The following is a 115,343-nucleotide window of genomic DNA, read 5'->3' on the forward strand; positions in this document are numbered from 1 at the left end:
GGCAATGGTGTGGGCTTGCCCAGGTCTGCATTGGAGGGTCGGGGTGTGGTAGTGGGGCCGGGCGGTGCGCTGCGGGGCGGCGATTTTTCATGGGAAAGAGGGTTGGGTCATCAGTTTTACTTAACATAATTAAGATAAAGTAAATTTTATTATGACCCTGTGCCCTTCATCATGGCGTCAACCGTTGGCGGGGGAAGGAAAAGAGGGGAACGCCCGTGCCCGTTCCGCCACCCCGTCTTGATGAGCCTTGACCAGGAGTGCTGAATGTTCCCGATGATCCCCCGTATCGACCCCGAGATAGCCAGGTTGGCGCCGGGCTTTTGTGCCCTCAGCATCGTGGTGGAAGCCGCCCCCGTGATTGACACTCTGGTGGGGGAGCGGGCCCTGGCCCGGGCATGTGCGGCCCTTGGCACCGACGAGGCCCCCTGGGCCCTTGAACATCTGGCCGCCTGGGATCAGGTGTTCAAGGGGTTTGGCGCCAAGCCTGCCCGCACGCCCTGCTCGGCCCAGGCACTGCGCAAGCGGGTGCTGCGCGATGGCGTCTTGCCCGCCATTGATCCCGTGGTCGATCTCTACAACGCCATCAGCATCGAGTATGCCATTCCCGTGGGCGGGGAGGATCTGGCGGCCTATGTGGGGACGCCGCGCCTGGTGATTGCCGATGGCAGCGAATGCTTTGACACCCTCAAAGAAGGGCTGCCAACCCAGGAGGTACCGGCTCCCGGAGAGGTGGTGTGGCGGGACGATCTCGGCGTCACCTGTCGCCGCTGGAACTGGCGCCAGGGGATCCGCACTCGCCTGAGCCTCTCTTCCCCCCGGATGTGGTTCATTCTGGAGTGTCTGCCGCCGATGCCACGCACGGCCTTGTGGGAGGCCGGTGACAGGCTGATTGCTGGTCTCACGCAGATGATGCCTGGGGCCCGCATCGAGCAGACGCTGGTGGAGTGATTGAAGGAGCAGACGAAAAGATAAAAGGAGGCGCCTCATGCTCGCCCGGGCGGTCATGGGGCGGAGCTTGCTCGCCATGCCACGTCTGTGCCACCCGCCTTTACCCACCGTCTGCGAACACATCAGCAAGCAGAGGAACACCGCAACACGCCGGGCTGACATCGCCCCCTGGAGCTTGCCACGTCGGGGCCGGTGTACCCGGCCCTTTCAGCGCGCCTAACCGATGAATTTCAGACCCAGGATCCCGCCGATGATCAGCAGCAGGCAGAGCACCCGGGCGAGGGTGGCCGGTTCGTTGAACAGCCAGATCCCCATCAGCACGGTGCCGACCGCGCCGATGCCGGTCCAGACCGCATAGGCGGTGCCAAGGGGCAGCTGTTTGACCGCCATGGCGAGCAGCAGCACGCTCACGGCCATGGCGATCAGGGTCAGCAGGGTGGGGAGGGGACGGCTGAAACCGTCGGTGTATTTGAGGCCGATGGCCCAGGCGACCTCGAAAAGGCCGGCCAACAGCAATAGCAACCAGGACATAAGGCAGATTCCGCAGGAAGCAGGGTCGTCCCTGCGTATCAGGAGGCCTCGGGGCCGTCCCCGAGGGGCAGCGGGGCTGCCGGTCGGTCTCAATGATGCCCCAACTGGAGGCAGGATGCCAACCGGCTGCCCGCAGGTCGGCCAGGCCGACGGATATTGCAGCGAATGGCACAGAATATTGCGCAATTCGACTTGCGCCCGCCGTCACAATCCGTAATGTGGACAGACGCATTTTTTGCAACTCATATATTGTGAATCCCTTGTAAACGGCTGGCGCCAAGGCAGGGGTCACGGGTACCACACACGATTTCTATAAGCAGCTATCCAGGGTAGGACATTATGAAAAAAGTAGGTTTGGTCGGTTGGCGTGGCATGGTGGGTTCGGTCTTGATGAGCCGGATGCAGGAAGAGAAGGATTTTGCCCGCATTCAACCCACCTTCTTCACCACCTCCCAGGCCGGTGAGGCCGCCCCCAATTTTGGTGTCGATGCCGGCACCTTGCAGGACGCCTTCGATCTCGAGGCGCTGGCCGCACAGGACGTCATCATCACCGCCCAGGGCGGCGACTACACCAAGGATGTTTATCCGCGTCTGAAAGCCGCCGGCTGGCAGGGCTACTGGATTGACGCCGCCTCCTCCCTGCGCATGGAGAAGGACGCTGTCATCATCCTGGATCCGGTCAACGGCGACGTCATCGAGGATGCCCTGAACAACGGCATCAAGACCTTCGTTGGCGGCAACTGCACCGTCAGCCTGATGCTGCTGGCCCTGGGTGGCCTGTTCAAGGCCGATCTGGTGGAGTGGGTGAGCGTGGCCACCTATCAGGCGGCCTCCGGTGGTGGTGCCCGCCACATGCGCGAGCTGGTCACCCAGATGGGCATGCTGCGGGATGAAGTGGCGGTGGAGCTGGCGGATCCAGCCTCCGCCATCCTCGACATCGAGCGCAAGATCACCGAGAAGACCCGCTCCGGCACCCTGCCGGTGGACAACTTCGGTGTGCCGCTGGCCGGTGGCCTCATCCCCTGGATCGACACCAAGCTCGACAACGGCCAGAGCCGTGAAGAGTGGAAGGGCCAGGCCGAGACCAACAAGATCCTGGGCATCGAAAACGCCGCCATTCCGGTGGATGGTCTGTGCGTGCGCATCGGCGCCCTGCGCTGCCACAGCCAGGCCTTCACCATCAAGCTGAAAAAAGACGTGCCGCTGGCCGAAATCGAATCCCTGCTGGCTGCCCACAACGACTGGGTCAAGGTGATCCCCAACGATCGCGACATCACCGCCCGCGAGCTGACCCCGGCCGCCGTCACCGGCACCCTCAGCATCCCGGTGGGTCGTCTGCGCAAGCTCAACATGGGCCCGGAGTACCTGGCCGCCTTCACCGTGGGTGACCAACTGCTGTGGGGCGCCGCCGAGCCGCTGCGCCGCATGCTCAACATCCTGCTGGCCCGCTGAGGTAGCGGCAGCAGGGAACAGGGAAGGCCTTGCCTTTCTTGTTCCCCTCTTCGTGTCTGTCCATAAAAAAGCGGCATCCCTTGGGATGCCGCTTTTTAATTTATCCAGTTTGACTCTTAGATGTTCTGTGCTTCGTTTGGCACGATGACAGAGGCATGATTTCCTTTCGGCCCCTGCTGCAGTTCAAAGTTGACTGCCTGACCTGCTTTCAAGGTCTTGTAACCTTCCATTTGAATCGTGGAGTAGTGAGCGAAGATGTCTTCACCACCGCCTTCCGGACAGATAAACCCAAATCCTTTTGCGTTGTTGAACCACTTGACTGTTCCGGTTGCCATACATCTACATCCTTTTATTGATTACCCTGAAGTCGTTGAGTAACCTGCGCCAGCCTTATATAACTAGGGCATGACCCCGTAGCAGACGGGCGCCGATTAGCAAGTAACCAATCTAGTCCAACTTTTAAGCGAGTCAAGAAGTTGTTAACAACCGATGTGATCTGGTTAACAAGTCTATTGACAATCTTGAGCGACACGGTAGTAATCTAGAGGTACCAAAGCGCAACTATGAGCAAGCAGAAAGAACTCTTTGCTAATGAAGAGATTGCAGAAGCAGAGAAAACGAAGCTGCAACCGCCACCCATGTACAAGGTCGTCCTGAACAACGACGACTACACACCGATGGAGTTCGTGGTGGAGGTGCTGCAAAGGTTCTTTGGTATGGATCTGGAGAAGGCCACTCAGGTGATGCTGAGCGTGCATTATAGTGGTAAGGGAGTCTGCGGCACATTTACCGCCGAGATTGCCGAGACCAAAGTGGTCCAGGTCAACACCTATTCACGTAACAACGAACATCCACTGCTATGTACCATGGAAAAGGCTTGAATCTGATGACTTGATGGCGATAACGACACCGCATTGTTGCTGTACTGAGGGGAGGTGCCTATGTTGAACAAAGATCTAGAAAAGACGCTGAACGAGGCTTTCAAACTGGCCCGTGACGAGCGCCACGAATTCATGACCGTCGAGCACCTGTTGTTGGCCCTGCTGGATAACAGCTCAGCCCATGAGGCGCTGAGTTCATGTGGTGCGGATGTGGAACAGATGCGCAAAGAGATCCGCGCCTTCATCAATCAAACGACCCCGCTCATCCCCCGTGACGACGAAGACAGGGAAACCCAGCCGACGCTGGGCTTCCAGCGCGTGCTGCAACGTGCCGTCTTCCATGTCCAGTCGTCCGGCAATACCGAGGTGAGCGGTGCCAATGTCCTGGTCGCCATCTTCAGCGAACAAGAGTCCCAGGCCGCCTACTTCCTGAAAAAAGCCGAAATAAGCCGCCTGGATGTGGTGAACTTCCTGTCCCACGGGGTGCGCAAGGACAACAAGCCCGAGAGTGGTGGCAACAATGCGGAATCTGATGACGAGGTATCCTCTGCCCAGATAGAAAGCTTTGCCACCAACCTCAACCAGCTGGTGCTGGAGGGGCGCATCGATCCGCTCATCGGCCGTGATCAGGAGCTCAATCGCACCATTCAGGTATTGTGCCGCCGCCGCAAGAACAACCCCTTGCTGGTCGGGGAAGCCGGCGTGGGCAAGACCGCCATCGCCGAAGGGCTTGCCTACCGTATCGTCAAGGGGGATGTGCCCGAGGTGATTGCGGGTAGCACCATCTACTCCCTGGACATGGGCTCCCTGCTGGCGGGCACCAAGTATCGTGGTGACTTCGAGAAGCGCCTCAAGGTGCTGCTCAAGCAGATTGAACGTCAGGAGGGGGCCATCCTCTTCATCGACGAGATCCACACCATCATTGGGGCCGGTGCGGCTTCCGGTGGCCAGCTGGATGCGGCCAACCTCATCAAGCCGCTGCTCTCCAATGGTTTGCTGCGCTGCGTGGGCTCCACCACCTACCAGGAATATGCCCAGATCTTCGAGAAGGACAGGGCTCTGGCTCGTCGCTTCCAGAAGATCGACATCGTCGAACCCACAGTAGACGACACCACTCGCATTCTGATGGGACTCAAGAGCCGTTATGAGTCTCACCATGGCGTGCGTTACACCGTCAAGGCGATCCGGGCGGCGGTGGAGCTTTCCGCCAAGTACATCAATGATCGCCATCTGCCTGACAAGGCCATCGACGTCATCGACGAAGCGGGGGCAGGGCAACGCCTCTTGCCCGTCAGCAAGCGCAAGAAGGTGATCAATGTGCCGGAAATCGAGGCCATTGTTGCCAAGATTGCCCGTATACCAGAGAAATCTGTCTCCTCCTCCGACAAGGAGGTGCTGAAGAATCTGGAGCGCAACCTCAAGATGGTGGTGTTCGGGCAGGACAAGGCCATCGAGGTGCTGACCGATGCCATTCGGTTGTCACGTTCAGGGCTTGGCAACGAACGCCGACCTGTGGGCTGCTTCCTGTTTGCCGGCCCGACCGGGGTGGGCAAGACCGAAGTGACCCAGCAACTGGGCAAGGCGCTCGGGGTCGAGGTATTGCGATTTGACATGTCGGAATACATGGAACGCCATACCGTGTCCCGGTTGATCGGGGCTCCTCCCGGTTACGTGGGATTCGAGCAGGGAGGGCTGTTGACCGACTCCGTCCTCAAGCATCCGCACTCCGTCGTGCTGCTTGACGAGATCGAGAAGGCGCACCCGGATGTCTTCAACCTGCTGCTGCAGGTGATGGACAACGGTACCCTGACGGACAACAACGGGCGCAAGGCAGATTTTCGCAATGTGATCCTGGTGATGACCACCAACGCAGGGGTTCAGGAAACCCAGCGCAAGTCCATCGGCTTCCAGCAGCAGGACATGAGCCACGATGCCATGGCGGTGATCAACAAGACGTTCAGTCCGGAGTTCCGCAACCGGCTCGATCACACCATCTGGTTCAACCATCTCGACATGGGAGTGATCCATCAGGTGGTCGACAAGTTCATCGTCGAGCTGCAGGTTCAGCTGGATGCCAAGGGCGTTTCACTGGAGGTGTCTGAAGAGGCGCGCCACTGGTTGGCAGAGAAAGGGTATGACAGGGCAATGGGGGCAAGACCCATGGGCCGGGTCATTCAGGAGCACCTCAAGAAGCCCCTGGCCAACGAGATCCTGTTCGGTTCCCTGGTCGATGGCGGCATTGTGAAGGTCGAGCTGGTGAACAACAGCCTCAGCTTTGATTTTCAGGTCAACGTTGAAGCTGTCTCTCACTGACTGTGAGCAAGGCCGGAAATGACAAAAAACCCCAACCGAGAGGCTGGGGTTTTTTGCTGAATTCCTGGCTTAGCGAGAGCGGAAAACAATACGTCCCTTGGAGAGATCGTACGGAGTCAGAGCCACCGTTACTTTGTCCCCAGTCAGGATACGGATGTAGTTTTTGCGCATCTTGCCGGAAATATGAGCGATAACCACGTGACCATTTTCCAGTTCCACACGGAACATGGTATTGGGCAAGGTTTCGAGAATGGTACCCTGCATCTCAATACTGTCTTCTTTAGCCATTGAATCCTCTTGATAAGCCACAACAAAAAACCGCTGGATCATGCCGGATTTAAGGCTATGTGTAAAGTTTACTCGGGCTTGGTGTCGATTTTTTTCCATTCGCCCTGTACCAGCAGCTCATGGGGCAGGTATTGGCGCTTGTAATTCATCTTGCGGCACTCCTCCACCAGATACCCCAGATAGAGCCACTGACGACCGGTACGTCTGGCCAGTTCCAACTGGCTCAGGATGGCGAAGGTGCCGAGCGACCGGTCGGCATAGTCGGGGTCGAAGAAGGTGTACATGGCGCTCAGAGAGTGGGGAAGCAGGTCCGTGGTGGCCACGCCGATGAGGCGTCCCTCCTTGCGTATCTCCAGATAAAGGGGGGGCATCCAGTCGCAGTGCAGGAACCCCTTGTATTGGGTCCGGCTCGGAGGATACATGCTGCCATCCCGATGACGCTCACGGATATAGCGTTCATAGAGCTGGTAATACTCGGGCTTGTCGTCATAGCTCAGTACGAGTTCGAGATCCCGGTTCAACTGGCGGATGCGTTTCTGCCCACGGCTCGGGGTGAAGCGTTCACTGTGTATGCGCAAGGATTGACAGGCGCTGCAGGCGGGGCAGTGAGGACGATAGATGTCGTTGCCACTGCGCCGGAATCCTGCTGTCAGCAGCCGTTCGTACCCGGCGGCGTTGAGCAGTTCATGGTCCATCAGGACCAGCAACTGCTCCTGCTCGTGACCGAGGTAGCTGCACGGGTGCCTGGGGGTCAGCCCGACCTTGAGGATCACTTCTTCACTCATAGGCTGATTCTCCTCGGTTGCCAGCATCCCTCTTGCAACGGTTGCCGGGTCAGGGTGGCCAGGGTGGTCAGAAAGCGCTGCCTTGGCCACTCCTGAACGCCCAGTGTGGCCAGAAAGTCGTTTTGCATCTGGCAGTCGATGAGGGCACCGCCGTGCCCTGCAAAGTGGCGACAGAGGGCCACCATGGCCAGTTTGGCGCCATTGTCGATGCGGCTGAACATGGATTCACCACAAAAGAGTCGGCCCAGGGAGAGGCCATAGAGACCTGCCTGCAGCTGATCATCCTGCCAGATCTCGATGGAGTGGGCATGACCGAGGCGATGAAGGCGCCGATAGGCGTCGATCATGGGGGCACTTATCCAGGTGCCGCTGGCGGTGCGACGAGGCGCGGCGCAGGCTGCAATGACGTCATCAAAGGCGCGATTGATGTAAATCTCGAAGGGGGTGCGGCGCAAACACTTCTGCAGGCTGCGGCCGATGTGGAGTTCCTCGGGCACGATGACTCCCCTGGGGTCCGGTGACCACCACAGCAGTGGCTGATGGGGTTCATTCCACGGAAAGATCCCGCTGTGGTAAGCTGCCAGCAATCGAGCGGGGGAGAGATCTCCCCCAATCGCGAGCAGCCCGTTGGGTTCTTCCAGCGCATGGCTGGGGGAGGGAAACCAGCACAGCTCATCATCCAGTTCGGTAAGATAGCGAGACATAAGGCAGAGGTTCATAGATGAAGGCCATTATCCTGATAGTATCCAGCTTGCTTGGCTTTGTCACGGCGCCGGCCTGGAGTGCGGTGTATGAACGCAACACGGCGCGTCCGGTGGAGCAGGTGGTCTTCGGCCAGGTGGATACGGTGCGCAACATCACCCAGCGCCAGATGGTGGAATCAGAGCATTCCGGCTGGAAAACGCTGGGAGGGGCCGTGCTTGGCGGGCTGCTCGGCAACCAGTTTGGCGGTGGGCACGGGCGGGAGATTGCCACAGCGGTCGGGGCGCTGGCGGGAGCGGCGGCGGTGCAGCAGTTTCAGTCAGGGGGCAGCGTGGTGGAGAACAAGCTGGTGGAGCTGCTGATCCGCAACGAGCAGAACGGGCTCATCAACGTGATCCAGGATTACGATCCGGCCATGGTCTTTGCGCAGGGCGACAAGGTGCGCATCCTCTATTTCAGCGATGGGGTGCGGGTCGACAAGACCTATTGAACGGTGAAGAAGGGATTGACCCGGCGGCCACCACACAAGGGGCGCCGGGCGGTACTACACGGAGTGCCTCTGCTGATGCTTGCTCAGACGTCCTGACAGACTATCTTGTCTCGCCCGGTATTCTTTGCCTGATACAACTGGCGATCTGCCTCGCTCAGCGCCTCGTCCATGGAGAGCCGCCCGACATTGATGACGCCGAAACTGGCGCGTACAAAGAGCGATATCTCCCGCGACAGCGGTTGCTGGCGCATTTGCAGACGAAGCCCTTCCAGCCGCTTGAGCAGCACGGGTACGGGGCAGTGGGGCACCATCAGGGCAAATTCTTCGCCACCGAATCGGGCTATCATGGCATCCGGGAAGAACTGGGTGAGCAGCCTGGCCAGGTGACAGAGCAGCTGATCGCCGATGGCGTGCCCCCAGTGATCATTGACCTGCTTGAAGTGATCCACATCGAGCACGCACAGGGAGAGCTGCGCCTGATGGCGCTGATGCTCCTCGAACCACTTTTGACCCTCGTTGAACCAGTAGCGTCTGTTGTAAAGCCCGGTCAGGTAGTCTCGGTTGGCCGATTCCTGGATATTGTTGAACTGCTCAAGGGCCTCCAGGTTGTGGCTGACCCGGCACTGCAGCTCCTCGGGTTCAAAGGGCTGATTGAGAAAATCATTCGCCCCTTGCTTGAGGTAGCGTGCCGAGAGGCCGTGTTTGTCCGACACCGAGATGCCGATGATGGCGAGCTGCTGCTTGCTGTAGCGCTCGCGCAGCATTCGCACCAGGCTGATGCCGTCGATCTCCGGCATGTAGTAGTCCACCAGCATCAGGCGAATGGCGGGGTGCTGCTCGAGCTGCGCCAGCGCATCGCGGGCTGAATTGGCCTCGTGCACCTGCAACAACTGCTTGCGCAACTGGGCCGCGGTGCGGTGACGGGAGGTGCGTGAATCGTCGACCACCAAGACTTCGATGGCCTGGTTGAGGTAGAGGCGGTGCACCAGACCGACGGCATATTGCAGGGAGTGACGTGAATCCTTCATCACATAGTCCAGCACCCCGGCTTCCAGCCAGGCTTCCCGCTTCTCTTCGCTGATGTCGGCCGTCAGGATCACCACCGGCAACCCACGCTCCCTCAGCACATTGACAGCTTCTCCGCCGGGGGCGTCCGGCAGGGTGAGATCCACCAGGGCGACCACATAATCTTCCCCATGGCAATCGCGAGCCCCTTCAAGGGTATCGAACGCGTCGATTTCCAGCCCGGTCTGCTGCGCAATGGCTTGGGTCAGCATACGGCGTACCGTCAGGCTGTCTTCCACTATCATTATTTTTCGTTTCATCCTGCTCCTTGCAATAAAAAAGGGCATGCCAACTGGCATGCCCTTTATATCCTTCCGATTATTGTGCGTCCAGATATCGCTCAGCATCGAGGGCGGCCATGCAGCCGGTCCCTGCGGAGGTGATCGCCTGGCGGTAGACGTGATCGGCCACGTCGCCGGCGGCGAACACGCCCGGGATGCTGGTCTGGGTTGCGAACCCTTCCAGTCCGCCACGCACCTTCAGATAGCCGTTTTCCATCGCCAGCTGCCCTTCGAAGATCTGGGTGTTGGGCTGGTGACCGATGGCGATGAAGACCCCCATCAGCGGCAGCTCGGAGGTGGTGTCATCCCGGGTGCTGCGCAGGCGCACGCCGGTGACGCCCATGTCGTCACCCAGTACTTCGTCCAGGGTCTGATGGGTGTGCAGGACGATATTGCCGCTCTCGACCTTGTCGTTGAGGCGCTTGATCAGGATCTTCTCGGCGCGGAACTCGTCGCGGCGATGGATGAGGTGCACCTTCTTGGCGATGTTGGCCAGATAGAGAGCCTCTTCCACGGCGGTGTTGCCGCCACCGACCACGGCCACTTCCTGATTGCGGTAGAAGAAGCCGTCACAGGTGGCGCAGGCGGAGACGCCGCGGCCCTTGAAGGCCTCTTCTGAGGGCAGACCCAGGTATTTGGCGGAGGCGCCGGTGGCGAGGATCAGCGCATCGCAGGTGTATTCCCCGTTGTCGCCCTTGAGGCGGAAGGGACGCTCGGTCAGCGTCACTTCATTGATGTGATCAAAGAGGATGCGGGTATCGAACTTCTCTGCATGTTCTTTCATGCGCTCCATCAGGGCCGGGCCGGTCAGCCCTTCCGCGTCCCCTGGCCAGTTTTCCACTTCGGTGGTGGTGGTCAGCTGACCACCTTGCTGCATGCCGGTGATGAGCAGGGGATTGAGGTTGGCGCGAGCGGCATAGACGGCCGCAGTGTAACCTGCCGGACCGGATCCCAGGATCAGCAGTTTGCTGTGAGTGACTTGGCTCATGATGTGATTTCCGAGACGTGATGAGTTTGCGCGATTGTAGGTAATTCGTGATCCGTGGTCAAAGGCCAGCGCATCGATTGGGGCAATCGCCAACAAGAGGGGTGAGCCGGGGATGGCAGGCATAAAAAAACCGCCCATCGCGGGCGGATTTTCACTCATCTACCTCCCTTTGCAGGGACGCGATCAGTTCAGCAGGGTCAGGGGATCCGTGTAAGCCAGATTGTGGGCCACGGCAACCTCCTTGCAGGTGATTTTGCCCGCCATCACGTTCAGGCCGTGCAACAGGTGGGGATCGGCGAGCAGAGCGTTGCGATAGCCCTGTTCGGCCAGCTTGATGATGAAGGGGAGGGTGGCGTTGTTCAGGGCCACGGTGGAGGTCCGCGCCACGGCACCCGGCATGTTGGCCACGCAGTAGTGCACCACCTCGTCGACGATGAAGGTGGGATCTTCATGGGTGGTGGCATGGGAGGTCTCGACACAGCCGCCCTGATCAATGGCCACGTCAACGATGGCCGCACCGGGTTTCATGCGAGCAATGTGGTCACGGCTGACAAGTTTTGGCGCAGTGGCACCAGGCACCAGCACGCCGCCGATGACCAGGTCCGCCGCCAGCAGATGGCGCTCCAGGGTCTCGCGGTTGGAGTAGACCACCTTGGCAGCCCCTTGGAACTCGCTGTCGAGACGGCGCAGGGTATCGACGTTGTTGTCGAGGATGGTGACGTCGGCACGCAGGCCGACGGCCATGCGGGCTGCGTTGGAGCCCACCACACCACCACCGATGATCACCACCTTGGCCGGTTCCACTCCGGGCACACCACCGAGCAGCACGCCGCTGCCGCCACGGGATTTCTCCAGTGCCTGGGCACCGGCCTGAATAGACATGCGTCCGGCTACTTCCGACATGGGGGCCAGCAGGGGCAGACCGCCACGACCGTCCGTGACGGTTTCATAGGCGATGCAGACGGCACCACTGTCGATGAGATCCTGGGTCTGGGCCAGGTCCGGCGCCAGATGCAGATAGGTAAAGAGGGTTTGACCAGGACGCAGCATGGCCCGTTCCACTGCCTGGGGTTCCTTGACCTTGACGATCATCTCCGCCTTGGCGAAAACTTCGGCAGCGGAGGCCAGGATCTCGGCTCCGGCAGCCAGATAATCTGCGTCACTGAACCCAATGCCATTTCCTGCGCCGCTTTGGACGAAAACAGTATGGTTTCGTGCTGTCAGTTCACGTACACTGGCCGGAACCATGCCTACGCGATATTCATGGTTTTTTATTTCCTTAGGTACACCGATAATCATGCTATCCCTCGTCTATCGATTGGTGGTTTATGTTGCCTAGATGTTAAGCGACATTTGCGCCTAGTATATTCAGGTATTGACAGGATTTGTGACCATTATTATAAAATGACTGGTGATTCTTACCAAAAAATAGCCAAAGGATGGAATTAAATGATGGAAGCTAAGAGTCGGCTAAAGGATTTGGACAGGATTGACCGCAACATTCTGAATGAACTGCAAAAGGATGGCAGGATTTCGAACGTTGAGTTGTCCAAACGAGTTGGCCTGAGTCCCACACCGTGTCTGGAACGGGTTCGTCGCCTGGAGCGACAAGGGTATATCGAAGGATATGCCGCCATTCTGAACCCTCATTATCTGGACGCGTCTCTGCTGGTGTTCGTGGAAATTACCCTCAATCGTGGCGCCCCCGATGTGTTCGAGCAGTTCAACAAGGCTGTTCAGGTGCTCGAAGAGATCCAGGAGTGCCATCTGGTGTCCGGTGATTTCGACTATCTGCTCAAGACCCGCGTCAGCGACATGTCCGCTTACCGCCGCCTGCTGGGTGAAACCCTGCTGCGTCTGCCGGGCGTCAACGACACCCGCACCTACGTGGTGATGGAAGAGGTCAAACAGAGCAGTCGTCTGGTGATCAGCACCCGATAAGCGGGGTTGTGCTGTGACTTGCAAGTTCCATGACGAGTCACGATAGTCAGAAACGAGCGGCCGGTCCGCTCGTTTCTTCTTATAGAGAGTTTCAGGCCCGCCCTCAGGCACTGGCTGACAATCGGTGGGCTTTTCAGGGATACTAGGCCCCCTATCCCCGCATTCATGTTTTCACAAAGGAGCCGGAGTTTGGCCGATAAAAAGCTGTTTACTCCTTTATCAGGTACACAACGGATCTTCGAGGCCGTCTTGATCGCCATCACCCTGATGGCTGCCTATCTTTTGCTTGCCCTGCTGACCTACCATCCCGCCGATCCCGGCTGGTCGCAAACCTCCTGGCAAGGGGAGGTGAAAAACCTCGCGGGCAGCGCCGGTGCCTGGCTCGCCGACATCACCATGTTTACCTTCGGGGCCTTCTCCTATCTGGTGCCCCCCCTGGTAGTGCTGCTTGGCTGGAGCCTGTTCTGGCGCCCGAGCAAGCTGCTGGAAGTGGATTACCTCACCCTGTCGGTACGGATCATCGGCTTCGTGCTGACGGTGCTTGGCATGTCCGCCATCGCCAGCATGAACTTCAACGACTTGCAGAACTTTTCCGCCGGCGGCCTGGTGGGGGATGTGATCGCCTCCGCCGTGGTGCCGCTGTTTGGCGGCGTGGGGGCCAACCTGATGCTGCTCTGCTTCGTGGCGACCGGCATCACCCTCTTTACCGGCTGGTCCTGGCTCACCATTGTCGAGCGCATCGGTGCCGCCTGCACCGGCTCTGTCAGCGCCATCTACCATTTCCCCACCACTCTGGGCCGCTGGCTCACCGGTGGCTGGCGCCAGCCTCGCTATGAGGGGCCGGATCCCCTGCTGGAAGGGGGCGTGGGTAGCTTCGATCAGGAAGAGGATGACGAAGACCCCCACAGCAGCTGGACACGCAACCCCAAGGCGAAGAATCGCGCTCAAAAGACAAAAGCTGACGAATGGCTGCCGGAGCTTGACGAAGACACCTTCCAGTTCGATCCGCAGTTTGACGACGAAGAGGACGAGGCTCCGGCGCCTGCCGCCAAGGGCAAGCGCGTGGCCAATGGCCGTCCGCGTCCCGCCGTGCGCCAGGAAGAAGATGACCTCGACTTGCCCTGGGCGGAGGGGGATGACGAACCCGATGCTCCCGTTGCCGCTGCTCCGGTGAAAGCCAAGCGCCGTCCCCAGCCCGGTCTGGCCCCTTTGCCGAGCATCGATCTGCTGGACAGACCGCCCGCCAAGACCCAGATGATGAGCAAGGACGAGCTGGAGCGCATGGGCCGGCTGGTGGAGGCGAAGCTCGCCGATTACAACGTGCAGGCCAAGGTGGTGGGCGTCTATCCCGGTCCCGTCATTACCCGCTTCGAACTGGACCTGGCGCCGGGCATGAAGGCGAGCAAGATCACCAATCTTTCCCGGGATCTTGCCCGTTCTCTCTCTGCCAGCAGCGTGCGGGTGGTGGAAGTGATCCCGGGCAAGACGTTCGTCGGGATCGAGCTGCCCAACCGGGTACGCCAGACCGTCTACCTGCGGGAGACCCTGGACTGCGAGGCGTTCGCGGCCAGCCGCAATCCGCTCACCATGGGGCTGGGTCAGGACATCGCGGGGGAACCCGTGGTAGTGAACCTTGCCAAGATGCCTCACCTGCTGGTGGCGGGTACCACGGGCTCGGGCAAGTCGGTAGGGGTGAACACCATGATCATCTCCATGCTCTACAAATCCTCCCCCGAGGATCTGCGCTTCATCATGATCGACCCCAAGATGCTGGAGCTCTCGGTCTACGAAGGGATTCCGCATCTGCTGACCGAGGTGGTCACCGACATGAAGGATGCCGCCAACGCCCTGCGCTGGTGCGTAGGCGAGATGGAGCGTCGCTACAAGCTGATGTCCGCGGTCGGGGTGCGCAACCTCAAGGGGTACAACGACAAGGTGCTGGCCGCCATCGAGGCGGGGGATCCCCTGGTCGACCCCCTGTGGCGTCCGGGCGACTCCATGGATCAGATGCCGCCGGAGCTGGAAAAACTGCCCCACATCGTGGTGGTGGTGGACGAGTTCGCCGACATGATGATGATCGTCGGCAAGAAGGTGGAAGAGCTGATCGCCCGTATCGCCCAGAAGGCGCGGGCGGCTGGTATTCACCTTATCCTCGCGACCCAGCGTCCGTCGGTGGATGTCATTACCGGCCTCATCAAGGCCAACATCCCGACCCGTATCTCCTTCCAGGTGTCGAGCAAGATCGATTCGCGCACCATCCTGGACCAGGGGGGCGCCGAATCCCTGCTCGGCATGGGTGACATGCTCTACATGCCTGCCGGTACCTCCAACCCCACCCGTGTCCACGGTGCCTTCGTCGATGACCACGAGGTACACAAGGTGGTGGCGGACTGGAAACTGCGTGGCGAGCCGGATTACATCGACGAGATCCTCTCCGGCGAGTCGGACGGCGAGGGCGGCGGTGGCGACTTCGGCGGGGGCGGCGATGAAGAGCTCGATCCCCTGTTCGACGAGGCGGTGGCCTTCGTGGTGGAATCCCGACGTGGCTCCACCTCCAGCGTCCAGCGCAAGTTCAAGATCGGTTACAACCGGGCGGCCCGTCTCATCGAGCAGATGGAAAACCAGGGCATCGTCAGCGCCCCGGGTGGCAACGGCCAGCGCGACGTGCTGGCACCGCCGCCGGTTCGTGACTAAGCCTAACTCCTGTATCATTCTGGCCATGCCCTCTGCGGGCGTGGCCTTTTATCGAGAACCTCCCTATGAAGAGCCTGATGAAAAAACAACTGTTGATGGGTTCCATTCTGCTGGTTGCCAGCAGCCAGGTGTGGGCCGATGCGGCCAGCGATCTCAAGGAGAAGCTCTCCTCCGTCAATGTCTTCTCCGCCACATTTGCCCAGACAGTCTATGACAGCAAGGGCAAGGAGCTGCAAAAGGCGAGCGGCTCCCTGCTGGTGCAGCGGCCCAACCGCTTCAACTGGCACACTACCTCCCCGGACGAGAGCCTGATCGTGGCCGATGGCAAGGATGTGTGGGTGTACGACCCCTTCGTCGAGCAGGTCACCGCCCTCAAGATGAAGGATGCGGTGCTCAACACCCCCTTCGTGCTCATCGCGGGCAACGACAACAGCCTCTGGAAGAACTATGACGTGACCCAGGAGGGGGATGTCTATACCGTCACCAGCCGTAACAAGGACGAGCTGATCGCCTCCTTTCGCATCACCTTCGACCGTCAGAACAACATCAGTCGCTTCGACGTGAAAGAGGCGCAGGGGCAGTGGAGCGAGTTCACCCTGAGCAGCTTCAACCGCAAGCCGGTGCTCAAGGGCAACGAATTTGTCTTCAAGATCCCGAAGGGGGTCGAGCTGGACGACCAGCGTTGATGAGTCAGCCGTTACCGGCGTTATCGTCTGACCGGGTGTTGTTTATGACCGATCAGATGCAAGGTCAATGCAGATGAGCAATTTATCCCTGGATTTCTCCTCGGACTTTCGTCCGCTTGCGGCCCGGATGCGGCCGCAAACCCTCGAGCAGTACATCGGCCAGCAGCATATCCTGGGGCCGGACAAGCCCCTGCGAAAAGCGATCCTGGCGGGGCACTGCCACTCCATGATCCTCTGGGGGCCCCCCGGCACCGGCAAGACCACGCTGGCAGAACTGGTTGCCCACTACTGCCAGGCGGAGGTGGAGCGGCTCTCGGCGGTCACCTCCGGCATCAAGGAGATCCGCGCGGCCCTCGACAAGGCGAAGGAGAACGGCTGGCGCGGGGTGCGCACCATCCTGTTCGTGGATGAAGTCCACCGCTTCAACAAGAGCCAGCAGGATGTCTTCCTGCCCCACATCGAAGACGGCACCATCACCTTCATCGGCGCCACCACCGAGAACCCCTCGTTCGAGCTCAACAATGCGCTGCTCTCCCGGGCCCGGGTCTATCTGCTCAAGAGGCTGGAGGAGCAGGACATCCTCGCCATGATCGATCAGGCGATGCAGGACCCGCGCGGTCTCAATGACCCTAGCCTGCGCTTTGCCCCCGGGGCCAAGGAGGCGCTGGCGAAAGCCGTGGACGGGGACGGGCGCAAGTCTCTGAACTATCTGGAGCTCCTGGCCGACATGGCCGAGGCCGACAGCTCAGGGGCGCGGGTGATCGACAGTACCCTGCTCGCCGCCGTGGTGGGGGAGCACGTGGCCCGTTTCGACAAGGGCGGCGATCACTTTTACGACCTCATCTCGGCGGTGCACAAGTCCATTCGCGGCTCGGCACCGGATGCGGCCCTCTACTGGTATGCCCGCATGGTGAGCGCCGGCTGCGATCCCCTCTACATCGCCCGCCGCTTGCTGGCGATTGCCTCGGAAGACGTGGGCAACGCCGATCCCCGTGCCATGCAGGTGGCGCTCTCGGCCTGGGACTGCTTCCATCGCATCGGCCCGGCGGAAGGGGAGCGGGCCATCGCCCAGGCCATCGTCTACCTCGCCTGCGCCCCCAAGAGCAATGCGGTCTACACCGCCTGGAAGGCGGCGCTTCACGACGCCAAGAACCTGCCGGACTTCGAGGTGCCGCCGCACCTTCGCAATGCCCCTACCAAGCTCATGAGCGAGCTGGGCTACGGCGCCGAGTATCGCTACGCCCACGACGAGCCGGGGGCCTATGCCGCCGGCGAGCAGTACTTCCCCCCGGAGCTTGCCGGCAAGCAGTACTATCAGCCCACCGAGCGGGGGCTTGAGAAGCAGATAGCCCAGAAGCTCGACTATCTGCACGAGCTGGACAAGCAGAGCCCGCGCAAGCGATAGGAAAGACCTTCAAGCCCCTCGCCCGGAAAGCGCACGGCAAGGCTATCAGGAGAGGGGGGCCCGGCAAAAACGGGCGCAATAGTCCCTGTTCGGGCGGGGGGGCGGTCTGCTACACTGCCCGTCTGACCCCGGTTGTCTTGGCCTTGCACCATCTTCTTGATTTCGAAGGCCCGATTCCGAAGGCAAAGGGGTGCGCCAACCGATGTTAACTTCCGGATCTGTTTCCCAACCCGGTCACGATGACCCGGGCCCAGATCCCATTAAAAAAAGTAGGTAAACCATGCTGGATCCCAAATATCTGCGCAGCGACATCACCGAAGCTGCCGCTCGTCTGGCGACACGTGGCTACGTTCTGGACGTAGCGGCGGTCAATGTTCTGGAAGAGAAACGCAAGGATCTGCAGTCCCGCACCCAGGAGCTGCAGGCCGAGCGCAACGCCCGCTCCAAGTCCATCGGTGAGGCTGCCCGTCGTGGTGAAGATGTTGCCCCCCTCAAGGCCGAGGTGACCAAGATCAACGACGAGCTCGAGACCAGCAAGGTCGAGCTGGAGGCCCTGCTGGCCCAGCTCAAGGGGATCGCCGACGCCATCCCCAACCTGCCGAGCGAGACCACCCCGGTGGGCCGTGACGAGAACGACAACGTGGAGGTCCGTCGCTGGGGTACCCCGCGTGAGTTCGATTTCCCGGTGCGCGATCACATCGATCTGGGTGAGGCGGCCAAGGGGGTCGACTTCAAGAACGGCGTCAAGCTCTCCGGTGCCCGTTTCGTGGTGATGAAGGGCCAGATTGCCCGTCTGCACCGCGCCCTGGCCCAGTTCATGCTGGACCTGCACACCCTGCAGCACGGCTACACCGAGTGCTACGTGCCCTATCTGGTCAACCCGGACAGCCTGTACGGCACCGGCCAGCTGCCCAAGTTCTCCCAGGACCTCTTCAATACCGGCATCGAAGGGGAAGGGGAAGACGAAGGCAAGGTGCGCAAGTTCTCCCTCATCCCGACCTCCGAAGTGCCGCTCACCAACATGGCCCGTGACGAGATCTTCGACGAGCAGGAGCTGCCCATCAAGATGACCGCCCACAGCCCCTGCTTCCGCTCCGAAGCGGGCTCCTACGGTCGTGATACCCGTGGCCTCATCCGCATGCACCAGTTCGACAAGGTCGAGATGGTGCAACTGGTGCACCCGGAAAAATCCTGGGATGCCCTGGAAGAGATGGTGGGTCACGCCGAGAAGGTGCTGCAACTGCTGGAGCTGCCGTATCGCGTGATGGCGCTTTCCACCGGTGACATGGGCTTCTGCGCCGCCAAGACCTACGATCTGGAAGTGTGGCTGCCGGCCCAGAACACCTATCGCGAGATCTCCTCCGTTTCCAACTGCACCGACTTCCAGGCGCGCCGCATGCAGGCTCGCGTGCGTATCGACGGCAAGCCGCAGCTCATTCACACCCTGAATGGTTCCGGTCTGGCGGTGGGTCGTACCCTGGTGGCCGTGCTCGAGAACTACCAGCAGGCAGATGGCCGCATCGCCATCCCGGCTGCGCTGCAATCCTACATGGGCGGCCTGACCCACATCGGGTAAGCGCTCGTTGCAGACGACAACGCCATGGCATGCCATGGCGTTGTGCATTCTGGGCCCGGGAAACCCGCCGCAAGGGGAAGGGATAGCTCCCTTCGGGCCTGTAACACAATTTTATCAAGCATTGCGCAATCGTTTTTGTTAGACTGCGCCGCAATTTCGCAGGACATCTTTTTCTATGGTCTGGATTGATTACGCCATCATCGGCATCGTCGGTTTCTCCGCCCTCATCAGCCTGGTGCGCGGCTTTCTCAAGGAGGCCATGTCTCTGGTCACCTGGTTCGTCGCCTTTTTCATTGCCAGCCATTTCTATCCCGATCTCGCCGTCTATTTCACCTCTTTTTCCGATGCCATGGTTCGCAACGGTCTGGCCATCGCCGCCCTGTTCGTGGCGACCCTGATCCTGGGGAGCGTGGTCAACTACGTGGTGGGCCTGCTGGTGGAAAAGACCGGGCTTTCCGGCACCGACAGGGTGCTCGGGGTCTGTTTTGGCGCCATTCGCGGGGTGCTGATCGTCAGCGCCCTGCTGTTTTTCATGGATACCTTCACCAGCCTCTCCCAGAGCGACTGGTGGGTGGCGTCCAGGCTGGTGCCGGAGTTCAAGCCGGTGATCCAGTGGTTTTTCGGGTTCATGATGAACTCGTCCAGTTTTCTTCAACAGGTACAGTGACTTCGAGGTAGCAAAGACATGTGCGGTATTGTCGGTATAGTTGGCACCACCCCCGTCAATCAGGCCCTCTACGACGCCTTGACGGTGTTGCAGCACAGGGGACAGGATGCCGCCGGGATCGTGACCATTGACAGTGGAAACTTCCGGCAACGCAAGGCCAACGGTCTGGTGAAGGATGTGTTTGAAGTGCGCCACATGCAGCGCCTGAAAGGGAATATCGGCATCGGACACGTCCGTTATCCCACCGCAGGCAGCTCCAGTGCGGCAGAGGCGCAGCCGTTTTACGTGAACTCCCCCTACGGCATGGTGCTGGCCCACAACGGCAACCTCACCAACGCCAAGGAGCTCAAGGAGCAGCAGTTCAAGGTGGCCCGCCGCCACATCAACACCACCTCGGACTCCGAAGTGCTGTTGAACGTGCTGGCCCACGAGCTGGACTTGTGCGACAAGATGGCGCTGCGCCCGGAAGATATCTTCTCGGCGGTGCGCAAGGTGCACCAGCAGATCCGCGGCGCCTATGCTGTGGTCTCTCTGGTGATCGGCCACGGCCTCATCGGCTTTCGCGACCCCAACGGCATTCGCCCGCTGATCCTGGGTCGCCGGGTCGACGAGCAGGGGCAGGTGGAGTACATGCTCGCCTCCGAGAGCGTGGCCCTCGACGCCATCGGTTTCGAGACGGTGCGTGACGTCGCCCCGGGCGAGGCCATCTACATCACCGAGCAGGGCCAGCTCTTCTCCGAGCAGTGTGCGGAGAACCCGCAGATGAACCCCTGCATCTTCGAATACGTCTACTTCGCCCGTCCCGACTCCTTCATCGACAAGGTCTCCGTCTATGCCGCCCGCCTCAACATGGGTCGCAAGCTGGGCCAGAAGATCGCACGGGAGTGGGACGATCTCGACGTGGACGTGGTCATCCCCATCCCCGAGACCTCCTGCGACGTGGCGCTGGAAATCGCCCACACCCTGGGCCTTCCATACCGTCAGGGCTTCGTGAAGAACCGCTACATCGGCCGTACCTTCATCATGCCGGGCCAGACCCAGCGCAAGAAGTCGGTGCGCCGCAAGCTCAACGCCATCAGCTCCGAATTCAAGGGCAAGAAGGTGTTGCTGGTGGACGACTCCATCGTGCGGGGCACCACCTCCGAGCAGATCATCCAGATGGCTCGTGAAGCGGGGGCCGCCAAGGTCTACTTCGCCTCGGCCGCGCCGGAAATTCGCTTCCCCAACGTCTACGGCATCGACATGCCCACCGCCAACGAGCTCATTGCCCATGGCCGTGAAGTGGAAGAGGTGTGCAAGCTTATCGGTGCCGACGGCCTCATCTTCCAGGATCTGGAAGATCTGGAAGAGGCGGTGCGGGAGATCAACCCCGAGCTGCGCCACTTCGAGACCTCGGTCTTCAACGGTCACTATGTGACCTCCGACGTGGATCAGGGTTATCTGGACCACCTCAATGCCCTGCGCAGCGACGACAACAAGGCCGTGCGCGAGTGGCAGGAAGGGACCAGCAACCTCGAGATCTTCAACGAAGGCAGTTAAACGTTTTCAGATTGCCAGCGCGATGAAAAAAGATGGGGGCCTAGGCCCCCATCTTGTATTCGTGCACTCGGCGCAGCGCCTGGACAACCCACACAAGGGTCCTCAGGCCAGATCCTCCCCGTTGCTCGCGATCACCTTCTTGTACCACCAGAACGACTTCTTGCGCCGGCGGGCCAGGGTGCCATGGCCGGCGTCGTCCCGGTCCACGTGGACGAAGCCATAGCGCTTGCTCATCTCGCCGGTGGAGGCGGAGACGAGATCGATGCAGCCCCAGCTGGTGTATCCCATCAGGGGCACGCCGTCCTCGATGGCGTCCCCCATGGCCTCGATGTGGGCGCGCAGGTAGGCGATGCGGTAGTCGTCCTCTATCTCCCCCTGCGGATCCACCTCGTCCACCGCCCCCAGGCCGTTTTCCACCAGGAAGAGCGGCTTCTGGTAGCGATCGTGCAAGGTGTTGAGGGTGATGCGAAGGCCCAGGGGATCGATGCCCCAGCCCCACTCGCTCACCTCGATGTGGGGATTGCGCAGGGACTTGACCACGTTGGCCTCGCTGGTGTTGCCCGCATTCATGTCGGCGGCGGCGCAGCGGGAGGCGTAGTAGCTGAAGGATACGAAATCCACGGTGTGCCTGAGGATCTCGTCATCTTCCGGCCCCTTCACCAGGGTGACCCCCTTGTCACGAAACACCCTCTGCGCATAGGCCGGATAGGCGCCCCTGGCCTGCACGTCGATGAAGAGGAGGTTCTCCCGATCTTTCTGGAGGGCGGTCCAGACGTCGGCGGGCTTGCAGGAGTAGGGGTAGAAGTTGCCCCCCGCCAGCATGCAGCCCACCTGGTTGGCCGGGTTCACCTCGTGGGCGATCCGGGTCGCCAGGGCGCTGGCCACCAGCTCGTGGTGGGCGGCCTGATACTTCACCTGATCCTGGTGCTCCCCTTCCTCGAACACCAGCCCCGCCCCGGAGAAGGGGCTGTGCAGCAGGATGTTGATCTCGTTGAAGGTGAGCCAGTACTTCACCAGGCCGTCGAACTGCTCGAAGCAGGTGCGGGCGTAGCGGGTGAAAAACTCCACCATCTGGCGGTTGCGCCAGGAGCCGTACTCGGTCACCAGGTGCATGGGCACATCGAAGTGGCACAGGGTCACCAGGGGCTCGATGTTGTACTTTCTGCACTCCTCGAACACCGCACGGTAGAAGGCGATGCCCTCGGCATTGGGCTCGCGCTCGTCCCCCCTGGGGTAGAGACGGGCCCAGGCGATGGAGGTGCGAAACACGGTGAAGCCCATCTCGGCCATCAGGGCGATGTCCTCCCGATAGCGGTGATAGAAGTCGATGGCCCCGTGGCTTGGGTAAAACTCGTCATCTTGCAGGGTGATGCGCTTCTCCTGGCCGAGTTTGACCGCCATGCGGCGCGGGCCGTGGGGGATCATGTCCACCGTGGTCAGCCCCTTGCCCCCCTCGAGATAGCCGCCCTCCGCCTGATTGGCGGCCAGGGCACCGCCCCAGAGAAAGCCCTCGGGAAATCTTGTTAACGACATTGGTTACCTCTTGTCATGTCTGAATGGGGTGTCACAGTCCGGCCTGCGCCTGGCTGGTGGCGACGGGTTGCACGGGCTCGGCGCGGGGGGCCGGGCTCTCGACCGGGATGTCCTCGAACCCCATCACCAGGGTCAGCACGAAGGAGAGCACCACCGAGAGGGCCATCACGCCGAACACCCAGGCGATGGTCATGGGGTTGGCCGGATCGAAGAACTGCACGCTGGTAAAGAGCCCGGGGGCGGCCATGGAGTGGCTGGCGAGCCCCGCCATGCCGGCGACGGCACCGCAGACAAAGCCGCTGATGAGGCTCGCGATGAGCGGACGCTTGAGGCGCAGGGCCACACCGTAGAGCGCGGGTTCGGAGATCCCCGCCATGATGGCGGAGGCGGCCGCCGCGAGCGCCGTCTGGCGCAGTTCCGGGTTTCGGGTGCGCCAGGCCACCGCCAGGGACGAGCCGCCAAGAGAGAGATTGGCGCCGATTTCGGAGGGCATCACCATGCCTTCCTTGCCGGTCTCGGCGATGGTCTGGATGATGGTCGGGGTGAAGACGCGGTGCATGCCGGTCATCACCAGCAGGGGCCAGAGCGCCCCCATGATGGCCACCGACAGCCAGCCCAGGTAGTCGTGGACCGTGTAGACCAGGCCGGAGATGGCGGTGCCAATCCAGATGCCGACGGGGCCGATGAAGAGGATGGCCAGCGGCGCCGCGATCAGCACGATCAGCATGGGTTTGAGGAAGTTCTTGGTGACCGCCGGGGTGATGCGGTCGACCCAGCCTTCGATGTAGGAGAGGCACCAGGTCATCACCAGGGCCGGAATGACGGTGTAGGTGTATTTGACCGCGGTCACCGGGACCAGGGCGAAGGTCACCTGCTCCCCTTCGGCGGCTCTGGCCATCAGCTCGATGAAGCTGGGGTGCACCAGCACGCCTGCGATGGCGATGGCCAGGGACATGTTGGTCTTGAACTTGACGGCGGCGGAGGCGGCCACCATCAGGGGCAGGAAGAAGAAGGCCCCATCCCCGGCCACCGTGAGGATGGTGAGGGTCGAGGAGCCTTTCTCCAGCACGCCGGTCATCTCCAGCACCATGGCCAGCAGCTTGAGCATGGAGCCGCCGATGATGGCCGGGATGAGGGGGGACATGGTGCCAATCAGGGCGTCGAGGATGGCGGCGCCCATGCGGCGCAGGCTCCAGCCAGCGGAAGCCTCCGGAAGCGGAGTCTGCCCACCGCCCTGGGGCAGCAGGGCCAGCACTTCGCGATAGGCCTGGGAGACGGTGTTGCCGATGATCACCTGACACTGGTTGTCCGCCTGCACCACCCCGAGCACGCCCGTGATGGCCTTGAGGGCAGGGCCATTGACCCGGGCGGGATCGCCCAGCACAAAGCGCAGCCGCGTCATGCAGTGGGTCACGGCGACGACGTTGTCGGCGCCGCCGAGTGCGGTGATGACGGTACCGGCCAGAGCCGCATAGTTTTTTGACATCGAGGTAGATCCTTTTAACCAAGTGGGCCTGCTCGCCCCCGCCGCCGCGAAGGGCGGGAACGCGCATGAAACTGAATGTGGAACCGGTTCCACATAGAGTGCGCGGCCTGAGCGCGGGAGACAAGCACCTTGTGCAGCGAGCGTCCGGATCCGTGAATGGGATCACTGAACCCGGGCCTGCACGCCATTCGTGCGACGACAAGCCGGGGGCGGTGCAGTACACTGCGCCCCGTTACGAGCAAGGGAGAACACAATGACGACGATGCTGGAGGTGGCAAGGCGGGCAGGGGTGTCGAAGGCGACGGTCTCCCGGGTGTTGTCGGGCAATGGTTACACCAGCCAGGAGACACGGGACCGGGTGCAGCAGGCCATCGAGGAGTGCGGCTATCGCCCCAACCTGGTGGCGAGGCAGCTGGCGACCAGGCATACCCGGACCCTGGGACTGGTGGTCACCAACACCCTCTACCACGGCGTCTACTTCGGCGAGCTGCTCTCCCAGGTGGCGCGGATGACCGAGGATCGCGGGCGCCAGCTCATACTGGCGGACGGCAAGCACAGCGCCGACGAGGAGCGCCAGGCCATCCAGTATCTGCTCGATTCCCGTTGCGATGGCGTCATCATCTATCCGCGCTTTCTTGGGGTGGAGGAGATGGACGAGATCATCGAGCAGCATGAGCAGCCCATCATGGTGCTCAACCGGCGTCTGAGCCGCCATCCGGCCCACTGCGTCTATGCGGATCAGCAGGCAGCGGCGGAGGCGGTGGTGGACAAGCTGGTGGCCATGGGGCACAGGGAGATCGCCTTCATTGCAGGCTCTGCGGATTCCCCCACCGGCGCCGAGCGCCTGGCCGGTTACCGGCAGGCGCTGATCCGGCACGGCATCCCCGTGCAGGATACCTTGATCGCCCCCGGCAAATGGACCCCCGCCTGTGGCGCGGCCGCCGTCTCGACCCTGCTGGCGCGAGGCGCTCGCTTCAGCGCCCTGGTGGCCAGCAACGATGACATGGCGATCGGGGCCATCAAACGGCTGCACGAAGCCGGTGTGATGGTGCCTGACGAGGTCTCGGTGGTGGGGTTTGACGACATCCCCCTGGCCCCTTACGTCATTCCCGCGCTGTCGAGCGTCAAGATGCCGGTGAACGGGATGATCCAGGAGACCATCAACCGCCTGATCACCATGGTGGAGGAGGGGAGCCGGGACGCACTGCCCGCCTTCAGCGGCACCCTGATCCGCCGCGACTCCCTCAGGCGTCTGACGGGCTGAGCCATGATGGCGGTGGGCAGGCCGGGCGGGATCCGTTAGCATAGGCCCCCCGGCGCCAGGCGCCGCGTGTCGTATCAACAGATGAGAGTTCAGATGGATGACCTGTTAGCCCCCGTTCGCCAGTTCCTGCATTGCGAGACCCCGGATGAGTGGGTGGAAATGGCGCGGGATCCCGCCCAGTTGCCGACCCTGCTTATCGATCACGCCAACTGCGAGAACAAGGCGGCACTCACCGCCCACAGCCTGGTGCGCCGCTACTGCCTGCCCAAGGAGAAGCGTCACCTGCTGCCCAAGCTGACTTTCTACCGGGAGCTCGATGCCTTGCCGGAGAAGGCGGAGATCCTCGGCAAGCGCACCATGGGCGAATCAGACAGGAGCGTGTTTGCCGAGCTGGAGCGCAATCCCCTGCTGTTCCCCATGGTGCGCCTCATCCAGGAGGAGCTGCACCACTTCGAGCAGGTGCTGGAGATCATGGCCGCACGGGGCATCCCCTATGGTCCCGTCACCGCCTCCCGCTATGCCCGCAGCCTGCTGACCCATGTGCGCACCTACGAGCCGGCGGCCGTGGTGGACAAGATGATCATCGGTGCCTATATCGAAGCGCGATCCTGCGAGCGTTTTGCCAGGCTGGCCCCTCATCTGGACGAGGAGCTTGGCCGCTTCTATGTCTCCCTGCTGCGCTCGGAGGCGCGTCACTATCAGGACTACCTGGCCCTGGCACAGACGTTCGCAGACGAAGACATCAGCGAGCGGGTGGCCTTCTTCGGTCGCCTGGAGGCCGAACTCATCTGTTCGCCGGATCCGCAATTCCGGTTCCATAGCGGACTGCCTGTCAGATCTGACAGTTGTTGAGGTGACGGGGGCTGCCTACCATTCCCCTGTTCCTACTACGAGCGACGCAATCACTTTTTGAGCGCAATCCCCCGGCGACTGATGAGACATCAGGCCGGGTTTTTTTATGTCTGGCGCAAGGGGAAACGCGCCGCGGGATCAGCGGCGGTATTCGTTGTTGTAGTTCTGAATGAGGCGGCGGGTGACGTCGTGCTGGGGATCGGCGAAGACCCGCAAGGTCTTGCCGCGCTCCACCACACGGCCTTCGTGCATCACCAGCACCTCGTCGCTGATGTGGCTGACGATCCCCAGATCGTTGGCCACCAGCACATAGCTCAGCCCCATGGTCTCCTGCATCTCCAGCAGCAGGTTGATGATCTGGGAGCGTACCGAAATATCCAGGGTCGAGAGCGCCTCGTCCGCCACCACTATCTTGGGATTGAGGATGAGCGCCCGTGCCAGCCCCACCCGCTGCTGCTGGCCGGCGGAGAGCATCTGGGGATAGAAGAGGGCGTGGTCGGGCAGCATGCCCACCATGCGCAGGGTCTGGATCACCTTCTCCCGGCGCTCCTCCTCGCTCAGGGCCGTGTTGAGGCGAAGGGGGGTCTCCAGGATCTGGCCGACCCGGATTTTCCGGTTAAGGGAGGTGTTGGGGTCCTGGAAGATCATCCGCAGCAGCTTGCAGCGGGTCTGGTAATCGCCGTGGACCATGGGTTGCCCCTCGATGGCGATCTCCCCGCCACTCGGTTCAATCATGCCCGCCAGAATGCGGGCCAGGGTGCTCTTGCCCGAGCCCGCCTCCCCGACGATGGCCAGGGTCTGGCCCACCTCGAGATCGAACGAGAGGGGCTTTATCGCCTCCACCGCGCGGCGCCTGAACAGGCCGGTGCGGTTCTGGTAGGTCTTGCACAGGCCCCTGACCTGCAACAGGGAAGGTTCGGTCACGACGTGGTCTCCTTGGGTGCGCTCGCCGGATAGAGGGGCTGACGGGGCGGGCAGGTGCCCCGGATCAGGGTCTGGTGCCGGTTCATTTCTTCGGTTCTTCCATGTTGAGGGGGAAGTGGCAACTGAACTGATGCCCCTTGACCTTGCTCATCAGCGGTGTCTGCACGCACTGCTTCTGGGCGTAGGGGCAGCGTGGGCCGAGGCGGCAGCCGATGGGCAGATGCTGCAGCGGCGGTATCACCCCGGGCAGGGTCTCGAGCCGGGACTTGTGGCGCACCAGTTTGTCAAAGTCCGGGATGGACTTGAGCAGGGCATCCGTATAGGGGTGGTGAGGGGATTCCAGGATCTGGTCCCGGGTCCCCACTTCCACCATCTGGCCGCAATACATGATGTTGAGGGTGTCGGTCAGGTTCGCGATGGCGGCGATGTCGTTGCTGATGATGAGGATGGTGGTATTGCCCAGCTTGTTCATCTTGTCCAGCAACCGCAGGATCTGGGAGTGGGTGGTGGACTCCATGGCGCTGGTGGGTTCGTCCGCCACCAGCAGGCGCGGCTGGTTGGCGATGGCCATGGCGATCATCACCTTCTGGCACATGCCGTCTGACAGCTCGTGGGGATAGGCCCGCATGACCTTGCGGTGATCCTTGACCCCGACCCGGTGCAGCAGGGCGATGGCCCGCTTCTTGCGCCACTGGAAGCGCTGCCAGAACTTGCCGGTGAAGGCGCTGGTGGGGATGGCCTCTTCGAGCTGGGTGCCTATCTCCTCCGAGGGGTCTAGGCAGCTGATGGGATCCTGGAAGATCATCGCTATCTCCCGCCCCATGATGCGGCGCCGTTCCTTGGGCGCCATGGTCAGCAGGTCCATGTCGTTGAAGCGCATCCGGTCGGCGCGCACCGTCCAGTTGTCCTTCTGGATGCCAACGATCACCTTGGCCACCAGGCTCTTGCCCGAGCCGGATTCCCCCACCAGCCCGCGGATCTCCCCCTCGTTCAGGGTCAGGCTGACTCTGTCCACCGCCTTGACCTTGCCCTGGGGGGTGTCGATTTCGATGGTGAGGTTGCGTATATCGAGCAGGGGCATCAGCAATGTCTCCCGTTCAGGGCGCAGCCGGGTCGCTCAGGGCGTCCGGGGGCGGGGATAGATAACAAGGCTGGCAACATCAGTCGTTCCCCTCTTTGAGTGCTTCGCGGATGCCTTCGCCCACCAGGTTGGTCACCAGAACGCTGAACAGAATGGCCATCCCGGGCAGGGTCACCGTCCAGGGGGCCAGATAGATAAGATCGCTCGAATCGGCCAGCATGGCACCCCACTCCGGCTGGGGAGACTGGGCCCCGAGACCGAGGAAGCCCACCGCCGAGATGTCCAGGATGGCGGCGGAGAGGGTGCGGGTGGTCTGGGTCACCAGGGTCTCGACGATGTTCGGCAAGATGGCCAGACGCATGATCCGCTGGGGCGGAGAGCCGTCGAGGCGGCTTGCGATGATGTACTCCTTCTGCATCTCGGCGTGGACCGCGTTGTAGGTGGCCCGGATGAAAGGCGGTATCAACGCGAGCGTGATGGCGATCAGGGTGTTGAACAGACCCGGCCCCAGGATGGCCACGACGATGATGGCCAGCAGCAGGGACGGGATGGAGAGCAGGGTATCGAGCAGGTGATGGAGCACGCTCGACTTCACCCCCTTGCTCATGCCGCCGAGGATGCCGATGGCCGAGCCGATGACCAGCGCGATGAGCACCACCAGCAGGGCGTTGCCGAAGGTGAGTCTGGCCCCGGCCACCAGACGGGAGAGGATGTCGCGCCCCAGATCGTCGGTCCCCAGGAAGTAATCGATGTTGCCGCTGTTGGCCCAGGAGGGGGCGAGCAGCAGGTGGTTGCTGTGCTGATCGTCGATGCCGTAGGGGATCACCAGGGGACCGATGAGGGTCACCAGCAGCAGCAGACCGAAGCACCAGAGCCCCGCCATGGCCAGCGGGTTGCGCCGGTAGGAGGCCCAGGTCTGCTCCAGGGGGGAGAGGATCTTGAGCTCTGGATAGATGTTCGATTTATCGTGCATGATGCAGGCTCCCGTGCTGGTCGCAAGGGGATGGACACGCCTGTGCGCCGGTGGCCCATGGGCCGCCGTGGTTCATCCACAGACCGCAATCAATCTTGTCTTGCATAGAGTTCTTTACGCCGTGCCGGATACATGATGGTGGTCAGCAGATCGGTGCTGACGCTGATGAAGATGACGAAGCTCGCCACCACCAGGAAGGCGCCGCGGATGGCGGCATAGTCCTGCAGCGCGATGCTGCTCACCAGCCAGCGGCCGATGCCGGGCCAGTCGAACACCACCTCGGTGATCATGGCGGAGGTGAGCACGCTGCCAAGTTGCAGCCCCAACAGCGGCAACACGGGGGGCAGGGCGTTCTTGAGCCCGTGACGCCAGACGATCTGGCGGCGGGAGAGTCCGCGGCTGGCGGCGGCCTTGATGTAGTTCTGTTTCATCACGTCGATGAGGGAGCTGCGCACGTGGCGGATCACCTCGGTGGTGGGCACCACGGCCAGCACCAGAGAAGGCAGTACCAGATGGCGCAGGGCGTCGTGCAGGGCCGCCTCCCGCCAGGGCTCCTGGCTCATCAACACATCGACGATGGCGATCCCGGTGATGGAGGGCACGTCGTAGAGCAGGCTGATCTGGCCAGAGGAGGGGAGCCAGCCAAGATCCAGGGAGAAGAACATCACCATCAGCAGCCCCAGCCAGAAGACCGGGATGGCATAGCCGACGAGGCCGGCGGCCATGATGGAGAGATCCGGGCTGCGCCCCTGATAGAGGGCCGCCAGGGTGCCCAGGGGGATGCCCACCAGCAGCGAGATGGCGAAGGCGGCGAGGCAGAGGGTCAGGGTCGCCGGGAAGTAGTGACGGATCTCGTCGAGGACCGGCTGGCCGGAAACGCTGGAGAGCCCGAAATCCCCGGCGGCGATGCGCTGGAGGAAGTCAGGATAGCCGTGCCAGAAATCCAGCACCTGGGTGATGAGGCGAAACTCCAGGAGGTAGGCCCCCAGAGTCAGCACCAGGAGGGTGATCACCAGCAGGGTGATGCGGCGCAGGATATAGAAAAACATGCTTATGCCTCCTGGGGACGGTGCGCCGATGGCCCGACGATGGAGTGGTTATCTGTCATGGTCACTCCCGATGGGCCTGGTTGAAGGTGGTGCCGCCAAAGGGCATCAGGGTCAGCCCCTGAATGTCGCTGCGACTCACCTGGGTTCTCAGGGCATGGGCCAGGGGAATGAGCGGCAACTGCTCGTTGAGCAGGGACTGGGCATAGTAATAGTTGCGCAGGCGGAAGGCGAGCTGCGGGGTAGTCACCGCATCGTCCAGCAGCTGATCAAACGCCGGGCTGCACCAGCGGCTGTAGTTGTTGCCCCGCTCGACGGCGGCGCAGCTCAGCAACTGGCGGAAGAAGTTGTCCGGATCCGCGTTGTCGGCGATCCAGCCCGAGAGCAGGCTGTCATATTGTCCATGGGCGAGCCGGGTTTCGATGACCGGCCAGGCCTGCTGCACTATCTTGAGGCTCACCCCAATCTTGGCGAAATCGCTGCGCATCAGTTGCGCCGTTTTGAGGCCGTCCGGGTTGTAGGGACGGGCGCCGGGTTGCACCAGCACCTGCATCTCGAAGCCGTTGGGGTAGCCCGCGTCCTTGAGCAACTGGCGAGCGAGCTTGAGATCCGGCTTGCGCTGGGGCAGGGAGGGGTTGTAGCCCCAGGAGAGGGGCGGCAGCAGGCTGGCGGCGCTCTGGCCGGTCTCGAAATAGACCGCCTGCAGCAGATTCTGCACATTGATGGCGCTGGCGAGGGCCTGGCGCACCTGCACCTTGTTGAAAGGGGCCTTGCGGGTATTGAGGGCGAGGAAGGCGACGTTCATCCCCGACTGCACCGACAGATCCAGGTGGGAGTCTTTGTCGATCACCGACAACTGGCTGGCAGAGGGGGTGCTCATCACGTCGCACTCGCCGGTCAGCAGCTTGGCAAGGCGCTTGGAGGATTTGGGGGTGATGTCGTAGATGAGCTGCTCCATTCTGGCCTCGCCGCCCCAGTAGCCGGGGTGGCGCAGGTAGCGCACGAACTCGTTGTGGCGATACTCCTTGAAGCTGAAGGGGCCGGTGCCGATGGGGCGGCTGTCCAGCAGCGCCGGGGTGCCGGCCTTTAGCATCTGCTCCCCGTACTCGGCGGAGAGCACGATGGCGTAGTCGCTGGCCAGGGTGGCGAGGAAGGAGGCATCGGGGCGGTTCAGCTCGAACACCACCTCATAGGGCCCCTTCTTGTAGACCCGCTTGATGAGGTTGCCGAGCCCCAGGCTGTAAAAATAGGGGTACTCGCCGCCGGAGACGGCGTGGAAGGGGTGGTGTTCGTCCAGCAGACGCTGCCAGGTGAACAGGACGTCGTCGGCATTGAAGTGACGGGTCGGGCTGAACCAGGGGGTACGGTGGAAGGTCACTCCCTTGCGCAGGGTCAGGGTATAGGAGAGGCCGTCCTCGCTGCTTTGCCAGCGGGTGGCGAGCCCCCCTTCGATGCCGAGGGTGTTGGCATTGACCTCGAGCAGGCGATCGTAGATGGGACGGGCACTGGCATCCAGGGTCGCATCCGAATTGGCAAGCTGCGGGTTGAAGGTTCGGGGTGCCCCTTCGGCACAATAGATGAGCCCGGTTTTGGAGGCTTCATCGCGTTTCTGACAGCCGCTGACCAGGACCAGGAGACCAAGCAGCAGGGGGGTGAGCATTCTCATGTTGGAACCATGTTTTCAGACAAAGTTGCCCGCCAGGGGGCGGGCGCGTTGCGGGGGGCGGCCGGGCAGGCGCTCCCGTCGGGGGTGACGTGCGCCGCGTTATCCGTGCGCACAGACCCGGTGCCAGGCATCAGCCCGCCTCCTGGTTGCCACTGTTGTCATCCCCGTCCAGCAATTGATATTTGCGCAGCATCCCCCGGAACTGGTGATAGCTCAGGGCCAGCAACTGGGCTGCTTTGCGCTGATTATACTGGGATTGCTGCATCGCTTGCTTGAGTAAATTAATCTCGTACTCCGCCACCGCCCCTTTGAGATCCAGCGGCAGGGTCGGGGTCGGGGCCGTCTCTGCCGAGGTCGGCGCGTCCGTGGAAGGGGCGGCGTCACCTCGGGCACGGGGGCGCCAGGGGGAGTCAAAGGGATTGAGCACCAGATCCGCCAGCGGCAACTGGGGGTTGCCCTGGCGATAGAGACTGCGCTCCACCACGTTCTTGAGCTCCCGCACGTTGCCCGGCCAGGGGTAATCTTGCAGCAGCTGGGTCGCCTTGCGCGAGAAGCCGGCAAAGAGCGGATACCCCAGCTCCCGGGTCATGCCGTGGGCGAAGTGCTCCGCCAGCATCAGGATGTCCTCGCGCCGCTCCCGCAGGGGGGGCAGGGTGATGACGTCGAAGGCGAGCCGGTCCAGCAGGTCGTGACGAAACCGTCCTTTCTCTGCCAGTGCAGGCAGATCCTCGTTGGTGGCGCACACCAGCCGCACATCCACCTTGAGGGGCTTGGCACCGCCCACGCGTTCGAACTCCCCGTACTCGATGACCCGCAGCAGTTTTTCCTGCACCCGGGCGCTGGTGGTGGCCAGTTCGTCGAGGAACAGGGTGCCGCCGTCGGCCCGCTCGAAGCGCCCCTGATGACGCTTGGCGGCGCCAGTGAAAGAGCCCGCCTCGTGGCCAAACAGCTCGGTCTCCAGCAGGCTCTCGCTCAAGGTGGCGCAGTTGATGGTGACAAAGCTTTGATCCCAGCGATCCGAGAGATAATGTAGGCGGTGGGCGATGAGCTCCTTGCCGGTCCCCCGCTCGCCGATGATGAGCACGGGCTTGCGCAGCGGCGCGAGGCGCGATGCCTGCTCGATGATTTCTAGAAATGCGTTGGATTCACCCAACAGACTTTCCGTGGCCGTGGTCATCCCTGCCCCTGTGAGTTGAAAAATCTGGTTAATCTTACCAAAAGTTGGTTATTTTAATCATCACTTGTTTCCCCGGGACTTGAACTGCATTCTTGGTGCCCATATAAATCAACAAGTTAAATATTGTTCCAGATTGGCACACAAGTTGCCATTGTCAATGGAGACACAACCCGATGCCTATCACAGGAGTACAATCATGAGCATTTTTTCTCGCCTGGCCGACATCATCAATTCCAATCTGACGGCTCTGCTCGACAAGGCGGAAGATCCCCAGAAGATGGTGCGTCTGATCATCCAGGAGATGGAAGATGAACTGGTGAAGGAGCGCTCCAACCTGGCCCGCTTCCTCGCGAATCAAAAAGAGATCGGCCGTCAGGTGAGCCGCCATCAGGAGCGGGTCGCCGAGTGGCAGGGCAAGGCCGAGCTGGCCCTGACCAAGGGGCGCGAAGATCTGGCCCGTGCCGCCCTCATCGAGAAGAGCAAGCAGGCGGAGCTTGCCGACGCCCTGTCTCGTGAACAGCAGGCGGTGGACAGCGGCATCGAGAAGCTGGGGGAGGAGATCCGCCAGCTGGAAGCCAAGCTGGAAGACGCCCGTGCCCGCCAGAAGGCGATGGCCATTCGCAGCGAAGCCGCCAGCAGCCGTCTCAATGTGCAAAGCCAGGTGGCCCGTGGCGACAGTCAGGCCGTGGTGAGCAAGTTCGAGCGCATGGAGCGCCGCATCGACGAGATGGAAGCCCGCGCCGATCTGGGGCAGTCCGACAAGGCGCTCGCCCAGCAGTTTGCCGAGCTGGAAGCGGACGACCAGATCAGCCGCGAGCTGGAAGCCATGCGCCAGAAGCTGGGCCAGCACAATCCGGCACCGAAACAGGGAGAGTAACAGATGGAAGATCTGCTGGGTGTATTGATGGTTCCCATGGTGGTCTTCATGGTGGTGGTGGCCCCCATCTGGCTGGTGCTGCACTACCGCGCCAAGGGACGCATTGGCGCCGGTCTTGCCGATGGTGAGCGTGAACAGCTGCAGGGCTTGCTGGTGCGTGCCGAGAAGATGCAGGAACGGGTCGGCGCCCTGGAGTCGATTCTGGATGCCGAGGTTCCTGGTTGGAGAAACAAGGTATGACGGTTTTCAATGAGAGATGTCATGACTGTGGCAAAAAGCCGGAGCGGGCCGAAACCGTATTGGCGTCGATTCTGGATGCGGAAGTCCCCGGTTGGAGGAACAAGGTATGAACAGTGTCAGTCGTGAAGGGCGCAACCTGTACCGGGATCCCCAGCGGGGCAAGATTGCCGGGGTCTGTGCCGGTCTGGCAGAGTACTTCGGGGTGGAGACCTGGATCGTGCGGCTGCTGGCCATCAGTGGTCTCATCTTCGCCGGTTTCATCACCTTCACCGCCTATATTGCCGCCTGGTTCTTGCTCGACAAGAAGCCGGTCACCCTCTACTCCCAGGAAGATGCCGAGTTCGCAGAGGTGCGGATGAAGGCGCGCAGCTGGCAGGCAGGCGTCACACCTCATCAGGCCCTTGCCCGCATCGGCCAGGAGCTGGATGCACTGGAGCCCAGGGTGCAGCGCATCGAGAAGCTGGTGACCTCCAAGGAGTTCACCCTGCAACGGGAGTTCAGCAAGCTCTAATCGTGCCGGGCCGCGAGGATACTGCCTCGCGGCCGTCTCTCTGATGTGATCACAAGGAGAAGAAGACCCGCCTTGATACGCAACAAACTCGAACACTCCTGGTCGGTGCTCCAGCACAAGGCCGTTGACGCGGTGAACCGGGCCCGGGATCGCCACATCAGGCTGGCGGTCACCGGCCTCTCTCGCAGTGGCAAGACCGCGTTTATCACGGCGCTGGTCAATCAACTGGAGCACGCGGCCATCGACGGTCGTCTGCCACTCTGGGACGCCCAGCGCCAGGGACGCATCCTTGGTGCTCGCCGGGTGCCCCAGCAAAACGCCCACATTCCCACCTTTCCCTATGAACGGGGCCTCGATGCCCTGTTTGGCGATCCGCCCGCCTGGCCCGCGCCGACCCGGGGGGTGGCCGAGGTACGCCTCGAGATCCGTTATCGCACCCGCCATCCGCTGCGTCGGCACCTGGGGGAGATCTCCACCCTCTATGTGGATCTGGTGGATTATCCCGGGGAGTGGCTGCTGGATTTGCCGCTGCTGGATCTGAACTACGAGCAGTGGAGCGAGCAGGTGCGGGAGCAACTGCGTCGTCCCGAGCTGCAAGCCCTGGCGGCAGGCTGGCTGACGCCGCTCTGGCAGGCGGAGCAAGCCTTCGAGGAGCGGGCCGCCAGCGAACTGGCCGCCCGCTACACCGAATATCTGCACGCCTGCAAGCAGGCGCTCGGGCTTCACCTCATCCAGCCCGGGCGTTTCGTGTTGCCCGGCGAGTATGCCGGTGCGCCGCTGTTGCAATTCGTGCCCTGGGTGTGGGAGATGCCCACGCACTCCCCCGAAGACGGCACTCTCTACGCCACCTTCAAGCAGCGCTTCGAGCAGTACAAGCAGCATCTGGTACAGGGCTTCTATGAGCAGCACTTTGCAGGCTTCGATCGCCAGATCGTGCTGGTGGACTGCCTGGCGCCTCTCAATGCCGGCGCCGCGAGCTTTGGTGACATGCAGCAGGCCATCGCCCGCATCATGGAAAGCTTCGCCTATGGCAAGAGCAACTGGTGGCGCCGTCTGTTCGCCCCGCGCATCGACAAGCTGCTGTTTGTGGCGAGCAAGGCCGATCACGTCACGCCGGAGCAGCACGGGCCTCTGGTGTCGCTCCTGCAGCACCTGGTGAGCCGTGGCCGGGGTCAGGCCCGTTTCGAGGGGATAGAGACCGAATGCCTGGCGCTGGCCGCCATCAAGGCCACCGAGGTGGGCAAGGGGGTGGCCGACGGACGGGAATTTCCCGCCATTCGTGGCACTACCCTCTCGGGCGAGCCCTTGCTGCTCTTCCCGGGGGAGGTGCCTGCCCAGATCCCGCCTGCGCAGTGGTGGAAAACTCAAGGGTTTGATTTTCAGGCCTTTCGCCCGCTGCCCATGAGCGCCCATCAGGCGCTCCCCCATATCCGGCTCGATGCGGCGCTGGAATTCCTGCTCGGGGATCACCTCGAATAACGGGTGGGTGGCCCGCTGTGCTCGAGGGGCGCCCACAGGAGAGAATGCGATGAACGATCAGACAAGATGGCGCACCGATGACGCCGCTCCCCTGCAAGGCAAGGTGACGCTGGAGCCCGCGCCTTCGATGGCAAGCGAAGCGCAGCCACCCGCCCCGGCCCGGCGGCTGGAAGAGGAGAGCTTCGAGCCTCTGGACGCGCTGGACGAGCTCACCGAGGTGGAACCCGCGCTTACCGTCAGGCCTCGGCGTCGTCATCGTCTGCTGGCCTGGGGGCTGGGCGGGGTGGGGCTGCTGTCGCTTGGCCAGTTTGGCGCTTTTCTGGTGGATCAGTTTGCCGCCTCCCCCTTCTGGGGCGGCGCCTGGCTGCTCGCCTCTGGCCTGGTGGCGGTGGGCACCGCCGGGGTGGCGGGGCGCGAATGGCTGCGGCTGCGCACCTTGAAGCGGCGCCAGGATGTGCGCTCAAGAGCCGAGGATCTGCTGGCCCATCAGGGGGTCGGTCAGGGGCAGGCCTTCTGCGAGGCCCTGGCCGAGAAGAGCGGTGACAAGGGGCGGGAAGGGTATCGCACCTGGTTATCCCAGCTTGACGAGAGCCACAGCGATCGGGAAGTGCTGACCCTCTACAGCCAGCTGGTGCTCACCGAGCGGGACAAGCTGGCCCAGGCCTGCGTCGCCAAATGGTCGGGGGAGGCCGCCGTGCTGGTGGCCCTGAGCCCGCTCGCCACCGTCGACATGATGCTGATGCTCTGGCGCAACCTGCGGATGATCGAGGACATCGCCGATGTCTACGCCATCGAGCTCGGCTACTGGAGCCGCATCCGCCTCATTCGTCAGGTGTTTCGCAACATGCTCTATGCGGGGGCCACCGAGCTGGTGACCGAGGTAGGGATGGATCTGCTGGGGGCCGAGCTGACCGCCAAGCTCTCCGCCCGCGCCGCCCAAGGGGTCGGGGCCGGGTTGCTCACCGCGCGCCTCGGGATGCGTACCATGGAAGCCTGTCGTCCGCTCCCCTGGTGTGCCGACGAGAAGCCGAAACTGGGCGAGCTGCGCAAGCGGCTGATCGGCCAGTTGGCGGGTTATCTCAACAAGTCGTGAGGTGGCTGGCACCCGACATGGATGTCACAAATTATTTACAATTGTCAAAAGCAGCCGACCCCGGGGTCGGCTGCTTTTTTGAGGGGCAAACCGTTACAGTGATCCCATGACTCAACGGCCAGTGACCGCCCGGATGGCGGCTGGCACCCGAAGGATGGGAGCACTCATGGCAAGTCTCTACACGGCCCGCCAACCGGATGGGCAGGGCAGGATCCACTACACGGACGAGGAGCACGGCACCTGGCGGATCCTGATTGCACGCCAGCTTGCGGCGCTCGATGGCAAGGCCTGCGACGAATACCAGGCCGGGTTGGCACGCCTCGACCTGCCTCTGGACCGCATCCCCCAGCTAGGCGAGATCAATGCCGCCCTGATGCCCGCCACCGGCTGGTCGGTGGCGGCGGTGCCGGCCCTCATCTCCTTTGATCACTTCTTCGCGCTGCTCGCTGATCGCCGTTTTCCCGTCGCTACCTTCATTCGCCGCCGGGACGAGCTCGACTACCTGCAAGAGCCCGACATCTTCCACGAGATCTTCGGCCACTGCGCCATGCTGACCAACCCGGCCTTTGCCCACTTCACCCACCTGTATGGTCGGCTCGGACTCCATGCCAGCAAGGAGGAGCGGGTCTATCTGGCGCGGCTCTACTGGTTCACGGTGGAGTTCGGTCTCCTGCAGGGGGAGGAGGGGCTGCGCATCTACGGCGGCGGCATTCTCTCCTCCATCGGCGAGACCGCCTATGCCCTCTCGGGCAAGCCCGAGCTGCAACCCTTCGATCTGCTGGAGATCCTGCGTACCCCCTATCGCATCGACATCATGCAGCCGACCTATTTCGTGCTGCCTCGTCTCGATACCCTCTATGGTCTGGAGGGGCAGGGGATCATGGCGGCCGTGGCCGAGGCCCGTCGTCTTGGCCTGCGTCCACCCCGCTTTGCCCCCGTTGCCGGCAAGCAGGCGAGCTGACCCGTATTCATTCCCACGATGTTTCATGAAAGGAGTCCCGAATGACTGAACTGGCGAGTCAACGATGCGAGGCGTGCCGCGCCGATGCCCCCAGGGTGAGCGATCAGGAGCTGGGGGAGCTGATGCACCTCATCCCCGACTGGCAGCCCCTGGTGGTCAACGGCGAGCTGCAACTGCGTCGTGAATTTGTATTTCGCAACTTCAAGGAGGGGCTGGCGTTCACCAACCGCCTCGGAGAACTGGCGGAGGCGGAGTTCCATCATCCGGCGATCTTGCTCGAATGGGGCAAGGTGACCGTGAGCTGGTGGACCCACAAGATAGGCGGCTTGCATCGCAACGACTTCATCATGGCAGCCCGCACCGACGGACTGATGAAGTAACCGCCATCTGGCGCCAACGCAGACAGGGCCTGCCCGGTGAAAGCGGGGCAGGCCCGCATTTTTGTGGGGGAGCGCTCGCACTGGCGGGATCGAGTCTGTATTATCCCGTTATTCAGAATGTTAGCTAGGAAGTGTGTGCCGAATGCGTCTTGAAGTCAGCTGTGAAGACCGTCTGGGCCTGACCCGGGAATTGCTCGACCGACTGGTGGAGCACAACATCGATCTGCGCGGCATCGAAATCGATACCTCAGGCATCATCTATCTCAATTTTCCCGAGCTGGAGTTCCGTGACTTTCAGCATCTGATGCCGGAAATTCGCCGCATTCCCGGCGTCTATGACGTCAAGACCATCCCCTACATGCCCTCCGAGCGGGAGCACCACGAGATAGAGGCCCTGCTCAAGGCGCTGCCGGACCTGGTCTTCTCCCTCGACAGCAAGGGGCGGGTGACCCAGGCCAACCAGGCCGCCCTCACCACCCTGGCGTTGCCACCGGACGAGGTGCGCGGCGTGGCGATCGCCTCCCTGGTCAAGGGCTTCTCGTTTGGCCGCTGGCTGGAGTCGGGGGAGATCAAGCCCCAGACCTGCAAGCTGAGCCTCGGTGGCGAAGAGTACCTGGGCGATCTGATGCCGCTGTTCGTGGCCGAAGAGAAGGGCAAGCAGGCTCTGGCCGGCGCCGTGGTGGTGCTCAAATCCGCCCGCCGGGTCGGCATGCACTTCAGTGCCCTGCACGCGGTGGAAGTGGGGGGCTTTGAGCACCTCCAGGCCGAGAGCCAGAAGATGAAAGAGGTGCTGGCCCAGGCAGCCAAGCTCGCGATGCAGGACGCCCCCTTGCTCATCGTGGGGGAGACCGGCACCGGCAAGGAGTTGCTGGCCCGGGCCTGCCACGGCGCCAGCCTGCGCTCCAGCCACCCCTTCATGGCGCTCAACTGCGCGGCCATGCCGGATAACGTGGCCGAGAGCGAGCTGTTCGGCTATGCCCCCGGCGCCTTTGGCAACAACACCGAGGGCAAGCGCGGGGTGCTGGAGCTGGCCAGCGGCGGCACCCTGATGCTGGACGAGATCGGCGACATGTCCCCCCATCTGCAGACCAAGTTTCTGCGGGTGCTGCAAGATGGCGTGTTTCGCCGGGTCGGTGACGAGCAGGAGGTGAGGGTCAACGTGCGCTTCATCTGCACCACCCAGAAGCAGTTGCTGGATCTGGTCCATGAAGGGAAGTTTCGCGAAGATCTCTACTACCGCCTCAATGTGCTTAGCCTCAATCTGCCGCCGCTGCGCGAGCGCAAGGCGGACATCATGGCCCTGGCCCAGCAGTTCGTGTCGCGCTTTGCGAGCGAACTGCAGCGCCCGCGCCCGCGCTTTACCCGCAACATGGCCGAGTACCTCACCGCCTACCGCTGGCCCGGCAACGTGCGCCAGTTGCGCAACTGCCTCTATCGCGCCATGACCCTGCTGGAAGGGGACGAGATTGGACCCGAGCACGTGGACTTGCCGGTGGCGGCCGATGCCATGCCGCTCATCGACGAGTGGTTCGAAGGGGGGCTCGATGAGGCGGTGAAGCGTTTCGAGAGCCGCCTGCTGGAGCGGCTCTACCCGGCGTTCCCCTCCACCCGCCAGCTGGCCAAGCGGCTCGGTGTCTCCCATACCGCTATCGCCAACAAGCTGCGCGAATATGGGATTGGCAAGAAGTAGTGTCGATGGACGGTGTCTGCCAGGGACACTAAGCGCCTTGCAGGCACGGCTGCGACACCCGGTGACGCAACCGTGCCACTTGCCTCTGGGGGCTGGCCACCCGGCTGGTAAGCTCGGTGCGGTGCCATGCAGGCACTCTCATCATGGGCGTCGGGTGACCCCGGCGCCGACCTGGACACTCTCGCGGGCACCATGCAGATGTTTTGTTACCTCCGGTTACTGATGTGGCTGACGCCACTGTGCTGCATGCTGATGCTGGCAAACCAGGCCATGGCGGCGACCTCCGCCGAGGCGCGCAGCGACATGGTGCGCCAGACCGTGCTCGATATCCTCAGTTACACCCGCTGGCCCAGCGAGCCCGCCAGACTTCGGCTCTGCATCACGGCGCCCACGGAATATGCGTCATCCCTTCTGACCATTGAACGGCAGGCCAATGGCCGACCGGTGGAGGTCCATCGCTACGACATGGACGATGAGGCGCTGATCCAGCGCTGCGATGTCATCTATCTGGGGGTGCTGGCACCGGCGCAGCGCCTCTCCCTGTTCGAGCGCCTGCGCGGTCACGCCATCCTCAGCATCAGTGAGCAGAGCCGCGAATGCATCGCCGATGCGGTCTTCTGTCTGCAGGCCGGGGAGGAGAGGGTGCGTTTTCGGGTCAATCTGGATGCGTTGGCCCGCAGCGGTGTGCGAGTGCACCCGGCCGTGCTCAAGCTCGCGCGAGCCGATGAGGAGCTGCGATGACGGTCCATCACGCCACTCCCAGGCTTACCCTGCGACAGAGTCTGGGGCGCACCCACATGATGATCTCCCTGACTGCCGTCTGCATGGCCGGGTTGTTTCTGACCGTCACGGCGTTGCTGGCGCTGCGCCTTTATGCGGATCACAACCTCAAGCTGGTGGCGCGGGCCATCAGCTACACCACTGAGGCGGCCGTGGTCTTCCATGACAAGGAGGCGGCACTGGATGCCCTGGAGACCATCACCTCCCGGGAAGACATAGCCAGCGCCAGCATAGTGCTGCCGGACGGCCAGGTGCTGGCGAGCTGGCGCCGGGACATCACTACCCCCTGGACCACCCTGGAGCAGCACCTGGCCCGCCTGATCCTGCCGGGGCCCGTGGCGCTCCCCATGGTGCGCGAGCACAAGGAGATAGCCAGGGTGCATCTGGTCGGTCACGGCCAGTACCTGTTGCGATTCCTATTGCAGACCTTGCTGGCTACCCTGGTGTGCCTGCTCATCAGTATTCTCGGGGCACTCCATGTGGCGCGCCGGATGCAACGCTCCATCACGGCACCCCTCAAGGCCCTGACCGAGGTGGCTTACAACGTCAGCCGCCAGCGGGCCCTCAAGGAGCGGGTGCCGGCGGCCAATATCGCCGAGCTGCACGAGCTGGGCGAGGATTTCAATTCGCTGCTCGACGAGCTGGAAGCCTGGCAGGCCCACCAGAAGCGGGAGAACGCCAGCCTGCTGCATCAGGCAACCCATGATCCCCTGACCGGTCTGCCCAACCGCGCTCTGTTCGAGGCTCGCATGGAGCAGGCCATCCTGGCAGGCAACAAGGGGCATGAAGGTTTTGCCCTGCTCTATCTGGATTGCGATCGTTTCAAGCAGATCAATGACAACCTGGGCCACAGCATCGGCGACGAAGTGCTGATCGCCGTGGCGCGGCGGGTGCAGCATCAGCTCAGGCCCCTGGATCTGGTCTGCCGGCTGGGGGGAGATGAGTTCGTCATCCTCCTGACCCCGATCCAGGGGGAGGACGAGGTGCGCGAGGTGATAGGACGAGTGCAGCAGGCCATGAACACCCCCGTGGTATTGAGTGACGGTCGCCATCTCGGGGTGGGGATCAGCATCGGCTCTGCCCGCTATCCCGAGCAGGGGAAGACGGCGGATGCCCTGCTGCAATGGGCAGACGACGCCATGTATCAAGCCAAACGACAACGCAGGGAGGAGAGAGAAACACGAAAAACGAGCACGTGAAGTTGAACCGGAAATAGTGAAAGGATGATAAGAATGCGCATGTTGAACCCGATCAAAGCGGGCCTGGTGGCACTGTTGCTGAGTGTGCTGGCGGCGTGCCAGAGCCCTCCCCAGGGGCTCACGGCGGAGCAGATCGCCGCCTTGAAGGAGCAGGGATTTCACCTGACCGACGAGGGATGGACCCTGGATATCTCCAACAAGGTGCTGTTCGCCAACAATGTGGGGGCCCTCAACCCCGAGACCCGCCAGGTGGTGGAGAAACTCGGCAAGGCCCTGATTGAGGTAGGACTGAATCGGGCCCGGGTGGACGGTCATACCGACTCCAACGGTGATGAGGCCTACAACCAGCAACTCTCCCTCAAGCGGGCACGGTCGGTGGCCGATGTCCTGGTGTCGGTGGGTATGCCCCAGGGGAACCTGGATATCCGCGGCCGCGGAGAAGAGGCGCCCATCGCCGACAACGCGACCGCTGCCGGACGAGCGGAAAATCGCCGGGTTGCCATCATCATCGGCAATGGCTGACCCCCGTCAGCCGGTATCGGCGCGGCGCTCCCGTCGGGAGCCTTGAATCAACCGCCTGATCCTGTGTGTGCCACCACTCTCCAGTGGGAGAGTGGCTCTCTTCCCTTGTTGTTTCACGCCTTCCTTGTCTGACGCGCTGTTGCCCTGATGGAGACAGAGTGACGACTCAATCCTTCCCGACTTGATCCAGCACAAATACCTGCAACTGATATTCGTTATCATTTGCGTTATTTACGCAGGGTAACCCCAGTGACGACTCTCCAGCTTTCTTCGACCATGACGGGGCTTTGTACCCCGGATCCCCTCAAATTCGCCTTCACCGCCAAGACGTCGGCCCATGCCAGCCGGGGAGGGGCCGCCCCCCTGATGCTGGACGATGCCGGCTGGCAAGCCTGGTGGCAGCAGGAGAGCGAGGCCAAGGCCCGAGCGCTCTATATCCATATCCCGTTTTGCCGCAAGCGCTGCAGTTTTTGCAACTTCTTCGAAAACGGCGCCAATCCGGCGCGCATGAGCCGCTACATGGAGGCACTCTGCGGGTCGCTGCGCCAGGCAGCCGAGACGCCGCTTGCCCAGAGCCGGCCTTTCTCGGCGGTCTATGTGGGGGGCGGCACGCCAACCGACATGGCGGCGGGCGATCTCGCCCGCCTGGCCAGCGCCATCCGCCGTTTTCCCCTGACCGTGGATGCGGAGCTGACCCTGGAGGGGCGACTCAACGGCTTTGATGACGAGAAGTGGCAGACGGCCCTGGCGGGCGGTTTCAACCGCTTCTCGTTCGGCGTGCAGAGTTTTGATACCCGCGTGCGCCAGCAGGCGGCCCGCTTCGATGACAGGGAGACCTTGCTGTCCCGGCTGGCGGCGCTGACCCGCCACAACGAGGCGGTGATCGTGGCGGATCTCATCTTCGGTCTGCCGGGGCAGGATGAGGCCGTGTGGCGCCAGGATATCGCGGATGTGATGGCGAGCGGGGTGCACGGGGTGGATCTCTATCAACTCATCTCCATGGCGGGCACCAACCTGGCGCGCGCCGACGAGAAAGGCACCCTGGGCTGGGCCGCCGATGGCCAGCAGCGGGCAGTCATGTATGCCGACGGGGCACGGACGCTGGAGGCGGGGGGCTGGGAGCGGCTCTCCTGCAGCCACTGGCGGCGCACCGATGCCGAGCAGAGCCGCTACAACCAGATGGCCAAGTGGGGCGCCGAGATCCTGCCCTTCGGCGCAGGGGCGGGAGGCAACATTCACGGCCACGGCCTCATGTATGGCCGGGATCTGGCGCCCTGGCATGAGGCGCAGGCGGGGGGCGTGCGTGCTCCCAGCATGGTGATGAGGCCCAATCCCGATGCCCGTCTCGACGGGCTGCTGCGAGGGGGGCTCGATACCGGATGGCTGGCGTTGTCGCAATTGCCACAGGGGCTGGTCTCCCACCTGATGCCGCTCTTTGAGGCCTGGCAGCGACACGGGCTGGCACGGCTCTCGGCCGAGCGTCTCACCCTCACCCTGGCGGGGCGTTTCTGGAACGTGAATTTGCAGGCCGGGTTGTTCGAGTATCTGAGGTGCAATCCACCGGGGGGGAGCAAGGAGGGCGAGACACCATCCGGCCACCCGGGCAAGATGGCCGGTCATGCCCGGGTATAACGGGCTATCGGAGCACAGAAAGGAGGCGGGGGCCTGGTGCAAGCCCCCGCTTTTTGTCAGCGGTTGTCGACCTCGTCCACCCGTACCCGCAGCGCTCCCTCTGCGAGGGTGGTGATCAGGGTCTGGCCTGCATTGACCTGGGATGTGCGGCGGATCACCTCCCCGGAGGGGGTGCGCACGATGGCGTAACCGCGCCCCAGGGTGGCCAGCGGGCTGATGCCGTCGAGGCGGGCTCCCAGCATGGCGAGGCGGTGGCGGGCGAGATCCTGGCGTTTTGCGATGAGGGTATGGAGGCGCTCCTCGGCAAGCTGGTGACGACGTTTGCCGATGGCCAGCCGCTTTTCGGGGCTTCTGGCCTGCAGGCGCATCGCGAGGCCCGCCAGGCGCCGCTCCCCCTGGTGCAGGCGATCACGCAGGTGCTGCTGCAAGCGGCGGTCGAGCTCGTCGAGGCGCTGGGACTGCTGCTCCAGCCGTCGCTTGGGATCCTGATGATCGAGCCGCTTCTGCAGCAGGACGAAGCCATGGCGGGCGGCGACCTGGTGACGGCTCATGGCCTGGGTGAGCCGCTGGCGCAGGTGCAAGAGGCGCTGGGCGCGGGTGCGCCTGTCCGGCGCCACCAGCTCGGCGGCGGCAGAGGGGGTGGGGGCACGAAGGTCGGCGGCAAAGTCGCTGATGGTGACGTCCACCTCGTGTCCTACGGCGCTCACCACGGGGATGGCGGAGCCTGCGATGGCCCGTGCCACCGCCTCTTCGTTGAAGCACCAGAGATCTTCAAGGGAGCCGCCGCCGCGTCCGACGATGAGCACATCCACCTCGGCGCGGCGGTTGGCAAGCATGATGGCCGAGACGATCTGGGCGGTGGCGGCGCTCCCCTGCACCTGGGTCGGGTAGATGAAAACGGGCAAGTCCGGGGCGCGGCGTTCAAGCACCGTCAGCATGTCGTGCAGGGCGGCGCCGGTGGCGGAGGTGACCAGCCCGACGGCGCGGGGTTCCTGGGGCAAGGGGCGCTTGCGCCCTTCGTCAAAGAGCCCTTCGGCCCCGAGGCGACGCTTGAGCTCCTCGAAGCGCAGGGCCAGCATGCCATCCCCGGCGGGCTGCATGGACTCGATGATGAGCTGGTAGTCGCCCCGGGGTTCATAGAGGGAGACTCGCGCCTGCACCAGCACCTGCATGCCATCCTGGGGACGGAACGGCACCCGGCGGTTGTTGCCCTTGAACATGGCGCAGCGCACCTGGGCCGACATGTCCTTGAGGGAGAAGTACCAGTGGCCGGAACTTGGCATCGCGAGGTTCGAGAGCTCGCCGGTGAGCCACACCAGCCCCAGATCCTGCTCCAGGATCATGCGCACGGCGCTGTTGAGGCGGGTGACGGTGAAGATCTGCTGTTGTCTGCTCTGACTGGCGGGTTCGAGGTGATTCAAGGCTGGCCCTGCTGTGGTGTCCGCCGGGGCGGGAGAAACGATGGGGGTCATCTTACCCCAGTTGCGCCCATCTGCCGAGCCATGGGCCCGGCAGATGACGCGGAGCCTAGGCTTGTGCCTTGGCCGGCTTGACGGCTTTGGCGGGGCTGGTCACCAGCCAGACCGCGAGGCAGACCACGGCGCCGCCGAACACGAAGCCGCCGGTGAGGGTTTCCCCCAGCACCAGATAGCCCCACAGGATGCCGAAGGGCGGAATGAGGAAGGTGACAGTGAGACTTCGCAGGGGGCCGATGTCGGCGATCAGCCTGAAATAGAGCAGATAGGCGAAGGCGGTGCAGAGGAAGCCGACCGCCAGCACGCTGGCCCAGACCCCAGGCTGGGCCCAGTCGACGGCGGGGCCGGTCGCCAGGGTGTAGCCGAAGAAGGGAAGCAGGAAGAGGACGGCCCCTATCTGGCTGCCAAAGGCCACCAGTTTGGCGTCCAGGCCTCCCCGCTCGGTGACCCAGCGCCTCGTCAGGAAGCCGGCGCAGCCATAGCAGGCGGTGGCGATGAGGCAGGCCAGCACCCCGATGGCCAGTTGGCCGCTCAGGTCGACCTCCCCGGTGGTGGTGATGAGCCCGATGCCCACCAGCCCCAGCATCACCCCGGCCCACTTGCGCAAGGTCAGCGCCTCGTGAAAGAAGGAGAAGCCGATGAGGGCGCCCATCAGGGGCGTGGTGGCGTTGAGGATGGCGGAATACCCTGCGGGCAGCCAGAGGGCCGCCACGGCATACATCAGGAAGGGGACGCCGGAGTTGATGATGCCGAGCACCATGATGGATTTGAGCTTGCCCTGAAACTGCATGGGGGTGCGCAGCAGCAGGAGCATGGCGGCGAGCCCGACGAGGGCGAAGAAGACCCGCAGGAAGGTGGTGTTGACCGAGCCGAACGCCGGCGCCGCGATGCGCATGAACAAGAAGCTGGCACCCCAGATGGCTGCCAGCGCGAGCAATCTCCCGTAATCCGATGGTCTCATCGTTTCTCCCTGAATGAACCGCCCTGTTGCCCGAGATGGCAAGTGGGATTGCATCATGGTGGCAAGTGTCCCCGATGGCAACGGCGCCGTGCAGGAGGCAGGGGCTGACCCTGTGCCCGAGGTGGTCGCGGAGGGCGGCCATCTTGCTCTCCCCGATGGGGACGCCCCTCACTTCTGCGCCAGGAAATGAAAGCGCTATCAATCACATACAGCCCATGATGAGGTCGACAGTGGTCACATTTTGCGCGTATTGGCCATGAAATGGTCATGGGGGACTCTAGACTGGTCGGGCTCATCTGAAGGCGGGACGTTGCGGATGGGGGAATGCCGGGACACACCGGCATCACACACAAACAATGAAAATAAAGGACTATCAATGGCTAGATGGATACTCGCGGCCGGATTGTTGGGAACCCTGATCACGGCGCCGAGCACGGCGGCGGAGTGGTTCTTCCGGGGCACCGCGAATGGATGGGCGGCGACCGCCATGACGTCGACGGACGGCGTCAATTTTGATACCTGTCAGCGCTTCGTGAGCGGGGATGCCAGCGGCGGCCCGCGCTTCAAGATAGACAGGTACGGCAACTGGCAGCAGAGCTACCCGGCGGCCGACTACGGGGTCAATGTCAACACGGCGTACCAGATCCGCATCAACGCGAGCACCCAGGCGGTGAGCGCGACGGCGGTGGCCAGTTGCGAGGCCTCGGGGTTTGCCAGCTCCTTGCCGCAGCTCAACGTGCGCGGCACCTTCAACGGCTGGGCCAGCCTCCCCATGACCCTGGTAGGGGATCACCTGTGGCAGGTGGAAGCCTACCTGGATGGCAAGGCGAGCCAGCGCCTCAAGTTTGATCAGGCTGGGGACTGGGCCGTCAACTTTGGCGACAGCAACGGCGACGGCGTGCTGGAGAAAAGTGGCGGCGACATCTTCTGGAGCGCCGTGGGCACGGTGCGCATCCAGGTCAACGATCAGACCCTGGCCTACAGCATCACCCCCCTCGGGGATGACAACCAGCCGCCGCTCGCGGTCATCACCCCGGGGGGGACGGTGAACGTGACCCAGGGGGCGTCGCTCACCTTGAGCGGCAGCGACTCCACGGATCCCGACGGCCAGATCGCGAGCTATCTGTGGAGCAGCGGCGAGACCACGGAGAGCATCGTCGTCAACACCACCCAGACCGGCACCTTCACCTATGGCCTCACGGTCACCGACGATCAGGGCGCCAAGGGCAGCAGCAGCGTGAGCGTGGTGGTCGGGGCAGGACAGAGCAGTGACAGCTGGTACTTCCGGGGCACGGCCAACAACTGGGGGCTCACCCCCATGACCAGTGAGGATGGCACCACCTTCTGCACCGAGCAGGCCTTTGGCAGCAACAACCCCCGCTTCAAGATTGACCACAAGGGGGACTGGACCGAGGCGTATCCGGCCCAGGATTACCTGGTCAGCGCCAACACCAGTTATCGCATCTGCTTTGACAGCCTGCGCAAGGCCATCGAGGTGGAGACGCTGGCCGGGGCCGATCTGCAGGCCCCCACGGTGACGGCCACCCCGTCCCCGGGGAGTTATGTGGACAGCCAGTCCATCACCCTGGGGGTGAGCGACGATCAGGACAGCGCCCCCGCCGTGCATTTCACGACGGACGGCAGCCAGCCCACCACGGCATCGGCCCGCTATGCAGGCCAGCCCCTGGTGGCGAGCGACAAGGGGAGTGGCACCGATCTGGTGATCCGCACCCTTGCCATCGACGCCAGCGGTAATCAGCGCGAGCAGCGCTTCGAGTACCGCATCGGCGAGCAGGGGGTGGCGAGCGGCGATTTTCGTGCCGAGAGCATCTACTTCCTGCTGACTGCCCGCTTCTATGATGGCGATGCCAGCAACAACTACTACAACCGGGATCGCTACAAGGCGGGGGATCCCCAGTGGCGTGGCGACTTCAAGGGTTTGATCGCCAAGCTCGACTACATCAAGGATCTCGGCTTCACCGCCATCTGGGTGACGCCGCCGGTGGAGAACCGCTCCGGCCTCGACTACCACGGCTACCATGCCTACGACTTCTACCGGGTCGATCCCCGTCTGGAGTCGCCGGGGGCGGGTTACCGGGAGTTCATCCAGGCGGCCCACGCCAAGGGGCTCAAAGTGATCCAGGACGTGGTGCTCAACCACTCGAGCCAGTACGGCCTTCGCGGCAAGACCTGGATCGATCGCCTGCCCGTCAAATACTACGTACCGGCGGGGTCGAGCCAGGGACTCATCAACAATGGTCCCTATCAGGGCAATCTTGGGGACTACGCCAGTGCCAACCGCTGTGACGACGACAACCCGGCGGCTCCCGACTGGTACAAGGCCCGCTGCCAGTCCGATCCGGCGGGCACCCAGCCCCTGGTAGACCCCAAGACCGGCGCCACCGTGCCGAGCGCAGGCTACAACCCCAACCGCTTCTTCGGCATCGACGCCCAGACCCTGGATCCCGCCTGGTATCACCTGGACGGTTTCATGTCCGGCGGTGACTGGGAGAGCCCGCTCGCCCTGCAGCGCAAGCACATGGCGGGGGACTGCATCGATCTCGCCACCGGCAACCAGAACGTCAAGGACTACCTCAACGGCGCCATTCGTCAGTACCTCGACATGGGGGTCGATGCCATCCGTATCGATACCTTGAAACACATCGAGCGGGACGAACTGCTGACCTATGTCCATGACTGGCAGGCCCACAAGCCGGGGCTGTTCGTCTTTGGCGAAAACCTGGTCAAGGGCACCGGATGGGGCTCTGAGCTGGCCAACGACAATGCCTCGGCGGTGATCCGCCCCTGGTGGTATACCCGCACCACGCCGAACCCGGCCAATCCCCGTGCAGGGGGCGATTCCGGCCTCTCGGTGCTGGACTTCTCCCTCTTCTCCACCTTCCGTGACAACGTCACCCGGGGGAACTTTGGCGGGGTAGGGGGGATCTTCGCCATGGATTGGGTCTATGGGGATGCCACCAAGCTCATCACCTTCTTCCAGAACCACGACGTGGGGCCGGACAACGACTTCAAGTACCGCTACGGCGGGGAAGAGGGGAATGCGGCCATGACCTACAACCTGCTCTGGACGGCGCGGGGGATCCCGACCCTCTACTACGGGGAGGAGGTGATGTTCCAGGCGGGCAAGCCCCAGGACATCGACGGGGCCACCATGACGGTGGATCAGACCGGTCGTGCCTATTACGGGGAGGTGCTGGACAACCCCGCCGCCCCGAGCCACCCGCTCTATCAGCACATCAAGCGCCTGAACCAGATCCGCAAGGCGGTGCCCGCCCTGCAAAAGGCGCCCATGAGCCAGGTGAACGAGTGGGGGAGCGGCATCAGCTTCGTGCGTGATCTGAGCGCCCAAGGGAGCTACGCTGCCGTGGGCCTTGCGGCCAACTCGGCCCAGCAGATAAACCTGAGTGGCCTGAAGAACGGCACCTACACGGACGCGGTAACCGGTGCGAGCCAGAGCGTCAGCAACGGCAGCCTGAGCTTTGCGGTGCCCGCCTATTCGGCGCGGGTCTGGGTACTGAACGGCCCGGGCAAGGTGGGTGCTGACGGCAAATACCTCAAGTAAGGAAGCCCTGTCACAGGGTGCAGCGAGTCGGCCTTCGGGCCGACTTTTTTATTCTGCCTTCTGCCTATGCCTGAATGGATGCCTCATTCTGATGGGACTCTGGCTGCGGAGGGGCTGGTGGATGGGCAGACCTGTGGACTCGCGACCAGCACGCTCATGGGAAGGGGGCTAGAGGGAAGGGAAGTGGTGCATCCGCTGCCCGAGTCACTCCATGCTCTGCATATTGCAGTGCTCATGGCAGTGAGCAAAGCGGTGCCCATGTCGCCTTTGCGCCGCGGTGCAAGGCAAACCGTGCCACTCGGTTGATCTATATTGGTGCAATTGCACTTCATTGGTGCGCTCCATCCACATCCGCCCCTGGAGCCCGCCCCGAAGAAACACGCCGTATCGCCCTCGGGCTTACCCCATGACAGGCATCATCCATGCTGAAAAGCGGCATCGTATCGACATGATCTGCCGAAAAACCGGGCTGTGAAGGGGATACCACGAGGCCTTTCTCGGTGACTCGGGTAAACATGCTGCGCCACCGTGATGGCCGATCACTGAAGTGGCGCATTCGACCTGCATATTGTGTATTTATCAGAATTTAAATCTGATTATTTTTGTTATTGCGGACTCTTGTTTTGATTGGCGCTCTTTTTGCTGTGCCTTGTCATCCCCATGATGGCGACATTAGGGGGCGGGGGACGCAAGATTGGGGGGGGGACGGCAAGGTGAACGGGTCGCCGCCATCAGCCCCAATGCGGCCTGGTTGTCGGGCAACGGATGCCACCATCAAATCGGATCTAAGGAGTCATATGGAAGGTGAAATGACCATGCAGCCAGCGGCCGCGGGCAGGGGGCTGGCCCATACCCTCAAGGACGATGTCTACGGCATGGTGCTCGGGGTCATGTTTATCGCCGTGGGGCTCAATCTGCTCAAGTGTTCCGGCATGATCACCGGTGGCATCGCGGGCATCGCCCTGCTGATCGCCCATGTCAGCACCCTGCCCATCGGCGTGCTCTTCTTCCTGGTGAACCTGCCCTTCATGGTGTTCTGCTACGTCACCATGGGGCGCGCCTTCACCCTCAAGACGCTGATCGTCAACGTCGCCCTCTCGGCGGCCACCCAGGCGGTGCCGCTGCTGCTGACGGTGAGCTATGTCCATCCCCTGTTTGCCGCCCTGGTGGGGGGAACCTTCCTCGGCATGGGGGTCTTGTCTCTGGCGCGTCACAATGCCTCCGTGGGGGGCACCGGCGTGGTGACGCTCTGGCTGCAACGGCGCACCGGCATCAATGCGGGAAAGAGCCAGATGGTGCTGGATGTGCTGGTGTTTGCGCTCTCTCTGCTCACCCTGCCGCTTCCCCTGCTGCTCTGGTCAACCCTGAGTGCGCTGGCCATGAACGCCATGCTGATGAACTGGCACAAGCCGGGCCGCTATCAGGGGAACTGACAGCCGGTCTGGCTGACGGCTGAGAGGGAAAAAGGCCGTTCCGGGAGACTGGCGGCAGAAAGGGGCTCAACGGCAAAAAAGATCATCTTGTCGGGAAAAACGGCATGGTTACGGCTGAATTTATTGGTTTTTTGCCCTGTTGGTGGCGTTAAATCGGGCTACGCCATAAAAAATTCAAAAAACTTCTTTACCACTGCCCAATGCATGAGTAAAATTTGTCGGCAATATTTTACACCCCCACTCCTCAACGGTGAGATATTGCCATGCTCAGGATTGCCAAAGAAGCGCTGACCTTCGACGATGTACTGTTGGTTCCAGCCCACTCCACTGTTCTCCCCAATACCGCCGACCTGCGTACCAAGCTCACGTCTGCGATCACGCTGAATATCCCGATGATCTCCGCTGCCATGGACACAGTGACCGAAGCCCGTCTGGCTATCGCACTGGCCCAGGAAGGCGGTATCGGCTTCATTCACAAGAACATGTCCATCGAGCAGCAGGCTGCCGAAGTGCGCAAGGTCAAGAAGTACGAGAGCGGCGTGGTCAGCGACCCCGTTACCGTGCGCCCTGACATGACCATCGCCCAGATCAAGGAGCTGAGCCACAAGAACGGTTTCGCCGGTTACCCCGTGGTGACTGACGGCAACCAGCTGGTGGGCATCATCACCGGCCGTGACGTGCGCTTCGTCATCGATCTCTCCCAGACCGTCGAACAGATCATGACCCAGAAAGATCGTCTGGTGACCGTGCGTGAAGGGGCCCCTCGTGAAGAGGTGGTGGCCCTGATGCAAAAGCACCGCATCGAGAAGGTGCTGGTGGTCAACGGCGACTTCAAGCTCAAGGGCATGATCACCGTGAAGGACTTCCAGAAAGCCGAGCGCAAGCCCAACGCCTGCAAAGACGAGCGTGGCCGTCTGCGGGTCGGTGCCGCCGTCGGTGCCGGCGCAGGCAACGAAGAGCGCGTCGCCGCTCTGGTGGAAGCCGGTGTAGACGTGCTGCTGATTGACTCCTCCCACGGCCACTCCCAGGGCGTGCTGGATCGCATCAAGGCGACCCGTGAAGCCTATCCTGACCTGCAAATCATCGGCGGCAACGTCGCCACTGCCGCTGGCGCCAAGGCGCTGGTGGAAGCGGGTGTCAACGCCGTCAAGGTCGGTATCGGCCCGGGCTCCATCTGTACTACCCGTATCGTGACCGGCGTGGGCGTGCCCCAGATCACAGCCATCTCCGACGCTGTGGACGCCCTGGAAGGCACCGGCGTGCCGGTGATTGCCGATGGTGGCATCCGCTTCTCCGGCGACGTGGCCAAGGCCATCGCCGCGGGCGCAAGCTGCGTCATGGTGGGCTCCATGTTTGCCGGTACCGAAGAGGCGCCGGGCGAGATCGAGCTCTATCAGGGCCGCTCCTTCAAGTCCTACCGCGGCATGGGCTCTCTGGGTGCCATGTCCAAGGGCTCCAGCGACCGTTACTTCCAGACCGACAACGCCGCCGACAAGCTGGTGCCGGAAGGGATCGAAGGGCGCGTGCCGTACAAGGGCCGCCTCAAAGAGATCATCCACCAGCAGATGGGCGGCCTGCGCTCCTCCATGGGCCTGACCGGCAGCGCGACCATCGACGACATGCGCACCAAGGCCGAGTTCGTGCGCATCTCTGGCGCCGGGATGAAAGAGTCCCACGTTCACGACGTGACCATTACCAAAGAAGCCCCCAACTACCGGATGGGCTGATGAAACGGGGCTCTGCGCCCCGTTTTTCCACCCTTTTTTTATCCCGTGCTTTTTGTGACAACATCAGCCTGATGCAGGAATAAAATGACTAAAGACATTCACGCCCACCGTATCCTTATCCTGGATTTCGGTTCCCAGTACACCCAGCTCATCGCCCGTCGCGTTCGTGAAATCGGCGTCTACTGCGAGCTGTGGGCCTGGGACGTAACCGAAGAGCAGATCCGCGAGTTCAACCCGAGCGGCATCATCCTCTCCGGCGGCCCGGAATCCGTGACCGAGGCGGGCAGCCCGCGCGCCCCCGAGTACGTATTCAACGCCGGTGTGCCGGTGTTCGGTATCTGCTACGGCATGCAGACCATGTCCGAGCAGCTCGGCGGCAAGGTGCAGTCCTCCAACCTGCGTGAATTCGGCTACGCCCAGGTCGAAGTGCTGGGCCAGTCCGGCAAGACCAGCGCTCTCTTGCGCAACATCGAAGACGCCATTGCCGACAACGGCAATGCCCTGCTGGATGTCTGGATGAGCCACGGCGACAAGGTCACCGAGATCCCCGCCGGTTTCACCACCATCGCCCAGACCGCGACCTGCCCCCATGCCGCCATGGCCGACGAAGCCAAGCGCTTCTACGGCGTGCAGTTCCACCCGGAAGTGACCCACACCCGTCAGGGTGCCCGTATGCTGGAGCACTTCGTCAAGGACATCTGCGGCTGCGAATGCCTCTGGACCCCGGCCACCATCATCGACGACGCCGTTGCCCGCATCCGCGAGCAGGTGGGTGACGACGAGGTGATCCTGGGCCTCTCCGGCGGCGTGGACTCCTCCGTGGTCGCCATGCTGGTGCACCGCGCCATCGGCGATCGCCTGACCTGCGTCTTCGTCGACAACGGCCTGCTGCGCCTGAACGAAGGCCAGCAGGTGATGGACATGTTCGGCGATCACTTCGGCCTGAACATCATCAAGGTCGATGCCGAAGAGCGCTTCCTCTCCGCCCTCGCGGGTATCGACGAGCCGGAAGCCAAGCGCAAGACCATCGGCCGCGTCTTCGTGGACGTGTTCGACGACGAGTCCAAGAAGCTCAAGAACGCCAAGTGGCTGGCCCAGGGCACCATCTACCCGGACGTCATCGAATCCGCTGCCAGCAAGACCGGCAAGGCCCACGTCATCAAGTCCCACCACAACGTCGGCGGCCTGCCGGAAGAGATGAAGATGGGTCTGGTGGAGCCGCTGCGCGAACTGTTCAAGGACGAAGTGCGCCGTGTCGGCCTCGAACTCGGCCTGCCCTACGACATGCTCTACCGCCACCCCTTCCCGGGCCCGGGTCTGGGCGTGCGGGTGCTTGGCGAAGTGAAGAAAGAGTACTGCGACCTGCTGCGCAAGGCTGACGCCATCTTCATCGAAGAGCTGCGCAAGGCCGACCTCTACAACCAGGTCAGCCAGGCGTTCGCCGTCTTCCTGCCGGTGCGCTCCGTCGGCGTCATGGGCGATGGCCGCAAGTACGACTGGGTCATTGCGCTGCGCGCCGTCGAGACCATCGATTTCATGACCGCCCACTGGGCTCACCTGCCGTACGACTTCCTCGGCCACGTGTCGAATCGCATCATCAACGAGATCAACGGCATCTCTCGCGTGGTGTACGACGTTTCTGGCAAGCCGCCCGCAACCATCGAATGGGAATAAGCGGTTAACGCCTCTCCCTGCGATCACGCAAAACTGTCAAAAAGGCGCCCTTGAGGCGCCTTTTCTTTTTCCAATCGTTTGCGAGAAAATTTTGCTCCTGGCGAAGGGGTGAGGGCTCTGTTGCCAATGTTGTCGTGGTGAGTGCCTGGGGCGATCGGCAGAGCGTCATCTATCGCGTCCACATAGGGCGGCAGGCTGTGGTTTCTCCGGGCAGGGGAGGGGGAGCATACCCTGTTCGTCAGGAACGATACGGGCAATGAAGCCGGATACCCACCGCTTCGATGCTCCATATTGATGCAAGAGGGTGATGCGAGCGGCTGATACGCCTCCAAGATGGGGTAATTTCTTGATCTGGTTTGGGAAACGCCCACCTTTCTCTTTTTCTTGTCTCTCTCTCTCGCTCGCTAGGATAGCCGTCTGGGTATGGCCTCTTTGTCGTCACCTATGAACCAGGCCAGAGACACCACTTGGGTCAAAAGGGGCAAACTGGAGGCTGCCCTACGGTAGCTTGGTTGTTACTCGGAAATAGCGCGAGCACGCAGAGCGCCAGTGGGGGCGCAGTGGATAGGAGCGAATGCGGTCTGATACCAGTGAAATTTTTGTAATGTGATGGTTTAAAATGAATTTTGGTTGTGGTTATAAAGATGAAGCGGAGTTATACGGAAGGCTCTGCTATCGGATTAGTACCACCTTCCATCTAATCACTGTTATACATAATAAGGATATTGAGTGGAAACTTCGAATCACAATTATGATGGAAAGCCAACAGCATATTTAGACCACAACATCCTTGATGTATTTGTAAAAAATAAACATTTACCATTCTCATCTGAGCTGAGGGAGAAATATCAAATTGTTTATTCAGATGAGACACTCAAAGAAATTAAAAGGACAGGAAGTTGTGGCTCAAAATTTCTTGAGGTTCTTGAAAGTATGGAGGCAATGCATGTTCGAATATTACTCACTGAGAGTTTCAAAATAACGGATAAAGCCATATTAAAAAAACGAAACCCATTCGATGCTTTTGAAGATTACTGCAAAAACATTGAACCGGTTTATGAAGCGATGGAAAAAGCCACGACGCAATCATTGCTCAAATTCTATGGTGGCCGAGTAGGAAGCGACTTTGACGACATTAACAGAGAGCAAATAGATTCATTCAGTAACTTAATTAAATATATTTCTGAACAGGTTGACGAGATAAAATATTTAGTTCCAGGGATAGAGGCCGCAGTCGCTGCCCATACAAAGGAAATGCAACACAGCTTCAACGACGCCCTTGCCCAGTCAACAGCGGAGTTGCGTAAACACATAGAAGATGAATTAAACTATTCTGGCGTTCAGACATATCGCAACCATATGAATATCGGGCCAGTTCAACTGAATAACATTCAACCTCCAAGCGTAATAGAGAAAATATGGAGCATCTACAAGACACTTGATGGCTATAGGGAAAGTGATTTTTCGATAGAGCAATTCTTAGGTATATCAATAAACCCAATTTACAATAGAGAGATGTATTTGCACGAAAAGGTGATATCTGTATACAATGTATTAAATGTTATTGGCTACTACCCAGATTCTAAGATGAAGCATGATAGAAGATTTACTGCCGCAATGAGTGATGCAGGACACGCAGCTATAGCTTCGTTCTCAGATTTCCTATTCTCTCGGGATGCCGCCTTTATACATAAAACCAGAGCCACGTATGAATATCTCAACGTCAAAACCCAAGTCATAGAAGTAATCGTTAATGACGTATAATAACTTGTTAAATCGTTCGCTTCGCTCATTTAGTTGGGCTAAATTCCACTCCTTGGCCAAACGTTAGACATAGGAATAAAAATGCGAACCGACCACGTCCTTAAAGAAAAAGCAACAAAACGGGCGATCTGCGCCCCAATTCTTCAGATACCCCCGTTTTATATCGCCGCATGCTTGTCTTGCGCTGCCTGATTTTCTGCTGACTCACGATCAACAGCTTTGTTTTTCCCTATAAGGAGAGCAGAAAGGCCGTTCCTCACTCATACCTCGCCGCTTCCCAGGCGTGTATCGCCTGTTTGCGGGTCTCGCCCCAGTGATAGCCGCCGAGCCTGCCGTTTTGCTGGATGACTCTGTGGCAGGGGATCATCAAGGCGACGGGGTTGGCGCCCACCGCCAGTCCCACGGCGCGGGCGGCCTTGGGGTTGCCGACGGCGCTTGCCACCTGGGCGTAGCTCACCACTTTGGCGGGCGGGATCGCGAGCAGCGCCCGCCAGACGCTGATCTGAAAGTTGGTGCCGCTCACGTGCAAGGAGAGGGGGCGATTCGGCGTCTTGCTGCCATCGAACATGGTGTGGATGACCCCCTGGGTGCGTGATGGCGCTTCTCGCAGCTCTGCCGCAGGCCAGCGCTGGGCGAGGGCGGCCAGCGGCGCCTGTGGGGCCTGGTCATCGAGAAAGGAGAAGTTGCATACCCCCCGCGGGGTCAGGGCGACGAACGCCTTGCCGAAGGGGGTGTCGTGCACCCCGTGATCGATCACCAGCCCGGCCCCGCGCTGTTTGTATTCGCCCGGCGTCACCGCCTCGAGCTGCACGAAGTGATCGTAGAGCCGCGAGCCGCTGCTCAGGCCCAGGGTATCGGCTACCTCGAGCAGCGGGCGCGACTCCTGCAACAGCGCCTTGGCCCGCTCCAGAGTCAACACTTGTAGATAGCGTTTGGGCGTCACCCCGGCCCAGCGGCTGAACAGCCGCTGGAAGTGAAAGGGGCTTAAGTGAACGTGCGCCGCTATCTCGTCCAGGGTGGGCTGGCGCGCCACCTGGCTTGCGATAAAACGGATGGCATCGGCGATGCGGGCGTAATCAGACATAAGGCGCTCTCACGATAGGTTTGCAGCCGCAGGATCTTGGGTACGACAAGGTCATGTGCGACAAATAGATACCCCACCATCGGCCAGCAGGGCAATGCCGGTGGTAAAGCTCGATGCATCGGACGCGAGATAAAGGGCCGAGCGGGCGATCTCCTCTGGTTGGGCCAGCCGTTTGAGGGCATGCATATGCTGCACAAAGGCGAGACTCTCCGGTGTATCGGTAAAGGCCCGCCCCATGGGGGTGTCGGTGCCCCCCGGCAGCAGGGCGTTGACCCGCACCCCTTGTGCCCCATATTCGGCGGCCAGCACCTGGGTCAGACCGATGAGGCCCGCCTTGCTCGCGGCATAGGCCGCCATGCCGGGCAGCCCCAGGGTATGGCCGACGAAGGTGGAGGTAAAGATAAGGGAGCCGCCCCCGCGCGCCTGCATGGCGGGGATTTGGTACTTGGCCCCCACAAAGGCGCTGGTGAGGTTGGTATCCAGGGTCGCATGCCACTGCGCCAGTTCAAGCCCCGGCACGCTGCCCGGCGTCCCCGTGGTGCCGGCGTTGTTGAAGGCGATATCGAGTCCGCCGAAACGGGTCAGCGCAAGATCCACCAGGGCGCGGGCATAGGTTTCGCTTTTCACATCCCCCGCCAGGCTCACCGCCTGGCCCCCGAATTCCCTGATCTCCTCCACCAGCAGATCCAGCTCAGGCTGGCGGCGGGCACCCAGGACGACGTTGGCCCCCTCCCTTGCAAACAGGATGGCGCTGGCGCGACCGATACCGGAGCTGGCGCCCGTGATGATGGCGACCTTGTTGGACAGTAATGACATGGCAGTTCCCTCGCTAATGCGCATGGCGCCAGGTGGCGACGCTCATGCAGGATTGGCAGACAAGTGGATGGGTTCAACCCCCTCCTGGTTCAAACCTCCTTTGGTTCAATCCCTTGGGAGGTCGAAAGCACTGTTGGTTTGAAAGCACTGTTGGTTTGAAAGCACTATGGCGGCGAACCTTTGTCACGACGACCCGAATCTTGCTCACTTGTCCCATCGGCGATGGCCCATCACGGCATCGGGAGATATCAGCGTTTTATGAAGGGAGTGGGGAGGGAGCGGGTTGTGGCGCCGCTTTCCCAGGTGGTGGTGACCTGGGTTTGCAAGGGCAGGGTATGGAAAACAGTGCCACCGGTGTCGGCGGCACTGACGCAAGGCCTGGTGGGATAACGCTCTTTTAGGGGTTATCAGGCCAGGGCGGGGCTGGATGTGGCGGCGCAGGGCAGGGCGGCCAACTGTGCAAGGTGCTCGCCCAGGGAGACACCGGCGCCGGTGGCGTTGACCGTCTCGAAGTAGTCGTGCCAGCCCGATGCGGCTATTCCCTGGACGAGGGCATCGATGGCTGCGGCATCCGGCCCGCGCCAGATGGCGAAGAAGGGGTGGGGCGCGCCATGGAGGGTGGCAGCATCGGTCTCGCCCAGGGCGATGGGCTCCACCCCGAGGGCGGCGAGGTTGGCCATGCCTGTGCCAATGGCCTCGAAGAACTGCTGACGAGCCGTCTGGCTCAGTGCCAGCCAGGCGGGAGTGGGGGTGTAGAGCTCTGCCAGATAGTGGGTCATAGGGGTTCCTTCGGGAGTTGGCCCTTGCGCAAGGTGCGCAAGGCGCGTTGACAAATCCGGGTTGTCGCGGGGCAGGGGCTTTCGCGAGACCAGCGCGCGCAGAGGTCAGTGACCCACTGTGGCCTGTCTTTGCTCGCATCGTTCAGCCAGTTGGCTACGGAGTCCTGCACATAAGGGGCGGGATCGGCCTTGAGGGGCTCGAGCAGCATCAGGGCCTGCTCCGGCGCTTGTCGCAGGGACGCAAGATGGGTACACCAGACGCCGCGGGGCCGGGTCGCTTCGCTGGCAAAGCGTCGCAGTCGCTCGGACGGCTCCGCCGTCCAGGGCACCAGGGCGGCAATGGCCACCTCGAGCTGCGCAGCAATGGTCGATCGCATTGCGAGCCAGGCCCACTCGCGCACCCCAAAGTGCGGGTCATCGGCGAGGGGGCGAATGAGGGCCAGGCGGTCGCTGAGCGACAGCCCCTCGCTCGCGCCCACCATGAAACAGGCCCAGCCCCGCACGGTATCGGAGGGATGACGGCTGAGCGCCGCAAGATCCCTCGTGCCGTTCTCGGTCAGGAGCAGCCTGGCGGCCAGTGCCATGCGCCGGGTAATGCCCTCCCCGGATGCGGCGTGCATCGACGCCAGCGCCTGGGGCCCGAGCGAAGGCAGGGTACACTGCATCAGGGCGGCAAAATCCACCGCCAGGCATTCGGTCAGGTTGCTTGCCTCAGCCTCTCCCCGGTTGAGCTGGGCGAGGCGTGAGGGGGCGATATCCGTGATGCGGCTGCGTGTCATGGGTGCTCCTCTGTGGCGGCCTCAATGCAGCCTGCCCGGGATGAGAGGACGTTGAGCCAGGCCCGCTTGAGCAGGGCGCTCAGGGTCTCTCGCTCTGCCTGATCGAACCCGGCAAACAGGGAGCCTATCCACTGGCTGTGCTCATCGAGCAGGTGTTGCGCCAGGGCCTGGCCCTGCTCTGTCAGGCGCACCGAGATCTTTCGCCTGTCCTGGCTGTCGCTGTGGCGAGCCAACAGGCCGTCCCGTTGCAGCCCGTCGAGCAGGCCGGTGATGGTGGCCCGTGTGACCCCCGCCTTGTCGGCAAGCTCGTGGGGAGCCAACCCTTCTGGCAGGTCGCGCAGTAAAAACAGCAGCACGAACTTGCCTTCGGAGAGGCGGTGGGGAGCCAGGCGCGCCGCGCACGCCTGATCGATGGCAGCGGCGAGGGTCAACACCTCAAAGCAGACGCGCATGTTTTGGGTGTCTGCGTGTCTGCGGCGCTCTGCATCCTCGAGCAGGGCGAGGTGTTTCTGTTCCAGCGTGATCATGATGGTGAGTCTCGAATGACTTTGTATGGCGCCATACTATATGGCGCCAACCAAATGATCAACCACCCAAGCGCGCGACCGGAATGGTCCATGGCAACGGAGAGCGGGAGTGTGGCGATGGGGGGCCTTTGCAAGAGAAGGCGTTGCAAGAAAATCGGCCATCTTTGGCCGTCATTCCCTATAATGCCCCTCCTTTGTGGTCTGGGGGGAGTGCCCCGCAGTGAGCCACCGCAAGCCCGAATGTTGACAGAGACGATCCCATGCATACCCTGGAACAGCTTCGCGCAGGCGAGCTCTGTGGCGCCCGCCACCTCAAACTTGCTGAAAATCTCGCGGTGTTCCCTCCCGAGATCCTGAGCCTCAAGGAGACCCTGGAGGTGCTGGATCTCACCGGCAACCAGCTGAGCGAGTTGCCTGACGAGCTGGCCGAATGCAAGAAGCTGCGCATCCTCTTCTGCTCCGAGAACAACTTCACCGAACTGCCCGAGGTGCTGGGGCGCTGCCCTGCGCTCACCATGGTGGGCTTCAAGGCCAACCGCATCGCGACAGTCCCGGCCGCCTCCCTGCCCGCCAGATTGCGCTGGCTGATCCTGACCGACAATGCCATCGAACGACTGCCGGACGAGCTGGGGCAGTGCGACGCCCTGCAAAAGCTGATGCTCTCGGGCAACCGGCTACATGAGCTTCCCGAGACGCTTGCCGGTTGCCACCGTTTGGAGCTTTTGCGCATCGCCGCCAACCGGCTCGAGGCGCTTCCCGAGTGGCTGCTCTCCCTGCCGCGCCTGTCCTGGCTGGCCTTTGCGGGCAACCCTTTCTGTGATGAGCAGGCGTGTCTGAACGGCACATCGGAGTTCACTACCGAGATCCCCTGGCAGGCGATCTCACTGGGGGATGTGCTCGGGGAGGGGGCATCCGGCGTCATTTATCGCGCCGAGTGGGCGAGTGCCGAAGGGCCCGGGGCGGTGGCGGTCAAGCTCTTCAAGGGGGCCGTCACCAGCGATGGCTTGCCCCTGAGCGAGATGGGGGCGTCCCTGGCCGCCGGTCGCCATCCAAACCTGGTCGGTGTGATGGGGAGAGTGAGCGATCATCCCTCCGGCATCCCGGCACTGGTGATGCCCCTGATAGACCCCGCCTTCGCTACCCTGGCGGGGCCCCCGAGCCTGGACTCCTGCACCCGGGATGTCTATGGGGCGGATCTGAACTTCACTCCGGCCCAGGTGATGGCCATGGTGCAAGGGGTGGCTGCGGCTGCCCGGCACCTGCATGAGCGGGGCATCCTCCATGGCGATCTCTACGCGCACAACCTGCTGTACTCCTTGCAGCCCGCGATGCCTCACTCGTCGCAGGAGGCACCGGGCCGGGTGCTGCTCGGTGACTTTGGTGCCGCCTCCTGTTACGACCGCGCCGATGAGGTGCTGGCCGGGCGGCTGGAGCGCCTGGAAGTGCGGGCCTTTGGCTGCCTGCTGGCCGAGCTGCTGGCGCGCTGTGATGGGAGGGACGCCGACCTTGACCCCCTTCATCGACTGGCCAGGGAGTGCGGCTTTGAGGTGCCTTCCCGGCGACCCACCTTCGCGCAGATCCTGACCCGGCTGGCAGTGATGGCGACAAGCCTGCCTGGGGTCGTGGCCTGAGGCCTGCCCATCGTGGGCCTTCTCGTGCACTGGGGCGGGATCATGGGGCTTGCGCCACTTCGGTGAAGTTGTGATAGTGATGCACCATTGCAGATGACGAGAGGAAGATGATGGAAGCGGCATTTTGGCACCAGAAGTGGAAAGAGAACCGGATTGGCTTTCATCAGGCAGATTTCAACCGCTGGCTGCAATCCTGGTGGTCGGCCCAGCAAGGGAGCGACCCCGTGCTGGTGCCCCTTTGCGGCAAGTCCCGGGACATGCTCTGGCTGCGTGAACAGGGGCATCCGGTGGATGGCTTCGAGCTCTCCGAGCTCGCCATCACCCAGTTTTTTGACGAGAACAACCTGAGTGCAGAGAAAAGCGAGGTGGGTCCCTATCAGTGCCACCGGCACGCCGATCTGCGCATCTATCAGGGGGACTTCTTCGCCGCCCCGGAGCTCGGGCAGCGTTATCGCCTGGTCTATGACAGGGCGGCCCTCATCGCCTTGCCGGGCGCCATGCGCCGCCAGTATGCCGCCCTGATGAGCCGCCTGGTGGAGGCGGGGGGGCAGGTGTTGCTGGTGACCCTCGAATATCAGCCCGAGCAGCAGCAACAGCCGCCGTTCTCGGTAGGGGAGATGGAGGTGCGCACCCTGTTTGAGCGCGACTTTGGTGTCGAGGTGCTGGGGCGTGGCGCGGAGCTGGATCACCCCAGGGTGCTCTCGGGGCAGCTCTCCTATTTCGACGAGGTGGCTTACCGGCTGATCCGCCGTGGCTGAGAGGACGCGAGGCCGTTGCCAACGAGGGAAGTGGCACTTGTTTTACCTCCTTTGACATAGATCAACGTGGAAAATCAGGGAAATGCCTAAGATGAGGCTGTTTCTCAATCACTGCTGGTGCCGACCGGTGAGCTCTGGTTTGAACGCCGGTCGAACATCAACCCAGTGTCTGATTTTCACGCTCATGTTCACTTTTGGCGGCTCTGGTCGCAATTGATTATGGTTTTTCCAGCCGACCCCACAGGGTCGGCTTTTTATTGCCTGCGCGTTGCCAACAGGGGAGGTCAGCCTTCGAAGGTGGCGGCGTTGAGCCGAAATGCCCTTGGATCGTCGACAAACTGGCCGGTGATCCGCTCGTCGTGCTCGTGGCCCAGGCCATAGCTGCAGAGGATGAGGCGATCCGAGGTGCGGGATCTCAGCTGGGTGATGAAGCGCACCAGATCGGCACGGCTGAGCCTGCCCACCTCCTCGCGTACCCGTTCACGCTGATCAAAACCCAGATCCTTGTTGCCGATGCTGACCCAGAGCCGCTGGCCGCGGCTGCGCAGGTTGGCATCCCGCTCGCTGAGCTGGGCCTGCAACCCCGCCTTGCTCTCCTGCCACTGCTGCTCGGTGAACTCCAGCATGGCCAGCGGGAAGAGATCGATGAACTCCTCCACCGCATCCAGCAGGATCTGCGGCCCCGCCACCGGCGACTGGATATAGAAGATGAGACCGGGGTGGCGGTTGAGGGGCAGGTTGCCGGCTCCCACCACGTAACCGAGCTGCTGGCGGGTGCGCAGCTCGTGGAAGAAGGTGGATGACATGATGTGGTTGGCCAGGGTGAAGCAGGCGAGATCCCGCGCCCGGGTGGTACGCGACTGGTAGTAGACCAGTAGCGCCGAGTCCTCGTGATCGCACCCCTGCTCGCGAATGAGGGTGCCTCTGTCCTGGATGGAGATGAGGGGGCGGCGGGTCTCGGCGCTGGGCTGGCTGTTGGCACCGAGGTGGCGCTCCAGCAGGGCCGCGAGTTCGAGGGCCTCGGCGGCCGTCCAGTCTCCGTGTACCAGGGCCTCCAGATGCACCCTGGCAAAGAGCTCGGAGACGAAGCCGGGCATCTCCCCGAGTTCGACGGTGCGCAGGTGGCGCAACAGCTGCTCGAAGGGCGGGTTGTTGGGTTGCAGCAAACTGGTGAGCTGGTTGAACAACTGGGAGATGGGGCGGGTCTTGGACTGGTTCTCCCAGTTGCGGATAAGCTGCTCCTTGATCTCGCTAAAGCGGGCCGGATCCGGATACCCCAGGGTGCGGTTGCCGAGGATCATGTCGAGCAGCAGCGGTTGCTTGTCGGCAAAGCCGCTGAGGTTGATGGTAAAGCCTCCCTGATGGGCATAAATCTGGTAGCCAAGGCCCGCGAGCTCCGCCGGGTAGGTGAGGGCGTTGAGGTGATCCGTGAGCAGTTCCACGGCCAGACGCGCCATGGCGATGTGACGTGGGCTCTTGACCGCATGTTCGCTGTCGACGGAGATGTAAAGGCTGCCCTTGGGCACGCTGAACTGATGCTCGTGCAGGTGCCAGAGCCGGAAACCGGGCCTGTCGATGAGGCAGGACGGCATGTCGGCGGGCAGCGCCGGCAGACGGGCGTCGAGGCGGGTGCTGATGAAGGGGTTGGGCGCCGGCAGGTGCAGGGCGGGATCCGGTTCACTCTGCTGCCAGCGGATCTTCTCGGCTTCGCTGATGCTCTGGACGCTGTAGGGTGTCTGGTACCAGCGGGCGAGGCGATCCGTACTCACTTCCGGGGCCTGGATGGTCACCCGCAGATTGTGGGGGGCCAGCTTGGCGAGGAAGCGCCGGATCAGCGGCTCATCGAACTCGCGCATCATGTAGTCGCCGTAGAGCAGATCGTCCGGCCCGTAGCTGAACAGGTTGAGCACGAGGCCGGAGACGGTGTCGAGGGCCCGGCCCCGCTCCTGGAAGCGGAAGGCGGATTCCAGCACGCTGCGCTTCTCCTCATAGCGCCAGGCCTGCACCCCACCCCGCTCGATGAGCTTCAGATAGCCAAACAGGGCGGCGATGATCTCGTCCACATGCTCAAGCCCAAGGGGGGTGAGGCCAAAGCTCACGCCAAAGTCCTTGAAGTTGGCGCCGCTGATCCCGCCGCCGGCGGCGAGCTGATTGACCCAGCCTCGCCCCTTGAGCAGAGAGAGCAGGCTGCCTTCCCCCTCATAGCCGATGAGGTGGCTCAGGAAGGTGAGGGGTTTTTTGTCGTAATACTCATCCACGCACGGCAGCGGGAAGGTCAGCGCCAGCTTGCGGGTCTCCTTGACCGGGGTCAGCTGGATGCGAATGCCGAGATCATCGAGCCGGTAGAGAGGATGGCTCAGGACCGGAGGGCCGAGGTGGCGATCCGGAATGGCACCAAAGAAGCGATCACACCAGGCCAGCTGGGTCTCGATGGGTGCCGGTGAAAGCATGACCAGCGCCATGCGATCCGCACTGTAGTGGGTTTCGTAGAACGCAATGAGGTCCGAGCGCAGATCCCGGCCGGGGAGATCCGCCAGGGTATCGAGGTTGCCCACCGAGAATTTGGAGAAGGGGTGGTCCGGATTGACCGTCTCCTTGTGCACCTGGTAGCTGCGGCGCACATCGTCCTGCAGCTTGAGGCGGTACTCGGAGTCCACCGCGTTGCGCTCCTTGTCGACCCACTCCGTAGCAAAGGTGGGGCAGATGAAGAACTGGGAGAACCGGTCGAGCCCCGCCTCGAAGAAGCCGTTGTCGATGTCGAAGAAGAAGTTGGTGAACTCGGTACCGGTCCAGGCGTTGTTGCTGCCCCCGTGACGGCTCATGAATTGCTGGTATTCACCGGGTTTGGGGTAGGTGCCGGTACCGAGAAACAGCATATGCTCGAGGAAATGGGCCATGCCCTGGCGATCCGCAGGATCGTCGAAGTGGCCGGTATTCACCGCCAGGGAGGCGGCGGATTTGTCGGTCTCGGGATCACAGATCAGCAAGACCCTGAGCCGGTTTGCCAGCTCCAGATAGTGATACCGCCGATGGTCATTGGGACTGGCATATGGGCTCATTGGGGAGGGGCTCGCGGTGAATTTATTTGAATTTAAACATGATTATCGACCCCGCTATCTTGCGAGGCAAACCCTTTTCTGAGAGGTGGCGCAATTGTTTCCCCCGGCATGGCGGGGTAAGATTCCCCCGCTATTTAAACAGGCCCCTTGGGCGAGGTTGTAATGAAAATCTACATCATGCGTCATGGCCAGGCTGGCATGAACGCAAAGACTGATGAACAGCGTCCACTGACCGAGCAAGGCATCGAAGAGTCCATCCACATGGCTGGCTGGCTGGCTCCCCAATTGGCAGGCTCCCTGAACCTGGTGATCCACAGCAACTACCTGCGTGCCAGACAGACCTGGCAGGCCATCGCCCCCGAGTTGCCCAAGGCCCTCAAGGTCGAGGAGAGCGGCGACATCACCCCCTATGGGGACCCGGCTTTCGTGGCGAGCTACCTCACTGCGCTGGCGGCGGAGCATGACAACATCCTGATGGTCAGCCACCTGCCGCTGGTGGGGTATCTGGTCCAGAGTCTCTGCCCGGCGGCAGGGGCCCCCATGTTCGCGACGTCCGGGCTGGCCTGCATCGAATGGCAAGATGGCAAAGGAGTCTTGCTCTGGCTGGAAGGACCGCATACAATACGGTAAAAGTTAATAATAAGTTACAGTTTGGTTTTTTGGGGAAGAGAGAGTCGAATTTTCCGGTTTTTTATATAAATTTAACGGAATTTTTTCGCATAAGCTGCTGTCATACGGATACAACTTCAAGAGGTTGCAAACGATGAGAGTGTTCAAGAAGTACCTGCCACTGATGGTGGCAAAACATGTCAAAACCTTCTTCAAGGGGCGGATTTACATCCACGGCAGGGGGCGCTTCGATTTCCAGTCGGGCTTGCTGATGATGCCATTGCAAGCCGACATTCCCCATCGCCAGACGGTGCTCGAGGTCAATGAACTGATTTCAAGGCTCCACATGGATGCCGCCTGAGGCGCCTCAGGCTGACCCTGGTCCCCCTCATGCCCGCCCCTGTGCGGGCATGATTGTTGATGGCGCCTGGGCGCGGCGCCAACCGTTCGCGTCATGGCGCTTCTTCCTGCGTTGGCAGGCTTGCTTATCCTGATTGCCTCTCTATACTCGCGCGCAATACCCGCCTTTTTATTCTGGATATAGCAATGCCCCTTGCCTTCCTGTTTCCCTTCTCCTGCATGGCCATCTGGGCCGGCAATGGCATCGTCAGCAAGCTGGCGGTCGGGGTGTTGTCTCCTGCGGCGCTCGCCTGGTCGCGCTGGATGGTGGCGGCCCTGGTGCTGACCCCGTTTCTGGCTCACCGGGCCTGGCGCGAGCGCCGCAAGCTGCGGGCCGGTTTCTCGAAGCTGGCGGTGCTGGCCCTGCTCGGGATGGTCTTGAACCAGACCTTTGGCTATTACGCGGCCCAGACCCTGGGGGCCACCGAGATTGGCCTGATGATGGGACTGACCCCCTTGATGACGGTGCTGCTCAGCATCTGGTTGCTGCGCGAGCGGCCCACCTGGGGGGCGCTGCTGGGAGGCGCCATCTCCATTCTGGGGCTGGCGATTTTGTTGGGGCAGGGGGATCCGGCTCGGCTGCTGACCCAGGGCATCCATATCGGTTCCGTCTACATGCTGCTCTCGGCGGCCACCTATGCGCTCTACAGCGTGCTGCTCAAGCGCTGGGATCTGGGGCTGGACAACTGGTCCATGCTCTACGGTCAGGTGCTGTGCAGCCTCCTGTTCCTCACCCCCTTCTATCTGCTGGTGGACGGGCACTGGCCCGATGGCAGCGCCCTCTGGCTCATCCTCTATGCGGGGATCCCGACCTCGGCCCTCTCGCCCTGGCTCTGGATGCAGGGCATTGCCCTGCTCGGGGCGAGCCGCACCGCCATCTTCATGAACCTGTTGCCGGTGATGACGGCCGCCCTTGCCATCAGCTGGCTCGGGGAGCGGCTCACCAGCTATCACCTCATCGGTGGCGGCATGACCCTGATGGGGGTGCTGCTGGCGCAGTTGCTGGTGAGGCCCGTGACGGTGCGAAGACGCGCCCGGCTCGCGGTGGCGGGCTGTCAGGAAAAGTAGGATAAAAAAAGACCGCCCTCGAGGCGGTCTTTTTGGTTCGGTGCCCAGCGTCACTGCGCCGTCAGATAGAGATCCTTGGCATAGACCAGGTCTTGCGGGTTCTGGTAGGGGTAGCCCTTGACGTTGGGTTTGAGCAGCCGTGATTTCACGTAGAAGTAGACAGGGGCAATGGGGGCCTCCTCGTCGATCAGCACCTCGGCCTGCTGATAGAGGCGGTTGCGCTCGGCGGGGTCCTTGGCGTCATGGGCCTTGGCCAGGAGGGCGTCGTACTCCTTGTTGAACCACTTGCCGCTGTTGGCGCTGCTGCTGGAGGTCATGATGTCGAGGAAGGTGGAGGCATCGTTGTAGTCTCCGTTCCAGGAGTAGCGGCTCACCCCGAAGTCACCCTCGTTCAGGGCCGACACCATGGTCTTCCACTCCATGTTGTTGAGCTCCGCCTTGACCCCCAGGTTGTGCTTCCACATGGAGGAGATGGCGAGCGCTATCTTCTTGTGCCCCTCGTTGGTGTTGTAGAGGATGTCCACCGTCAGCGGCTTGTCAGGGCCGTAACCCGCCTCGCCAAGCAGCGCCTTGGCCTGCTTGATGCGCTCTTCCTTGCTCATCAGCTCGCTGGCGGGGCGTTTGAGCTCGAAGCCGTCCACGCTCGGCGGGGTCAGGCTGAAGGCGGAGAGCTGCCCTTGTCCCAGGATCTTCTCCGTGATGGTGTCCCGGTCGATGGCAAGAGAGAGAGCCTTGCGCACCCTGACGTCGTCAAAGGGTTTGCGCTGGGTGTTGAACACGTAGTAGTAGGTGGCGAGCATGGGGGCGCTCACCAGCTCCTCCGGGCTCTGGCGCTTGATCTGCTGATACTGCTCCAGGGGATAGGTGGTGTAGTGCAGCTCGCTCGCACGATAGCGGTTGTAGGCCGCGGTATCGGAGACGATCTCCAGATAGATCACCTTGTTCAGCACGGTGTGCTCGTTGTCCCAGTAGTGGGGGTTGCGCTCGGCGATGAGGCGCTCGTTCGGGGTCCACTCCTTGAGGGCGAAGGCGCCGTTGGAGACGATGTTGGCCGGTTTGACCCACTCATGACCGAACTTCTCGATGGTGGCCTTGGGCGCCGGGAAGGTGGTGTAGTGGGAGAGGGTCTTGAGGAAGAAGGGGACCGGGTTTTTCAGGGTGATCTGCAGGGTGTAGTCATCGAGCGCCTTGATCCCCAGGGCATCCGGGCTCTGCTTGCCCTGCACCACGTCGCTGGCATTGGCGACGCCGGTCAGCTCGATGAACCAGGCGTAGTTGGAGGCGTTCTTGGGGTCCGCCGCCCGCTGCCAGCCATAGACGTAGTCCGCCGCCGTCACCGGCTCGCCGTTGGACCATTTGGCATCGGGTCTGAGCTTGAAGGTGTAGACGGTGCCCGTGGCATCGAGCTCGTAGCCAAGGGCGCCCGCCGCCTGCAGCTTGCCGTTGCCATCCAGGGTATAGAGCCCCTCGAACAGATCGTTGACGACGTCGCTGCCCGCGCTCTCTTCCACCATCTGGGGATCGATGGAGGCAGGCTCGGTGCCGATGTTGCGCACGAACACTTGCTGGGCGGCTGGCAGAAGCTGGGTGCCTTCAGGCACCTGGGCGGCGAGGACGGGGAGGGTGAGCAGAGCGGCAACCGCCCCGGCGATAAGCGACTTTTTCATTGAATATCCTTATGTTTTTTTGCTTCCAAAGCGCAGCCAGTGTGCGGGATTGGGGGGCAGATCTCAAGAGGGGAGCCTCTGGCGCAACATTGCCGGGCGCCAGGGGGAGCAAGGCGGGCAGCCGCGTCGGCCCGGATGCATTCTTGTCACGAATTAACCCCCCAAAAGATGCCGCATGACACCCTTGTTTCGCGCCGAAAGCCCGTGGTGGCGCGGTTTTCTGGTGATTTAAAGAACGGCTTAATTCGCTGCAAAAACAAAAAACAGGCGTTACATTGGGTTACAAAACAACGCTGCCGGAGATCGGCACTTTTTTTGCCGACACTTGCAAACGTTTTCAACGGCCAACGGAAACGATCTTAAAGGAACAAGAATGCGAAACATGATCACCATGGGCGAGTTCATCGTCAAAAAGCAGGCGGACTACCCGACCGCGACCGGCGAGCTGACCTCCTTGCTCAGCTCCATCCGCCTGGCCGCCAAGGTGGTGAACCGGGAGATCAACAAGGCGGGTCTGGCGGACATCATCGGTTCCATCGGCGCCGAAAACGTGCAGGGCGAGGTGCAGCAGAAGCTGGACGTCTACGCCAACGAGCGCTTCAAGGCGGCGCTGGAGGCCCGTGGCGAGGTGTGCGGCATGGCCTCTGAGGAGGAGGAGGACTTCGTCTCCTTCGATTCCGAGCTCTCCCGTCACTCCAAGTACGTGGTGCTGATAGACCCCCTCGACGGCTCCTCCAACATCGACGTCAACGTCTCGGTCGGGACCATCTTCTCCATCTATCGCCGGGTCAGCAAACCGGGCGCAGGGGTCACTCTGGAGGACTTCCTGCAGCCGGGTCACCGTCAGGTCGCGGCGGGCTACGTGGTCTATGGCTCCTCCACCATGCTGGTCTACACCACCGGCTTTGGGGTCAACGGCTTCACCTATGACCCCTCCATCGGCTGCTTCTGCCTCTCCCACGAGAACATCCGCATTCCGGAGGAGGGCAAGATCTACTCCATCAACGAGGGCAACTACATCAAGTTCCCGGACGGGGTGAAGAAGTACCTGAAATACTGCCAGGAGCGTGACGAGGCGACTCACAGGCCCTATACCTCCCGCTACATCGGCTCCTTGGTGTCGGATTTCCACCGCAACCTGCTCAAGGGGGGCATCTACATCTACCCGTCCGGCACCAACTCCCCGAACGGCAAGCTGCGCCTGCTCTATGAGTGCAACCCCATGGCCTTCCTGGTGGAGCAGGCCGGTGGCAAGGCGTCCGATGGCTTTGGCCGCATCATGGACATCCAGCCTACCGCCCTGCACCAGCGCACCCCCTACTTCGTCGGGTCCACCAGGATGGTGGAGCGGGCCGAGGCCTTCATGCGGGAGTTCTCCGCCCACGAGGATCCGGCCAACCAGGGCTGAGCCCGGGCCAGCGTCCCTTCGTCACGGGAGCCGTCAGGGCTCCCGTTTTTATTGGCGTGCAGGCGGGTGTAGCCAGGTTGATATGCTGACGGACTGACGGACTGACGGACTGACGGACTGACGGACTGACGGACTGATGGACTGACGCGGCGCCTCGGTTGTCGCGGTGCAATGGCTGGTGGCCCCCTGGCCGGGATGCCTGGCCGGGATATCTGGTCTGGATACGTGGGCGGGATAAATACGGCACGGGCCATCTGCGGGGCTATCGAGGCGCGTTGAACCCGTTTTTTGCCCACGATCATCCCCACATCCATCTGTTTTTCAGATGGGTTATGACTCAATGCATCGTATCAACAGATGGATTCGGCGGCAAAATGGTGCTGCCAGAAGGGCGAACCGAGGCATCGGGAGGCAAGAAGGCGGGCCGGGGGCGAGATGCCGCCCCTTGCCAGCAACGAAACGGGAGCCCTGGGGCTCCCGTTGTTGTAGGCGGCAGGTCGCGCCCTGCTGACGTCATGCTTCCCCTCAGGGGGTGGCATGGCGGGCGAGATCCGCCAGCAGGCCGTCCACCAGTTTGAGGCGCATGGCCCTGTCCTGGGTCGGTACCTGGAAGCGCAGCCGGGTCGGCCCGTCCATCTTGTAGATGCGCGGCTGCTCCGAGAGCAGCTTGACCAGATAGGCCGGGTTGACCTTGGTTTCCTGGGTAAAGTCCAGATAGCCGCCGCGCTCGCTCATCTCCACCCGGCGAATGCCCAGCGCCGTGGCGCGCTGGCGGAAGGCGGCCAGCTCCATCAGCGTCTTGGTCGGCTCCGGCAAGAGGCCGAAGCGATCGATGAGCTCCACTTTGAGCTCCCGCAGCTCCTGCTCGTCGGCGGCACTGGCGATGCGCTTGTACATGGAGAGGCGCATGTTGACGTCCGGGATGTAGTCGTCCGGGAGCAAGGCGGGCAGGCGCAGCTCCACCTCGGTGTGCTGGCTCATGAGCTGCTCCAGCGACGGCTCCTTGCCATGTTTGAGCGCCTCCACCGCCTGCTCCAGCATCTCCATGTAGAGGGTGAAGCCCACCGATTCAATTTGGCCGCTCTGATCGTCGCCCAGCAGCTCGCCCGCGCCCCGGATCTCCAGATCGTGGGTGGCGAGCGCAAAGCCGGCACCGAGATCTTCGAGGGATGCGATGGCCTCCAGCCGCTTGGCCGCATCCTTGGTCATCAGCTTGGGATGGGGGGTGAGCAGGTAGGCATAGGCCTGGTGGTGGGAGCGCCCGACCCGGCCCCGCAGCTGGTGCAGCTGGGCCAGGCCAAGGTGATCCGCCCGGTCCATGATGATGGTGTTGGCGCTCGGCACGTCGATGCCGGTCTCGATGATGGTGGTGCACACCAGCAGGTTGAAGCGCTGGTGGTAGAAGTCCGACATCACCCGCTCGAGCTCCCGCTCGCGCATCTGGCCGTGGGCGATGCCGATGCGCGCCTCCGGCACCAGCTCGGCAAGATCGGCGGCGCACTTCTCGATGCTCTCCACGTCGTTGTGCAGGTAGTAGACCTGGCCGCCACGCTTCAATTCCCGCAGTACCGCCTCGCGCACCACCGCAGGTTCGTGCTGGCGCACGAAGGTCTTGATGGCGAGCCGCTTGGCGGGCGGGGTGGCGATGATGGAGAGATCCCGCATGCCGGACATGGCCATGTTGAGGGTGCGGGGAATGGGGGTGGCGGTGAGGGTGAGGATATCCACGTCGGCGCGCAGCGCCTTGATCTTCTCCTTCTGGCGCACCCCGAAGCGGTGCTCCTCGTCGACGATGAGCAGGCCCAGATCCTTGAAGGTGAGCTCGGCGCCGAGCAGCTTGTGGGTGCCGATGATGATGTCCACCTTGCCCTCGGCCATCTCCTTCAAGACGCTGCTCTGCTCCTTGGCGGAGCGGAAGCGGCTCAGCACCTCCACCCGCACCGGCCAGTTGGCGAATCGGTCGCGGAAGTTGTCGTAGTGCTGCTGGGCCAGGAGGGTGGTGGGCACCAGCACGGCCACCTGCTTGCCGCCGTGCACCGCCACAAACGCCGCCCGCATCGCCACTTCTGTCTTGCCAAAGCCCACGTCGCCGCACACCAGCCTGTCCATGCTCTTGGCCTGGCACATGTCGCCGAGCACCGCATTGATGGCGTTGAGCTGATCCTCGGTCTCCTCGAACGGGAAGCTCGCGGCAAACTGGCGGTAGGCCTCCCGGTCGTGTTTGAAGGCAAAACCGTGACGGGCTGCCCGCATGGCATAGACATCCAGCAGCTCGGCCGCCACGTCCCGCACCTTTTCCGCCGCCTTGCGCCGCGCCTTGACCCAGGCCTCGCCGCCGAGCTTGTGGCTGGGCGGGTTGTCGGAGCCGGTGTAGCGGCTGATCAGGTGTAAACTGGTGACCGGCACGAACAGCTTGTCGCCGCCGGCGTATTCCAGGGTCAGAAACTCGGTGGGCAGGCCGCCGGCATCGATGGTCTCGAGCCCCAGGTAGCGACCGACCCCGTGATCCAGGTGCACCACCGGCTGGCCCTGGGTCAGCTCGCCCAGGTTTCGGATCACCGCATCCGAGCTCAGGTTCTTGTTCTTGTCCCGCTGGCGCTTGCTGCGGATCTTGCCGCCGAGCAGCTCGGCTTCGGTGATGAGGGCAAGGGGCGTCTGGCCGGGCTCTTGCAGCAGGAAGCCCCGCTCCAGGGGACAGACCAGCAGCCCGTGGCGCGCATCGCTCACCAGGAAGGCGTCGAGGGAAGCAAACTCCCGGGGTTGCAGGTTGATCCGTGCGAGCAGATCCCCGAGCCCCTCGCGCCGCCCCTCGGACTCCACCGCAAACAGGGTGCGCCCGGCAAAGCCTTGCAGGAAGCCGTCAAGGGCCAGCAGGGGTTGCTCCTTGCTGTGGTCGAGCTGCAGATCCGGCAGGGGGGCGAGGGGCAGATCGTGCTGACCCGTTCCGCCGTCAACGGTCGCCTCCTGCAGACGCACGGCGCCATAGTCCCCGAGGGCGGCGAAGAGCTGCTCCACCGGCAGATAGATCTGCTGGGGCGGCAGCAGGGGACGGGTGTTGTCCCAGCGCCTGTCTTCATAGCGCTGGCCGATGTCGTTCCAGAAGCGCTGGGCCGCGGGGTAGATCTCCCCCACGGTGAGCAGCAGGGTGTTTTCGGGCAGGTAATCAAACAGGCTGGCGGTCTGCTGGAAGAAGAGCGGCAGGTAGTATTCGATGCCGGCGGGCCAGCGCCCCTTGCTCACCTCCTGATAGACGGAGCCCTCGGCCCGGGAGATCTCGAACTGTTCGCGATACTGGCCACGAAACAGCTCGATGGCCCCCTCGTCGGTGGGAAATTCCCGGGCGGGCAGGAGGCTCACCGACTTCACCGGCTCGCTGGAGCGCTGGGTCTCGGGGTCGAACGGGCGGATGGAGTCCACCTCGTCGTCGAAAAAATCAATGCGATAGGGGCGGCTGCTCCCCATGGGGAAGAGATCCAGCAGGGAGCCGCGGGCGGCGAATTCGCCGTGCTCCAGCACCTGTTCCACCGCCACGTAGCCCGCCTCCGCCAGACGCCCGCGCAACTGCTGCAGGTTGAGGCGCTGGCCGCTTGTGACCATCAGGCTGTATTTGTCGAGATAAGCCTGGGGCGCCGTGCGCAGCATCAGGGTGGAGATGGGCACGATGAGCACGCCGTGGCGCATCTGCGGCAACTGGTAGAGGGTCTCGAGGCGCTGGGAGATGATGTCCTGGTGGGGAGAGAAGCTGTCGTAGGGCAGGGTCTCCCAGTCCGGGAACAGCAGCACCGGGCAATCCTGATCCGCCAGCAGGAACCCCAGTTCCTGTTCAAGGCGCAGGGCGCTCGGGGTATCGGCGGTGACCAGCAGGACGGGTCTTCGGGCTTCCCGGGTGAGGCGGGCGGCAACCAGAGCCAGGCTGCTGCCGACCAGCTGGCCGAACGTTGTCTTCTGGCCCGCTTTGGCGGGCAAGGCGGGGAGGGTCATTGGCATCATCGGAGTCTTTTACTGTTGGCGTTCTTTTGACATGGACCTGGGTTAGCGCTGACGTTCCTGGGCACGCAGCTTGAGCTGTTTCGACTGCACATGCAGGCTGGCGCGCACCAGCAGCTCCCGGTCATCCTCGCGGATGCGCACGTAGTCGAGCACCACGTGGGTGCCGTGCTCTCCGGCGTCCCGCTGCACGACCTCGCCGTAGCAGTAGACGGCGGAGGCCTCTTCCCGCAGGAAGATCTTGAGCCGCACTATCTGGTGCAGGGCGGGGGCCTCCCCGTGCCCCTGGTGGGGGTGCAGGTAGGTGAGCTGCCCGGCGCCAAAGCGCAGGGTGTGGAAGCGGTGCTCGGGGTGATCCTGGGCCGCCAGCACATAGCCCATGATCATGTCGATCTTGCGGGACTGCTGATTGATGATCTCCACCAGATCGTGCATGGACTCGTTCTGGCTGCGCAGCAACCGGCTGCTCACCAGATCGATGGAGGTGATGGCGGAGGCGATGCGAAACGGCTCGGGCAACTCGGCCTCCAGGGCCTCCAGCGTCGGCAGACGAAAGTCGGCCGGCATGGGGATCACATTGACCGGCGTGGCATGGGTGACGCTGAAGAACTGTTCCTGCATGGAGGCTATCCCTTGTTGTCATAGACGGTTTCCCTTTATTATCCGGTATCTTATTTCGTTGGCAACGTAGATATCCTTGAAGACCGGACTTTTTCAGCCACTGTCGCTGGCCATCGGCCTGCGTTATGCAGGCTCGCGACGCAGTAACCGCTTCGTCTCCTTTATCTCCCTGTTCTCCACCTTTGGCATCGCCATCGGGGTCGCCGCCCTGATGGTGGTGATCTCGGTGATGAACGGGTTCGAAGGCCAGCTCAAGGGGCGAATCCTCGGGGTGATCCCCCATGTGGTGGTGACCAATCAGGCCGGACGCATCGAGGCCGATCCCGAAGGTCTGCCCGATCTGGCCCGCTTGCCCCACGTGGTGGCCACGGCCCCCATGCTCGACAGCGAAGGCATGCTGCAAAGCCCGGGTCAGCTCACCGGCGTGAGCGTGCAGGGGATCGATCCCGCCCGCTGGCCCAAGGATGACATCCTGCACGCCCAGATGCTGGGAGGGCGCCTTGACAGCCTGCAGGCCGGTGAATACCACATCGTGCTGGGGCAGGGGGTGGCCAGCCGACTCAAGGTCTCTATCGGCGACCAGGTGCGTCTCATTCTGACCGAAGGTACCCGCTTTACCCCCTTTGGCCGGGTGCCGGCCCAGCGTCTTTTCACCGTCTCCGGCATTTTCGGGGTCGGCGCCGACGTGGACAGCCAGGTGGCACTGATTGCCCTGGGGGATGCCCAGCGCATGCTGCGCCTGCCCGCAGACAAGGTGGGCGGCATCCGCCTCTGGCTGGACGATCCCTTCGCCGCCGACGAGGTGGTGAAGACCGCGTTGCCGGACGGGCTGGAGTGGCAGGACTGGCGCCGCGAGCGCGGCGAGCTGTTCCAGGCGGTGGCCATGGAAAAACGGATGATGGGGCTGATGCTGGTGCTGATCATCGCGGTCGCCACCTTCAACATCCTCTCCGCCCTGGTGATGGTGGTCACCGACAAGGAAGGGGAGGTGGCCATCCTGCGTACCATGGGCATGAGCGAATCCGGCATCGTTAAGATCTTCATGGTGCTGGGGGCGTCGAGCGGCGTCATCGGCGCCCTGTTCGGGGGGCTGGCGGGGCTGGCGCTCTGCTTTGGCCTCAATCCTCTGCTCAATGCCCTTGGGCTCAACCTCTATATGGCGGCGGGGGGCAGCGGTCTGCCGGTCATCGTCGAGCCGGCCCAGGTCATGACCATTTTGCTGGGCGCCGTGCTGCTGAGTTTCAGTGCCACCCTTTACCCGGCCTCCCGCGCGGCCCGGGTCAAACCGGCGGAGGCGCTGCGTTATGAATAATTCATCTTCTGTTGTTACTGGTGCAAGTGGAGCCCCCGTTATGAATCAATCCGTCTCCTGCGAGCCGCTGCTGCGCTGCCAGGCCCTCAATCATGTCTACAAAGAGGGCAATCTGGAGACCCAGGTACTCAAGGGGATCGAGCTGGACGTCGCCCCCGGGGAGATGCTGGCGGTGGTGGGGAGCTCGGGCTCCGGCAAGACCACCCTGCTGCACCTGATGGGGGCGCTGGACAACCCTTCCAGCGGCGCCGTGCTGTTCAAGGGGCAGGACATCCATGGCTGGGACAGCCGCACCCAGGCGAGGTTTCGCAACCAGGAGCTGGGTTTCGTTTACCAGTTCCACCACCTGCTCTCGGAATTCAGCGCGCTGGAAAATGCGGCCATGCCGCTGCTGATCGCCGGTGAGTCGGTGGCCAGCGCCACCGAGAAGGCGAGCAAGATGCTGGGGCGGGTGGGGCTCTCCCACCGTCTCAACCACAGACCGTCCGAGCTCTCCGGTGGTGAGCGCCAGCGGGTGGCCATCGCCCGTGCCCTGGTCAACGAACCCAGCCTGGTGCTGGCGGACGAGCCCACCGGCAACCTGGATCATGCCAGCGCCACCGCCGTCTATGAGCTCTTGTGCGAGCTCAACCGCGAGCTTGGCACCGCGTTCGTGGTGGTGACCCATGACTTGAGCCTGGCCGCCAAGCTCCACCGCCGGGTCACCCTGGTGAGCGGCATCATGGCGGAGGTCGCCTGATGTTCAAGCCGCTGCCCCTGTTCCTGGGCCTGCGTTACAGCCGCTCCCGCCGCCGCAACGGCTTCATCGCCTTCATTTCGGCCTCCTCCCTCATCGGGATCGCCCTCGGGGTGATGGCCCTCATTCTTGGCCTCTCCGCCATGAACGGGTTCGAGCGGGAGCTCAAGAACCGGGTGCTCTCCGTGGTCCCCCACGGCGAGCTCATCGGCATGGAAGCGCCGCTGCCTGACTGGCCGCGGCTCAGGGACTACCTGCTGGCCCAGCCCGGGGTGGAGGCGGCTGCCCCCGTCATTCGCCTGGACGGCCTGCTGGAGCACGGCTCCGCCCTCAAGGGGGTCCAACTGCGTGCGGTGCTGCCGGAGCTGGAAGCCAATCTCTCCGATGCGGGCAACTTCATGACGGGTCGGGGTCTTCGCGAGCTGCAGGCGGGTGAACACGGGGTCATCCTCGGCAAGATCATCGCCGACAAGCTGGGGGTCAAGACGGGAGATACCGTCACCCTGCTGCTGCCCCAGGCGGGTGATGCCGCCGGCATCAAGAACCCGAAACGGGAGGTGCTCACCGTGGTAGGGCTGCTCGAGATCGGTGGCCAGCTCGACGGCCTGCTCGGCTTCATGCACCTGGCGGACGCCCAGGCCATCACCGGCATGGGCAGCGCGGTGGAGGGGTTCAGCCTCAAGGTGAGCGACGTGCTCAAGGCCCAGTCCATCACGGTGGCGGCGGCCCAGAAATTCCCACACTACGTCTATATCAGCAGCTGGATGAGCCGCCAGGGTTATCTCTATCAGGACATCCAGATGGTGCGCACCGTGATGTACGTGGTGATGCTGATGGTGGTGGCGGTGGCCTGCTTCAACATCGTCTCCACCCTGGTGATGGCGGTGAACGAGAAGCGCAGCGAGATTGCCATCTTGAAGACCATGGGGGCGAGCCCGGGCCAGATCCGGCTTACCTTCGTCATCCAGGGGATGGTGAACGGGGTGGCGGGAGCCTTGCTAGGCGCCCTGCTGGGCGGCCTGCTCTCCAGCAAGCTGACCCAGATCCTGAGCGCCATCGAAGGGGTGATCGGGCACCGTTTCCTCAATCCGGACATCTACTTCATCGACTTCCTGCCGACCGAGCTGCACATGCAGGACTTGCTCATCGTGACCGGCGCAGCCATCCTGATGAGCCTGGTGGCGACCCTCTATCCCGCCTGGCGGGCGAGCGGCCTGGTGCCATCCCGGGAACTGGGGCATTGATGCCCATGGATGTGATAAAGGGCCCTGCGGGGCCCTTTTTATTGTCACTCTTTTGTGGGGAAACCCCCGAAGTGGCGGTTATCGGGGCAATACGCAGGAGGAGATGATGCCCGGTGCCGTGTTGATGGCATCAATGGGCATTCAACTCATCGAGAGGCAGTGAAAAACTCCCCACGAAGACATCGATGAAGTAGCGCATGGCGGGGTTCATCCTGGCGTCCAGCATCTGCTCGAGGCGCTTTCGCGCGGGCTCGAACTCCCGGTTGCCGACGCTCAGCTCCTCCAGACACTTGGTGTAGGCGCAGAGGGTGTCTGCATCCTTCACCAGGCTGGTGAGGGCCTCGTCCTGGGCGCCGGAGTCGAGCAGGGGGCGAAAGTCCTCGACCAGCTCAGGCGGCAACATGCCCAGCAGGCGCTGCTCGGCGGCAAGCTCAATCTTCTTGTATTCGCGGGCGATTTCGGGATTGAAGTACTTGACCGGGGTGGGCAGATCCCCGGTCAGCACCTCGCTGCTGTCGTGGTAGAGGGCCATGACGGCGGCCCGGTCTGCATCCACCTGAGCGCCGAACAGGCGATTGCTGATAAGGCCGAGGGCGTGGGCCACCATGGCAACCTGCAAGCTGTGCTCGGCGATGTTTTCGGGCTGGATGTTGCGCATCAGGGGCCAGCGGTAGATGAGGCGCATACGGGCGAGGTTGGCAAAAAAATGGCTGGGCAGCATGGAAGACCTCGAATGGGGCAATGAAAAAGGGCAGACCCTAGTCTGCCCTTTTTTCCACCCGCAAGGATAGCCTGAGATGGGCTGTCAGCGGATGTAGCGGCCCGATTCGGCCTCGTGGTTGGTCACTATCATCTGGCCGATGGGGGCAAGGCTGATGAGGGCCAGCTTGAGGTGCTGGATGCCGAACGGGATGCCGACGATGGTGACGAAACAGGCCAGCGCCGAGGCGATGTGGCCGATGGCCAGCCAGACCCCGATGAGCACAAACCAGAGAATGTTGCCAATCAGCCCCAAGGCACCGGTGCCGATGTCGCTCTGGCCCGTCATGCTCTTGCGGCTCACCGCCTGCTTGCCAAACGGGAAGAAGGTGAAAGTGCCGATGACGAAGCAGGCGCGTCCCCAGGGGATCCCGATGAGGGAGATGAAGCAGAGCAGCCCCGCCAGCCACCAGGCCAGCCCCATGAAGACGCCTCCCAGCACGAACCAGAGCAGATTGAACAAGAAGCGGAAAAAGGACATGTGGGTGACTCCAGCAGCACGTGAATTGGCTGTCACCATAGCGAGCCCGGCCGGGGGACGCAATGGCACAGGCGAGAAGGTGGACAATTTGGGTCGCAGCACGCCATTTTTGTGCCTGATTGGCGGCGGATGGCGATCAAAATGGCCCGTTCGCCGTGAAAAAGAGTGAGCCAGTGCAAATTATTGCGGATGGAATGCTTGAACTCGGTGCAAGGCTTCCCCATATAGGAGAAAGTCTTGCGCAAATTGTGCTGTCTGTGCCCCGGATGGGGGATGTGCGGCTCGACGCGACCACTGCACGCCGCTATAATGTCGCGTCATATTTTCTCATCACAAAGACAGTCGTTGTCTTTATAAACAGGAAGACTCCGGGCTTGCCCGGGGGCAATAAAGGGTCAGCACGCAGTGCTGAGTTGAACGAGGTAAAAGAATGCAAGTTTCTGTAGAGACAACCCAGGGTCTGGAACGCCGTCTTACCATCACTGTACCGGCCGCTACCGTTGACGCCGCCGTGCGCAAAGAATTGAATGGCCTGGCCAAAACCCGTCGCATCGACGGTTTCCGTCCTGGCAAGGCTCCGGTTGCCATCATCAAGAAGATGTTCGGTGCCATGGCTCACGCCCGCGTTGCCGATGAAATGATGCAGAACAACTTCATCAAGGCCATCATCGAGAACAAACTGAGCCCGGCTGGCGCCCCGACCATGGATCCGAAAGAGATCAAAGAAGGTCAGGATTTCGAGTTCACCGCCACTTTCGAAGTGTATCCGGAGTTCGAAGTTGCCGGTCTGGAGAGCATCAAGGTCGAGAAGCCGGTTGCCACCGTGAAGGACAGCGACCTGGAAAACATGATCGACACCCTGCGCAAGCAGCACGCCACCTGGACTGAAGCCGCTGTGGCTGCCGCCAATGGCATGCGTGTGACCATGGACTTCGTCGGTTCCATCGACGGTGAAGAGTTCGACGGTGGCAAGGCTGAAGGCTTCACTCTGGAACTGGGCGCTGGCCGCATGATCCCGGGCTTCGAAGACGCCATCCTGGGCAAGAAAGCGGGCGACGAGTTCACCATCGAGGTGACTTTCCCGGCTGACTACCACGCCGAAGCCCTGAAGGGCAAGGCTGCCAAGTTTGCCTCCAAGCTGCACAAGGTTGAAGAGCAGGTGCTGCCCGAGCTGACCGAAGAGTTCGTCAAGCGTTTCGGCATCGAGAGCGGCAGCGTTGAAGAGCTGAAGGCAGAAGTGCGCAAGAACATGGAGCGCGAACTGGCCCAGGCCCTGAAAAACAGCGTGAAAGAGCAGGTACTGAACGGCCTGGTTGAAGCCAACCAGATCGATCTGCCGAAGGCTGCCGTTGCCCAGGAAATCGACACCCTGCGTCAGCAGGCTCTGCAGCGCTTCGGTGGCTTCCAGGGCGGCAACGCCCCCGAGCTGCCGACCGAGCTGTTCCAGGCCCAGGCCGAGCGCCGTGTCCGCGTTGGTCTGCTGCTGGGTGACGTCATCCGCACCAACGAGATCAAGGCTGACGACGCCCGTGTGACCAGCATCATCGAGTCCATGGCCACTGCCTACGAAGATCCGAAAGAAGTGATCGAGTACTATCAGCAGAACGAGCAGATGCTGAACGGCGTGCGCAACCTGGCCATTGAAGATCAAGCCATCGATCTGATCCTGTCCAAGGCGCAAGTCACCGAGAAAGAAGTTGCCTTCGACGAAGTGATCAACAAGTCCGGTGCCGCTGCCTAAGAACATTTGACTTAAGGTCAAAACTGTTAAGTATAATGGCTCGTGTGATCTCCACTCGGGCCATTTTATTTTAGGGACAATGCCTTATGTACAAGAACTATAACGATGTGACTGAATCCCCACGCAATGCGCTCATCCCGATGGTGGTAGAGCAAACCGCGAAAGGGGAGCGTTCCTACGACATCTATTCCCGTCTGCTGAAAGAGCGGGTGATCTTCCTGACCGGTCAGGTCGAGGATCACATGGCGAACCTGGTGGTGGCCCAACTGCTGTTCCTGGAGTCCGAGAACCCGGATCAGGACATCAGCATCTACATCAACTCGCCGGGTGGCGCCGTCACTGCGGGTATGTCCATCTATGACACCATGCAGTTCATCAAGCCGGACGTGAGCACCGTCTGCATGGGGCAGGCCTGCTCCATGGGGGCCTTCTTGCTGGCCGGTGGCGCCAAGGGCAAGCGTTTCTGCCTGCCCAATGCCCGAGTGATGATCCACCAGCCGCTGGGCGGCTTCCAGGGGCAGGCTTCTGACATCCAGATCCATGCCCAGGAGATCCTGAAAATCAAGAATACCCTGAACGATCGTCTGGCGTTCCATACCGGTCAGGACATGGCCACCATCGAGCGCGACACCGACCGTGACAACTTCATGTCCGCCGAGCAGGCCGTTGCCTATGGTCTGGTTGACGGCATCCTGAGCCAGCGCGGCTGAGCAGGGTACCCCGTCCTGTTGTAAACTCAGCAGGACGATCCATCCTCTATTGATAAAACGAGGTCGCTGAATGACAGAGAAACGCAAGGGTGAGGGCGACAAGCTGCTGTATTGCTCTTTCTGCGGCAAAAGCCAGCATGAAGTGCGCAAGCTGATCGCTGGCCCTTCCGTCTACGTATGTGATGAGTGTGTCGAGCTGTGCAACGACATCATCCGCGAAGAGATCCGCGAGATCTCTCCCAAGCGCGATGGTAGCGAGCTGCCGACCCCTCATGAGATCCGCGCCCATCTGGACGACTACGTGATCGGTCAGGAGTACGCCAAGAAGGTGCTGGCAGTGGCTGTCTACAACCACTACAAGCGTCTTCGCAGCGGCAGCGAGTCCGGTGGCGTGGAGCTGGGCAAATCCAACATTCTGCTGATTGGCCCCACCGGCAGCGGCAAGACTCTGCTGGCCGAGACCCTGGCTCGTCTGCTGGATGTGCCCTTCACCATGGCCGATGCCACCACCCTGACCGAAGCCGGTTACGTGGGCGAGGACGTGGAGAACATCATCCAGAAGTTGCTGCAAAAGTGCGACTACGACGTGGAGAAGGCTCAGCGCGGTATCGTCTACATCGACGAGATCGACAAGATCTCCCGCAAGTCGGACAACCCCTCCATCACCCGCGACGTCTCCGGTGAAGGGGTGCAGCAGGCTCTGCTGAAACTGATCGAAGGCACCATCGCCTCCGTGCCTCCCCAGGGCGGTCGCAAGCACCCGCAGCAGGAGTTTTTGCAGGTCGACACCTCCAAGATCCTGTTCATCTGTGGTGGTGCCTTCGCGGGGCTGGACAAGGTGATCGAGCAGCGCTCCGTCAAGGGCACCGGCATCGGTTTTGGCGCCGAGGTGAAATCCAAGAATGCCAAGGCAACCCTGAGCGAGAACTTTGCCAAGGTGGAGCCGGAAGATCTCATCAAGTACGGTCTCATCCCCGAGTTCATCGGTCGTCTGCCGGTGGTCGCGACCCTGACCGAGCTTGACGAGGCTGCCCTCATCCAGATCCTGAAAGAGCCGAAGAACGCGCTGACCAAGCAGTATGCTGCGCTGTTTGCCCTGGAAGAGGTTGAGCTGGAGTTTCGTGACGACGCGCTCAATGCCATTGCCCGCAAGGCCATGGAGCGCAAAACCGGTGCCCGGGGTCTGCGTTCCATTGTCGAGGCCGTACTGCTCGACACCATGTATGACCTGCCCTCCCTGAAAGGGGTCAGCAAGGTGGTGATCGACGAGACGGTGATCAAGGGAGACTCCGCGCCCCTGATGATCTACGACAATCCCGAGACTCAGGCCGCAGCCTCAGAGTAACTGTCTGATTTTTAATCACATAAAGGGGCTTTTTGCCCCTTTCATGCTTTTTACGGCCAAGGCGATTGAATCTCATCTTTGCGCCCCCATATACTCAGCCAAGCCTTTGCCAACGGTATAACAAGCCGAGAGGACATATATGAACCTAGAGCGTTCAGAACGCATCGAGATTCCCGTCCTGCCTCTTCGTGACGTGGTGGTCTATCCCCACATGGTCATTCCACTCTTTGTGGGGCGGGAAAAATCCATTCGCTGTCTGGAAGCGGCCATGGAGCAGGACAAGAAAGTACTGCTGGTGGCCCAGAAGGATGCGTCGACTGACGAACCGACGGTGGAGGAAATTTTCTCCGTCGGGACAGTGGCCAATATTCTGCAGATGCTCAAGCTGCCGGACGGCACCGTCAAGGTGCTGGTGGAGGGGGGCCAGCGTGCCCGCCTTGAGCGGATGATCGACGATCGCGACTTCTTTGTCGGGGAGGCCCAGTACATCGCGTCCGCCCCCATCGAGGAGAAGGATCAGGACGTGCTGGTGCGCTCTGCCATCGGCCAGTTCGAAGGTTACATCAAGCTCAACAAGAAGATCCCGCCCGAGGTACTCACCTCGATTTCGGCGATCGACGATGCGGCGCGCCTGGCCGATACCATGGCTGCCCACATGCCGCTCAAGCTCGAAGACAAGCAGAAGGTGCTGGAAATCGCCTCCGTGTCCGAGCGCATCGAGTTTCTGATGGCCATGATGGAGTCGGAGATCGACCTGTTGCAGGTCGAGAAGCGCATCCGCTCCCGGGTCAAGAAGCAGATGGAGAAGAGCCAGCGGGAGTATTACCTCAACGAGCAGATGAAGGCCATCCAGAAAGAGCTGGGTGAGCTGGAAGACAGCCCGGATGAATTCGAAGCCCTCAATCGCAAGATTGAAGAGGCCGGGATGCCGGAGGATGCCCGCGAGAAGGCCCAGGCCGAGCTCGCCAAGCTCAAGATGATGTCTCCCATGTCGGCGGAAGCCACCGTGGTGCGCAGCTATGTGGACTGGATGGTGCAGGTGCCCTGGAAGGCCCGCTCCAAGGTCAAGAAAGACCTGGGCAAGGCCCAGGAGGTGCTGGATGCAGATCACTATGGCCTGGACAAGGTCAAGGATCGCATCCTCGAATACCTGGCGGTGCAGGCGCGTGTGAACAAGCTCAAGGGCCCCATCCTCTGCCTGGTCGGGCCTCCCGGGGTGGGCAAGACCTCCCTGGGGCAGTCCATCGCCAAGGCCACCGGCCGCAAGTATGTGCGCATGGCCCTGGGTGGGGTGCGTGACGAGGCGGAGATCCGTGGTCACCGCCGTACCTACATCGGCTCCATGCCCGGCAAGCTCATTCAGAAGATGGCGAAAGTCGGCGTGAAGAACCCGCTGTTCCTGCTCGACGAAATCGACAAGATGAGCTCGGACATGCGTGGCGATCCCGCTTCCGCCCTGCTGGAGGTGCTGGATCCCGAGCAGAACAGCAGCTTCAACGATCACTATCTGGAAGTGGATTATGACCTGTCGGACGTGATGTTCGTGGCCACCTCCAACTCCATGAACATACCGGGTCCGCTGCTGGACCGGATGGAAGTGATCCGTCTGTCCGGTTACACCGAGGACGAGAAGCTCAACATTGCCAAGCAGCACCTGGTGGCCAAGCAGATCCAGCGCAACGGCCTGAAGCCTTCCGAGATCACCATCGAGGATTCGGCGCTGATCGGGGTGATTCGCTACTACACCCGCGAGGCGGGTGTGCGCAGCCTGGAGCGTGAAATCTCCAAAATCTGTCGCAAGGCAGTCAAACGCATCCTGCTGGACAAGAGCATCAAGCATGTTCAGGTCAACCAGGAGAACCTCAAGGAGTTCCTGGGGGTACAGCGCTTTGACTATGGCAAGGCCACCGACCAGAACCAGATTGGTCAGGTGTGCGGGCTGGCGTGGACCGAAGTGGGGGGCGATCTGCTCACCATCGAGACCACCAACATGCCGGGCAAGGGCAAGCTCACTTACACCGGTTCCCTCGGTGACGTGATGCAGGAGTCCATCCAGGCGGCCATGACGGTGGTGCGGGCCCGTGCCGAGAAGCTGCGTATCAACGGCGACTTCTACGAGAAGCGCGACATCCACGTGCACGTGCCGGAAGGGGCGACCCCGAAAGACGGCCCGAGCGCCGGTATCGCCATGTGTACCGCCCTGGTCTCCAGCCTCACCGGCAACCCGGTGCGTGCCGACGTGGCGATGACGGGTGAAATCACCCTGCGTGGCGAGGTGCTGCCCATCGGTGGTCTCAAGGAAAAACTGCTGGCGGCCCACCGTGGTGGCATCAAGCGTGTGCTGATCCCGAAAGAGAACGAACGTGACCTCGAGGAGATCCCGGCCAACGTCAAACAAGATCTTGAAATCTATCCGGTTCGCTGGATTGATGAGGTGCTTGCACTGGCGTTGCAGGACAATCCGCAAGGTTTCGAACGCGTTTCTGTCGTGTAAATGTTGATGCGCCGCAAATTTGGCGCATTCGGGGGGTGGTTAAGGCTTGCATGCACCGGACAACGGAAGTAGCCTTGACCACCGATCGGGTACTCATGATGAGTCGCAATGCGTGATGTGGCGCGGGTTTGCGCCAGATTGTCACTTGCAACTGATCAGGAGGCTTGTTATAAAACCTCCACTTGTTGTGGCCAGGGAAATCAGCGCCGCAGCGATGTTCGATAAAAGGGGAATATAAGAGTGAATAAATCTCAACTGATTGACAAGATTGCAGACGGTGCTGATATCTCCAAAGCTGCCGCTGGCCGTGCGCTGGATGCCTTCATCGATGCCGTGGGCGAAGCCCTGAAAGAGGGTGACCAGGTTGCTCTGGTTGGTTTCGGTACTTTCGCCGTTCGCGAGCGTGCAGCCCGTTCCGGCCGCAACCCGCAAACTGGTGCGACCATCGAAATCGCTGCCGGTAAAGTTCCTGCCTTCAAAGCCGGCAAGGCCCTGAAAGACGCGGTCAACTAAGCCGGTCGCTGATATCTATCGGCACCGTCCTTGGTCTCTGACCAGACAAGTGAGAGGGCTCTCCCTCATACTGCTTGACCAAGGCGCATCGCAATCGGTGCGCCTTTTCATTATTTACGCCCATCGAGTTCGGGAGCATAAGTACAAACATGATGTTGGATAAACTACGCGAAGGGGCGCAGGGCAAGGTAGCCAAGGTTATCTTGGGCCTGATCATCCTCTCCTTTGCCTTGGCCGGGGTAGGCAGCTACCTCAATGGCCCGGCACGTACCGCCCCCGCCACCGTCAACGGCAATGACATCAGTGCCCCCGCACTGGAGAATGCCTACCGCAATGAGCGGGCCCGCATGGAATCCCAAATGGGTGAGGCCTTCAACCAGCTGGCCGCCAATCCCGATTACATGAAACAGTTCCGCCGTGGCGTGCTGGACCGTCTGATCGATCAGGCGCTGATCGATGACAAGGCCCGCTCCCTGGGTCTGCGCGTCAGCGATGAGCAGATCAAGCAGGCCATCGTCGCCATGCCCGAGTTTGCCGAGAACGGCAAGTTCAGCAATGACCGCTACCTGCAGCTCATTCGCCGTGCCGGCATGACCCCCGAGATGTTCCGCGACTCCCTGCGCCAGGACATGGTGCGCCAGCAATTGATGGGCGCCGTGCTGGGATCGGAGTTCGCCCTCAAGGGTGAAGCCGAGCAACTGGATCGTCTCTACAACCAGACCCGTGACCTGCGCCTGATCCGTCTGGCCGCTTCCGCCTATGTGGACGGGATCGAGGTGAGCGATGCCGAGGTGGAGCAGTTCTACAAGGCCAACAGCGCTCGCTTCATGAACGACGAGACGGTCAAGGTCGACTATCTGCTGCTCGATGCCGCGAACCTTGGCAAGAACATCAAGGTCACCGAGCAGGATGCCCAGGATTACTACGACCAGCATCAGGATCTGTTCCAGCGTCCCGAGCGCCGTCAGGTGGCGCACATCCTGATCCCGTTTGGCAAGGATGAAAAGGCCGCCGAGCAGAAAGCCGAGGCCGTGCTGGCCAAGGCCAAGGCGGGTGACGACTTCGCCGCGCTGGCCAAGGCCGACTCCTCCGATACCTTCTCCGCGAAGAAGGGCGGGGAGCTCGACTGGTTCGAGAAAGGGGTGATGGATCCTGCCTTCGAGAAAGCCGCGTTCGCGCTGGCCAAGGCCGGCGATCTCTCCGCCGTGGTGAAGAGCCCGTTCGGCTTCCACATCATCAAGCTGCTGGGAGTCGAGCCTGCCAAGACCAAGCCCTTCGTGGACGTGATGAGCGATACCATCGCCCGTCTGCAGTCTGAGAAGGCCAAGGAGCAGTTCTTCGCCGAACAGCAGAAGATGGCCGACAGCAGCTTCGAGAACCCGGACTCCCTGGACTTGACCGCCGAAGCCATGGGCCTCCAGGTGCAGTCCACCGGCTATTTCAGCCAGGCCAATGCGCCGGCACCGCTCAATGATCCCAAGGTGCTCTCCGTGGCGTTCTCCGAACAGCTGCGCGATGACAATACCAACTCCGACGTGATCGAGCTGGCTGACGGCAAGGCGCTGGTGCTGCACATCATGGGTCACCAGCCGAAGGCGGCCAAGCCGCTTGCCGAGGTGAAAGAGCAGGTGATCACCGTCATCAAGCACGACAAGGCCAGTGAAGTGGCCCGTGGCAAGGCCCAGGGTCTGCTGGACAAGCTCAAGGCCGGTGAGAACGTTCAGGCCGACCTGACCGCGCTGGGTCTGAAAGTGGATACCCATACCGGCGTATCCCGTTTCGCCCAGGAGATGGACCAGAACCTGGTGACCCAGGTGTTCCGCATGCCCCATCCGACCGATGGCAAGCCGAGCGTCGAGCTGGTGACCGAAGCCAACGGTGATCGTGTGGTGGTGGCGCTGGACAAGGTCAACGTCATCAAGGAGCCGTCCCAGATGGTTAGCCTGCTGCAAGGTCAGCTGGGTCAGGGCAAGGCACAGGCCGACTACAAGTCGCTGATCGACGAGCTGCGCAAGGCGGCCAAGATCGAATACTTCACCGACGTGGAAGCCACTGTCGAGTAAGTCAGCCTCACGGCCCCAAGTGTGAAAACGGCTCCATGATGGAGCCGTTTTTTTGTGCCATCGACAGCCCGGCAGAGCGGGCGGGCGCAGGAGGGAAGGGCCAGGCACGGGCTTGTGCTGCCTATCCTGGCTGGGGATGAGCGGGACAGGTGTATGACAGCGCGCTGTACTCTTGCTCTCCCTATCCCCAATCCTTCTCTTGCTGTGGGGCGTGATCAAGGAGGCATAAAAAAACCGGCGCACGAGGCGCCGGTTCTGATCGCTTTGCTTGAAAGCGGAGGATTACACCACACCCTGGGTGCGCAGGTAATCCTCGTAGGTGCCGCCGAAGTCGCGGATGCCGTCTTCGGTCAGTTCCAGGATGCGGGTCGCCAGGGAGGAGACGAACTCGCGGTCGTGGGAGACGAAGATCAGGGTGCCTTTGTACATCTCCAGCGCCAGGTTCAAGGATTCGATGGATTCCATGTCCAGGTGGTTGGTCGGTTCGTCCATGATCAGGATGTTGGGGCGCTGCATCATCAGCTTGCCGAACAGCATGCGGCCCTGTTCACCACCGGAGAGCACCTTGACCGGCTTCTTGATGTCGTCCTGGGAGAAGAGCAGACGACCCAGCACGGAGCGCACCGCCTGCTCGTCTTCGTTCTCCTGCTTCCACTGGGCCATCCAGTCGAACACATTGAGATCGGTGTCGAAATCTTCGGCGTGATCCTGGGCGTAGTAGCCGATCTGGGCGTTCTCGGACCACTTGATGGTGCCGGTATCCGGTGCCAGGGCACCGACCAGCGTCTTGATCAGAGTGGACTTACCGATCCCGTTGGTACCCAGGATGGCGACCTTCTCGCCCACTTCAAGCATCATGTTGAGCCCCTTGAACAGGGGACCGTCGCCATAACCCTTGGAGACGCCTTCGATCTCCAGGATGTTGCGGTAGAGCTTCTTGTCCTGCTCGAAGCGGATGAAGGGGTTCTGACGGCTGGAGACCTTCACTTCCTCAATCTTGATCTTGTCAATCTGCTTGAGGCGGGAGGTAGCCTGGCTGGACTTGGAGGCGTTGGCGCTGAAGCGGGAGACGAAGGATTGCAGATCGGCGATCTGGGCCTTCTTCTTGGCGTTGTCGGCCAGCAGGCGCTCGCGGGCCTGGGTGGCAGCCAGCATGTACTCGTCGTAGTTGCCCGGGTAGACCCGCAGCTCGCCGTAGTCCAGATCCGCCATGTGGGTGCAGACGGAGTTCAGGAAGTGACGGTCGTGAGAGATGATGATCATGGTGCTTTCACGATCGTTGAGCACCTGCTCCAGCCAGCGAATGGTGTTGATGTCCAGGTTGTTGGTCGGTTCGTCCAGCAACAGGATGTCGGGGTTGGAGAAGAGCGCCTGCGCCAGCAGTACCCGCAGTTTCCAGCCCGGGGCCACTTCGCTCATCGGGCCGTTGTGCTGCTCGATGGGAATACCGGCACCCAGCAGCAGCTCGCCTGCGCGGGATTCGGCGGTATAGCCATCATATTCGGCGACCAGGCCTTCCAGCTCGGCGGCCTTCATGTAGTCGTCGTCGGTGGCTTCCAGGTTGGCGTAGATGGCATCGCGTTCGGCGATGGCGGCCCACAGCTCGGTGTGGCCCATCATGACCACGTCCAGCACGCGCATCTCTTCGTAGGCGAACTGATCCTGGCGCAGCTTACCGATGCGCTCGTTGACATCCAGGCTCACATTGCCGCCGGTGGGTTCGAGATCGCCGCCGAGGATCTTCATGAAGGTGGACTTGCCACAGCCGTTGGCACCGATGAGGCCGTAGCGGTTGCCGCCGCCAAACTTGACGCTGATGTTCTCAAACAGCGGCTTGGCGCCGAACTGCATGGTGATGTTGTTGCTTGAAAGCACTGGAATGTCCCGGTTGGTCTGTCAAATGGCGCGCATTATGGCACAGATCCCCTGAAAGTTTTAGCAGGAACTGTGATCTGGCCCCATTGCAGGGGGGAAGGTTTCACGACCAGGCCGGCAACGGGCTCCGGCCTCTCTTGCAGAGGGGAGGCGAGGGGCGGTCATGAAAAAAGCCGGCACTGGGCCGGCTTGGATGCGTGGGATGCCACTTAGTGGGCGGAGGCGCCGGAGGCACCGAGCCCGGTCTGGGAGCGGACGAACTGCGGGAAGAACTTCGCATGCTCGTCGGAGGCTGCCTGGGACTTGTCGGTGACCGAGAAGAACCAGATCCCGATGAAGGCCAGCCCCATGGAGAAGAGCGCCGGGTATTCGTAGGGGAAGATGGCCTGGGCATGACCCAGTACTTTCACCCAGACGGTGGGGCCCAGGATCATCAGGGTCACGGCGCTGATGAGACCGAGCCAGCCGCCATAGACGGCGCCACGGGTGGTCAGGCGGGACCAGAACATGGAGAGGAAGAGCACCGGGAAGTTGCAGCTCGCCGCGATGGAGAACGCCAGGCCCACCATGAAGGCGATGTTCTGCTTCTCGAACAGGATGCCAAGGCCGATGGCGACCACACCCAGTACCAGGGTGGTCATCTTGGAGACGCGCAGCTCGTCGGCCTCGTTGGCCTTGCCTTCCTTGATGACGCAAGCATAGAGGTCGTGAGAGACCGCGGAGGCCCCCGCCAGGGTCAGCCCGGCCACGACAGCCAGTATGGTGGCAAACGCCACGGCGGAGATGAAGCCCAGGAACAGGCTGCCGCCCACCGCATCGGCCAGATGGACCGCCGCCATGTTGGTGCCCCCCAGCAGGGCGCCGGTGGCGTCCTTGAAGTCCGGGTTGGTGCTGACCAGCAGGATGGCGCCAAAGCCGATGATGAAGGTGAGGATGTAGAAGTAGCCGATGAAGCCGGTGGCATAGAACACCGATTTACGGGCTTCCTTGGCATCGCTCACGGTGAAGAATCGCATCAGGATGTGGGGCAGACCTGCGGTACCGAACATCAGGGCCAGCCCAAGGGAGATGGCGGAGATGGGGTCGGCGACCAGGCCGCCCGGGCTCATGATGGCCGCACCATTGGCATGCACCTTGACCGCTTCGCTGAACAGGGTACCGACGTCGAAGTTGACGGACTTCATCACCATGATGGCCATGAAGGAGGCACCGGAGAGCAGCATCACCGCCTTGATGATCTGTACCCAGGTGGTGGCCAGCATGCCGCCGAACAGCACGTAGAGCACCATCAGGATGCCGACTAGCACCACGGCCACATGGTATTGGAGGCCGAACAGCAGCTCGATGAGCTTGCCGGCACCGACCATCTGGGCGATGAGGTAGAGGGCGACCACCACCAGGGAGCCGCTGGCGGAGAGGCTGCGCACCGAGGACTGCTTGAGGCGGTAGGAGGCCACGTCGGCAAAGGTGTACTTGCCGAGGTTGCGCAGCCGCTCCGCGATCAGGAACAGGATGATGGGCCAGCCCACCAGGAAGCCGATGGAGTAGATGAGACCGTCATATCCCGAGGTGTAGACCAGAGCGGAGATGCCGAGGAAGGAGGCGGCGGACATGTAGTCACCGGCGATGGCCAGACCGTTCTGGAAGCCGGTGATGCGCCCGCCGGCGGCGTAGTAGTCGGAGGCCGAGCGGTTGCGCTTGGAGGCCCAGTAGGTGATGAACAGGGTCGCGGCCACGAAGATCACGAACATCACGATGGCCGAGATATTGAGGGGTTGGCGTTGCACCTCGCCGCTGATGGCGTCGGCCGCCAGCAAGGGGGTGGAGATCAGACCTGCCAGCGGCAGCAGAAACTTGCCTTTCATGATTGCGCTCCCTTGAGGATCTTCTGGTTCAGCTCGTCGAACTCGCCGTTGGCACGAAATACGTAGATACCGGTCAGCACGAAGGCCGATACGATGAGACCAATCCCGACCGGGATGCCACGGGTGATGCTGGAGCCTTCGCTCAAGGGGGTGCCAAGCCAGCCCGGTGCAAAGGCGATGAGCAGGATGAACGCCAGGTAGAGCCCCAGCATCAGGATGGAGAGGGTCCAGGCAAAACGCTGGCGTTTGGCGACCAGTGCCTGGAAGTTGGGATCTTGCTGGATCCGAAGATACGGTTGCTGTTCCATTGCAGTTCTCCATGACAGTGAATGTCAGCGGTGGATGAGGGGTTCCCTACCGGACAGCACGGCTGCCCATGTAAGCAAAATGTGAATTAAATGTTATTTTCGGACAATTAGACTTTGGGATAAGCCAGCGGGCCGCCCTGATGCAGGCGAACAAAGACAAGGGCGGCGGTGACGGCATCGCTCAGGGCGTCGTGGGGGGGCAGGGCTGGCAGCGCCAGATGGCGACAGATCGCGGCCAGGTGCAGATCGATGGCGGCATCGGGATAGCGGCGATAGAGGTGATCGTGATAGAGGCGGCTGACCTCGATGCCGCGCTGGGGCAGGGTGAGCCCCCACAGCCGTTGGCAGGCGAGGTTGAGAATGCGCAGGTCATAGGCGATGTGATACCCCACCAGCTCACGGGAGCCGATGAACTCCAGCAGCGCGCGCAGCGCGGGCTCCAGTGCCATTCCCTGTTGCAGATCCTGATGGCGCAGGCCGTGGATCACCACGGACCCGGCGCTCAGGCTGGCGGGAGCCTGGACCCGGATGGCAAGGGCATCGCCCGTCTCTATCCGGTTGCCCCGGATGCGCACCGCCCCGATGGAGACGATCTCCGCCTGCGCCGGATCCAGGCTGGTGGTCTCGAAGTCCAGCGCCACCCACTCGTCGCCAGCAGGGCGGGCAAAGAGCGGGGCAAACTCCCCCTCCCGAAACGTCCTGCCAAGCCAGCGGCGGCGCCAGTGCATCCACATCGCTATTGCCTAAGACGAAAGTGCAAGGTGAGCCATTGCTGGAACTTCTTCACCTGGTGCAGGGCATGGCGCAGCAGATCCCGCTCTGCGGGGCCGAGGTCTGCCACCCGCACCCGTCCGTCTCCCTCCTGCAACTGGCTGCGCAGCCGAAGCCGCATGAACAGCCGGAAGGCCTCCGCCAGATTGGTGCCATAGTCCCGGCTGAGGCGTCCCTGGCCCACCAGGGCCTCGATGCGTCCTGTGGTCGAGGTCTCCAGGATCCCCGCCTCCAGGGAGAGTACCCGGACGCCGTGGACCAGAGGAAAGAGGCCGCCCCGCTTGAGATCCAGCCCCTCCGGGGCTTGCTCCAGCCTGCCAAAGAGGGTGAGGGGGGCGTGAAAGGCGACGGCGGCCCTTGCCATCTCCGCCAGCAGATCCGGCCGGTCGGCGAGGCAGGCCCGCAGGTGGCGGGCGACGGGGGCGAGCCGGGCGCGATCTCCCGTGATGGCCTGGGCATCGGCCAGGGTGGCGAGCCAGAGCAGATCCGCTTCGCTGGCGCACACACAGGCCTGCTCTATCCCTTGCAGCCAGCCGCCAAGCGGCTTCACCCAGGCCGGGTTGTTGACCATCACCCTGCCCGGGCAAGGGGGATAACCCAGGCGCGCCAGCAGGGCGCTGAAGGCGGCCAGATCCGCCGACTGGGTGGGCCACGGCAGGCCATCCGGCAGGATCAGGGCATTGTCCTGATCGGTTTTCTGGATCTGTTCGCCACGCCCCTCCGACCCCAGCATCAGCAGGCACACCTGCTCTTGATGCGCCGCGGGGATCACCAGGGAAAAGGCCTTGGCGATCAACTGCTCGTTGATGGTGGCGATGAGCTTCATCAGGAACAGGGTGTGGATCCCCTGGGCAAACAGGGAGCGAATGAGCTGCTGCTGCTCCCGGGCGACCGCCTCGAGGGCGGCCGGGGAGTCGGCGCGGGCGATGCGCAGGGTCAACACATGGGAGTGGGTGGAGAAGAGCCCGAGCACCTGGGTCAAATGCAGGATGCCTGCCACCTCCTGCCCCTGCCAGATGACCAGGCGCTTGATGCGGTGGCGGGTCATCAGCAGCAGGGCATCGAACAGATAGCTCCCCAGTGGCAGACCCGTCAGCGGGGTGGGAGTCAGCACCGCCAGCGGCGCACTGAGCGGCAATCCCTTGAGGGTGAGGGCGTGGAGCAGGGTCTTGCGGGTGGCCAGGCTCAGGCTGCCGTCTGCTCCGGGATAGAGCAGGCAGTCGGTGCCCCTGGCCACCATGGCCTCGGTGGCGGCCAAGAGCGAGAGGCTGCTTTCCACGATGAGCGGCGCCTGCAGATGGTCGGGAGCGATGCGGGTCAGGATGAACTCTGCCAGGTTCTGCTGTCCGAGCTGGCCGCGGCGCTCCTGCTCCCGCTGGCGCTCCGCCAGGGTGGCGGTGAAGTAGCGGGCGATATGGGGGTGCTCGTCGCACAGGGCCAGAAAGACGGGGCGGGGAATGAGCTGGCAGAGGGTATCTTCCAGGGCGGCGAAACGGTGGCGGCAGTGCCCGTCAAACTGAGCACGGACGTCGAACATGTCCCCCTCGCCATAGTCGCCAAAGGATTGATGGGGGGCAGACTCTTCCACGGCCCCCTTGATGATGAGGTAGAGCCCGGCGGGCTCCTCCTCGGCGTGCTGCACCGTCTGGCCAGCGCGAAAGTAGCAGATGCTGAGGTGCTGACCGAGCCGCTGGCGTGCCTCCTCGTCCAGGCCGTCGAACGGTGGACGGGCAAAATTGAACAGAAGTGACATGAGAGGCTCCACCGTGACCATGGGGCCAGTCTGACAAAGGCTCCACCACCGGGCCAGCCGACTTTAGTCGCAGGCCCGGGGCGGCCTCCCTGTACCTGCCCATAACACTCTGGTAACGTTGTGGTATGACCAGTTGAATCAAAAGGACGAAGACGGAGATGGAAAAGCCAAGGGTCAAATGGGTGTTTCAGGAGGGGATCGCCGAGGTGATGCTCTGCCGGGGGGACAAGCTCAACGCGCTGGATCGGGCCATGTTCGACGCCATCGACGAGACGCTGAACGCGCTATCCCGGCAAAAAGGGCTGCGGGCCGTGATCCTGCACGGGGAGGGGCGGGCGTTCTGCGCCGGGCTGGATGTGAAATCCATGCTGAGGCAGCCGGTGGCGGCGCTGGAGATCCTCAAGCGCGAGGCGGACGAGGCGACCAACCTGGCCCAGCGGGTGGCCTATGGCTGGCATCAATTGCCGGTGCCCGTGATTGCGGTGACCCAGGGGGTCTGTTTTGGCGGCGGCCTGCAGATAGCGCTCGGCGCCGATTTTCGCTTCAGCACCCCGGATTGCCGCTTCTCGGTGATGGAGATCAAGTGGGGCATCATCCCCGACATGAGCGGCAGCGTCACCCTGCGCAACCTGATGGGGATGGATACCGCCATGGAGCTTGCCATGAGCGGGCGCGAGCTGGAAGCCAGCGAAGCCAAGTCCCTCGGCCTGGTGAGCCGGGTGTGCGCGGATCCCCTGGAAGAGGCGCGGGCCTTTGCCCGGACCCTGATCACCAAGTCGCCGGATGCGCTGGCGGGGATCAAGCAGCTCTACACCCAGGCCTGGGCTCGCAGTGACGAGGCCATGCTCAAGGAAGAGACCCGGTTGCAGAGGCAGATCCTGGGGCGCCCCAACCAGTGGCGGGCGACCCTCAACAGCCTGTTTCGCTGGCGCCTGCCGTTCGGACCCCGCCGCAACGCGCTCTGAACCGGCGCTCACTCTCAAGAGAGCACAAATAAAAATGGCAGCCTAGGCTGCCATTTTGTTATCTGTTTAGGGGTCAACGGTTCAGGTGGACTGACGGTCCGGTTCGAAGGGGTGACCGGATTGCTCCTGCTCCAGGTTTTGCTCGGAACGGCGGCCGGTCCAGTAGTCAGCGTTCTTGATACCGAGTTTTTCCGGGTGGAACACGGGATCCAGTCCCATTGCCTTCTGGGCCTCATAGTCTTTCAGACAGGCGAAGGCGGGCTTTTGCAGCATCAAAATGGCGCCGATGTTGAGCCAGGCCATCAGGCCGACGCCGATGTCACCCAGACCCCAGGCCAGATCGGCGGTCTTGACGGTGCCGTAGACGGTGGATGCCATCAGTGCCAGCTTGAGCAGGAAGGTGAGCCAGGGGCGGTTAATCTTGCGATTGACAAAAGCGATGTTGGTTTCGGCGATGTAGTAGTAGGCCACGATGGTGGTGAAGGCGAAGAAGAACAGGGCGATGGCGACGAAGTAGTTGCCAAAGCCTGGCATCATGCTCTCCATGGCGGTCTGCACATAGCCTGGGCCGGCGGCTACGCCGGCGATGCCGGTGTAGAGGGCGGCACCGTCCGGACCCTGCACGTTGTACAGGCCGGTGATGAGCAGCATGAAGCCGGTGGCGGAGCAGACGAACAGGGTGTCGATGTAGACGGAGAACGCCTGCACCAGACCCTGCTTGGCCGGGTGGCTCACCGCGGCGGCGGAGGAGGCGTGCGGACCCGTGCCCTGGGCGGCTTCGTTGGAGTAGACCCCGCGCTTGACACCCCACATGATGGCCAAGCCCAGAATGGCGCCGAAGCCGGCGTCCATCCCGAAGGCGCTCTTCCAGATGAGCAGGATCACGCCCGGCAGTTGGCCGATGTTGAGGGCGATGATGACGCAGGCCACGATGATGTAACCCAGCGCCATGAAGGGCACCACGGTACTGGCGAAGTTGGCGATGCGCTTGACGCCGCCGAAGATGATGAAGCCGAGCAGCAGCGCCAGACCGGCGGCGGTCACGTTGGGATCGATGGCAAAGGCGGTCTGCAGGCTGGAGCCGATGGAGTTCGCCTGTACGCCCGGCAGCAGCACGCCGCAGGCGAAGATGGTGGCGATGGCGAAGGTCCAGGCGTACCACTTCATGCCGAGCCCCTTCTCGATGTAGAAGGCCGGGCCGCCGCGGTATTCACCGTTGATCTTCTCCTTGTAGACCTGGCCCAGGGTGGACTCCACGAAGGCGGAGCTGGCGCCGAGGAAGGCAACCATCCACATCCAGAACAGAGCGCCCGGGCCGCCGAAGGTGATGGCGGTGGCCACACCGGCGATGTTGCCGGTACCGACGCGACCGGCCAGGGTCATGGCAAGGGCCTGGAAGGAGGAGACGCCCGCATCCGTACTCTTGCCATCGAACATCAGGCGCACCATTTCCTTGATATGACGCAGTTGCAGGAAACGGCTGCGCAGGGAGAAGTAGAGGCCTACCCCCAGACACAGATAGATGAGCGCTGGGCTCCAAATCACGCCATTGATGGCATTGACGATCTCATTCATGTACAACAACTCCTTTGTTGCGCTGTCTTGGCGAGGTCTATATGCCTCGCTCCCTTAACATTGAAATATGCGGTGACCAAGGGGGTCACTCAGGATTGTGCGGGACTTTCGACTGGTTAGTCCGCGGGATTTAACATATCGGTTTGTTCAGGGCCTTCCTAGTGAAAAGTGTTGTGGCTTTGTTAATTTGTGAATTGACATTAACAAATGATGAATGGAACTGGACAAGATTCGGTACATACCCATCATCTGCCGCTTTGCCATGCCCAGAGGGCTGATTGGGGTAATGCAAATAGGAGGCCAGGAGTGGCAACAAGGGAAAACAGATACATCATTCGCCTCGCCGGGGAGGCGGATGGGGCCGGATTGACGGGGTTGTTTGCCCAGCTGGGCTACCCCAACCCTGACGGGGCGGTCAGCGCCAGGCTGGCCCAGCCCGATCCGGCGCGGGAGGTACTGGTGGCCCTGTGCGAGGGGAGCCCGGTGGGGGTGCTGGTGTGGCACCACTTGCAACCCATGCACCTTGCACCAGCCTGGGGCCTGATCTCGGCGCTGGTTGTCGATGAGAGTGCAAGGGGAGGGGGCATCGGGGCCCTGCTGCTGGCGGCGGCAGAGCAGCGGGCGGCAGCCCTGGGGTGCGGCCAGCTGGAGCTCTCCAGCAGCCTCAAGCGCGAAGGGGCGCACCGATTTTATCTGGCGCAAGGGTATTGCGAGCGTCCGAAACGTTTTGTGAAAGCTGTCTGATTGGCAAGAGGAGTCCGTGTGTTCTGGTCCAGGTTGAAAGAGGTATTGGGTGGTGCATCTCCCCGGGAGCCCCGTCTCCCAGAAGAGCAGGAGTGGCGCGAGGCGCTGGCTGCGGTGCCCATCTTGCAGGGGCTTGAAGAAGAAGAGGCGCAGAGGCTGATGGAGCTGGCGCGCCATTTTCTCTCGCGCAAGACCCTCACCCAGATCGGGGTGGAACTGACGCCCCGCCAGCAGGGGGTGCTGGCCCTGCAGGCAGTGCTGCCCATCCTGCACCTGGGGTTCGATTGGTATCGAGGTTTCCACGAGGTGATCATCATCCCCGAGCCCGTGACCCGTCGTCAGGAGGTGCAGGACGAGTTCGGGCTGGTGAGCGAATTTGAAGAGGAGAACGCCGGTGAATCCTGGCCCCAGGGGCCGCTGGTGCTGGCCTGGAGCGAATTGCAGCAGGACGGGGACTGGGACGGATTCAACCTGGTGATCCATGAGCTTGCCCACAAGCTCGACATGCTGGGAGGGGATGCGGACGGTGCACCGCCCCTGCCGCGGGGCATGGATCCCCAGCAATGGACCCGGGCGCTGCAAGGTGCGTTTGACGAGATGAACGATCAGTTGACCAGAGAGGAGGTGACCGAGATAGACCCCTACGCCGCCTCGCATCCCGCCGAATTCTTCGCGGTGTGCAGCGAGAGCTTCTTCACCGATCCGTTGCGTCTGCGCGCCGTCTACCCCGCGGTCTATGACCAGTTCGCCCGCTTCTACGGCCAGGATCCCGCGGCCCGCTACCCGGCCACCCGATTGCTGGCTGGGGATCCCGGGGCGCAGGGCTGACCGGCACGGTGTCCGGGCGGTAGAAACACAAAAGGCACCCGAGGGTGCCTTTTTCGTGACAGCGATGTCGCCGGGTGCTTAGGCAGCGGCTTTGAGCTGGGCGGGAGCGGCTTTCTTCTGCTCGCCGATGGGCAGCACGGTGCGACCGAACTGCTCGTTGATCACGGTGGCCATGGCCAGGTAGATGGCGCTGGCGCCGCAGATGATGCCTTCGAAACCGGCGATGGTGCCGATCAGGGTGCTGCCGGTGAAGTCACGGGCGGCCAGCAGGAAGAACAGCACGGTCAGGGAGGCGAACACGAACTGCTTCACGCGGGGGAAGTTGACAGTCCCGATCAGCATGAACAGGGTGAACATGCCCCACATCAGCAGGTACCAGCCCATGTAGGCGTGCGGGGTGGCCTCGGCCAGACCCATGGTCGGCATCACCAGCAGGAACACCAGGCTCCACCAGAAGGTGCCGTAGGAGATGAAGGCGGTGACACCGAAGGTGTTGCCACGCTTGTACTCCATGATGCCGGCGATGATCTGGGCCAGACCGCCATAGCACAGACCCATGGCCAGGATCATGGCGCTGATGGGGAAGAAACCTGCGTTATGGATGTTCAGCAGAATGGTGGTCATACCGAAACCCATCAGACCCAGAGGGGCAGGGTTGGCCAATTTTTCGCTCACGTGGTGTTCTCCAACAATAGAGGTGGGGTTGATAAAAGACGCGCGATTTTAGGCAGGCTCAGGGTCCCGGGCAAGGGGGGGACACACAGAAATGGTAAAAAAAGAACACGAAAGTTTAAGTGGCCAACCATTCGTGCCATTCAGGTAGACGAGTGGTGAATGAAAAACGTTTTCAACGTTGCGATTTTGTATAAAAGGCAACTTGGCATGAAAGTCGGCAACGACGATGGTGACTGGGACTGGTGAGGGAAACGCGCCCCGGATGGTCGCGTCATGGCGGTTTGATTGAAAAATGAGTTCATATGCCATCAGACCAGAGTGTTTCCCTCCTGTTTGTGGCGCATGGACCTCCCGTATCGCTTGCCATCGCAGTGTCCGTTGCGCTCCCCATTTTCTCGTCAACCCCGCGCTCGCCACCGTGTTCCCTACACAAGGGCGGGGCGCCTGAGAAACCCGCAGGCGCGCTGTGTTGACTGCCACGGGCGAAAGGGGCGCAAGATTAACGGGCAGGATCAGAGGCTGCCCTTGTCAGAAAGCCAGAGGCGGGATGGGCCATGGGCCCAGATGACAAAAACCGAGACGCAAGAGGTTGGGCCAAGGGATTGCCCTGTGGCCGGAGGCTTCAACATGCAGACACGGCAGCAAGGGGGGCTCCTGTGAAGACGCTTCAAAATGTAAGGGGGGCGCGGGGTTGGCCCTGTGGCGTGCGCGAGAGGGTGTTCAGGATTGGCCCGATTAGACACTGTATATCTGATCGGGCCATCTATTTTGACATGCCGACATGCCGACATGCCGACATGCCGACATGCTGGATAAAGGGATAACCGGATTGTTCGGGACGGCTAGCGAGAGACATATCCTGATGTAAGGGGTCGGGGGGTGGGAGCCCCTTGGGCCATATGCCGTCGGGGCAAACAAGAGGGGCATCCGGCGGGCGCCGGATCAGTTGTCCAGGGTCAGCACCACCTTGGCTTCCTTGTCCGTCTCCTTCACCTGGCTGTCGAGCACGAAGAGGCGCTCCGGCGCGATGCCCTGGGTATCCACCAGATACTCCTTGGTGTTCTGGGCGCGGCGCATGGCGAGGTTTCGCAGGGACTTGGCGGTGATGAGCTGCTGATCCCGCAGCAGGAGCACCGCCTGGGCGCGCAGGGCCTCGCTCCCTTCATCGAGTCGCAACCGGTCGGCCAGATCCCCGAGATCTTCGTTGAACTTGGCTTCATAGGCCTCTGCCAGTGCGGATTGCATGGCGGGATCCTGCTCCAGCAGCGTCAAATCCACCGGGCTGCCGGTGGTCTTGGCCAGCAGCCGCTCAAGCTTCTGGCGCTGGAGGATGGGGCGCTCTTCGTTGAAGTTGACCTTGCCGCGGATGTTCATGCTGAGCTTGGGCCTCTCCTTGAGGGCCTGGGCGAGGGTGGTCAGCTTGGTCTGCTGGGTCGGGGTCAGGGCGGGATCGCCAGGCAGGAAGGGGAGCTCGTCGAGATCCTTGGTGCCCCCCGTCAAGGACGCAAGCAGGGAGAAGGGGGAGGTGATGGCCTTGCCGAGGGTATTGCCGAGCACGTCCCAGAAGATATTGCCCAGGCTGAAATCAGGCTGATCCAGATTGCCCTTCACCTTGAGGTTCATCTTGATGACGCCGTTCGAATCGCTCAGCAGGGCGATGGCGAGGCCGAGGGGCAGATCCTTGGCCTGCTCGCTCTTGACCTTCTCCCCGAGTTGCAGCTTCTTGATGGTGATGTCGTTGTCCCCCTCCAGCCGGTTGCCCTGCAGCTTGTAGTTGAGCTTCATGGAGAGCTGCCCCTTGTCGATGGCATATCCTGCATAGGTGCTGGAGTAGGGGGTGAAGGTGGTGAGCTCCAGGTTGTTGAAGGCCACGGCCACATCCAGCACGGGATCCTCGATGAGCAGGTTGGCGCCCCCCCGGATGGTGACGGGGGCATAGCGGTCCACCTTGCCGTTGAAGGCGAGTTCGGAGCGCTGCCCAGGGGTGTTGCTGATATGGCGGCTCTGGCCATCGAGGGAGGCGATGTCCACCACGAACTCCGGGCTCAGGCTGCGATCGGCGAAGCGCAGGTTGCCCTGGGCGGTACGGATCTGATCGATGACGATGTGCGGGGCGGGGGCGCTCTCCTTGTCGTTCGCGGCGGGTTGCGGCAGCAGCAGTTGCTGCACGTTGGTGATCCCCTCTTCGTTGATCTCGATGCGGGCATAGGGTTTGCTGAGCAGGATGTCGGCGATGCGCAGTTGCTGGCTCAGGCCATCATAGTGCAGGCCGCTCAATTGCAGATTCTCTATCTGGAGCAGGCGCTGGTTGTCGGCCCGATCCAGCACGTTGAGCCCGGCGACCTCGAGTCCACCGCTTATCTCCAGCTTGCTGATGGCCCCTTGGCGGTCGGTGGCCAGGTCCAGCCTGGTGCGGCTGGCAAGCTCGCCGTCCCGCACGCTGATGCGCAGCAGATCCTGCAGGTAGGGTTGGGCCAGGGTCAGCGGCAGCCCCTGCTGGCGGATGGCGCCGTTCAGGGTGAAGGGGGTCAGCCCCAGGGTGCCGTCAAACGCCACCGTCGTCCTGGTGTCGAGGGCTGCGTTGAGGGTGAGGGGGCTGGGTTGGGCGGTCTGGCTGCCAAGGGGCCCCAGGGTGAGGGCGATGGCGGAGATTGCCCGTTTCAGGGGCTTGCCGCTGGTGGCTTCGGTCAGGGTGAGGCTGCCCTGGTCGATGCGGGTCTGCTTGAGGGCCCATTGCCAGGGCTTGGCGGGGGTGGCCGGTTGTTTGCCCCCCTTGGGGGTCTTCTGGGGGATCAGCAGGTCCGCGAGATCCAGTTGTTGCTGGTGGTCGAGGACGGCGGTGATGGTGGGGCTCTTGAGGGTGGCGGCATCGAGCTCAAGGCGCTGCTTGTTGCCATCGATGCGGATCCCGGTCAGCGCCAACTGCTTGAAGCGGGCAAATTCCTCCCCCTTGTTGCGTGTGAGCTGCCAGTTGGCCAGGGTCAGCTTGCCCTTTGACAACTGCCAGTCCAGTCCCTGCTTGCCCTGGGTGAGGCGATAGGCGAGCTCGGCGCTGGCCTCCCCTTTGGCGAGGGTCGCCTTGAGATAGGGGGCCCAGAGGGGGGCGAAGGGGGCGATGGCCACCTTGCCAAGGCTGAGGTTGCCCTTGCCGGTGCCGCTCATCATGTCGAACTCCCCTTCGGCCTTGAGGGGGCTCTTCTCGTTGACGGTGGCGCTCAGGCGATAGGGGTTGAGCGCCCCCTCTGCGCTGGAAAAGCCGGGCAGGTGCAGGGCGAGCTTGTCCAGGGTGAGGGGCGGCACCCACCCCGGGCTGCTCTGCTTGCGGGTGTCCCGGTAGCTGAGCCGGCCCTGCTCGACGGACAGCTTGCCGATGGTCACCAGCACGGGCTCGGTGGCGGCTGGCGGTGTTTGCTCCGGCGCAGGGGAGAGCAGGGAGGCCAGTGCATCGGTCAGGTTGAAGCGCACCTCCCCTTTGAGATCCTCGAGGCGCACCATATCTGCCCTGGGGGCGGTCAGGGTGGCCTCTTCCAGTACCAGGGCGCGCTGCTGCCAGCTCGCTTTCAAGGCGGGAATGAGCTTCAGCTCTTCAAATGACACCAGCGTTTGCTGCTGGTCATCGAGCAGGGCGCTGGGCCCCAGCACGAGGGAGGGGGAGCGGATCCCCACCTCTATCTTGCCAAGGGAGAGGTGCAGACCGTAATGGGTGGCAAGCCAGCCGGGGAGATGGCGCTGGATGAGGGTCGGCGCCTGCCAGAGCAGGATGGTGATGCCGATGAGCAGGAGCGCGAGAAGATAGAGGGCATAGCGCAGCAGACGAGCGGGCAGAGGCTTGAGCATGATGGTCTCCATTTGATGCGCATATGGTAGCAATTAATCGTGCCCGGTTCATGGGAAGGACTCATGAGGTGCGCCGCACTCTGACCGGGCTGGGGAATTATTGTGCGACCAAGGCCGGATTTCCCCCGTTTGCCCCACCTCGCCGCTTGCCCAAACCGCCCAGTCTGTCCGGCATGTCGCGACGGGCGATGTGGGAACAAGGGGGTTGCCGGGTCAGGGCCTGCCACTGCGGATATCCACTGGAAAACCGGGATACCGGGGGCGAGATACCCCCAGAGTCTGTCAATCCCCGTCGGTTTTCAAGCCGCCGAGGGAGTGGATGCAGCGCTGCTCGGCGGCATCGAGCTCGGCCATCACCATCTGGATGTCCTCCAGTTGCTGGCGCAGGGAGTGGCGTCTGGCCTCGATGAGCTGGATCATGGAGTGAAGCTGCATCCGGCTGGAGCGGTCGGTGTCGTACATGTCGAACAGCTCGCGGATCTCCGCCAGGCTGAACCCGAGGCGCTTGCCGCGCAGGGTCAATTTCAGGCGGATCCTGTCCTTGTGGCTGTAGATACGGGTCTGCCCCTCCCGGGTCGGGGTGATGAGCCCCTCGTCCTCGTAATAGCGGATGGTGCGGGGGGTGATGTCGAACTCCTGGGCCAGCTCCGAGATGCTGTAGGTCCTCTCCTTGCCACTGGCGTGTCTGGCTCTCATGGTGCGCCCTCCTGATGAGCTGGCGGGGTCCTGGCACAGCGGCAAGGGCCGGGTTCATGATGCATGATGGCCTCCCGGGGGGCGCTGCTCTCGCTCTTGTGCGAGGCGCCGTTCCCTCCCGTGCAGGGCCTGGCCGACCCGGGAGCCGTTGGGGCGCCCCAGCAGCTCGCTCACCCACTGGCCGGTGGCGGCCAGCTGGTCGAGATCGACGCCGGTGCTCATGCCAAGGCCGTGCAGCAGATAGACCACCTCTTCCGACGCCACATTGCCGGAGGCGCCGGGGGCATAGGGGCAGCCGCCGAGCCCGGCCACCGAGCAGTCGATGGTGCGGATCCCGCGCTCGAGCGCCGGCAGCAGGTTGGCCAGCCCCTGGCCGTAGGTGTCGTGAAAATGAACCGCAAGCCGGCCCGCCGGGATCTCGTGCAGCACCGCATCCAGCATGGGAGCCACGGTGCCCGGGGTGCCGACGCCGATGGTGTCGCCGAGGGATATCTCGTGGCAGCCCAGATCCAGCAGCCGCTCGGCCAGGGCGGCGACCCGTTTCGGGCGGGTCGGGCCGTCGAACGGGCAGGCGATGACGGTGGAGAGGTAGCCGCGCACCTTGATGCCGAGGCTGCGCGCCTCCTGCACCAGGGGGGCAAAGCGCACCAGGGACTCCTCCACGCTGATGCCGATGTTGGCCCGGGTGAAGCCGTCCGAGCAGGCGGTGAAGAGGCCTATCTCGTCGGCGCGTGCGGCGATGGCGGCCTGCAGACCCTGCAGATTGGGCACCAGGGCGCCATAGCGGGTTGGCCCCCTGCGCGGCATGGCGTTGAAGAGTGCGGCGGAATCCGCCATCTGCGGTACCTTTTTGGGCGACACGAAGGCCCCCACCTCGATGCGCTGCAACCCGCTCTCGGCCAGGCGGGCGATGAGCGCCAGCCGCTGCGCCAGGGAGAGGGTGGCGGTCTCATTTTGCAGGCCGTCCCGCGGCCCCATCTCCACCAGGCTGACCTTGTCGTCCCGGTTCTCGTGCGTGTGGCTCATGAGCGCTCCTCCTGCGCGGTATGGTCCTCGGCAAAGCGCACCAGCACGGCGCCCTGGCTCACCTGTTCCCCCTGGCGGCACTGCAGGGCCTCAATCACCCCGTCCCGGTCGGCCTTGAGGACGTGCTCCATTTTCATCGCCTCCAGCACCAGCAGGGGTTGCCCCTTGCTGACCGGCTGGCCGGCCTCGACCTGCAGCGCCACCACGATGCCGTGCATGGGGGCCAGGATGCCCGGGACATGGCTCGTGTCGTGATCATGGTGGAGCTGATGATGCTGATCATCGAGCGAGAAGCGGATGCGTCTGCCCGCCAGGTGCAGCAAATAGGCACCCTCGCCGAGGGGCTGCACCGGATAGCGCTGCCAATGTCCACTCTGGCACAGGCGGATCTGATCTGACCCGAGTTCAAACGGGATCTGCTCGCCCTGCCAGAGCAGGGCGCCCCCTCGCTCGGCGAGGGTGAGAGTGCGGGTCTCCTCGCCGATGCGCACCGTGGCGCAAAAGCGGCGGGTGGGGCCCAGCCGAAAGCCTGCGGCCTGCTGCCAGGGGGAGGCATCGCGCTCGCAAGTGGCGAGCCAGAGGGTGGCGAGGGGCCAGGCGAGCGCCGGAACGGGCAGGGTGTCGGTGGGAATGGGCCACTGGGTGTGGTGGCGCATCGCCAGCACCTCTGGCGCTTCGCACAGGCGCTGCAGGAGCGGGCCGTTGTGCACCAGAGGGCCGAGATCCAGGGCTGCCAGGGCATCGGCCAGGGTGGCAAAGGCTTCGCTGCGGCTCGGTGCGTGGGCGACGAGCTTGGCGATCATGGGGTCGTAATAGGGGCTCACCTCATCGCCAGCGGTGACGCCGGTGTCGATGCGCACCCCCTTGGGCCAGGTGAGCCAGTGGATGGGGCCGCTCGCTGGCAGAAAACCGGCGGCCACGTCCTCGGCGTAGAGGCGCGCCTCCACCGCGTGGCCACGCAGCACCACCTGTTCCTGGGTGAGGGGCAGCGGTTTGCCCTCGGCCACCGCCAGCTGCCAGGCCACCAGATCCTGGCCTGTGATGGCTTCGGTAACCGGATGCTCCACCTGCAACCGGGTGTTCATCTCCATGAAGAAGAACTCCTCCCCGCATAGCAGAAACTCGATGGTGCCAGCCCCCTGATAGTGGATGGCCTTGGCCGCCGCCACGGCCGCCTCGCCCATGGCGCGGCGCAGGGCAGGGGAGATGTCGGGGGCGGGGGCCTCCTCGATCACCTTCTGGTGGCGGCGCTGCAAGGAGCAGTCCCTGTCCCCCAGATAGATGGCGTTGCCGAGGGCATCGGCAAACACCTGCACCTCCACGTGGCGGGCGCGGGGGAGATAGCGCTCCAGCAGCACATGGTCGTCGCCAAAGGCGGCACTCGCCTCCCGCTTGACCGCCGCCAGGGCCGCGTCAAAGTCGGCCAGCTGATCGACCCGCCGCATCCCCTTGCCACCGCCGCCGCTGGCCGCCTTGATAAGGAGCGGGAAGCCCACCTGGCTCGCCTGATCGCGCAAAAAGTCGGGGTGCTGATCCGCGCCGTGATAACCGGGCAGCACGGGGACGCCGGCTGCCTGCATCAGCCCCTTGGCCCCCGACTTGTCCCCCATGGCGAGGATGGCGCCGCCGCTTGGGCCGACAAAGCGCAGGCCCCGCTGCTCGCAGGCGGTGGCAAAGTCGCTGTTCTCGGAGAGGAAACCGTAGCCCGGGTGGATGGCGTCGGCATTCGCCTCTTTGGCAATCTTGAGCACCTTGCCGGTGTCGAGGTAGCTCTCCCGGGCGGGGGCCGGCCCCAGATGCCAGGCCTCGTCGGCTTCGCGCACGTGCATGGCGCGGGCGTCGGCGTCCGAGTAGAGGGCGATGGTGTGAATGCCGAGGCGTCGTGCTGTCTTGATGATGCGCACGGCGATTTCACCGCGGTTGGCGATCAGCAGGCGCTTGATGGGAGAGTGGTTGGTCATGCTGACTCCCTGCTGTTGAAGGTGCACAAGTGCGAAGCGTGTTGATCCACACTCCAGTGATATTGACCACAGTTGGCGATCAGCAGGCGCTTGATGGGGTGGTATTGAGTCATGCTTCGTCCTTGAAACAGGGGCGCCATGTTGGGGGGCGTTTGTCGAAGAAGGCCTGGATCCCCTCCTGGGCCTCGAGGCCGACCCGTACCCGGGCGATGGTCTCGACGGTCTGCTCTTCGTGCTGGTGGCCTGGGCGCCCTTCGAGGGCGGCCAGCAGCCGCTTGGTCTCCTTCATCGCCTGGGGGCCGTTGCGACACAACCGCAGGGCCATGGCGCGTCCCTCCGCCAACAACTGATCAGGCTGGCTGAGCCTGTGCACCACGTTGAGTCGGCAGGCGGTGATGGCATCGAAAGGCTCCGCGCTCAGCATGTAGCGGCGGGCCTGGCGCATCCCCATGGCGCGCACCACGTAGGGGCTGATCACCGCAGGCACCAGTCCCAGGGTCACCTCGGAGAGGCAGAAGCGGGCATTTTCGCTGGCCAGCACGATGTCGCAGGCGCAGACAAGTCCCAAGGCTCCGCCGTAGGCGGCCCCCTGCACCAGGGCCACCGTGGGGAAGGGCAGCTCGTCCAGTGCCTGCATCAGGTGGGCCAGCACCCGGGCGTCCTCGCGATTCTTGTCAAAGGCGCGGGGGTCGAACGCTTCCCCTGCCATCTTGCGCATCCACTCGAGATCGGCGCCCGCGCAAAAATGCGGCCCCTCGGCGCGCAGCAGCAGCACGTGGGGGCGTTCGGCGAGGGGCTGGCTGTGGGCCAGCTCGTCGAGACAGTCGAGCAGCCCCTGCATCAGGTCGGCATCGAGGGCGTTGTGACGGGCCGGGCGGGCGAGCACCAGCTCGATCACCGGGCCGTGGCGCTCCAGGCGAAAATGGGCAAGTGGATCGTTGAAGAGCGGGTCTGACATATGAACTCCTTACATCCGGAAGATGCCGTACTGCCCGGGGCCAGGCTCGGCCCCCTGGCAGGCCGCCAGCGCCAGGGCCAGCACGGTGCGGCTCTGGGCCGGGTCGATGACGCCGTCATCCCACAGGCGAGCACTGGCGTAATAGGGGTGACCCTGGCGCTCGTATTGCGCGATCACCGGGGCGCGAATGGCGGCCGCCTCCGGCTCGCCCAGAGTCTTGCCCTCGGCCGCCAGCTTGTCCCGGCGCACCTGCACCAGCACCCCGGCCGCCTGCTCGCCACCCATGACGGAGATGCGGCTGTTGGGCCAGCTGAAGAGAAAATCCGGTTCATAAGCGCGCCCGCACATGCCGTAGTTGCCGGCACCGAAGCTGCCGCCGACGATCAGGGTGATCTTGGGCACCCGGCTGCAGGCCACGGCGGTCACCAGCTTGGCGCCGTGCTTGGCAATCCCCTCTTTCTCCGCCGTACTCCCCACCATAAAGCCGGTGATGTTTTGCAGAAACAGCAGCGGGATCCCCCGCTGGTTGCAGAGCTGGATGAAGTGAGCCCCCTTCTGGGCGCTGTCGCTGTGCAGCACGCCGTTGTTGGCGAGGATCCCCACCTGCATGCCCTCAATGCGGGAAAAACCCGTCACCAAGGTAGTGCCGAACAACGCCTTGAATTCGTCAAACACAGAGCCATCTACCAGCCGGGCGATCAGTTCTCGTGCGTCATAGGGGCGCTTGAGACTGGTGCCCACCAGGCCGTAGAGCTCCTCGATGGGGTAGTGCGGCTCATCATAGGAGGGAGCGGATGGGGCGGGTGACGCCGCCGTCTGGTTGTCCCCCAGGTTGCTTACCAGGGTGCGGGCGATGGCCAGGGCATGGGCATCGTCCCGGGCCATGTGATCCGCCACCCCGGAGTGGACGCAGTGCACCTCGGCGCCGCCCAAGGCTTCTGCGCTGATCTCCTCGCCGGTGGCGGCCTTGACCAGGGGCGGGCCCGCCAGAAAGAGGGTGGCCTGTTCCCTGACCATGATCGACTCGTCCGCCATGGCGGGCACGTAGGCGCCCCCGGCGGTACAGAGCCCCATCACCACCGCCAGCTGGGGGATGCTCTGGGCCGACATGCGAGCCTGGTTGTAGAAGATGCGGCCAAAATGCTCCCGGTCGGGGAATACCTCGTCCTGCATGGGCAGGAAGGCGCCGCCGGAATCCACCAGATAGAGGCAGGGGAGGCGCAGCCGCTCGGCGATGGCCTGGGCGCGCAGGTGTTTCTTCACCGTGAGCGGGTAGTAGGTGCCGCCCTTCACGGTGGCGTCATTCACCACCAGCATGCACAGGCGCCCAGAGATCCGACCGATGCCGGTGAGGATGCCGGCGGCGGGCACCGGTTCGTCATAGACCTGCCAGCCAGCCAACGCCGACAGTTCGAGAAAGGGGGAGCCCGGGTCCAGCAGCTGGTCGATGCGCTCGCGGGGCAGCAGCTTGCCGCGGGCCTGATGGCGGGCGTTGTTGGCAGCGCCCCCGCCCAAGGCTATCTCCTCCAGGCGGGCATTGAGATCGTCGACCAGGGCCTGCATGGCGGCCCGATTGGCCTCATAGTCGGGGCTCGCGGTGTCGAGGCGGGAGTGGATCCTGCTCATGCGCTCTCTCCCATCAGCTCGCGACCGATGAGCCAGCGGCGGATCTCCGAGGTGCCGGCGCCGATTTCGTAGAGTTTGGCGTCCCGCAGCAGGCGGCCTGTGGGGTATTCGTTGATGTAGCCGTTGCCGCCGAGCAGCTGGATGGCATCGAGGGCCATCTGGGTGGCGTTCTCGGCGGCAAACAGGATGGCGGCGGCGCAATCCTTGCGGCTGGTGCGGCCCTGATCGCAGGCGCTCGCCACCGAATAGACCAGAGCCCGGCTGCTGGCGAGACGGGTATACATGTCGGCGAGCTTGCCCTGCACCAGCTGAAACTCGCCGATGGCCTGACCGAACTGCTTGCGCTCGCGCACATAGGGCAGCACCACGTCCATGCAGGCCTGCATGATGCCAAGGGGGCCGGCGGCCAGCACCACCCGCTCGTAGTCGAGCCCGCTCATCAGTACCTTGACCCCCCCGTGTAGGGGGCCCAGCAGGTTCTCCTGCGGCACCCGGCAGTTGTCGAACACCAGCTCGCAGGTACTGGAGCCGCGCATGCCGAGCTTGTCGAGCTTCTGGGCGGTGGAAAAACCGGGAGTCCCCGCCTCGACGATAAAGGCGGAAATCCCTTTGGGCCCGGCGGCGGCATCCGTCTTGGCATAGATGACGAAGGTGTTGGCATCGGGCCCATTGGTGATCCACATCTTGTTGCCGTTCAGCACGAAGTGATCCCCCTCGCGCACCGCGGTGAGGCGCATGCTCACCACGTCGGAGCCGGCACCCGGCTCGCTCATGGCCAGCGCCCCCACGTGTTTGCCGCTGACCAGATCAGGCAGATATCTCGCCTTCTGATCAGGGGTGCCGTGGCGGTGGATCTGGTTGATGCAGAGATTGGAGTGGGCGCCGTAGGAGAGGCCGACCGAGGCGCTGGCGCGGCTCACCTGCTCCATCACCAGCACATGGGCCAGATAGCCGAGGTTCACCCCGTCATACTCCTCCGCCACCGTGATGCCGTGCAGCCCCAGCTCACCCATGCGGGGCCAGAGATCCCGGGGGAAAGCGTTGCTCTGATCGATCTCGCTGGCGCGCGGTGCGATCACTTTCTGGCAGAAAGCCTCGACCTGTTCGGTCAGGGCCTGGAGGGTTTCATCCATCAGGGCATGCATCCGTGCTCTCCTTGGTGCAGTGGACTGCCGATTTCCCCTGCCATCAGGGTGATGACTGGTCAGTCCATTCGTGATTCAAGTTTACGTTAGCGTAAACGTAAATGAGTTGTTAGTCTAAGGTAAATTCGATGGCAGCCCGTCGCAAGGGCTACCCGGGTAGATGAGCGCAAGGAGTGAACAGGATGTGCAACAGCAACATGGATGTGGCCGGCCCAGGGTGGCCTGCCATCGCCTGCCCACGGGCTAGGAGGGGGGCATGAGCCAGCATCACACCCAGTACGGGGATCTGCCGCTCTACATCGGTGGCGAGGCGTGTCCGTCCGCAAGCGACGAGTGGATAGAGGTGACCGACCCGGCGGACCAGCATCTGCTGGCGCGGGTGCCGAAAGCTACCTCTGCGGAAATTGAGCTGGCGGTGCGCACCGCCCACGACGCCTACCTGCAGTGGCGGGAGGTGCCTCCCTCCGAGCGAGCCCGGGTGATGTTCAACTACCAGCATCTGCTCAAAGCCCATCACGACGAGCTGGCGACCCTGCTGGCCCAGGAAACCGGCAAGAACCTGGCGGACGCCAAGGGGGACGTCTGGCGCGGCATCGAGGTGGTGGAGCAGGCCTGCGCCATTGCGAGCCAGACCCTGGGGGAGACCATGGGCAACGTGGCGCGCCGGGTCGACGGCCACTCCTGGGTGCAGCCCCTCGGGGTCTGCGTCGGCATCACGCCGTTCAACTTTCCGGCCATGATCCCGCTGTGGATGTTCCCGCTGGCGGTGGCCTGCGGCAACGGCTTTGTGCTCAAGCCCTCCGAGCAGGATCCTCTCACCCCCATGCGCCTGGCCGAGCTGTTTACCGAGGCGGGGGCCCCCAGGGGCATTCTGTCGGTGGTGCATGGCGGCGCCGAGCAGGTGGATGCGCTGCTGGCCCATCCCGATGTCAAGGCAGTCAGTTTCGTGGGCTCGGCCCGGGTCGGCGGCCACGTCTATCGCAGTGCCACGTCGCAGCTCAAGCGCGCCCAGTGTTTTGTCGGCGCCAAGAATCACATGGTGATCATGCCGGATGCCAACAAGGCGCAGGTACTCGGCAACCTGGTGGGGGCCGGGGTCGGCGCCGCCGGTCAGCGCTGCATGGCCATCAGCGTGGCGGTGTTCGTGGGGAGCGCCAGGGAGTGGATCCCCGAGCTTGCCGCCGAGTTCGCCAAGGTGAAACCCGGCGTCTGGCACGACCCCGAGGCGGCTTATGGCCCCCTCATCAGCCCGGAGGCGAAAGTCAGGGTGGAGGGGCTTATCGAGGCAGGGATTGCCGAGGGAGCCGAGTGCCTCTTGGACGGCCGTTTTTGCGACGTACCCGGCTACCCGGTGGGCAACTGGGTGGGGCCGACCCTGTTTCGCGGCGTGACCCCCGAGATGCGCATCTACCGGGAGGAGATCTTCGGGCCCGTGCTGGCCTGCCTCGAGGTGGGGAGCCTGGATGAGGCGCTTGCCCTCATCAACGCCAACCCCTACGGCAACGGCACCTCCCTCTTCACCGGCTGTGGCGCCGCCGCCCGCAAGTTTCGCCACGAGGTGGCGGTGGGCCAGGTGGGGATCAACGTGCCCATCCCGGTGCCGCTGCCGTTCTTCTCCTTTACCGGCTGGCGCGGCTCCTTCTACGGGGATCTGCACGCCTACGGCAAGCAGGCGGTGCGTTTTTACACCGAGACCAAGACGGTGACGGAGCGCTGGTTCGACGAAGACATTCCCAGCGGCCCCAATATGACCATTCAGCTGCGCTGACGGCAGGGGTTACCCACTTTGCCCGGGTGCCCCCATTGACAGCAACGGATCGACGGAACAAATACAAAGGAAGCGAACAAGATGGATTTTACCCTGACCGAATCCCAACGGGCCTGTGTCGAGTCGGCCGGCGCCTTCGCCGATCTGGCGCTCAAACCCCACGCCGCACGCTGGGACAGGGAGCACGAGTTCCCCATCCCCACCATCAAGCAGGCGGCGGCGCTGGGCCTGTGCGGCCTCTATACCCCGGAGCAGTATGACGGTCTGGGCCTGAGCCGGCTCGATGCCAGCCTCATCTTCGAGCGCCTCGCCATGGGCTGCACCTCCACCACCGCCTATCTCACTATCCACAACATGGTGAGCTGGATGCTGGGTAGCTGGCTGCCTGCCGAGGTGGCCGAGGAGTGGGTACCGAGGCTAGCCAGCGGCGAGCTGCTGGGATCCTACTGCCTCACCGAGCCGGGGGCGGGCTCCGACGCTGCGGCCCTCAAGACCCGCGCCGTGCGCGATGGCGCGGATTACCTCCTCGATGGCAGCAAGGTGTTCATCTCGGGCGCCGGCAGCACCGACGTGCTGGTGGTGATGGCCCGCACCGGTGGCGAGGGGGCCAAGGGGATCTCCGCCTTTATGGTGCCCGCCGACACGCCGGGGGTGAGCTATGGCAAGGCGGAGGAGAAGATGGGCTGGAACAGCCAGCCGACCCGGGAGGTGAACTTCAATGCCGTGCGCATTCCCGCTCGCTTCCGGCTGGGGGAGGAGGGGGAAGGGTTCAAGTTCGCCATGCAGGCGCTCGATGGGGGGCGCATCAACATCGCCAGCTGTTCTCTGGGCACAGCCCAGCAGGCCCTGGACGACGCGTTGGAGCACGTGCGCCAGCGTCAGCAATTTGGACACCCGATCAGCGAATTCCAGAGCGTGCAGTTTCGCCTGGCCGACATGGCCACCGAGCTCGCCGCCGCCCGCCTGCTGGTGCGCCAGGCGGCCGCCAAACTCGATGAGGGCAGCCCGGACAAGAGTGCCTGGTGCGCCATGGCCAAGCGTTTTGCCACCGATGTGGGTCACCGCATTTGCGACGACGCCCTGCAACTCTTTGGCGGCTATGGTTATATCCGCGAGTATCCGCTTGAGCGCTATCTGCGCGATACCCGGGTGCACCGCATTC

Annotated in this window: 95 protein-coding genes (1 of these 95 cut by a window edge); 52 read left to right on the forward strand and 43 right to left on the reverse strand. The window is 62.6% G+C overall.

Going from position 1 to position 115,343, the window contains the following annotated elements; translation table 11 throughout:
- The first annotated feature begins 264 nt into the window (after positions 1–264).
- Positions 265–948: a B3/B4 domain-containing protein gene (locus tag AB7E19_RS04445; RefSeq protein ID WP_161469910.1), complete on the forward strand. Its 684-nt coding sequence runs from the start codon at positions 265–267 to the stop codon at positions 946–948.
- A gap of 216 nt (positions 949–1,164) precedes the next feature.
- Here the strand turns inward: AB7E19_RS04445 and sugE are convergent, their stop codons facing one another.
- Positions 1,165–1,479 (reverse strand): quaternary ammonium compound efflux SMR transporter SugE, encoded by a 315-nt coding sequence (gene sugE / locus AB7E19_RS04450; protein WP_041211362.1) that lies wholly within the window; start codon positions 1,477–1,479, stop codon positions 1,165–1,167.
- Positions 1,480–1,818: 339 nt separating this feature from the next.
- On the opposite strand from sugE, the gene asd reads away from it, so the two are divergent.
- The gene (gene asd / locus AB7E19_RS04455) at positions 1,819–2,931 is read left to right on the forward strand and encodes an aspartate-semialdehyde dehydrogenase (protein WP_103243235.1); all 1,113 of its coding nucleotides are present in this window, start codon (positions 1,819–1,821) and stop codon (positions 2,929–2,931) included.
- 116 nt (positions 2,932–3,047) lie between these two features.
- On the opposite strand, the gene cspD is transcribed toward asd, so the two are convergent.
- Positions 3,048–3,266, reverse strand: a complete 219-nt coding sequence (cspD, locus tag AB7E19_RS04460; RefSeq protein WP_010674510.1) for a cold shock-like protein CspD — start codon at positions 3,264–3,266, stop codon at positions 3,048–3,050.
- Positions 3,267–3,494: 228 nt separating this feature from the next.
- Between cspD and clpS the strand changes: the two genes are divergently transcribed.
- Together clpS and clpA are read left to right on the forward strand one after the other, a co-directional pair.
- On the forward strand, positions 3,495–3,812 hold the full coding sequence (clpS, locus tag AB7E19_RS04465; RefSeq protein WP_005325410.1) for an ATP-dependent Clp protease adapter ClpS: 318 nt from the start codon (positions 3,495–3,497) through the stop codon (positions 3,810–3,812).
- 60 nt (positions 3,813–3,872) lie between these two features.
- Positions 3,873–6,125: an ATP-dependent Clp protease ATP-binding subunit ClpA gene (gene clpA, locus AB7E19_RS04470; protein WP_010674511.1), complete on the forward strand. Its 2,253-nt coding sequence runs from the start codon at positions 3,873–3,875 to the stop codon at positions 6,123–6,125.
- A gap of 69 nt (positions 6,126–6,194) precedes the next feature.
- On the opposite strand, the gene infA is transcribed toward clpA, so the two are convergent.
- The 3 genes from infA to aat all read right to left on the reverse strand — a co-directional run bounded on the left by infA (position 6,195) and on the right by aat (position 7,902).
- On the reverse strand, positions 6,195–6,413 hold the full coding sequence (infA, locus tag AB7E19_RS04475) for a translation initiation factor IF-1 (RefSeq protein WP_005300033.1): 219 nt from the start codon (positions 6,411–6,413) through the stop codon (positions 6,195–6,197).
- A gap of 68 nt (positions 6,414–6,481) precedes the next feature.
- Positions 6,482–7,198 carry an arginyltransferase gene (locus tag AB7E19_RS04480; protein WP_042016282.1) on the reverse strand — a complete coding sequence of 239 codons (717 nt, stop codon included), beginning with the start codon at positions 7,196–7,198 and terminating at the stop codon, positions 6,482–6,484.
- Positions 7,195–7,902, reverse strand: a complete 708-nt coding sequence (gene aat / locus AB7E19_RS04485; RefSeq protein ID WP_039039162.1) for a leucyl/phenylalanyl-tRNA--protein transferase — start codon at positions 7,900–7,902, stop codon at positions 7,195–7,197. The genes AB7E19_RS04480 and aat overlap by 4 nt, the downstream gene beginning before the upstream one ends.
- A 17-nt stretch (positions 7,903–7,919) precedes the next feature.
- On the opposite strand from aat, the gene AB7E19_RS04490 reads away from it, so the two are divergent.
- Positions 7,920–8,390, forward strand: a complete 471-nt coding sequence (locus AB7E19_RS04490) for a glycine zipper 2TM domain-containing protein (RefSeq protein WP_069651141.1) — start codon at positions 7,920–7,922, stop codon at positions 8,388–8,390.
- A gap of 83 nt (positions 8,391–8,473) precedes the next feature.
- On the opposite strand, the gene AB7E19_RS04495 is transcribed toward AB7E19_RS04490, so the two are convergent.
- The 3 genes from AB7E19_RS04495 to ald form a co-directional block, all read right to left on the reverse strand.
- Positions 8,474–9,715 (reverse strand): diguanylate cyclase, encoded by a 1,242-nt coding sequence (locus AB7E19_RS04495; RefSeq protein WP_029314438.1) that lies wholly within the window; start codon positions 9,713–9,715, stop codon positions 8,474–8,476.
- A gap of 58 nt (positions 9,716–9,773) precedes the next feature.
- On the reverse strand, positions 9,774–10,724 hold the full coding sequence (gene trxB / locus AB7E19_RS04500) for a thioredoxin-disulfide reductase (RefSeq protein ID WP_010674516.1): 951 nt from the start codon (positions 10,722–10,724) through the stop codon (positions 9,774–9,776).
- A 183-nt stretch (positions 10,725–10,907) separates the two neighbouring features.
- Positions 10,908–12,023, reverse strand: a complete 1,116-nt coding sequence (ald, locus tag AB7E19_RS04505) for an alanine dehydrogenase (protein WP_010674517.1) — start codon at positions 12,021–12,023, stop codon at positions 10,908–10,910.
- Between the two features lie 150 nt (positions 12,024–12,173).
- Between ald and lrp the strand changes: the two genes are divergently transcribed.
- The 7 genes from lrp (at position 12,174) to purF (ending at position 21,232) form a co-directional block, all read left to right on the forward strand.
- The gene (gene lrp / locus AB7E19_RS04510) at positions 12,174–12,665 is read left to right on the forward strand and encodes a leucine-responsive transcriptional regulator Lrp (protein ID WP_005300047.1); all 492 of its coding nucleotides are present in this window, start codon (positions 12,174–12,176) and stop codon (positions 12,663–12,665) included.
- Between the two features lie 189 nt (positions 12,666–12,854).
- Positions 12,855–15,359, forward strand: a complete 2,505-nt coding sequence (locus tag AB7E19_RS04515; RefSeq protein WP_029314440.1) for a DNA translocase FtsK — start codon at positions 12,855–12,857, stop codon at positions 15,357–15,359.
- Between the two features lie 77 nt (positions 15,360–15,436).
- Entirely contained in the window at positions 15,437–16,045 is a 609-nt protein-coding gene (gene lolA / locus AB7E19_RS04520) for an outer membrane lipoprotein chaperone LolA (protein ID WP_039039163.1), read from the forward strand.
- A 67-nt stretch (positions 16,046–16,112) separates the two neighbouring features.
- Positions 16,113–17,450, forward strand: coding sequence for a replication-associated recombination protein A (locus tag AB7E19_RS04525; RefSeq protein ID WP_041211365.1), 1,338 nt, complete (start codon positions 16,113–16,115; stop codon positions 17,448–17,450).
- A 280-nt stretch (positions 17,451–17,730) separates the two neighbouring features.
- Entirely contained in the window at positions 17,731–19,026 is a 1,296-nt protein-coding gene (gene serS, locus AB7E19_RS04530) for a serine--tRNA ligase (protein WP_039039009.1), read from the forward strand.
- 175 nt (positions 19,027–19,201) lie between these two features.
- Positions 19,202–19,693 (forward strand): CvpA family protein, encoded by a 492-nt coding sequence (locus AB7E19_RS04535; RefSeq protein ID WP_010674522.1) that lies wholly within the window; start codon positions 19,202–19,204, stop codon positions 19,691–19,693.
- Positions 19,694–19,711: 18 nt separating this feature from the next.
- Positions 19,712–21,232: an amidophosphoribosyltransferase gene (purF, locus tag AB7E19_RS04540; protein WP_010674523.1), complete on the forward strand. Its 1,521-nt coding sequence runs from the start codon at positions 19,712–19,714 to the stop codon at positions 21,230–21,232.
- Positions 21,233–21,334: 102 nt separating this feature from the next.
- On the opposite strand, the gene AB7E19_RS04545 is transcribed toward purF, so the two are convergent.
- Positions 21,335–22,765, reverse strand: coding sequence for a 6-phospho-beta-glucosidase (locus tag AB7E19_RS04545; RefSeq protein ID WP_322131334.1), 1,431 nt, complete (start codon positions 22,763–22,765; stop codon positions 21,335–21,337).
- Between the two features lie 31 nt (positions 22,766–22,796).
- Positions 22,797–24,251: a PTS cellobiose/arbutin/salicin transporter subunit IIBC gene (gene ascF, locus AB7E19_RS04550; protein WP_427934669.1), complete on the reverse strand. Its 1,455-nt coding sequence runs from the start codon at positions 24,249–24,251 to the stop codon at positions 22,797–22,799.
- 253 nt (positions 24,252–24,504) lie between these two features.
- Here ascF and AB7E19_RS04555 point away from each other — a divergent pair, with 253 nt between their 5' ends.
- Positions 24,505–25,515 (forward strand): LacI family DNA-binding transcriptional regulator, encoded by a 1,011-nt coding sequence (locus AB7E19_RS04555; protein ID WP_427934670.1) that lies wholly within the window; start codon positions 24,505–24,507, stop codon positions 25,513–25,515.
- A 93-nt stretch (positions 25,516–25,608) separates the two neighbouring features.
- Entirely contained in the window at positions 25,609–26,367 is a 759-nt protein-coding gene (gene miaE, locus AB7E19_RS04560) for a tRNA isopentenyl-2-thiomethyl-A-37 hydroxylase MiaE (protein WP_042016277.1), read from the forward strand.
- Positions 26,368–26,505: 138 nt separating this feature from the next.
- Here miaE and AB7E19_RS04565 read toward each other — a convergent pair whose 3' ends face one another.
- From AB7E19_RS04565 to pspF, 6 genes are all read right to left on the reverse strand, one after another.
- The gene (locus AB7E19_RS04565) at positions 26,506–27,291 is read right to left on the reverse strand and encodes an ATP-binding cassette domain-containing protein (protein ID WP_039039015.1); all 786 of its coding nucleotides are present in this window, start codon (positions 27,289–27,291) and stop codon (positions 26,506–26,508) included.
- An 82-nt stretch (positions 27,292–27,373) separates the two neighbouring features.
- A complete protein-coding gene (locus tag AB7E19_RS04570; RefSeq protein WP_010674529.1) occupies positions 27,374–28,372 on the reverse strand; it encodes an oligopeptide/dipeptide ABC transporter ATP-binding protein in 999 nt (332 codons plus the stop codon).
- Between the two features lie 79 nt (positions 28,373–28,451).
- A complete protein-coding gene (locus tag AB7E19_RS04575; protein ID WP_010674530.1) occupies positions 28,452–29,345 on the reverse strand; it encodes an ABC transporter permease subunit in 894 nt (297 codons plus the stop codon).
- Between the two features lie 89 nt (positions 29,346–29,434).
- Positions 29,435–30,394 (reverse strand): ABC transporter permease, encoded by a 960-nt coding sequence (locus AB7E19_RS04580; protein ID WP_010674531.1) that lies wholly within the window; start codon positions 30,392–30,394, stop codon positions 29,435–29,437.
- Positions 30,395–30,455: 61 nt separating this feature from the next.
- Positions 30,456–32,051, reverse strand: a complete 1,596-nt coding sequence (sapA, locus tag AB7E19_RS04585; RefSeq protein ID WP_010674532.1) for an ABC transporter substrate-binding protein SapA — start codon at positions 32,049–32,051, stop codon at positions 30,456–30,458.
- Positions 32,052–32,187: 136 nt separating this feature from the next.
- Complete coding sequence (pspF, locus tag AB7E19_RS04590) at positions 32,188–33,234, reverse strand: phage shock protein operon transcriptional activator (protein ID WP_171864790.1); 1,047 nt, start codon at positions 33,232–33,234, stop codon at positions 32,188–32,190.
- A gap of 196 nt (positions 33,235–33,430) precedes the next feature.
- On the opposite strand from pspF, the gene pspA reads away from it, so the two are divergent.
- The 12 genes from pspA to hutW all read left to right on the forward strand — a co-directional run bounded on the left by pspA (position 33,431) and on the right by hutW (position 44,598).
- Positions 33,431–34,111 carry a phage shock protein PspA gene (pspA, locus tag AB7E19_RS04595; RefSeq protein WP_010674534.1) on the forward strand — a complete coding sequence of 227 codons (681 nt, stop codon included), beginning with the start codon at positions 33,431–33,433 and terminating at the stop codon, positions 34,109–34,111.
- A gap of 3 nt (positions 34,112–34,114) precedes the next feature.
- Entirely contained in the window at positions 34,115–34,351 is a 237-nt protein-coding gene (pspB, locus tag AB7E19_RS04600) for an envelope stress response membrane protein PspB (RefSeq protein ID WP_005300084.1), read from the forward strand.
- Between the two features lie 106 nt (positions 34,352–34,457).
- Positions 34,458–34,862 carry an envelope stress response membrane protein PspC gene (pspC, locus tag AB7E19_RS04605; protein ID WP_010674535.1) on the forward strand — a complete coding sequence of 135 codons (405 nt, stop codon included), beginning with the start codon at positions 34,458–34,460 and terminating at the stop codon, positions 34,860–34,862.
- Between the two features lie 72 nt (positions 34,863–34,934).
- Positions 34,935–36,341, forward strand: coding sequence for a YcjX family protein (locus AB7E19_RS04610; RefSeq protein ID WP_219604733.1), 1,407 nt, complete (start codon positions 34,935–34,937; stop codon positions 36,339–36,341).
- A 49-nt stretch (positions 36,342–36,390) separates the two neighbouring features.
- The gene (locus tag AB7E19_RS04615) at positions 36,391–37,434 is read left to right on the forward strand and encodes a YcjF family protein (RefSeq protein ID WP_427934671.1); all 1,044 of its coding nucleotides are present in this window, start codon (positions 36,391–36,393) and stop codon (positions 37,432–37,434) included.
- A gap of 166 nt (positions 37,435–37,600) precedes the next feature.
- The gene (gene phhA, locus AB7E19_RS04620; protein ID WP_041215282.1) at positions 37,601–38,395 is read left to right on the forward strand and encodes a phenylalanine 4-monooxygenase; all 795 of its coding nucleotides are present in this window, start codon (positions 37,601–37,603) and stop codon (positions 38,393–38,395) included.
- Positions 38,396–38,436: 41 nt separating this feature from the next.
- A complete protein-coding gene (locus tag AB7E19_RS04625) occupies positions 38,437–38,775 on the forward strand; it encodes a 4a-hydroxytetrahydrobiopterin dehydratase (protein WP_010674539.1) in 339 nt (112 codons plus the stop codon).
- Positions 38,776–38,917: 142 nt separating this feature from the next.
- On the forward strand, positions 38,918–40,465 hold the full coding sequence (gene tyrR, locus AB7E19_RS04630; protein WP_010674540.1) for a transcriptional regulator TyrR: 1,548 nt from the start codon (positions 38,918–38,920) through the stop codon (positions 40,463–40,465).
- A gap of 222 nt (positions 40,466–40,687) precedes the next feature.
- Positions 40,688–41,206 carry a YfiR family protein gene (locus AB7E19_RS04635; protein WP_427934672.1) on the forward strand — a complete coding sequence of 173 codons (519 nt, stop codon included), beginning with the start codon at positions 40,688–40,690 and terminating at the stop codon, positions 41,204–41,206.
- Positions 41,203–42,444 carry a diguanylate cyclase domain-containing protein gene (locus AB7E19_RS04640; protein ID WP_279989505.1) on the forward strand — a complete coding sequence of 414 codons (1,242 nt, stop codon included), beginning with the start codon at positions 41,203–41,205 and terminating at the stop codon, positions 42,442–42,444. Before AB7E19_RS04635 ends, AB7E19_RS04640 begins: the two co-directional genes overlap by 4 nt.
- Before the next feature lie 33 nt (positions 42,445–42,477).
- A complete protein-coding gene (locus AB7E19_RS04645; protein WP_010674543.1) occupies positions 42,478–42,966 on the forward strand; it encodes an OmpA family protein in 489 nt (162 codons plus the stop codon).
- Between the two features lie 276 nt (positions 42,967–43,242).
- The gene (gene hutW, locus AB7E19_RS04650) at positions 43,243–44,598 is read left to right on the forward strand and encodes a heme anaerobic degradation radical SAM methyltransferase ChuW/HutW (RefSeq protein WP_427934733.1); all 1,356 of its coding nucleotides are present in this window, start codon (positions 43,243–43,245) and stop codon (positions 44,596–44,598) included.
- A gap of 56 nt (positions 44,599–44,654) precedes the next feature.
- On the opposite strand, the gene xseA is transcribed toward hutW, so the two are convergent.
- Both xseA and AB7E19_RS04660 read right to left on the reverse strand, forming a co-directional pair.
- Positions 44,655–46,019 carry an exodeoxyribonuclease VII large subunit gene (gene xseA, locus AB7E19_RS04655; protein ID WP_427934734.1) on the reverse strand — a complete coding sequence of 455 codons (1,365 nt, stop codon included), beginning with the start codon at positions 46,017–46,019 and terminating at the stop codon, positions 44,655–44,657.
- A gap of 106 nt (positions 46,020–46,125) precedes the next feature.
- Positions 46,126–47,034: a DMT family transporter gene (locus AB7E19_RS04660; RefSeq protein WP_113070361.1), complete on the reverse strand. Its 909-nt coding sequence runs from the start codon at positions 47,032–47,034 to the stop codon at positions 46,126–46,128.
- 55 nt (positions 47,035–47,089) lie between these two features.
- Between AB7E19_RS04660 and AB7E19_RS04665 the strand changes: the two genes are divergently transcribed.
- From AB7E19_RS04665 to AB7E19_RS04690, 6 genes are all read left to right on the forward strand, one after another.
- Positions 47,090–47,224 (forward strand): hypothetical protein, encoded by a 135-nt coding sequence (locus AB7E19_RS04665; RefSeq protein ID WP_427934673.1) that lies wholly within the window; start codon positions 47,090–47,092, stop codon positions 47,222–47,224.
- Between the two features lie 186 nt (positions 47,225–47,410).
- Positions 47,411–50,617 (forward strand): alpha-amylase family glycosyl hydrolase, encoded by a 3,207-nt coding sequence (locus AB7E19_RS04670; RefSeq protein ID WP_427934674.1) that lies wholly within the window; start codon positions 47,411–47,413, stop codon positions 50,615–50,617.
- A gap of 797 nt (positions 50,618–51,414) precedes the next feature.
- Positions 51,415–52,050 (forward strand): YitT family protein, encoded by a 636-nt coding sequence (locus AB7E19_RS04675; RefSeq protein ID WP_010674548.1) that lies wholly within the window; start codon positions 51,415–51,417, stop codon positions 52,048–52,050.
- A gap of 263 nt (positions 52,051–52,313) precedes the next feature.
- Positions 52,314–53,777: an IMP dehydrogenase gene (gene guaB / locus AB7E19_RS04680; RefSeq protein ID WP_010674549.1), complete on the forward strand. Its 1,464-nt coding sequence runs from the start codon at positions 52,314–52,316 to the stop codon at positions 53,775–53,777.
- A gap of 84 nt (positions 53,778–53,861) precedes the next feature.
- Positions 53,862–55,451, forward strand: coding sequence for a glutamine-hydrolyzing GMP synthase (gene guaA, locus AB7E19_RS04685; RefSeq protein ID WP_042863789.1), 1,590 nt, complete (start codon positions 53,862–53,864; stop codon positions 55,449–55,451).
- A 729-nt stretch (positions 55,452–56,180) separates the two neighbouring features.
- The gene (locus tag AB7E19_RS04690; protein ID WP_427934675.1) at positions 56,181–57,215 is read left to right on the forward strand and encodes a hypothetical protein; all 1,035 of its coding nucleotides are present in this window, start codon (positions 56,181–56,183) and stop codon (positions 57,213–57,215) included.
- A gap of 256 nt (positions 57,216–57,471) precedes the next feature.
- Here the strand turns inward: AB7E19_RS04690 and AB7E19_RS04695 are convergent, their stop codons facing one another.
- The 5 genes from AB7E19_RS04695 to AB7E19_RS04715 form a co-directional block, all read right to left on the reverse strand.
- Complete coding sequence (locus AB7E19_RS04695) at positions 57,472–58,299, reverse strand: bifunctional transcriptional activator/DNA repair enzyme AdaA (RefSeq protein ID WP_427934676.1); 828 nt, start codon at positions 58,297–58,299, stop codon at positions 57,472–57,474.
- A gap of 51 nt (positions 58,300–58,350) precedes the next feature.
- A complete protein-coding gene (locus tag AB7E19_RS04700) occupies positions 58,351–59,115 on the reverse strand; it encodes an SDR family oxidoreductase (protein ID WP_427934677.1) in 765 nt (254 codons plus the stop codon).
- Between the two features lie 407 nt (positions 59,116–59,522).
- Complete coding sequence (locus AB7E19_RS04705; protein ID WP_201890556.1) at positions 59,523–59,894, reverse strand: DUF6616 family protein; 372 nt, start codon at positions 59,892–59,894, stop codon at positions 59,523–59,525.
- Positions 59,891–60,673, reverse strand: a complete 783-nt coding sequence (locus AB7E19_RS04710; RefSeq protein ID WP_427934678.1) for a HEAT repeat domain-containing protein — start codon at positions 60,671–60,673, stop codon at positions 59,891–59,893. Before AB7E19_RS04710 ends, AB7E19_RS04705 begins: the two co-directional genes overlap by 4 nt.
- Positions 60,670–61,200, reverse strand: coding sequence for a MarR family winged helix-turn-helix transcriptional regulator (locus tag AB7E19_RS04715; protein ID WP_041215265.1), 531 nt, complete (start codon positions 61,198–61,200; stop codon positions 60,670–60,672). Before AB7E19_RS04715 ends, AB7E19_RS04710 begins: the two co-directional genes overlap by 4 nt.
- Positions 61,201–61,460: 260 nt before the next feature.
- Here AB7E19_RS04715 and AB7E19_RS04720 point away from each other — a divergent pair, with 260 nt between their 5' ends.
- Together AB7E19_RS04720 and AB7E19_RS04725 are read left to right on the forward strand one after the other, a co-directional pair.
- A complete protein-coding gene (locus tag AB7E19_RS04720) occupies positions 61,461–62,831 on the forward strand; it encodes a leucine-rich repeat-containing protein kinase family protein (RefSeq protein WP_427934679.1) in 1,371 nt (456 codons plus the stop codon).
- 110 nt (positions 62,832–62,941) lie between these two features.
- Positions 62,942–63,589, forward strand: a complete 648-nt coding sequence (locus AB7E19_RS04725; RefSeq protein ID WP_319903215.1) for a thiopurine S-methyltransferase — start codon at positions 62,942–62,944, stop codon at positions 63,587–63,589.
- Positions 63,590–63,873: 284 nt separating this feature from the next.
- Here AB7E19_RS04725 and AB7E19_RS04730 read toward each other — a convergent pair whose 3' ends face one another.
- Complete coding sequence (locus tag AB7E19_RS04730) at positions 63,874–66,648, reverse strand: insulinase family protein (RefSeq protein WP_427934680.1); 2,775 nt, start codon at positions 66,646–66,648, stop codon at positions 63,874–63,876.
- Between the two features lie 162 nt (positions 66,649–66,810).
- On the opposite strand from AB7E19_RS04730, the gene sixA reads away from it, so the two are divergent.
- The 3 genes from sixA (at position 66,811) to AB7E19_RS04745 (ending at position 68,724) form a co-directional block, all read left to right on the forward strand.
- Positions 66,811–67,278 carry a phosphohistidine phosphatase SixA gene (sixA, locus tag AB7E19_RS04735; RefSeq protein WP_069651167.1) on the forward strand — a complete coding sequence of 156 codons (468 nt, stop codon included), beginning with the start codon at positions 66,811–66,813 and terminating at the stop codon, positions 67,276–67,278.
- 133 nt (positions 67,279–67,411) lie between these two features.
- Positions 67,412–67,618, forward strand: coding sequence for a DUF1107 domain-containing protein (locus tag AB7E19_RS04740; RefSeq protein WP_005324080.1), 207 nt, complete (start codon positions 67,412–67,414; stop codon positions 67,616–67,618).
- Positions 67,619–67,803: 185 nt separating this feature from the next.
- Positions 67,804–68,724, forward strand: coding sequence for a DMT family transporter (locus tag AB7E19_RS04745; protein WP_039039040.1), 921 nt, complete (start codon positions 67,804–67,806; stop codon positions 68,722–68,724).
- Positions 68,725–68,774: 50 nt separating this feature from the next.
- Here AB7E19_RS04745 and AB7E19_RS04750 read toward each other — a convergent pair whose 3' ends face one another.
- Positions 68,775–70,391: a peptide ABC transporter substrate-binding protein gene (locus AB7E19_RS04750; RefSeq protein WP_010674562.1), complete on the reverse strand. Its 1,617-nt coding sequence runs from the start codon at positions 70,389–70,391 to the stop codon at positions 68,775–68,777.
- Between the two features lie 373 nt (positions 70,392–70,764).
- On the opposite strand from AB7E19_RS04750, the gene fbp reads away from it, so the two are divergent.
- Positions 70,765–71,799, forward strand: coding sequence for a class 1 fructose-bisphosphatase (gene fbp / locus AB7E19_RS04755; RefSeq protein ID WP_029314452.1), 1,035 nt, complete (start codon positions 70,765–70,767; stop codon positions 71,797–71,799).
- A gap of 525 nt (positions 71,800–72,324) precedes the next feature.
- Here the strand turns inward: fbp and mfd are convergent.
- Positions 72,325–75,789, reverse strand: coding sequence for a transcription-repair coupling factor (gene mfd / locus AB7E19_RS04760; RefSeq protein ID WP_427934681.1), 3,465 nt, complete (start codon positions 75,787–75,789; stop codon positions 72,325–72,327).
- A gap of 42 nt (positions 75,790–75,831) precedes the next feature.
- On the reverse strand, positions 75,832–76,407 hold the full coding sequence (locus AB7E19_RS04765) for a PilZ domain-containing protein (protein ID WP_042863798.1): 576 nt from the start codon (positions 76,405–76,407) through the stop codon (positions 75,832–75,834).
- 76 nt (positions 76,408–76,483) lie between these two features.
- On the opposite strand from AB7E19_RS04765, the gene AB7E19_RS04770 reads away from it, so the two are divergent.
- The 3 genes from AB7E19_RS04770 to lolE are packed head-to-tail and all read left to right on the forward strand — an operon-like array spanning position 76,484 to position 79,699.
- Positions 76,484–77,719 (forward strand): lipoprotein-releasing ABC transporter permease subunit, encoded by a 1,236-nt coding sequence (locus AB7E19_RS04770; protein ID WP_427934682.1) that lies wholly within the window; start codon positions 76,484–76,486, stop codon positions 77,717–77,719.
- Positions 77,720–77,759: 40 nt separating this feature from the next.
- On the forward strand, positions 77,760–78,458 hold the full coding sequence (gene lolD, locus AB7E19_RS04775; RefSeq protein ID WP_010674567.1) for a lipoprotein-releasing ABC transporter ATP-binding protein LolD: 699 nt from the start codon (positions 77,760–77,762) through the stop codon (positions 78,456–78,458).
- Complete coding sequence (gene lolE / locus AB7E19_RS04780; RefSeq protein ID WP_103243212.1) at positions 78,458–79,699, forward strand: lipoprotein-releasing ABC transporter permease subunit LolE; 1,242 nt, start codon at positions 78,458–78,460, stop codon at positions 79,697–79,699. The genes lolD and lolE overlap by 1 nt, the downstream gene beginning before the upstream one ends.
- Before the next feature lie 130 nt (positions 79,700–79,829).
- On the opposite strand, the gene yfbR is transcribed toward lolE, so the two are convergent.
- Positions 79,830–80,420, reverse strand: coding sequence for a 5'-deoxynucleotidase (yfbR, locus tag AB7E19_RS04785; RefSeq protein ID WP_010674569.1), 591 nt, complete (start codon positions 80,418–80,420; stop codon positions 79,830–79,832).
- A gap of 84 nt (positions 80,421–80,504) precedes the next feature.
- On the reverse strand, positions 80,505–80,939 hold the full coding sequence (locus AB7E19_RS04790; RefSeq protein WP_042016081.1) for a YccF domain-containing protein: 435 nt from the start codon (positions 80,937–80,939) through the stop codon (positions 80,505–80,507).
- Between the two features lie 430 nt (positions 80,940–81,369).
- On the opposite strand from AB7E19_RS04790, the gene tig reads away from it, so the two are divergent.
- The 6 genes from tig to ppiD all read left to right on the forward strand — a co-directional run bounded on the left by tig (position 81,370) and on the right by ppiD (position 89,805).
- On the forward strand, positions 81,370–82,680 hold the full coding sequence (tig, locus tag AB7E19_RS04795) for a trigger factor (RefSeq protein WP_427934683.1): 1,311 nt from the start codon (positions 81,370–81,372) through the stop codon (positions 82,678–82,680).
- 86 nt (positions 82,681–82,766) lie between these two features.
- A complete protein-coding gene (clpP, locus tag AB7E19_RS04800; RefSeq protein WP_005324106.1) occupies positions 82,767–83,390 on the forward strand; it encodes an ATP-dependent Clp endopeptidase proteolytic subunit ClpP in 624 nt (207 codons plus the stop codon).
- A gap of 70 nt (positions 83,391–83,460) precedes the next feature.
- Positions 83,461–84,735 carry an ATP-dependent protease ATP-binding subunit ClpX gene (gene clpX, locus AB7E19_RS04805; protein WP_010674573.1) on the forward strand — a complete coding sequence of 425 codons (1,275 nt, stop codon included), beginning with the start codon at positions 83,461–83,463 and terminating at the stop codon, positions 84,733–84,735.
- A gap of 139 nt (positions 84,736–84,874) precedes the next feature.
- A complete protein-coding gene (gene lon, locus AB7E19_RS04810) occupies positions 84,875–87,229 on the forward strand; it encodes an endopeptidase La (protein WP_010674574.1) in 2,355 nt (784 codons plus the stop codon).
- A gap of 240 nt (positions 87,230–87,469) precedes the next feature.
- A complete protein-coding gene (gene hupB / locus AB7E19_RS04815) occupies positions 87,470–87,742 on the forward strand; it encodes a nucleoid-associated protein HU-beta (protein WP_005315375.1) in 273 nt (90 codons plus the stop codon).
- 149 nt (positions 87,743–87,891) lie between these two features.
- A complete protein-coding gene (ppiD, locus tag AB7E19_RS04820) occupies positions 87,892–89,805 on the forward strand; it encodes a peptidylprolyl isomerase (RefSeq protein ID WP_427934684.1) in 1,914 nt (637 codons plus the stop codon).
- Between the two features lie 282 nt (positions 89,806–90,087).
- Here the strand turns inward: ppiD and AB7E19_RS04825 are convergent, their stop codons facing one another.
- The 5 genes from AB7E19_RS04825 to AB7E19_RS04845 all read right to left on the reverse strand — a co-directional run bounded on the left by AB7E19_RS04825 (position 90,088) and on the right by AB7E19_RS04845 (position 96,377).
- Positions 90,088–91,680 (reverse strand): ABC-F family ATPase, encoded by a 1,593-nt coding sequence (locus tag AB7E19_RS04825; protein ID WP_010674576.1) that lies wholly within the window; start codon positions 91,678–91,680, stop codon positions 90,088–90,090.
- Between the two features lie 209 nt (positions 91,681–91,889).
- Positions 91,890–93,545, reverse strand: a complete 1,656-nt coding sequence (locus AB7E19_RS04830; RefSeq protein ID WP_322131228.1) for a cation acetate symporter — start codon at positions 93,543–93,545, stop codon at positions 91,890–91,892.
- Positions 93,542–93,853 carry a DUF485 domain-containing protein gene (locus tag AB7E19_RS04835; RefSeq protein WP_039039049.1) on the reverse strand — a complete coding sequence of 104 codons (312 nt, stop codon included), beginning with the start codon at positions 93,851–93,853 and terminating at the stop codon, positions 93,542–93,544. Before AB7E19_RS04835 ends, AB7E19_RS04830 begins: the two co-directional genes overlap by 4 nt.
- Positions 93,854–93,960: 107 nt before the next feature.
- Positions 93,961–94,587, reverse strand: coding sequence for a 3'-5' exonuclease (locus tag AB7E19_RS04840; protein WP_427934685.1), 627 nt, complete (start codon positions 94,585–94,587; stop codon positions 93,961–93,963).
- A gap of 2 nt (positions 94,588–94,589) precedes the next feature.
- Positions 94,590–96,377: a putative nucleotidyltransferase substrate binding domain-containing protein gene (locus tag AB7E19_RS04845; protein ID WP_427934686.1), complete on the reverse strand. Its 1,788-nt coding sequence runs from the start codon at positions 96,375–96,377 to the stop codon at positions 94,590–94,592.
- A gap of 158 nt (positions 96,378–96,535) precedes the next feature.
- Here AB7E19_RS04845 and AB7E19_RS04850 point away from each other — a divergent pair, with 158 nt between their 5' ends.
- Positions 96,536–97,342, forward strand: coding sequence for a crotonase/enoyl-CoA hydratase family protein (locus AB7E19_RS04850; protein ID WP_010674581.1), 807 nt, complete (start codon positions 96,536–96,538; stop codon positions 97,340–97,342).
- Between the two features lie 81 nt (positions 97,343–97,423).
- On the opposite strand, the gene AB7E19_RS04855 is transcribed toward AB7E19_RS04850, so the two are convergent.
- Entirely contained in the window at positions 97,424–98,917 is a 1,494-nt protein-coding gene (locus AB7E19_RS04855; RefSeq protein WP_041215253.1) for an alanine/glycine:cation symporter family protein, read from the reverse strand.
- Positions 98,918–99,247: 330 nt separating this feature from the next.
- Between AB7E19_RS04855 and AB7E19_RS04860 the strand changes: the two genes are divergently transcribed.
- Positions 99,248–99,661 carry a GNAT family N-acetyltransferase gene (locus tag AB7E19_RS04860; RefSeq protein WP_408814027.1) on the forward strand — a complete coding sequence of 138 codons (414 nt, stop codon included), beginning with the start codon at positions 99,248–99,250 and terminating at the stop codon, positions 99,659–99,661.
- An 18-nt stretch (positions 99,662–99,679) separates the two neighbouring features.
- Positions 99,680–100,489, forward strand: coding sequence for a zinc-dependent peptidase (locus tag AB7E19_RS04865; protein ID WP_039039054.1), 810 nt, complete (start codon positions 99,680–99,682; stop codon positions 100,487–100,489).
- A gap of 78 nt (positions 100,490–100,567) precedes the next feature.
- Here the strand turns inward: AB7E19_RS04865 and AB7E19_RS04870 are convergent, their stop codons facing one another.
- The 8 genes from AB7E19_RS04870 to AB7E19_RS04905 all read right to left on the reverse strand — a co-directional run bounded on the left by AB7E19_RS04870 (position 100,568) and on the right by AB7E19_RS04905 (position 112,413).
- Complete coding sequence (locus tag AB7E19_RS04870) at positions 100,568–101,164, reverse strand: acetate uptake transporter (protein WP_029314465.1); 597 nt, start codon at positions 101,162–101,164, stop codon at positions 100,568–100,570.
- 942 nt (positions 101,165–102,106) lie between these two features.
- Positions 102,107–105,013, reverse strand: a complete 2,907-nt coding sequence (locus tag AB7E19_RS04875) for a DUF748 domain-containing protein (RefSeq protein ID WP_427934687.1) — start codon at positions 105,011–105,013, stop codon at positions 102,107–102,109.
- A 270-nt stretch (positions 105,014–105,283) separates the two neighbouring features.
- Entirely contained in the window at positions 105,284–105,697 is a 414-nt protein-coding gene (locus AB7E19_RS04880; RefSeq protein ID WP_010674587.1) for a MerR family transcriptional regulator, read from the reverse strand.
- A gap of 54 nt (positions 105,698–105,751) precedes the next feature.
- The gene (locus tag AB7E19_RS04885; RefSeq protein ID WP_322131225.1) at positions 105,752–106,723 is read right to left on the reverse strand and encodes a hydroxymethylglutaryl-CoA lyase; all 972 of its coding nucleotides are present in this window, start codon (positions 106,721–106,723) and stop codon (positions 105,752–105,754) included.
- Positions 106,720–108,684, reverse strand: a complete 1,965-nt coding sequence (locus AB7E19_RS04890) for an acetyl/propionyl/methylcrotonyl-CoA carboxylase subunit alpha (RefSeq protein ID WP_322131224.1) — start codon at positions 108,682–108,684, stop codon at positions 106,720–106,722. Before AB7E19_RS04890 ends, AB7E19_RS04885 begins: the two co-directional genes overlap by 4 nt.
- A gap of 109 nt (positions 108,685–108,793) precedes the next feature.
- Positions 108,794–109,642, reverse strand: a complete 849-nt coding sequence (locus AB7E19_RS04895; RefSeq protein ID WP_322131223.1) for an enoyl-CoA hydratase-related protein — start codon at positions 109,640–109,642, stop codon at positions 108,794–108,796.
- A 9-nt stretch (positions 109,643–109,651) separates the two neighbouring features.
- A complete protein-coding gene (locus tag AB7E19_RS04900) occupies positions 109,652–111,268 on the reverse strand; it encodes a carboxyl transferase domain-containing protein (RefSeq protein WP_322131222.1) in 1,617 nt (538 codons plus the stop codon).
- Complete coding sequence (locus tag AB7E19_RS04905) at positions 111,265–112,413, reverse strand: isovaleryl-CoA dehydrogenase (protein WP_324047216.1); 1,149 nt, start codon at positions 112,411–112,413, stop codon at positions 111,265–111,267. The genes AB7E19_RS04900 and AB7E19_RS04905 overlap by 4 nt, the downstream gene beginning before the upstream one ends.
- 256 nt (positions 112,414–112,669) lie before the next feature.
- On the opposite strand from AB7E19_RS04905, the gene AB7E19_RS04910 reads away from it, so the two are divergent.
- Positions 112,670–114,181, forward strand: a complete 1,512-nt coding sequence (locus AB7E19_RS04910) for a CoA-acylating methylmalonate-semialdehyde dehydrogenase (protein WP_427934688.1) — start codon at positions 112,670–112,672, stop codon at positions 114,179–114,181.
- Positions 114,182–114,262: 81 nt separating this feature from the next.
- Positions 114,263–115,343 carry the 5' portion of an acyl-CoA dehydrogenase family protein gene (locus AB7E19_RS04915; RefSeq protein ID WP_427934689.1) on the forward strand. 77 nt of this gene lie beyond the right edge of the window, so only the first 1,081 of its 1,158 coding nucleotides appear in the window; it begins with the start codon at positions 114,263–114,265; its stop codon lies off the right edge, out of view.

The sequence above is a fragment of the Aeromonas sp. genome, from assembly GCF_050252055.1.
Taxonomy (GTDB): domain Bacteria; phylum Pseudomonadota; class Gammaproteobacteria; order Enterobacterales; family Aeromonadaceae; genus Aeromonas; species Aeromonas caviae.

Excerpts from the sequence above, each read along its gene's own strand:
- fbp (WP_029314452.1), top strand. The coding sequence starts at position 70,765 with ATGCGAAACATGATCACCATGGGCGAGTTCATCGTCAAAAAGCAGGCG.
- serS (WP_039039009.1), top strand. The coding sequence starts at position 17,731 with ATGCTGGATCCCAAATATCTGCGCAGCGACATCACCGAAGCTGCCGCT.
- miaE (WP_042016277.1), top strand. The coding sequence starts at position 25,609 with ATGGATGACCTGTTAGCCCCCGTTCGCCAGTTCCTGCATTGCGAGACC.
- AB7E19_RS04855 (WP_041215253.1), bottom strand. The coding sequence starts at position 98,917 with ATGAATGAGATCGTCAATGCCATCAATGGCGTGATTTGGAGCCCAGCG.
- clpA (WP_010674511.1), top strand. The coding sequence starts at position 3,873 with ATGTTGAACAAAGATCTAGAAAAGACGCTGAACGAGGCTTTCAAACTG.
- trxB (WP_010674516.1), bottom strand. The coding sequence starts at position 10,724 with ATGAGCCAAGTCACTCACAGCAAACTGCTGATCCTGGGATCCGGTCCG.
- tyrR (WP_010674540.1), top strand. The coding sequence starts at position 38,918 with ATGCGTCTTGAAGTCAGCTGTGAAGACCGTCTGGGCCTGACCCGGGAA.
- sugE (WP_041211362.1), bottom strand. The coding sequence starts at position 1,479 with ATGTCCTGGTTGCTATTGCTGTTGGCCGGCCTTTTCGAGGTCGCCTGG.
- AB7E19_RS04445 (WP_161469910.1), top strand. The coding sequence starts at position 265 with ATGTTCCCGATGATCCCCCGTATCGACCCCGAGATAGCCAGGTTGGCG.
- pspA (WP_010674534.1), top strand. The coding sequence starts at position 33,431 with ATGAGCATTTTTTCTCGCCTGGCCGACATCATCAATTCCAATCTGACG.
- AB7E19_RS04885 (WP_322131225.1), bottom strand. The coding sequence starts at position 106,723 with ATGAGCCACACGCACGAGAACCGGGACGACAAGGTCAGCCTGGTGGAG.
- AB7E19_RS04570 (WP_010674529.1), bottom strand. The coding sequence starts at position 28,372 with ATGCCCCTGCTCGATATACGCAACCTCACCATCGAAATCGACACCCCC.
- AB7E19_RS04640 (WP_279989505.1), top strand. The coding sequence starts at position 41,203 with ATGACGGTCCATCACGCCACTCCCAGGCTTACCCTGCGACAGAGTCTG.
- pspC (WP_010674535.1), top strand. The coding sequence starts at position 34,458 with ATGAACAGTGTCAGTCGTGAAGGGCGCAACCTGTACCGGGATCCCCAG.
- lolD (WP_010674567.1), top strand. The coding sequence starts at position 77,760 with ATGAATCAATCCGTCTCCTGCGAGCCGCTGCTGCGCTGCCAGGCCCTC.
- lon (WP_010674574.1), top strand. The coding sequence starts at position 84,875 with ATGAACCTAGAGCGTTCAGAACGCATCGAGATTCCCGTCCTGCCTCTT.
- AB7E19_RS04625 (WP_010674539.1), top strand. The coding sequence starts at position 38,437 with ATGACTGAACTGGCGAGTCAACGATGCGAGGCGTGCCGCGCCGATGCC.
- AB7E19_RS04660 (WP_113070361.1), bottom strand. The coding sequence starts at position 47,034 with ATGAGACCATCGGATTACGGGAGATTGCTCGCGCTGGCAGCCATCTGG.
- AB7E19_RS04580 (WP_010674531.1), bottom strand. The coding sequence starts at position 30,394 with ATGTTTTTCTATATCCTGCGCCGCATCACCCTGCTGGTGATCACCCTC.
- AB7E19_RS04555 (WP_427934670.1), top strand. The coding sequence starts at position 24,505 with ATGACGACGATGCTGGAGGTGGCAAGGCGGGCAGGGGTGTCGAAGGCG.
- AB7E19_RS04645 (WP_010674543.1), top strand. The coding sequence starts at position 42,478 with ATGCGCATGTTGAACCCGATCAAAGCGGGCCTGGTGGCACTGTTGCTG.
- AB7E19_RS04700 (WP_427934677.1), bottom strand. The coding sequence starts at position 59,115 with ATGTCATTACTGTCCAACAAGGTCGCCATCATCACGGGCGCCAGCTCC.
- AB7E19_RS04900 (WP_322131222.1), bottom strand. The coding sequence starts at position 111,268 with ATGAGCAGGATCCACTCCCGCCTCGACACCGCGAGCCCCGACTATGAG.
- sixA (WP_069651167.1), top strand. The coding sequence starts at position 66,811 with ATGAAAATCTACATCATGCGTCATGGCCAGGCTGGCATGAACGCAAAG.
- clpX (WP_010674573.1), top strand. The coding sequence starts at position 83,461 with ATGACAGAGAAACGCAAGGGTGAGGGCGACAAGCTGCTGTATTGCTCT.
- AB7E19_RS04480 (WP_042016282.1), bottom strand. The coding sequence starts at position 7,198 with ATGAGTGAAGAAGTGATCCTCAAGGTCGGGCTGACCCCCAGGCACCCG.
- lolE (WP_103243212.1), top strand. The coding sequence starts at position 78,458 with ATGTTCAAGCCGCTGCCCCTGTTCCTGGGCCTGCGTTACAGCCGCTCC.
- asd (WP_103243235.1), top strand. The coding sequence starts at position 1,819 with ATGAAAAAAGTAGGTTTGGTCGGTTGGCGTGGCATGGTGGGTTCGGTC.
- AB7E19_RS04535 (WP_010674522.1), top strand. The coding sequence starts at position 19,202 with ATGGTCTGGATTGATTACGCCATCATCGGCATCGTCGGTTTCTCCGCC.
- AB7E19_RS04675 (WP_010674548.1), top strand. The coding sequence starts at position 51,415 with ATGGAAGGTGAAATGACCATGCAGCCAGCGGCCGCGGGCAGGGGGCTG.
- AB7E19_RS04880 (WP_010674587.1), bottom strand. The coding sequence starts at position 105,697 with ATGAGAGCCAGACACGCCAGTGGCAAGGAGAGGACCTACAGCATCTCG.
- AB7E19_RS04835 (WP_039039049.1), bottom strand. The coding sequence starts at position 93,853 with ATGGAACAGCAACCGTATCTTCGGATCCAGCAAGATCCCAACTTCCAG.
- AB7E19_RS04615 (WP_427934671.1), top strand. The coding sequence starts at position 36,391 with ATGAACGATCAGACAAGATGGCGCACCGATGACGCCGCTCCCCTGCAA.
- AB7E19_RS04720 (WP_427934679.1), top strand. The coding sequence starts at position 61,461 with ATGCATACCCTGGAACAGCTTCGCGCAGGCGAGCTCTGTGGCGCCCGC.
- AB7E19_RS04495 (WP_029314438.1), bottom strand. The coding sequence starts at position 9,715 with ATGAAACGAAAAATAATGATAGTGGAAGACAGCCTGACGGTACGCCGT.
- guaA (WP_042863789.1), top strand. The coding sequence starts at position 53,862 with ATGACTAAAGACATTCACGCCCACCGTATCCTTATCCTGGATTTCGGT.
- mfd (WP_427934681.1), bottom strand. The coding sequence starts at position 75,789 with ATGATGCCAATGACCCTCCCCGCCTTGCCCGCCAAAGCGGGCCAGAAG.
- AB7E19_RS04730 (WP_427934680.1), bottom strand. The coding sequence starts at position 66,648 with ATGAGCCCATATGCCAGTCCCAATGACCATCGGCGGTATCACTATCTG.
- ppiD (WP_427934684.1), top strand. The coding sequence starts at position 87,892 with ATGATGTTGGATAAACTACGCGAAGGGGCGCAGGGCAAGGTAGCCAAG.
- AB7E19_RS04830 (WP_322131228.1), bottom strand. The coding sequence starts at position 93,545 with ATGAAAGGCAAGTTTCTGCTGCCGCTGGCAGGTCTGATCTCCACCCCC.
- AB7E19_RS04525 (WP_041211365.1), top strand. The coding sequence starts at position 16,113 with ATGCAGATGAGCAATTTATCCCTGGATTTCTCCTCGGACTTTCGTCCG.
- phhA (WP_041215282.1), top strand. The coding sequence starts at position 37,601 with ATGGCAAGTCTCTACACGGCCCGCCAACCGGATGGGCAGGGCAGGATC.
- aat (WP_039039162.1), bottom strand. The coding sequence starts at position 7,902 with ATGTCTCGCTATCTTACCGAACTGGATGATGAGCTGTGCTGGTTTCCC.
- AB7E19_RS04875 (WP_427934687.1), bottom strand. The coding sequence starts at position 105,013 with ATGGAGACCATCATGCTCAAGCCTCTGCCCGCTCGTCTGCTGCGCTAT.
- guaB (WP_010674549.1), top strand. The coding sequence starts at position 52,314 with ATGCTCAGGATTGCCAAAGAAGCGCTGACCTTCGACGATGTACTGTTG.
- AB7E19_RS04715 (WP_041215265.1), bottom strand. The coding sequence starts at position 61,200 with ATGATCACGCTGGAACAGAAACACCTCGCCCTGCTCGAGGATGCAGAG.
- AB7E19_RS04890 (WP_322131224.1), bottom strand. The coding sequence starts at position 108,684 with ATGACCAACCACTCTCCCATCAAGCGCCTGCTGATCGCCAACCGCGGT.
- AB7E19_RS04910 (WP_427934688.1), top strand. The coding sequence starts at position 112,670 with ATGAGCCAGCATCACACCCAGTACGGGGATCTGCCGCTCTACATCGGT.
- purF (WP_010674523.1), top strand. The coding sequence starts at position 19,712 with ATGTGCGGTATTGTCGGTATAGTTGGCACCACCCCCGTCAATCAGGCC.
- AB7E19_RS04740 (WP_005324080.1), top strand. The coding sequence starts at position 67,412 with ATGAGAGTGTTCAAGAAGTACCTGCCACTGATGGTGGCAAAACATGTC.
- lolA (WP_039039163.1), top strand. The coding sequence starts at position 15,437 with ATGAAAAAACAACTGTTGATGGGTTCCATTCTGCTGGTTGCCAGCAGC.
- AB7E19_RS04750 (WP_010674562.1), bottom strand. The coding sequence starts at position 70,391 with ATGAAAAAGTCGCTTATCGCCGGGGCGGTTGCCGCTCTGCTCACCCTC.
- AB7E19_RS04765 (WP_042863798.1), bottom strand. The coding sequence starts at position 76,407 with ATGCAGGAACAGTTCTTCAGCGTCACCCATGCCACGCCGGTCAATGTG.
- AB7E19_RS04845 (WP_427934686.1), bottom strand. The coding sequence starts at position 96,377 with ATGTCACTTCTGTTCAATTTTGCCCGTCCACCGTTCGACGGCCTGGAC.
- AB7E19_RS04850 (WP_010674581.1), top strand. The coding sequence starts at position 96,536 with ATGGAAAAGCCAAGGGTCAAATGGGTGTTTCAGGAGGGGATCGCCGAG.
- cspD (WP_010674510.1), bottom strand. The coding sequence starts at position 3,266 with ATGGCAACCGGAACAGTCAAGTGGTTCAACAACGCAAAAGGATTTGGG.
- AB7E19_RS04695 (WP_427934676.1), bottom strand. The coding sequence starts at position 58,299 with ATGTCTGATTACGCCCGCATCGCCGATGCCATCCGTTTTATCGCAAGC.
- clpP (WP_005324106.1), top strand. The coding sequence starts at position 82,767 with ATGTACAAGAACTATAACGATGTGACTGAATCCCCACGCAATGCGCTC.
- AB7E19_RS04840 (WP_427934685.1), bottom strand. The coding sequence starts at position 94,587 with ATGTGGATGCACTGGCGCCGCCGCTGGCTTGGCAGGACGTTTCGGGAG.
- AB7E19_RS04575 (WP_010674530.1), bottom strand. The coding sequence starts at position 29,345 with ATGCACGATAAATCGAACATCTATCCAGAGCTCAAGATCCTCTCCCCC.
- AB7E19_RS04905 (WP_324047216.1), bottom strand. The coding sequence starts at position 112,413 with ATGCATGCCCTGATGGATGAAACCCTCCAGGCCCTGACCGAACAGGTC.
- pspB (WP_005300084.1), top strand. The coding sequence starts at position 34,115 with ATGGAAGATCTGCTGGGTGTATTGATGGTTCCCATGGTGGTCTTCATG.
- pspF (WP_171864790.1), bottom strand. The coding sequence starts at position 33,234 with ATGACCACGGCCACGGAAAGTCTGTTGGGTGAATCCAACGCATTTCTA.
- infA (WP_005300033.1), bottom strand. The coding sequence starts at position 6,413 with ATGGCTAAAGAAGACAGTATTGAGATGCAGGGTACCATTCTCGAAACC.
- ascF (WP_427934669.1), bottom strand. The coding sequence starts at position 24,251 with ATGTCAAAAAACTATGCGGCTCTGGCCGGTACCGTCATCACCGCACTC.
- AB7E19_RS04490 (WP_069651141.1), top strand. The coding sequence starts at position 7,920 with ATGAAGGCCATTATCCTGATAGTATCCAGCTTGCTTGGCTTTGTCACG.
- AB7E19_RS04710 (WP_427934678.1), bottom strand. The coding sequence starts at position 60,673 with ATGACACGCAGCCGCATCACGGATATCGCCCCCTCACGCCTCGCCCAG.
- tig (WP_427934683.1), top strand. The coding sequence starts at position 81,370 with ATGCAAGTTTCTGTAGAGACAACCCAGGGTCTGGAACGCCGTCTTACC.
- lrp (WP_005300047.1), top strand. The coding sequence starts at position 12,174 with ATGATGGAAGCTAAGAGTCGGCTAAAGGATTTGGACAGGATTGACCGC.
- ald (WP_010674517.1), bottom strand. The coding sequence starts at position 12,023 with ATGATTATCGGTGTACCTAAGGAAATAAAAAACCATGAATATCGCGTA.
- AB7E19_RS04725 (WP_319903215.1), top strand. The coding sequence starts at position 62,942 with ATGGAAGCGGCATTTTGGCACCAGAAGTGGAAAGAGAACCGGATTGGC.
- AB7E19_RS04705 (WP_201890556.1), bottom strand. The coding sequence starts at position 59,894 with ATGACCCACTATCTGGCAGAGCTCTACACCCCCACTCCCGCCTGGCTG.
- AB7E19_RS04665 (WP_427934673.1), top strand. The coding sequence starts at position 47,090 with ATGGTGGCAAGTGTCCCCGATGGCAACGGCGCCGTGCAGGAGGCAGGG.
- yfbR (WP_010674569.1), bottom strand. The coding sequence starts at position 80,420 with ATGCTGCCCAGCCATTTTTTTGCCAACCTCGCCCGTATGCGCCTCATC.
- AB7E19_RS04745 (WP_039039040.1), top strand. The coding sequence starts at position 67,804 with ATGCCCCTTGCCTTCCTGTTTCCCTTCTCCTGCATGGCCATCTGGGCC.
- AB7E19_RS04895 (WP_322131223.1), bottom strand. The coding sequence starts at position 109,642 with ATGTCAGACCCGCTCTTCAACGATCCACTTGCCCATTTTCGCCTGGAG.
- clpS (WP_005325410.1), top strand. The coding sequence starts at position 3,495 with ATGAGCAAGCAGAAAGAACTCTTTGCTAATGAAGAGATTGCAGAAGCA.
- AB7E19_RS04670 (WP_427934674.1), top strand. The coding sequence starts at position 47,411 with ATGGCTAGATGGATACTCGCGGCCGGATTGTTGGGAACCCTGATCACG.
- sapA (WP_010674532.1), bottom strand. The coding sequence starts at position 32,051 with ATGCTCACCCCCCTGCTGCTTGGTCTCCTGGTCCTGGTCAGCGGCTGT.
- AB7E19_RS04635 (WP_427934672.1), top strand. The coding sequence starts at position 40,688 with ATGTGGCTGACGCCACTGTGCTGCATGCTGATGCTGGCAAACCAGGCC.
- AB7E19_RS04545 (WP_322131334.1), bottom strand. The coding sequence starts at position 22,765 with ATGTCGTTAACAAGATTTCCCGAGGGCTTTCTCTGGGGCGGTGCCCTG.
- AB7E19_RS04790 (WP_042016081.1), bottom strand. The coding sequence starts at position 80,939 with ATGTCCTTTTTCCGCTTCTTGTTCAATCTGCTCTGGTTCGTGCTGGGA.
- hutW (WP_427934733.1), top strand. The coding sequence starts at position 43,243 with ATGACGGGGCTTTGTACCCCGGATCCCCTCAAATTCGCCTTCACCGCC.